Here is a 112,865-nt window from a genome sequence, read left to right on the forward strand (position 1 = left end):
TGCGGGCCCTTTGCTCGCCCCGGTGGGTCACCCGGTGAGCGAGGCGGCCAGCGTCGCGAGCTGCTCGCGCCAGAAGGCCTTCATCCGAGCCGCCGTCTCGGCGTCGGGCAGCTTCTCGTGCACCACGCCGACCATGGACTTGCCCTCTCCTTTGCCGGTGAAGCCGACCACCAGCCTCGTGGATCCGTCCTCCCAGCCGGCGCGCAGCGACTTCGGCGCGTTAGCCGTACGGATCACGAAATTTCCGGACAGCCAGCCCTGGCCGACGAACGCCTCGTACAGGCGCTCCACCGGCACCGCCACCGTCTTGCTCCTCTGCCCGGGCGTCCAGCCGGGCGAGCCGATGGCCGCCTTGACAAAAAAATTTGTCGGTGAGAGGCTGACAGCACACCGGAACAAGGGAGCAAGGCATGCGCAAGATCGTCGCTTCGTTCTTCATCTCGCTCGACGGCGTCGTCGAGTCCCCCGACAAGTGGCACTTCCCCTACTTCAACGACGAGATGGGCGCCGCCATCGGCGCGCAGATGTCCGAGTCCGACGCGCTGCTCATGGGCCGCGTCAACTACCAGGAATGGGCCGCCTACTGGCCGACCAAGGCCGGCGAGGGCGAGCCGTTCGCCGACTTCATCAACGGCGTGCGGAAGTACGTGGTCTCCACCACCCTCGACTCGGCCGACTGGAACAACTCCACGCTCATCCCCGGCGACTCCTTCGTCGAGCGGCTGACCGAGCTGAAGCGGGAGCCGGGCGGCACCATCGCGATGAGCGGCAGCCCCACCCTCGTCCGCTCCCTGCTGGAGCACGGCCTGCTCGACGAGCTCAACCTGATGGTGCACCCGATCGTCGTCGGCTCGGGCCAGCGGCTGTTCGACGGCTCCGGCCAGATCCCGCTCGCCCTGACCTCCTCCACCACCTTCACGACCGGCGTCCTGTCCCTCACCTACTCCACGGAGACGAAGTGACCACCACCAAGACCACCGCCGCGAAGCTGCTCCTCAAGCCGGGCACCTCCCTGTGGGTCTCGGACCCCGACCGTCTCGCCCTGGTCGGCCCGCTGCCCGACGGCGTGACGAGCACCCCGAGCCCGGCGGACGCGGGGGTGGCGCTGGTGTTCGGCGACGACGCGGCCACCGTCCACGACGTGCTCGGCAAGCACGCCGAGGACATCACCAAGCCGGCCACCGTCTGGATCGCCTACCCGAAGGCCAACAAGTCCGACATCAACCGCGACACCCTGTGGCCGATCGCCGGCGAGTACGGCCTGCGCCCCAACGGCCAGGTCGCCATCGACGAGACCTGGTCGGCCCTGCGCTTCCGCGCGCTGAAGCCGGGCGAGGCGCCGTTCACCGGCGGCCGCTGAGCCTCGGGTGGGCCACCACGGTCGGGCAACGGTCACTCCGGCAGCCGGTTGCCCTCACGTGAGGCGGTCACCTCTCCGGCTGCCTGGTCAGGCTTCCGATAGACCGCCACCGCGAAAGGCCGGTGGGTCTCCGTGTCGACCCGCCTGGCGATCAGCCAGACGGCCGGGTCCTCGTCCGCGAACCTGTGCAGGCTCCTCGCCTCGGGCCACGGATGCACCAGGACCAGCACCCCGCCGTCCGCGAGCAACCCCGTCAACCGCCGCGACGCTCTGCGCAGCCGGTCGGCCCTGCCGATGTAGTAGAGCGTCTCCGCGCAGAACACCAGGTCGAACTCCTCCTCGAGACCATGGCTGAGGAGGTCGGCGTGCACGAAGCGGGCCCGCGCCGCGCGCTGCCTGGCCCTGTCCAGCGCCCGCGCCGAGATGTCGATCCCCGTCACCCGCGCCTCGGGGAAGCGCCGCACCAGCGTGTCGGTGAACACCCCTTCGGCGCACCCCACCTCCAGAATCCTCCGGTACGGCAGGCGCGGCACCTCGCCGAGCGTCGTGTCGTACTTGCGCCGCTCGTAGGCGTCGGTGCCGAGCTTCCAGGGGTCGGGCGTTCGATGCCACCAGTCGAAGTAGCGGCGCAGGAACACGCCCTGCCCTCGGGGCGAGAGCAGGGACATCGCCCGGAAGAACGCCCGGTGCAGGTGCTCAGGCAGTTCCGCCATACGGTCCCCCTTGATCGTAAGCGCTCAAGGGGAACCTAAAACGTGGCGGGCGAGGCGGCTAGTACTGGCGGCGTGTCCCGCGCGTGGCGGCCCGATGGGCGCCCGTTCCGGTCAACGACCGGACCGACAGCTCGTCGAACCGGTCGGGATCGGCCTTCTCCTTGCTGAGCAGCGCCCCGGCGACAGCGCACAGGAAGCCGAAGGGGATCGACACCAGGCCGGGGTTCTCCATCGGGAAGACGGCGAAGTCGATGCCCTTGGGCAGGAGCGACAGGCCGGCCCCCGTGACCGGGTCGATCTTACCCGACACGACGGGGGAGAAGACCACCAGCAGCACCGACCCCGACAGCCCGCCGTACACCCCGGCCACCACGCCCGTGGAATTGAACCGCTTCCAGAACAGCGACAGCACGATCGCCGGCAGGTTGGCGGAGGCGGCCATCGCGAACGCCAGGGCCACCAGGAACGCGACGTTCTGCTGGCGGGCGATCACCGCGAGCCCGATCGCCAGCAGCCCGATCACCAGGGCCGAGAAGCGGGCCACCCCGACCTCCTGCGACTCGCGCGGCCGTCCGAACATCAGCACGTGGCCGAAGTAGTCGTGGGCCAGCGAGGTGGAGGAGGCCATCACCAGCCCGGACACCACCGCCAGGATCGTCGCGAAGGCCACGGCGCCGATGAAGGCCAGCAGCAGGTCACCACCCATGGGGCCGCCGACGAACTCGCCGAGCACCTGCGCCAGCTGCAGCGCGGCGGTATTGCCCGACGGGTCCTGCGCCAGGATCGCCTCCTGGCCCACCAGCGCCGTCGCCCCGAAACCCAGCGCGAGCGTCATCAGGTAGAAGACGCCGACCAGGCCGATCGCCCAGTTGACCGAGGCGCGGGCGGTGCGGGCGTCCGGCACGGTGAAGAACCTCGTGACGATGTGCGGCAGGCCCGCCGTACCGAGCACCAGTGCCAGGGCCAGGCTGATGAAGTCGAGCTTGTTCAGCAGCGTCCTGACCGGGTCGCCCTCCACCTCCTGGGCGAACTTCGCGCCCGGCCGCAGGAAGTCGGGCTCGCCGCTGGCCTTCGCGGCGGCGCCGAGCATCTCGCTGAGGTTGAACCCGAACCGGCCCAGCACCAGCACCGTCAGCACGATCGTGCCCGCCATCAGCAGCACGGCCTTGATGATCTGCACCCATGTGGTGCCCCTCATCCCGCCGAACATCACGTAGAAGATCATCATCGTGCCGACGGTCACGATCGTCGCCACCTTGGCGGCGTCGGTCGACACCCCCAGCAGCAGCGACACCAGCGCGCCCGCGCCGACCATCTGCGCCAGCAGGTAGAACACCGACACGGTGACGGTGGAGACCACCGCGGCGGTGCGCACCTTGGGCTGCCGCCGTACCCGGTAGGACAGCACGTCGGCCATCGTGAACCGGCCGGCGTTGCGCATGAGCTCCACCAGGAGCAGCGTCAGCAGCCACGCGACCAGGAAGCCGATGGAGTAGAGGAAGCCGTCATACCCCGACAGCGCGATGATGCCCGCGATACCCAGGAACGACGCCGCCGACATGTAGTCGCCCGCCAGGGCAAGCCCGTTCTGCGCGCCGGAGAAGGCCCTGCCGCCGGCGTAGAAGTCCTCGGCCGACCTGGTGTTGCTCCTGGCCCAGAAGGTGACCACCAGGGTGACGGCGATGAACAGGACGAACAGGCCGAACGTCAACGCGGTCCCGGTCATCGGTGCCGCCTTCCGTGCCGGGGCGAGGGGGTCCAGTTCTCGATGCGCCGGCGCTCGGCGAGCAGCTGCGCGGCCCGCTCCTGCTCGGCCTGCCGCAGCTCGGCCTCGTGGCGCAGCTGCGCCGACAGCGGGTCGAGCATCTTGCGGGCGTAGCGGGTGTAGCGCCAGGCCAGGACGAAGGTCGAGACGAACTGGAGCACGCCCAGGACCAGGGCGACGTTGACGTTGCCGATGGCCGGCGAGGCCATGAAGTCGCGGGCGAACACCGACAGCGAGATGTAGAGGAAATACCAGCCGAGGAACGAGGCGACGATGCCGATGGCCAGCCGGCGAAACCGTGTCCTGAGAAGACGGAACCTCCTGTCCTGCGCCAACTCCGCATATGGCCCTGGTGGGCCGTGACGTCCTGAGGCCCCCACCATGCGGCCCTCCCCTGGCTCGCGCGATGACACTCTGTGGTGATGCGACTGCACAGCGAGATGAAACGATACGGTCGCCTCCGCACTTTTTCCGGGGAATGCGGGAACTCCTGTTTCCGGCTACTGGGGCGCCTGTTCCCGCGACCGCCGTCGTCGGCTGAACCGGCGGCTTGCCGCTGGTCGTGGCCCAGGCCGAAGCGGGAACGATCGGCCACCCGCTGCCCCCGGCTCCCGGCCCGATCCGGGCGGTCGCGTCGGGGGAGACGCTGCTCGGGCCGCCATGCCCGAGACCGCGCCCGACTTGTCATCGCCGCCTACGAAGCCCGCCTGGTGACGCCGCGTCAGCGCAGGCGCTGGACGGGGCTCCACGGCGTGATGTTTACGATGGCCAGCGCGGCGCGCGGACCATCGTGGCGGAGAGATCTGGCCGTCAGAACCAGAGATCGCAGTGGTGGGCGATCCTTGCGTTGACCGGTCGGACGGCCTCCGGAGCGAGGTTGAGCGCGCCGTCGGCGGCACCGAGACGAGGCCACGTCGGGCTGCCCGCCCCGTTGGGGTCGCCGGTCCGGACGAACCGGGCCCAGTAGCCGACGAGCCGGTCCGCCAGGCGCCGTTGATCCGCGGTGAGCTTCGGGGCGTCGGGGAAGTCGAACAGGTAGGAGGTCTCGGCTCCGTGCGCGGTGGCGGGCCGGACGTGGGCGGGCAGGGGCGCTCCGCTGGGAGTGGGTGCCGACGGGTCAGCGAAGACGTAGACGTAGGTGGACGCCTTCCTCGCGTGCTCGCGACCCGACTTCCAGGAGGGGCAGATCCAGCCGCTGTCACTGAACACGCGGCTGGCCGCCGCGGCGGGAGAGGGGAAGCGTCGCGCCGGGTAGCGTCGTTCGACACGTGGGGCGGCCGGTCCGAACGCGGTCTCGAGCATGGCCGGGTACTGGCGGGCGGTGATGCCTCGCGGGTAGCCGGCCAGGGTGAACTCGACGTGCTCGTCGCGGGTGTTGCCCTGCAACAGCGGTATGGCCGCCTGCTCGCCTGCGGCGAAGACCTTCGCCGGCTCCCGCGGGACGATGCCGGTGCCGTAGGCGAGCAGCGGGAACCAGGCGGTGTACGGCAGCAGCTCGCCGGCTCTCTTGTGGCGCAGGCAGGCCACGTCCGCGCAGGACAGCTGCTTGGCCAGGGCCTGGCCGGTGGCCTGGATCGTGCTGATCGGGTGCCAGGAGGAGATCGCGCTGACGCCCTTGCCCATGGCTCCTGCCGGATGGCTGGTACGGCACGATCCGCTTTGCACGATCGCCCGGTGGAACAGGCCCCTGGCGGCCGGTGAGGTCATCAGGGTGCAGGCGCTCATCGCGCCGGCGGAGGATCCGGCCAGCGTGACCTTGCCGGGGTCGCCACCGAACGCGGCGATGTTGGCGCGCACCCAGCGCAGCGCCGCCACCTGGTCCTGCAGGCCGAAGTTACTGCTGTCACCGAGCTCGGGATGGGCGAAGAAGCCGAACACGCCGAGCCGGTAGTTGACCGTCACGACCACGACGTCTCCGGCCCTGACCAGCCGTGCCGGGTCGTAGATCGAACCGGCGCCGGTGATGAAGCCGCCGCCGGGAACCCAAACCATGACCGGCCGTCCCTTGCCGGGCCGGGCGGGCGTGGTCACCTCCAGTGTCAGACAGTCCTCGCTCCGCGGGGTGCCCTTCGGCATGTCAGGTGCCTCCGGCTGTATGCACGCCGGTCCTGCCGTCGTCGCGTCGCGGGTGCCGGCCCAGGAGTCGGCCGGCTGGGGTGGCTGCCAGCGCCGCTCCCCGGTGGGCGGAGCGGCGTACGGGATGCCGCGAAAGCGGCGGACTCCGTTCTGGTCCGTGCCCTGGAGCTTGCCCGACGCCGTCACGACGACCGGGCCTGAGGTATCGCCGGCATGGGCGGGGGTGCCGCCCGCCACGAGCATCGACAGGCTCGCCAGCAGGGCGAGGACCACGGCCGTCGCCGGTGTCCGGCCGGTCATGCGCCGCGCCCGCTCTGCTTGGCCTGCCTGCTGCCCCAGCCCGCCAGGAGTGCCCCGGCGACGGCGGCCATCGTGTAACACGCCAGCCATACCGCGAACCCGCCGGGCAGCCATGCGAGCAGGCCCGCGTTGTCGTGATCGGCCAGCAATCGGATGGCACCCTGTGCTCCCAGGACCAGCAGCAACATGCCGATGATCAGCACGGTGACGTGCTTCATGTGCGCTTTGTCTCCCATCGCCCCGAAGGGTCGTGACAGCGGGCGCGGCCACGCCCGCGTTTTATGGTGCGATCGAACCATAACACTGTCTTGGTACGATCGCACCACAACGAGTCGCCAGGGACGGATGACATGCCTAGACAGGTGGACCACGGCCAGCGCCGCCGCCAGATCGCAGAAGCCGTCTGGCGTCTGGCCACCCGCGGTGGCCTCGAGGACGTCACCTTGCGGCAGGTCGCCACGGAGGCCGGGGTCTCCGCCCGGCTGCTGCAGTACTACTTCGGCACCCGCGACCAGCTGCTGCTCGGCGCGCTGGAGATCCTCAACGACGACGCCGAGCAACGGGCCCGCGAGCGCCTCGCGATGCTCGGCGAAGTGCCCGGCACGCGCACGATCGTGCGGGGAGTACTGCTCGAACTGCTCCCGTTGGATGAGGAACGGCGCAACCGGCACCTGGTGTACGCCGCCTACTTCGTCCGCTTCCTGACCGACCCTGCTCTGGCCAAGGTCGCCCGCGACGCGCCGCGCGCGGTGGAGAACCTGGTGAGCGGACTGATCGGTCAAGGGCAGGAGGCCGGCCAGGTCCCCCGGGAGATCGACGCCGCGGCCGAGGCGGCGTTCCTGGTGGCGGGCGCCTATGGGATTCAGCCGAGCGTTCTGCTGGGACAGCAGTCTGCCGCGGACGCCGTCGCCGTGATCGACCACCAGCTCGCCCGCATCTTCACCACGACGTGATCCACATCGTCTGTGTCGCCCGCGTGCCGCCGCGGTCGCGTCAGGAGCGACCGGGCCCGGCCTCGGGGCGGCGCGGGTTGTTCGACGTCATCGCTGGTGGCGGAGAGCGGTGGTGAACCAGCTGTAAAGGGGGGCGAGTGTCGGCGACGCGGGCCATCCGTTGATCGTCGCCAGCAGTTTTCCAGTAGCGCTCGGCGTGCGGGTGGGCGGTTGTCCGCAGGTGGGCCAGGAGCCAGCGGCGCAGATCGCCGTCGTCGGCACGCTCCAACGCGTCGGCGTAGAGGCTGCCCAGTGAGACCGTTGGGGGTGCGGTTCTGGCGGCGGCCTGGAGGATGCCGGCGGAGACGGCTTCGTCGATTCGTTCACGCATCACCTGGTCGAGGCCGTCGTGCAGGCCGCTGATGTCGTGTCGGGGAGGCTCTTCGGCCTGGTCCTCGGCCGTGCGGCGCAGCGCGGTACGGAAGTCCGCGTTCTGGCAGAGTTCGGCGAGTTCCATCCAGGCCTCGACCTGATCCGGCGTCGGGTCGTCGGGGAGTTCGGGCATGGCGGATCGCATCAGGGTCACGAACTCGGGGTTGGCGTGGAGACCGCTGAAGGCGTCGTCGAGGAAATCGGCTACCAGCCGGCGTCGCTCGGACTGGGGAAGGGTGGCGAGTCGGTGCATGAGGTCCATCTCCATGGTGGTGGGGCCGCGTCTGGCGACTGCTCGAAGTACTGCACGGCGCAAGCGGAGGGTCTGGATCTTGCGGTCGGTCGGCCGGACGATGCCCTTGTCGGGGAGTAGAACCGGACGGTCTTCACCGTCAGGCCGGTCCTGCGGGATAGTTCTCCGATGGAACAGAGCGTGTCGCTGTCCATGCCCTCAGCTTGCTGTCTCCCCCACTGGAGACTCAAACCGGGGCCGGGGCGGTCACTCTCCGGATCTTCCCGGCACGCGGATCAGCGTCTGACGGCCGGGCGCGCAGTCAGCCGACCAGCTGGTCCGCCGGCAGATCCGGATCACGGGTGGTCCGGCGGTGGTGTTCACTGCTAGCCCTTCCCGGTGCGGAATTGTCGGGGACGTGCGGTTGAATGCAAAGATGGATCGACAGTTGACAGTGATGGCCGTTCACGCGCACCCCGACGACGAGGTGATCGGCACCGGCGGCATCCTCTCCCGTTACGCCGCCGAGGGCATCAGGACCGTCCTGGTCACGTGCACCAACGGTGAGCAGGGTGACGGTCCGGGCGGGGTCAAGCCCGGCGACCCGGGTCACGACGACGCCGAGGTCGCCGAGCGCAGGCTGGCCGAGCTGAAGGAGTCCGTCGCCCACCTCGGCATCGAGCACGTCGAGCTGCTCGGATACCGCGACTCGGGCATGGACGGCTGGGCGGGCAACGCCCATCCCGACTCCTTCTGCAACGTGCCGGTGGACGAGGCGGCCGCCCGGCTGGCCGGGTTGATGGAGCGCTACCGGCCGCAGGTCGTGGTCACCTATGACGAGAAGGGCGGGTACGGTCACCCCGACCACATCCAGGCGCACAGGATCGCGGTGGCGGCGACGGAGTCGACGGGCATTCCCGACAAGCTTTACTACACGGCCGTCTCGCGGGCCCGGGTGCAGGAGATGTTCGACTGGATGCGCGCCTCCGGGATCGAGATGGAGGAGGTCGAACTGCCGGAGGACTTCGGCACGCCGGACGAGCTGATCACGACCGTGGTCGACGTCTCGCCGTACGTGGAGAACAAGGTCAAGGCGCTGCGGGCGCACGCCAGCCAAAGTGACAGCATCTTCCTGTTGCAGATGCCGGAGGAGGCCCAGCATCGGGCGTTCGCGACCGAGTCGTTCGTCAGGAAGGTCGCCAAGGTGGCCGCGCCTGATCAGGAGGACGACCTGTTCGCGGGCCTGCGCGGCTGAGGGAGGCGCGGCTCGGGGCCCCGGTGGCGGCGACAGGAAAAGCTACCAACCGATAGGTTTGTTATCCTCGATCGCATGGCCACCAGGAAGCCCTACGCCGTCGGTATCGCCCGCAGGCAGCAGATCCTCGACGCCGCCAGGGAGTTGTTCAGTGTCCGCGGCTACCGGGGCGCGTCGATGCGCGACGTCGCCACCCAGGTCGGACTCACCCTGGCGGGCGTCCTGCACTACTTCCCGTCCAAGGAGGACCTGCTGGCCGCCGTGCTGCAGCAGCGGGACGACATCGACATCCCGTGGTTCGAGGAGAAGTGGGCGGAGGTCGGCAGCTTCCGCGTGGCGATGCGCGAGCTCATGATCCGCAACATGACCGCCCAGGGCGTCATGCGGCTGTTCGTGACGCTGTCGGCCGAAGCCACCGACCCCGAGCATCCCGCGCACGACTTCTTCCAGAAGCGCTACCGCACCAGCCGCGAGCTCTTCTCCGCCACGATCGCGCAGGCGCAGGAGCGCGGCGAGGTCGTGCCCGAGGCGAGCGGGCCGCTGCTGATCGCCGTCCTGGACGGCCTGCAGATCCAGTGGCTGCTGGAGCCGGAGTTCGACCTGCTCGCCGCGCTGGAGTCCTACCTCGACGGCATCGCGGTGAAGTGACCCCGACGCGTCGGTGACGAAGTTAGGAACCTTTCCTAACTTTATTGACACCCTCCCGAACCGCTTGCCAAGATGCGGCTGAGCGGCTTGGCGCGGCGTCGGCGACGACGTGACGCGCTCAGTTACCTTTCTGCCCCGGCCGCGCGTCGTGAGTCGTAGCCCCATGCCTTGGAGCTGTCAATGTCGCGTGCCCTGCTGTTATCCCTCACCCTGGTGGCCGGGTTGCTCGCCGTACCGGCCTCGGCCACGGCGGCCGAAACCCTGCTCTCTCAGGGCAAGCCGGCCACCGCCTCCTCGATCGAGGACGCCTCGTTAGGGGCCGCCGCCGCCTTCGACGGCGACCTCACCGCCACCCGATGGGCCTCCGCCGAGGGCCACGACCCGGAATGGATCCAGGTCGACCTCGGTGCGGTCACCCCGATCTCCCGCGTCACGCTGACGTGGGAGGCGGCCTACGCCAAGGCGTACCAGATCCAGACCTCCGCCGACGGCGTCGCCTGGACGACCGTCCACTCCACCACAAGTGGCGACGGCGGCACCGACACCCTCACCGTGACCGGCTCGGGCCGCTTCGTGCGCCTGTACGGCACCGCCAGAGGCACCTCCTACGGCTACTCGCTCTACGAGATGCAGGTCTACGGCGACGGCGGGGGCGGCAACCCGGGCGGCCCCGACTACCAGGCGGAGGACGCCACGCTCTCGCAGGCCTCCGTGGCCAGCAACCACGCCGGCTACACCGGTTCCGGCTTCGTCGACTACGTCAACGCCCCGGGCGGCTACGTCGAGTGGACGGTCCAGGCCGCGACGGCCGGCCCGGCCAACCTGACCTTGCGCTACGCCAACGGGACCACGGCCGCCCGCCCGCTGGCCATCGCGGTCAACGGCGCCACCACCACGCGTGACTTCCCCGGCACCGGCGCCTGGTCCACCTGGGCCGACGTCACGCTGCCCACCACGCTCAAGGCGGGCGCCAACACCGTCCGCGCCACCGCCACCGGCTCGACCGGCGGCCCGAACCTGGACAAGCTCACCGTCGGCAGTTCCTCCGGCGGCGAGACCTTCGTGGTGGCCGCCGCGGGTGACATCGCCGAGCAGTGCACGGCCTCTTCCAGCTCCTGCGTGCACCCGAAGACGGCCAACCTGGTCAAGCAGATGAACCCCGAGTTCGTCATCACGATGGGCGACAACCAGTACGACGACGCCCGGCTGCAGGACTTCACCGCCTACTACGACAAGACGTGGGGCGCGTTCAAGAGCAAGACCCGCCCGTCGCCCGGCAACCACGAGAGCTACGACCCCGCGGGCTTCGAGGCCGGCTACAAGTCCTACTTCGGCTCGATCGCCTTCCCCAACGGCAAGAGCTACTACAGCTTCGACCGCGGCAACTGGCACTTCGTGGCCCTCGACTCCAACCTCTTCGACCAGAGCGCCCAGATCACCTGGTTGAAGGCCGACCTGGCCGCCACGAACAAGCGGTGCGTCGCCGCCTACTGGCACCACCCGCTGTACAGCTCCGGCGAGCACGGCAACGACCCGGTCAGCAGGCCGGTGTGGCAGATCCTCTACGAGCGCGGAGCCGACCTCGTCCTCAACGGTCACGACCACCACTACGAGCGGTTCGGCCCGCAGAACCCGAACGCGCAGGCCGACCCGAACGGCATCGTCGAGATCCTCGGCGGCATGGGCGGCGCCTCGCCGTACAACATCGAGAACGTGCAGCCCAACAGCCAGAAGCGGCTGTCGGGGACGTTCGGCGTGGTGAAGCTGACGATGGGCGACAGCACCTTCTCGTCGCAGCTGATCGGCGTCGACGGCCAGGTCAAGGACACCAGCCCCACCTACACCTGCCACTGAGGCATGTACATCTCCGGATTCCGCTACCGCGGGCTGACCACGGCGGTGCCGGCCAACGTGCTGGCGCTGGGCGTGGTCAGCCTGGTCACCGACATCTCCGCCGAGATGGTGACCGCGGTCCTGCCGTACTACGCGGTGCTCGTGCTGGGGCTCAGCCCGCTGGCCTACGGCCTGCTGGACGGCCTCTACTTCGGCGTGACCGCGCTGGTACGGCTGGCCGCCGGGCACGCCGCCGACCGGTGGCAGCGGCGCAAGCTGGTGGCGGGCATCGGCTACGGGCTCTCGGCGGCGTGCAAGCTCGGCCTGCTCGCCGCCGGGAACTCGGTGGGCCTGCTCGGCGCGGTCGTCGCGGCCGACCGGACGGGCAAGGGCCTGCGGACGGCGCCCCGTGACGCGCTGATCTCGCTGAGCGCCACCCCCGAGACGCAGGGGCAGGCCTTCGGCGTGCACCGGGCGATGGACACGGTCGGCGCGTTCCTCGGACCGCTGGCCGCCTTCGCGGTGCTCGGTGCGACCGGCGCCTACGACGCGGTGTTCGTGGTCAGCTTCGCGATCGCCGTGCTCGGGGTGGTGCTGCTGGCCCTGTACGTCAGGGAGACGCCGGCCCTGCCCGCGCGGCAGGGGGTGCGCCTGGGCCCCGCGCTCGCGCTGCTGCGGCTGCCGCCGTTCCGCCGGATCTGCCTGACAGCCGCCGCGCTCGGCCTGGTCACCATCAGCGATCCGTTCGTCTACCTGCTGCTGCAGAAGGGCACCGGCATCGCGCCCGAGCATTTCCCGCTGCTTCCGCTCGGCACGGCCGCCGTCTATCTGCTGCTGGCCGTGCCGCTGGGCAGGCTGGCCGACAGGTGGGGCCGGGTCCCCGTCTTCCTGCTCGGCCACCTCGCGCTGGTCGGCGTCTACGCGCTGCTGGCGACCGGCGCGCCGTACTGGCTGGTGCTGGCGCTGTTCGGGCTCTTCTACGCGGCCACCGACGGCGTGCTGATGGCCGCGGCCGGCCCGCTGCTGCCCGCCCATCTGCGCACCAGCGGGCTGGCGGTGCTGCAGACCGGGCAGGCCGTCGCCCGCATGCTCTCCTCGATCCTGTTCGGCGCGGCGTGGACGCTCGCCGGACCCGTGCCAGGACTGGTCGCGATGGGCGCCGGCGTCGTGGCATGCCTGGCGCTCTGGAAGGTGGTCAGATGAGGAAGGCGCTCATCCTCGCCGCGGCGCTGCTCGTGCTCGGCGGCGGCGCGCTGTTCTACACCGTGCGTGCCGCGAGGGTGGCCGCGGAAGGCGGCCCGGCCGCCTTCGACCTCGCGCGGCCGGGCCAGATCGTGGTCAGGGACGGGCGCACCGGCCTGGTGCGCGGCAGCCGTACCCGGTGCGAGCGGTTCGCCACCGCCTCGGGGACGGGCATCTGCCTGGTCACCGACGTGGCCAAGACCTACGCCGTCGTCGTCGACCGGACGATGAGGGAGACCAGGCGGCTGCACATCGCCGGCATCCCGAGCCGTGCCCGGGTCTCCTCCAGCGGGCGGATGATCTCCTGGACGGTGTTCGTGACCGGCGACTCCTACAACACCTCGGGCTTCTCCACCTGGACCGGCATCCTCGACAACCGGACCGGCTACGCGGTCACCAACATGGAGCAGATCCCGCTGATCAAGGACGGGCGTCGCTACCACTCCGCCGACGTCAACTACTGGGGGGTCACCTTCGCGCCCGACGACAACCGCTTCTACGCCACCGTCTCCACCCGCGGGAAGACGTACCTGGTGCAGGGCGACTACGGCAAGTGGGAGGCGCGCGTGCTGCGCGCCAACGCCGAATGCCCCTCCCTGTCGCCGGACGGCGGGCGGCTGGTGTTCAAGAAGCGCATGCCAGGGGGGACGTGGCGGCTGCACGCGCTCGACCTGGCGACGATGGCCGAGACCCCGCTCGCCGAGCAGGCCGACGTCGACGACCAGGCGGCGTGGCTGGACGGCGACACCGTGATGTACGCCAAGGGCGGGGACGTGTGGGCGGTACCCGCCGACGGCACGGGCGCGCCCCGGCTGCTGGTCGCCGACGCCTCCTCCCCGTCGGCCGTTCGCTGACCTGGGCCGTCCGCTGACCTGGGCCGTCCGCTGATCTCGGCCGGGTGCTCCCGCGCCGGGCGGCGACGGCCGCGAGGGCTCAGGCGCGGCGGATCACGACGTCGCCGTGGTAGGTGCGGGCGCGCACCTCGAGGGTCTCGTCGGACTCCTCGGGCCCGGCCGCCGCCGTCATCAGGTTGCGCACCGTGCCGTACGGCGCGCTCACCTCGAGCCAGGCGGCCGTGCCCCGCTTGACGCCGACCTCCAGCTGGCCGTGGGCGGTCTCGAGGTCGAGCGAGCCGCGCACCGCCTCCTCGACGTGGATGCTGCCGTGGGCGGTCCTGGCGTGGACACCCGCCAGCGCGCGGTCGATGGTGATGTCTCCGTAGGCGGTCTTGAGCCGCAGGTCGCCGCGCACCTCACCGAGGCTGATGTCGCCGTTGGCGGTCCTGATCAGCGCGGTGCCGTCGACGCGCCGCACGTCGATCGTGCCGTTGTCGGTGGTGACGTCGGCGTGGCCGGTGGAACCGGCCACGCTGACGTCGCCGTCGCCCGAGCTCAGCCGGAGCCGTCCCGTCTCGTCGAGCGTGATGCCGCCCATGGCGGTGGTGAACGAGGACTCGCCGAGCCGCCCCCTGCCGCGGATCTCGGCCTGCGTGGACGCCTCGACGCGCGAGCCGGCCGGCAGCTCGATCAGCACGTCGACCGAACCGGGGCAGCTGAACAGCGACAGCCCCCGCTTCCTGGGCGCCTTCACCAGCAGTCGCCCGCCCACGAACTCGACGGTGGTCTGCCGGGCGGCTTGCACGTCGGCGTCGTCGAACTCGTCGCGCGGGCGGACCGTGACGACGGTGTCGGCGCGGTCGCTCGCCTCGATCCGCAGGCTGCCGGTGCCGGTGGAGATCGTCGCGGTGATCGGGTCTGGGGTCTCGAAGGTCTCGGGCACGGCACCACTATGACGCCATGATGACACCATGACAAGAGGGATATGGCCTCACCCTGGCGTCAGTGTCGCCTCTCAGGCCTTCCTGAGTGCCGCCCGGTAGCGCGCGATCCGGTCGGACTCGCTGACCAGGCAGCAGCTCGCGCACAGCTCCTTCTCGGCCGAGGTGTAGTACAGGCAGCAGGTGTCGCGCAGGTAGAACAGCCCCTCCCGGCCGGCCTCCGCGAGCCGTACCAGCCGGCCCAGCCGGACGAGCCTGCCGCCCGCGGCCGACAGGAAGCGATGGTAGGCCGCCTCCAGCGCGTCCACGTCGGCGCCGCGCAGCGCCGCGGCGCCGAAGGCCGTCGCGCAGCCGTACGCGATCCCGCCCTCGAGCTGCCGCAGCCCCGCCCTGGTCCGTACGCGCAGCGCGGCGGCCAGCGGCAGCAGATGCTCCTCCAGCACCCAGGAGACCAGCCTCTCCACCGGGCCCTCGGTGACGGACGGCTCCCGCAGCCCGACCGCCTCGAACCCGTGATGCTCCGACAGGCGGATGGCCACGTTCGAGGGGCGCATGTCGATCAGGACTCCCTCCAGCGCCCATGCCAGCAGCGCGGCGGGGGTGACGCGGCTCGCGTAGACGGCGATCACCGTCAGTGCCGTGGCGTGGTCGCTCACCTGGCCGCTGGCGTGCCGTTCGGCATCGAGGACGCGGGTCAGCTCCGGCGAGCCGGGATCGAGCAGCCGCGAGCAGTCGATCCAGTCCTCGCCGGGAGAAAGGCCGTGGTCGAGCCGGTACCGCTCGCCGAAAGCGTCGAGCCTGGCGAACACGTCGTGCATGCGCATCCTTCGTCGAGATCGAGCTACGACGAAGGATCGTAGTTCACAGCAGGGGAAGCGAGTGGCAGTGGTGGGCGACGAACGCGGCCAGCCCAGGAACCGCGGCCACCGCCGCGGGACCCGCCAGCAGCGACGCGACGGCGGCCAGCCCCGCCACCCGCTGGCGGCGGCCCAGCGGCGCGGCCGGCCGCAGCATGCGGCGCACCCTGGCCAGCGCGCTCTCCCCGCCCGCGCCCATCACGAACGCCGGCACCCGCCCCGTGGCCAGGCCCACCAGCGCGGCGGCGACCTGCACCCGGGGGTGGCGGCTGGCGGCCACGTCATCCGCGCGCAGCTCGACCAGGCGGGCCACCTCCGCGCGGGCCGCGGAGAACAGCGGCACGAACGGGAAGGCCCGCGCGAACGCCTCCCCGGCGGCCAGCACGAGGTGATGCCTGCCGCGCACGTGCGCCCGCTCGTGGGCGAGCACGGCGGCGACCTGCTCGCCGTTCAGCGACCTGAGGGCGGCCGTGGTGATCACGGTGGTGGCGGCCCTGCCGGGCAGGCAGTAGACCAGCGGCTCGGCGTAGTCGACGACGACGGCGCCGAGCTCGCGGTCGGGACGGCCGAGCAGGGCCAGGCTCTCCGCGTGGCGACGGCGTTCGCTCCTGGCCTTCGCCAGCACCCCGCCCAGGCATGCCCCCAGCCGGCCCGCCACCAGCGCGCCGGCGCCGAGCCCCGCCCACGCGGCCGCTCCCGGGCCCTCGGCCAGGATCATCGTGCACAGCTCGAACAGGTCGGCCAGGCCGTGCCCGATCGTGTCGGCCGGCACCGTGGCGGCCAGCAGCGCCAGCGGCGCCGAACCGGCGACCGACGCGCAGGCCGCCAGCCACATCGCGATCGCCAGCCTGGGCGCCCGCTCGGCCCACCGCGCCCTGCTCAGCCGGGCCGGCAGCAGGACGGCGACCGCGACCGCGTAGCAGGCCAGGATGACGGCGTCCGTCACGGCTGGCGGCCCTTCGGCGGGTACACCCGCAGCGCCGACTCCAGCGCGGCCGACTCCTCGGGGGTCAGCCGCTCCAGGAAGTGGACGAGCGTGGCGGCCTGGTTGCCGCTGCTGGCCAGCGTCTCCCGCATGAGGCCGGCCGTGTAGGCCTCCTTGCTGGTCACCGTCTCGTACACGTAGGCCTTGCCCACAGGCTCCCGGCGCAGCAGGCCCTTCTTGTGGAGCTTGTCCATGACCGTCATGACGGTGGTGTAGGCGATCTCGCGCTCCCGGCGCAGATCTTCGAGCACGTCTCGCACCGAGGCGGGGCGGTGGTAGGACCACATCTTGTCCATGATCGTGGCTTCGAGATCGCCCAGAGCGCGCACCATGCGCCTCATGCTACCCGCGATCGTAGGACAGGATGGGGGTGTGCGGACACTCACGACCACACCTGTCCTCGACTGGGCCCATCCGCGGGTGGCACGGCTGGCGGCGGAGGTCCAGGAGAGCGACCCCCGGACGGCCCTGATCGCGGCACACCGGCTCATCGCCGCCCGCCTGCGCCCGGTCCACGCGCTCGACGAGTTCCAGCCGGTGTCGGTCACGCTGGCCCTGAGCAAGGGCTCCTGCAGCCAGCGGCTCGCCGTCCTGGAGGCGGTGGCCAGGGCCCGCGGGATCGCCACCAGGGTGCGCGGGCTCCAGGTGGACGGCAGGTTCTGGGCTGCGCGCTTCCCGCGGCTGCGGGCCCTGCTGCCACCTCGGCCATTTCGACACCAGGGACGAGTTGTTCGGCCGATTCTGCGGGCCTCACCCGCGCGGCGTCCTGACCTGCGCGGTTCCCCGGCGGGCGCGCGTGTGGTGGGCGGGACGGTGCCCGGCCGTCCGGCAGCCCGCCCCCTAAGCAGCCCGAACAGCCTTCGCGGCGCCCGCCGTACCACATCGAGAGCGGGAGGGGGCGGCGGCGCTGATCCCGGCGCCGCCGCCGTGCGGGACCTAGCGGTCGGAGGTGACGGGGAGTTGGTTGCTCGTGGTCAACGTCCTTCCGGTTCGGGGTGGCGACCCAGGTAGCGAAGGAGGGTGGCGGTGTCGTCGTCGCCCGGCCGGGGCGGGAGCGCGGCGGCGTAGGCGCCGAAGGCTCGCAGGGGCTCGACGATCTGGCGGGCCACAGGGAGGAGTTCGCGGGCGAGCTCCCGCGTGAGTGGGGACGGGGCGCCGCTCGCCATGGCGATGTCCCAGGCGTGCACGGCGGCGTCGAGGGCGCAGGCGCCCACGCCGAGCTTGGCGGGCATCTTGTTCGGCGGAAGGGGGACCGGGACCTCCTCGGCGTCGGGCGAGATGCCGGCCCAGGCGTCCGCGGAAAGTGTGAGCGCCTCTTCCAGCACGCTCTGGGGCGAGGCGTCGAGCCTTCCCGACGGGGCGAACGGGTTCTCCGACGGTCCCGGTCCTCCCGTGAGGAACGCGGCGAAGGCGATCTGGTCGCCCGCGGCGTGCTGCAGTACCTGGGTGGCGTTCCAGTCCGAGCAAGGAGTCGGGGCGGTCCAGTCGGAGACCCCTTGGACGGCGGTGCGGAGCGCGTCGTGCGCCTGCTCCAGGATCGGCCGGCTCATGCCTTGTCTCCCATCGTGGAAAAGGTGGAAAAGAACGCGCGGATGTCGTCGGCCAGCAGGTCGGGCGCGTCGTGGGCGGCCCAGTGGCTTCCCCGGTCGTACTCGTTCCACGACGTGATGTTCTTGTGGTCCCTCTCGGCGAAGGCGCGGACCGGCCGGAAGTCGTAGGCGAAACCGGCCAGCCCGAGAGGGAACGTGGTGGGCTCGGTGGGCTGCGGCGTGTGCGCGTTCTCGTAGTAGAAACGGGCCGAGGAGGCCGCGGTGTTGGTGAACCAGTAGATCGAGGCGATGGTGAGCACGTCGTCGGGGTCGAGGGCGTCGCCGAGCAGCTGCCCGATCCAGGCGAGCAGGCCGGCGGGCGAGTCGGCCAGCGCGTGCGCCAGGGTCTGCGGCTGCGCGCTCTGCGCCTTGTCGTGGATCGCGTGTTCGACGAACGACTGCAGGAACCCCAGATAGTCCAGGTCCGCCTGGGTGAGGCCAGCGAACTCGGCCGGATCACCGGAGGGGAAGGAGAAGATCTGGTTCACGTGCACGCCGATCACCCGGTCCTGGTCGATCCGGCCGAGCACGGGCGCGATGATCGCGCCGGCGTCGTTGCCGTGGACGCCGTAGCGTGCGTAGCCGAGTCGCCGCATCAGCTCGGCCCAGGTCGCGGCCACCCGTGTGGCGTCCCAGCCGCGCCGCCTGGTGTGCCCGGAGAAGCCGAATCCGGGGATGGAGGGGATGACCAGGTGGAACTCCCGTGACAGCGGCTCGACCAGGCCGAGGTACTCCACGAACGTGTTCGGCCAGCCGTGGGTGAGGATCAGCGGCGTGGCCTGCGGGTTGTCCGAGCGCACATGGACGAAATGGACGGTCTGCCCGTCGATCTCCGTGCTGAACTGCGGGTGTCGGTTGAGCCTGGCCTCCTGCTCGCGCCAGTCGAAGGAGTCGCGCCACCGCGTCACCAGGTCGCGCACGTAGGACAGCGGCACGCCGTACTGCCAGCCCGGCCGTACCGGTCCGGCCGCCGGAACGCCGTCGAGCTCTTCGGCGGGCAGCTCCTCGGTCCACCGGGTACGGCGCAGCCGGTCCTTCAGATCGTCGAGATCGGCTTGCGGGATCTCGATCGTGAATGGCTTGATTTCCGTCATGCCATGATTTTTGCGCCGGCCGATAGCTGTCGGTAGTGTCGTGTGCACCTGACGTCATGCGGATCGCATCCGGAAAAAGTGCAAAATGCACGCCCGTCACGTGGGTGCCACACACTGCCTGGTCAGGCGGTGAAGCCGTACTCCCGGGCCAGCTCCGCCACCGGGATCGTGCGCCCCGCGTGCCGCCGCACGTCCGGATCGTCCAGGAGGGCCCGGACGGCCCGGCCGGGGAACTCCACCGGGTCGCCGCCCTGGAAGTCGTCGCCGAGCGCCGCGACGATCGCCTCGGTCCTGGTGAACCCCGGCGAGACCGCCAGCGCGGTCACCCCGTGCGGGCGCAGGTCGTGGGCGAGGGAACGGGCCAGGCGGCTGACGCTCGTCATGGCCAGGTCGTAGAACAGATGGCCGGCGATCACCTCGGCATCGGGATCGGCGTACCCGGTCAGGACGGCCAGGCCCCGCCGTTCGATCAGCAGCGGGGCGGCGTGCCAGGCCGAGACGAGATGGCTGCGGACCCCGACGTCGATCATGTTGCGCCAGTGGTCGAGCGGCAGGGTCCAGAACGGCCCGCCGGCGAACGGCAGCGCGTTGCCGTCGCAGGCGTTGGCCACCAGCAGGTCCAGCCCGCCGTGATCGGCGGCCACCTTGGCGAACAACGCCTCGACGGCCTGGTCGTCGCGGTGGTCGACGCGCACGGGGATGCCGTGGCCGCCGCGCGCGGTCAGTTGCTCGGCGGTGTCCTCGACCGTGCCGGGCAGGTCGGAGTGGCGTTGGTCGCGGCTTTCGCGGTCGGTGACGTAGACGGTGGCGCCGGCTTCACCCAGCACGAGGGCGATGCCCCGGCCGATGCCGCGCGCGGCCCCTGTCACGACGGCGACGATGTCTTCCACGCCCGCCACTTTCACGGCGCCCGCCCGTGATGTCAACGACCGGCGCCCACGTGGCGGCGGTCCCGAGCGCGCCCGGCACGGGTCCGCGCCGGCTTCGCGCAGCCACCGAGCTCGACCGGTGCGGGTTCAACGTCGGCAGCTCACCGTGTCCACCGCCGTCGTGCACGCCTCCAGATCCGCCTCCTCGGGCAGCACGCCGAGGCCGGGCTCGTCCGGAACCGGCAGTTCGCCGCCGTCCAGCACGAACGGGCGGGTGATGTCGCGGTGGTAGTACCGCTCGGTGGCGGAGATGTCGCCCGGCAGCGTGAAACCGGGCAAGCTGGCCAGCGCCAGGTTGGCGGCCCGGCCGAGGCCGGTCTCCAGCATGCCGCCGCACCAGACCGGCACGCCGTTCGCCTCGGCCAGGTCGTGGATGCGGCGCGCCTCCAGGTAGCCGCCGACGCGGCCCGGCTTGATGTTGATGATCGAGCAGGCGCCCTGTCTGATGGCCTCGGCGGCGTCGCGCGCGCTGGTGATGCTCTCGTCCAGGCACACGGGTGTGTCCATGCGGGCGGCGAGCGCGGCGTGCGCGCGCAGGTCGTCAGGGGCGAAGGGCTGCTCGACCAGCGCCAGCCCGTATGCGTCGAGTTTCGCCAGGTGCCTGAGGTCGCCGGGATGGTAGGCGGTGTTGGCGTCGACGGTGAGCATCACTCCGGCGCCGAACGTCTCGCGCACCGCCCTGACCGGCTCGAGGTCCCAGCCGGGCTCGATCTTCAGCTTGATCCTGGCGTAGCCCGCGGTCAGATGCCGGTCGACCGTGTCCAGCAGCGCGTCGACGGTCTCGGCGATGCCCACGGAGACGCCCACGCGCACGCGCCGCCGTACCCCTCCCAGGTGGGCGGCCAGGCTCGTGCGGCGGGCCCGCAGCCAGCAGTCCAGCACCGCCGTCTCCACGGCGGCCTTGGCCATCGGGTGCCCGCGCAGGTGCCGCAGCGCGGGGCCGACCGCCGCCGGGTCCAGGTCGAGCGGGGCCAGCGCCGGGACCATGAACCGCCTGATCGCGTCGGCGGCCCCGGCGAGGTACTCAGGGCTGTACGTCGGTTCGTCCTCGGCCGCGCACTCGCCCCAGCCCTCGCCCTCGTCGCTCAGCACCCGCACGAGCAGCGCGGTGCGCACCGTCTGGGTGCCGAGCGAGGTACGGAACGGGCTCACCAGCGGCAACGCGACCTCGCGCAGTTCGACGGCCTCGAGCTTCACGCGGCACCTCCGCGGGCGAGCAGGTACCAGCCGGAGCGGGTGAAGCCGGTGACCCGGTAGCCCTGCTCGAGCGCGCCGCCGAGCCCGCTCTCCAGCGCCGCCCGCCACCGCCCGGCCGCCGCCGGGTCCGCCGCGCGCAGCGACTCGACGTCCGCAGGGGTCGCGCAGCGCAGCAGCGGCGCGCCCCCGGCGTCCCGTACGGCGCCCGTCTCGTCCACCACCACCACCCCGTCGCCCTCCGGGACGGGTGGGGGAGCGGCCTGTTCGGTCGGCCAGGTGACGAACAGCCGGTCGGACGGCCCGCCGTCGTTGATACCGTCGCTCATCGGACCGTAGAAATCGGGCAGGTAGCCACGGACCTGGGCACCCAGGCGGGTCAGGTTGAAGAAGGCGTTGCGCCTGACCAGCGGGTCGAACGTCCATGACACGGCGACGAGCCCGCGCTCGGCCGCCCATGCCCGCTGGTGCTCCTTGAGCGCCCGGCCCACACCACGTCCGCGCGCCTTGGCGGCCACCCCCGCGACGTGCGAGTGCAGGCTGTGGTCGGCCGCCAGGAAACCTGCCGCCACCCCGACGAGCTCCTCGTCGAGGAAGGCGCCGCCCACGTATCCGCCCGTGTGGGCGAACGCGCACATCAGGTCGAGGAGCATCGGCGGGTCGTCACCGCGTCTGGTGCCCCAGACCTCGCGCAACAGTCGGTCGGCACGCTGCAGTGCCCCTGTGCCGTGAAGGGGACGGATGATGAGGTGTTCGGCCATGGAACTCAGCATCGCGGCGCGCGCCGCCCGGGGCGTTGGCGTCCACGCCGAACTTCACCCGGTCCGCGTTGTGGCGCCGTTCAGCCTGAGCTGGAGGGCGAGCACCAGCCGCGTGTCCGGGTCGTCCAGCGCGATCATCTCGCCGACCTTGCGCAGCCGGTACCGCAGCGTGTTGGGATGCAGCGACAGCAGTTCGGCCGCGCGTGGCACGTCGTAGTGGGCGCCGATCCAGACGGCCAGGCTGTGCACGTACTGGGTGCCGTGCCTGGCGTCGTGCGCGGCGATCAGCGCCAGCGGCTCGCCGGACAGGGAGGGTTTGGGCCGCAGCGCGGCCTCCGCGTCCATGAGGAACAGCGGCGTGGACAGGTCCTCGTGCGAACCGGCCAGCTCCTGGGCGAACGGCCCGCAGACCGCGCGCAGCGCCTCCTCCGCCTGGCGCGCACCGGCGGGCACGGCGGCGACGGAGGCGGCGGTACGGCCGATGCCGGCCCGCCAGCCGCCGCCCAGCCGCTCGCTCACCCTGGCCAGGGTGTCCACGGTGATTCTGCGCAGCAGCGGCGCGGACGCCTCAGCCGCGGCGATGGCGTAGGCGCGGCCGTCGACCACGCCCGTCGCGGCCCTGATCCGGTAGGCCAGATACGCGGTACGCAGCAGGTCGGCGGCGTGCGCGGCGGCGAAGGCGTCGGCCGAGCCCGCGTAGGGGCCCAGAGTCACGACCGTCACCGGTTCGCTCGGCAGCAGGCCGAAGGAGGTGGCCAGCTCGTCGACCGCGCCGATGCCGCGCAGCAGCCAGCCCAGGCACTCGTCCCGTCGGCGCCGCGCCGCGTCGGCGGCGAGGTTGATGCGCGCCAGGTGCGGCGCGGCGGCCGCGGCCGCCTCCGCGAGCACCGCGGCGGCGTCGTGAGCCAGCGGCTCGTCCGCCTGCACCGCCCAGATCGTGCCGAGCGCCTCGCCGTGCGCCCGGATCGCGATGGCCAGGCGGGGATAGTACTCGCGCGGCTCGTAGCTCCAGACCACCCCGTCGGCGCGCAGGACGATCGCGTACTCCTCGGCGTTGGTCGGGTGCTCGGGCACCCGGCGGCCCAGGATGCCCTCCTTGCGCAGCTCGTCGATGCGCTGGCCCTCGACCGTGGAGTAGGCGAGCACCCGCATCGCCAGATCCTCGATCGCCACCGCGCCACCCACCCGGACGGCCACCTCGTTGGCCAGCACGAACAGGTCGGCCGCCCGGGTGGCGCCAGGATCCTCGGCCGGGGCGACCATGGCGAGCAGGGTGTCGACGAGCGTGTAGAGCTGGCCCCAGGACAGCTCGGGCGGCGCGGCGAGCAGCGCCGTGCCCGCCGCCTCGGCCGCGGTGGTCAGTGCCTGCTCGTCGCAGGTGCCCGGCTTGACCACGACGACGGCCACCCCGCTCTCGCCCGCGCGGGCCAGGATCTCCGCCGAGGGGCGGCCGGTCACCAGCAGGACCGTGCCGTCGAGCCCGGCCTGCGGCCCTTCGGGGTCGTAGATGACCGGGGTTCCCACCAGCGGTCCCCTTCCGTGCGGCAGCGCCAGCGGGCGCACCACGTCGGGGCCGAGGCTGTCGATCAGCACGCCGAGCGTGATCCGCCCGCGCGCCGTCACCGGGCGCCCCGCCTGAGCATCCGGCCGTGCCTGCCGCCGGTGAACTCGCCGCCGGCGATCACCTGATGCCCGGCCAGGAAGACGTGCTCGACGCCCGTCGGCCGTACGTCGGGCCGCTCGTAGGTGCCCGCGTGGCCGATCGTGTCCGGGTCGAAGACGCAGAGGTCGGCGACCGCGCCCGGCCCCAGCCAGCCGCGCCCGGCCAGGCCGAACTGGGCGGCGACGGCGGAACTGACCTTGCGGATCGCCTCAGGCATGTCGTCCTTCTCGACGTAGGTGCCGAGGTAAGTGGGGAAGGTGCCGAACGTGCGCGGATGGTTGGGGCCGACCGGAGGTCCGTTGTCGGAGCCGATGGAGACCAGCGGGTCGGCGAGGAACGCCGCGAGATCCTTCTCGTGCATGGTGTGGAAGACGCCGGAGGCCTGCGGGTCCAGCCTGAGCAGGTCGCACAGCGCCTCCCACGGGTCGCCGCCGAGGTCGGCCAGCCGCCTGCCCTCGATGCCCGGGTCGTTGTGGACGAGGATCTGCACGTCCGAGGCGTGCAGCTCGCGCCAGAACCCGACGCCGGTGCCCGTGTCCGGGCTCTCGGCCAGCGCGCGCAGCGCCGCGCGCTGGGCCGGGTCGGCCAGCCGTTCGAGCAGCGCCTGCTCGCCGCCCTCGCACGCGATCGGCGGCAGCACCGCGACCAGCATGGTGCCGAAGGCCAGGTAGGGGTAGACGTCCGCGCGTACGTCCACGCCCGCGCGGCGGGCCTGGGCGAGCTTGTCCAGCATCATCGCGGAGGCGCCGTGCACCGCTCGCCCCGAGGCCTTGCAGTGCGAGACCTGCAGCCGGATGCCGGCCCGCCGCGCCACCGCGATCGCCTCGTCCAGCGCGTCGGCCAGGCCCTCGCTCTCGCTGCGCATGTGCGTCGCGTACGGCAGGTCCCAGCGTTTGGCCACCAGCGCGAGCGCGACCAGTTCGTCGAGGTCGGCGTAGGCGCCGGGCACGTACTCCAGGCCGCTCGACAGTCCCACCGCGCCGGCCTCGAAGGACTGCGCGGCCAGCTCGCACATGCGCGCCAGCCCATCCGGGGTGATCCTGGCGCTCATCCCCGCCGCGGCCAGGCGCAGCGTGTTGTGCCCGACGAGCACGGCCAGGTTGTTGCTCGGCCCGGCCGTCTCGGCGGCGTCCAGGTACTCGCCGAGCGTGGTGAAGGCCGCCCCGGCCAGCTCGGCGGGCATGAAGCCCATCGTCTCCGGATGGGTCGGGCCGCACGAGAAACCGCAGTTGCCCACGATCTCGGTGGTCACGCCCTGCAGCAGCTTGAACGGCTGCGCCTCCTCCAGGAAGGGCACGGTGTCGGAGTGGCTGTGCGGGTCGACGAACCCCGGGCTGACGAGCAGGCCGGAGACGTCGATCACACGGCGGGCCGGGCCGAGGTCGGGGCCGACGGCGACCACGCGCCCGTCGGCGATCGCGACGTCGGCGTGCCGCGGCGGTCCGCCGAGCCCGTCATGGACGGTCCCGTCGCGAAGCAGCAGGTCATGCATGGCGATAGGCTCCCTTGCCCGCCATCGCGGGCGCTATGTACGAATGGATGAAATATCAGGGCTTGGCGGGTACGGCGGCCAGCAGCCTGCGCGTGTAGGCGTGCGCAGGGGCGTCGAGCACCTCCGCCGTGTCGCCGCTCTCCACCACCTCGCCCCGCGAGAGCACCACCAGCCGGTCGGCCATCTGCCTGACGACCGCCAGGTCGTGGGTGACGAACACCATGCTGATGCCGACCTCCCGCAACAGCTCCAGAACGTGTGCCTGGACCGAGACGTCCAGCGAGGCCACCGGCTCGTCGCAGATCAGCAGCTCCGGCCGCACGGACAACGCCCTGGCGATGGCCACCCGCTGCCGCTCGCCGCCCGACAACCCGGCCGGCCTCCGGTCCGCGTACGCGGCGGGCAGCCCCACCAGCTCGAGCAGCTCGGCCACGGTGTGCCCGCCCTCCGCCGGGCCCTGCGCCGCCGCCTCCGCCAGCGTGGCGCCGACCGTCAAGGCAGGGTTGAGCGAGGTCGACGGGTCCTGGAAGACGCACTGCACCAGCCGATGCCGTGGCCGCACCGGGTCGGCCAGCTCGATCGTGCCCGAGTCCGGCCGCACCAGGCCCAGCACGCAGCGGGCCAGCGTGGTCTTGCCCGAGCCTGAACCGCCGACGACACCGACGGTCTCGCCACGGTCGACGTGCAGGGAGACGCCGCCCAGCGCGACGTGCGAGCCGTAGGTCTTGCGCAGGTCCGTGACGCGCAGCACCTGGTCGGCGGCGACCCGGCGGTGGTCCAGCGGACCGTCCTCGGCGCGGATCCGCGGGCGCACGTCGTGCAGGCAGGCGGTGAGCCGGTCCGGGCCCAGCTCGCGCAGCGGCGGCCGGGCGTGCGCGCACTCGGGCGCCGCCTGGTCGCAGCGGGAGACGAACGCGCACGTCTCCGTCACCTCCACCGCGGCGGGCACGCTGCCCCTGATGCCGGTCAGCCGGGGCAGCCGCCGCTCGACCGTCGGCACGGCCGCCAGCAGTCCCGCCGTGTACGGATGCGCCGGCGTGCTGCCCATCCCCGCGGCGGGTCCTTGCTCGACGATGCGTCCGGCGTACATGACCGCCACGCGGTCGCACAGCTCGAAGGCCACCCGCAGGTCGTGGGTGATCAGCAGGACACCCATGCCGCGCGCCCGCTGGATCCCCTTGACCAGCATGAGGATCTCGTGCTGCGTACTGGCGTCCAGCGCGGTGGTGGGCTCGTCGGCGATCAGCAGCTCCGGGTCCGCCGCCAGCGCGGCGGCCAGCGCCACCCGTTGCCGCATGCCGCCCGACAGCTGGAACGGGTAGCGCCCGGCCGCGGCAGGATCGTCGATGCCCACCTCGGCCAGCCGGCGCAGCACCTCCGCCCGGTCCCTGCGCCCCCGCAACGACTCCGCGACGTGGGCCCCCGCCGTCCGCAGGGGGTTCAGCACGGCGAACGGGTCCTGCATGAGCAGGCTCACCCGGGTCCCGCGCACCGAGCGCAACACCCGCTCGCGCGCTCCGAGCAGCTCCCGGCCGTCGAGCGTGATCGAGCCGGTGGCGTGCAACCCCTTGGGCAGCAGGCCCGCGGCCGCCCGCGCGGTGAGCGACTTGCCGCTGCCGGACTCGCCGACCAGGCCCACCATCTCGCCGCGGGCGACCTCCAGGTCCACCCCGTCGACGATGAGGCCGGACCCTGAGACACGCAGCTCGGAGATCCTCACCGCAGGCCTCCCTTCGACAGCGACTCGAACGCGCGGTCGCCCAGCAGGGTGGCCGCGCACGCGACCACGGTGATCAGGGCCGCGGGCGCGATCGAGGCCCACGGGTTCAGGTCCAGCAGCCCGCGGTTCTCCTCGACCATCAGGCCCCAGTCGGGCGTGCCGGCGGGCAGGCCGACACCCAGGAACGACAGGCCCGCCAGCGCCACCAGCGCCGCCACGAAGCTCAACAGCGTGTTGGCCACCACGGTGGGCGCCACGTTCGGCAGCAGATGCCTGAACATGATCCGCGACGGGCGCAGGCCCAGCGTGCGCGCCGCCTCGGCGTAGGCCAGCTCGCGCTGGGCGAGGGTGAGGCTGCGGATCACCCGGATGTCGCCCGGCGTGAACAGCACCGCCATGGCCAGCACCGCCCAGCCGTACCCGCCGCCGACCACGCCGACCACGACGATCAGCACGAGCATGCCCGGCAGCGCGATCGCCAGGTCGGCCGCGCGCATGAGCAGCGTGTCCACCCAGCCCAGCCGGTAGCCGGCCAGCAGCCCGAGCGTCGTGCTCAGCAGCGTCGTGCAGACGGCGACGAGCACCGGCCACATCAGTGCCGAACCGGCACCGGCCAGCAACCGCGACAGCACGTCGCGGCCCAGGTCGTCGGTGCCCAGCCAGTGCGCGGCGCTCGGCCCCACCGCGCCGAGCGCGAGATCCTGCGCCGCCGGATCGTACGGCGCCAGCCACGAGCCGGCCACGGCGGCCACCGCCGCCAGGCTCAGGACAGTCAACAGGATCGCCCTCATGCCGCGGCCGCCTTGTGCCTGACCCGGGGATCGACGGCCACATAGGCGAGGTCGATCAGCAGGTTCACCACGATCACGATCGCGCCGCCGAGCAGCACCAGCGCCTGCACCACCGGGATGTCCTTCTGGCCGACCGCGCCGACCAGCAGCGCGCCCAGCCCGTGCAGCCCGAAGGCCTGCTCGACGAAGACCGAGCCCGTCAGGTTGGCCGCCAGCAGCAGCCCGCCCACGGTCAGCACGGGCAGCGCCGCGTTGCGCAACGCGTAACTGACCCACACCCGCCGCCTGGGCAGCCCGCGCGCCCTGGCGAAGGTCAGGAAGTCCTGCGCGGCCAGGTCGAGCGCGGCGGCGCGCATCTGCCTGACGACGATCGCCGCCTGCCCGGTGGCCAGCGCGATCGCGGGCAGCGTGAGGTGCACGATGCGCTCCATCGGGGTGTCGCCGGCGCCGAAGACCGGGAACCAGCCCAGCGCGACCGCGAAGCCGTACAGCAGCAGGATGCTCAGCGCGAACGGCGGGATCGACAGCGCGACCAGCGACGTCAGCGTGATGCCCTGGTCCAGCCTGCCGCCGCGCCGCATCGCCGCGGCGAGTCCGGCCGGCACGCCCACCACGACCGTCAGCACCAGCGCGTAGCCGGCCAGCCCGGCCGTCACCGGCAGGCGGTCGGCGATCACCGCGGTGACCGGTTCGCGGGAGGAGATCGAGGTGCCGAAGTCGCCCCGCAGCGCGTCGCCCAGCCAGCGTGCGTAGCGGACCGGGAACGGGTCGTCCAGGTGGTACTGCTCGCGGATCGCCGCCCTGGTCTCCGGCGTGGACGGGCGCCCGCCGAGCAGCACCTGCTCGGGACCGCCAGGCGCCGCGGCGAGCAGCCCGTAGGTGAGCACGGACAGCACCCCGAGCAGGAGTACGGCGGCGCACAGGCGCTTGACGACCGCCATCTCAGCGGCCCGCCGGGCGGAGCGAGGCGATGACATCGGCGGACCAGGTGGTGAACGTGCCCGTGAACTTCTCGCTCAGCGCGACGGCGTAGTCGGTGGAGAACAGCGGGATGTACGGCACCTGCTCGGCGACCTCCGTCAGCAGCGCGGTGACCAGCGCCTTCCTGTCCTGACCGGTCGCCGAGGCCAGGGCGTCCAGCTGCCTGTCGGTGGCGGCGGTGCCGTAGCCGGAGAAGTTGAAGCCCTCAGGCTCGGCCGCGGCGCGGCTGACCATGTCGGGCAGGACCTCGAGCGGGTCGGGTGTGCCGTAGGCCAGGTTGACGTACTGGATCGACAGGCGGTCGTGCTGCATCATCCGCGACCGGTACTGGTCGGCGGGGCTCGGCTCCAGGGTGAGCCTGATACCGATCTTGGCCAGGTCGGCGGCGACGGCCTGCATGACCGTGCCGCTGTCGCCGGTGCTCGCGTACGGCACCGCCAGGTCGAACCCCTGCGGGTAGGCGGACATGGCCAGCTCGGCCTTGGCCCGCTGCACGTCGTAGGGGTGGGCCGGCAGGGACGGGAGGCTGTCGCCGTACAGCGCCGCCAGCTGCGGGGCCGGCAGCACGGTCGCCGCCGGCGTGCCGTGACCGGCGGTCATCAGGTCCGACACCGCCCGGCGGTTGACCGCGTGCGCGATGGCCCGCCGTACGTGCAGATCCTTCAGCGGGCCCGACGTGACCGCCAGCGACAGGTAGCCGATGTTGTTGCCCGGGTAGAAGATCGTCCTGACACCGGGCAGGCCGGTCCACTTGCGGGCGTCACGGACAGTGAGGCCGTCGGTGGCGTCCACCTCGCCCGACCTGACGGCCAGCCGCAGCGTCTCCGGGTCGGTGATGGTCTTGAACTCGACCGTGCGCAGCGCGGGCGGCCGGCCCCAGTACGACGGGTTGCGCTCCAGGACCACGCCCGAGGTGAGCGAGAACTTCGCCACCTTGAACGGGCCGGTGCCCATCGTGCCGACCTCGGGGCTGCCCAGGTCCTGGGGATGCGCCTCGGCGAGCTTGCGCGGCGTCACCTGCCAGGCGATCGCCGCCATGGCCAGGAACGCGGGGTTCGGCCGCTTCAGCGTGACCTTGACCTGGCCGTCGCCGACCGCCTCGACCTGCTTGACCGTCGTGAAGTAGCTGGCGGCCTGCGAGGCGACCTTCGGATCCAGGTGGCGGCGCAGCGAGAACGCCGCGTCGTCGGCCGTCAGCGGAGTGCCGTCGGCGAAGCGCACGCCCTTGCGCAGCGTGAACAGGTAGGTGGCCGGGTCCGGCTGCGTCCATTCCGTCGCCAGCCGGGGTGCGGGCGCGCCCCGGGTGTCGAGGGTGAGCATCGTGTCGAGGAGGGCGGACTGGATGAGGGTCGAGGCGTTGTTGAAGCCGTGTGCGATGTCCAGGCTGTTGGGCGGGCTGGCGGTGGCCCAGACCAGGGAGTCGCGGGCCGGTGGCGCGGCTCCGCCGGAGGAGCAGGCGGTGACGAGCGCGAGTACGACGGCGGCGGTGGCAGCCTTCGCGGATGTCATGGAACCACCTCTGTCATGGAACCACCTTGGGAAGGTTCGGGCGGGGACAGTCGGACGGTAGGAGCCGGACAGCCGCTGTTCACTGACCCGGCAGCCAAAACCGCCGGCCCCCGCCTCGTCCTCCAGGCCAATCAGCCGTCGAAGCGCATCCGGCGCAGGCCGCCGCCGCTCACCAGCAGGTCGCCCTCGTGGAGACGGAGCGTGAACGGCCCGGCCTCCCACGCTCCGCCCGGCGCGGGAGTCACCGGCAGCTTCAGCTCGCGGCCGAAGCGCACCTGGCCGTCTCGCACGGTGGCGGCGATGTCGAGCTCCCGGCTGTGGAAGACGCCGTCGGGCATCGGCGCGTCCGAGGGCGGCGACGCGGCGTGGAAGACGACCGGCGGGCGCGACGGGGGGCCGACGCGCAGGAACATCCGGTCACCGTCGATCTCCAGCCAGGCGCCCTCGGCGTCACCTGTCCCGTGCCAGCGTCCGTCGGCGCCGGCGGTGAACGCCCCCACGTCCGCGATCACGAGGCGCCCGTCGGCGGGTTCGAGGGTCAGCGTGCCGTCCCCGGCCGGATCGTGCCAGTGCAGCCGCTCCGGCGGCGCCGACGCCGCAGGCGCGGGCTTCGGCGGCTCCGCCGCGCCGAGCAGCAGCCGCACCAGCCGGTGAGACAGCCGCACCGGATCGATCGCCGTCTGGTTGGACAGCACCGCGATGCCGACACCCGGATCGGGCAGATACAGCAGGTTCGACCGGTAGCCGTGCATGCCGCCCGCGTGGCCGAACCAGTCGTCGCCGTGATAGATCCCCAGCGCGTACGGCTGGATCGTCCCGTCGGCGAGCACACCCCGCTCCAGCAGCCGGTCGCGCAGGTCGGCGCCGAGCACCCGCCCGTCGGCCAGGAAGCCGAACCACGGCGCGAGCTCCGCCACGCTGGTCACCAGCCCGCCGTCGCCGACGGCGCTCTCCTGGGTGTCGGCTCGGCGCGGTTCTCCCTCCGCGTTGGCATAGCCGTACGCCAGCCGCTCCAGCGGCACCGACGCGTCGTCCCTGAACACCGAATCGCCCATCCCCAGCGGCTCGAAGAGCCGCTCCCGCGCGAACCGCGCCAGCGACGTGTTCGTGACCCGGTTGACCACGACCGCCGCGAGCACGTAGCCGGTGTTGGAGTAGGCGAAAGCGGTGCCCGGCTCGAACGTCGTCCTGCGGATGCCCGCCAGCACCTCCAGCAGCCGCTGCTCGGTCATCTCGGGCAGCGGCACACCCGTCAGCGCCTGCAGCCCGTACCACTCCGGCAGGCCGCCGGTGTGCTGCAGGCACTGCCGCAGTGTCACCGGCACCTCCAGGCTCAGCTCCGGCACGTGCTTGCGCACGTCGTCGTCGAGCCCCAGCTTCCCGTCACGCTCCAGCAGGAGCACGCACGCCGCCGTGAACTGTTTGCTCGCGCTGGCGATGTCGAACCGGGTGCGCTCGTCGACCGGTACGCCGAACTCCACGCACGCCGCCCCCTGGGCGACCGTGAGCACCGCGGCTCCGTCGGCGTACACTCCTACGGCCAGACCCGGGGTGTGCGGGCTGACCAGCGAGAATACCTCGCGCTTGACTCGTTCGAGATCCATGCTGCCAGTATCACCAGGCGACCCGCACCGCCCTTTGGCGTACGCGACGACGGATGCCCGCCGTTCTTTGTCCTCCTGGCACAAGGCGGGCCTGTGGCAATACGTAAACTCCCCGATGCGGGATGCGGCCGGAGTCTCTACCGTCTGCGACGTCGAGAGTCCCCCAGCCAAGGTGAGCCCATGCGCGTGCTGACCGTGTTCCTCTCCGCCGTCCTGCTGACCACGACCGTCACCCCGTCCGCCGCCGCCGCCGCCGAGCTGAAACCGCCACCTGGCCCGGCGGACGTCGTCTACCAGCGGGCCGCGTTCGCCTCCGGCACCGCCGAGGGTGTGACGGCCGGCGACACCCTGACATTCGCCTCCCCGGCCGGGACCACCTCCTACACCGACGCGCTGGGCACCAGGACCTGGGAGTACGCCCGATGGACCGGCCCTGAGCGGCCGATCGGCTTCGCCGCCACCGAACTGGTCGCCTCCTGGACCGCCGACACACCCCCCGGAAGCTGGCTGCAGGTCGAGATGCGCGGCCGTCACGCCGCCGGGGCGACCACGTGGTACGTGCTGGGCCGCTGGGCGTACGGCGAGGCCGACATCCGCCGCACCTCCGTGCCGGGCCAGGCCGATGCCGACGGCACCGTGTCCGTCGACACCTTCGTCGCCGCGACCGGCAAGCCGATCACCGCCTACCAGCTGCGCGTCACGCTGCACCGCGCACCAGGCTCCGCCGCGACGCCGGTGGTGAAGACGCTCGGCGCGATGGCCTCGGCCGTCCCCGAGCGCAAGACCGTGCCGGTCAGCCCCGGCGGCGGCGCGTGGGGGACCGAGCTGAACGTGCCCCGCCGTTCCCAGAGCATCCACCAGGGCCACTACCCCGAATGGGACGGCGGCGGCCAGGCCTGGTGCAGCCCGACCTCCACCACGATGGTGCTGGGCTACTGGGACAGGTGGCCCAGCGCCCAGGACACCTCCTGGGTCGACGCCGCCGACCCCAACCCCGAGGTGGACCACGCCGCCCGGTACACCTACGACCACGCCTACCAGGGGGCGGGCAACTGGCCGTTCAACACCGCCTACGCCGGCCGCTACGGCCTGGAGGGGTTCGTCACCCGGCTGCGGTCGCTGACCGAGCTGGAACGCCTGATCACCGCCGGCATCCCGGTGATCACCTCCCAGTCGTTCAAGAAGGGGGAGCTGCCCGGCGCCGGCTACGGCACCGACGGCCACATCATGGTGGTGGTCGGCTTCACCGCCACCGGCGACGTGATCGCCAACGACCCCGCCTCGCCGAGCAACGACGCCGTGCGCCGGATCTACCCGAGGGCCGATTTCGAGAACGTCTGGCTGCGCAGCTCCAGCAGCGGCGGCATCGTCTACGTCATCCACCCGCCGGGCCACGCCCTGCCTGCCACCACCCCGGGGCTGCCCGCCAACTGGTGACCCCTCGGTCCCGACCGGGCCGGTGAAGGACGGCCGGCTGGTGCGCCACCCGCCTCGCGTACCGTCAGGTTCGAGGAGGCGGGCTAGGTGTGCGGCTGCGGCTGATACAGGCTGGACAGAGGGGCCAGGTCGGCGGCCGGTACGGCCAGCCGTACGTGTGGCTCCAGCGACTCGATCTGCTCCCACCTCACGTAGCGGCTGTGGCGGTGCAGCCGGCGGATGACGACGCGCACCAGCCAGGGACTCTGCCCGCCAGGTCCCCGCTCGTAGCCGAACAGCTGGCCCGTGTTGCGCGGCACGACGATGAGCCCGGAGACCCGCAGGGCGTGCTGTACCTGGCCGAGCATCGGCCCGTCCTGGCTCAGCTGGACGTCGGCCACCTGGCCCACCACGGCGCTGGTCGCGTCGGCGACGGGGCGGCCGATGAGCGGGCCCAGGCGCAGCTCGTCGACCGGCTGGCTCCTGCGCGATGGACGATGATCGGGCCCGCCGGAGGTGGCGCCGCTGCCGGGCAGCGGAGCGATGAGGTGCGCCCGCGCCCAGCGTTCCAGCGCCGCTTCCTGAAGGCCGCCGCCGACCCTGATCGCGCTGCCGATGTCGGAGACCAGCTCCATGGGGATCCGCTGCGGCGCCGGGTCCTCCTCGGGACGGAACAGCTCGGTCACCGACACCATCAGGCGGCCCACCACCCCGCCGATGCGCGGCCCGAGTGCCAGCGGCCCGGTCAGGACGGCGGCCACGTACGGCCGGCCCCGGTCGTCGAAGGCGAGGGCCAGGTCGTCGACCTTGCCGGCCAGGCTGTCGTCGTCCGCCCTGACCAGCTGCCTGTCGAGCAGGTGGAGCTGGGCGTGCAGGGTCCTGGCGGCCGTCATTGTCCCGCCTTGGTCGCGAGCATCAGCGGGATCGCCGCCGCGGCGACCACGAGGAGCAGGATCATGTAGGCGGTGCCCAGGGTGTTGGACAGGCGGCCGTTGACGTGCTCGCCCATGTAGTCGGGGTCGTTGGCGATCATCAGGACCGGCAGGTAGGTGAGGGGGAGTGCGGCGGCCGACAGGACCAGCGAGTACTCGGTCACCTTGATCGGATCGATCGTGGTGAGGATCAGCGCGGTGGCCACGATCACCGCGAGCAGCAGGGTCACATGGAACCTGGCCGCGTCCTTGGGCTTGACGAACTTGCCCCACTGCCAGCCGAAGTACTGGGCGACGGTGTAGCCGGACGACAGCGCGGTCTCCAGCGTGGCGCCGAAGGTGGCGGCGAACACCCCCAAGATCACCGCGGCCAGCCCGGCCTGCCCGAGCGCCAGTCCGGCCGGCAGCGCCATCTGGCCGAGCGTGTCCACCTCGATGTGGAGCGGCAGGAACACCGTGGCGGCGCACGCGGCGATGGCCAGCGACAGCAACCCGCCCAGCGGGAAGCCGACGAACACGTTCGCTCTGGCCTCGCCCAGGTCTTCGCGGGTCCAGCGCTCCTCCACGCCTCCGGAGGAGAAGAAGAACACCTCGTACGGCGTCATCGCCGCGCCCAGCAGCGCGATGGCGTAGTACCAGTAGGTCGGCGCGCCCTCGTCGGGCGGCGGGTGGGTCACCTGGTGGGCCAGTTCGCCCCAGTCGGGGCCGAGCTGCCACAGGGCGACGACGAACACGATCAGCGCCAGCCCGGCCAGGCCGAAGACCCGCTCCATGGTGGAGAACCGCACCCGCCACATCACCAGCCAGGCCACCAGCCCGACCCCGGGCACCCACAGGAGATAGTTCATTCCGGTGGCCAGCTCCAGCGCGAGCGCGGCGCCGCCGATCTCGGCGGCCAGCGTCAACAGGTTGATGCCGAAGGACGCGCCCAGGTTGACCAGCCCGGCCCGGGGTCCGAGCCGCTCCCTGACCAGGTCGAAGACCGGGCGCTGGGAGACGGCGGCGATGCGTCCTGACATCTCGGCGAACAGGCAGATACCCACGACGCCGACCACCACCACCCAGGCCAGCGACATCCCGAACCTGGCGCCCACCAGCGAGTTGGCCACCAGGTCGCCGATGTCGACGAAACCGCCGATCGCGGTGAGGATGCCGAGCGTCACGCCGAACAGCTTCTTCACTGGTGGGCCTGCCCGAAAGCCCGCAACGCGGCGCCCAGCACGCTCAGATTCCATACGGCTCGCCGCGGCTCCTCGATGCCGTCGCGCCTGACCTCGATCAGCAGTTCCTGCACCTCATCGGCCGCGGCGGAGGTCAGACCCGTCACCTGGGCGCGCACCTGGTCGGCCGCCTTCGACGGCGGTTGCACCGCGCTGAACTGATCGTTCACGCTCCCCAGGTCGCGCGCCGCCTCGGTCAGGAGGATCGTCAAATAGGGGGTGGTGAGCTTGTCGCGGCCGGCCACGGCCAGCCGTACCAGCTCCACGCTGGAGGCGGCGGCCTCGGCCGTCGCCCCCGCCTTCAGCGCGTAGTCGTGATCGCTCCACGCTGGGCTCGCACACCCGCCGGCCGCCAGGACGATCGCGGCCACGGCGAGCGCGCGCCTCACGAGTGCCTGCTGAGCAGGAAATAACCGAGCAGCGCCAGCAGCCCGATCAGTTGCCCCCAGGTGGCGAGCAACACCAGCCCTTCATCCTTCACGCCGATCATCTACCCCTGGAAACGCGCCTAATCCTCGGCGTTCCCGAGCCTGGCGGTGCGTCCGTGCCCTGACGCGTGGTGGGCGACCTCAGCCGCGCAGCGGGAAGTGACAGGCCACCTGGTGCGCGCCGCCCGTCAGCGGCGGCTCGCTCTCGCAGATCTGCTCGGCGAACGGGCACCGGGTCCTGAACCTGCACCCCGACGGCGGGTTCTGCGCGCTGGGCAACTCCCCGCTGATGGCGACGCTCGGCCGGACGGCCACGCCCGGCTCGGCGGCCGGGACGGCGTCGATCAGCGCCTGCGTGTACGGGTGCCTGGCCGCCCGCACCACGTCGTGCGCCGGGCCGACCTCGACGAGCTTGCCCAGGTACATGACGCCGATCCGGTCGGCCATGTAGTCGACGACGGACAGGTCGTGGCTGATGAACACGTAGGCCAGATCCAGCTCCCGCTGCAGGTCCCGCATCAGGTTGAGCACCTGCGCCTGGATCGACACGTCCAGCGCGCTCACCGGCTCGTCGCCGACGATCAGCCGTGGCCGCAGCGCCAGCGACCTGGCCAGCCCGATGCGCTGCAACTGCCCGCCGGAGAACTCGTGCGGGTAGCGCTCCAGCACCCGCCGCGACAGCCCCACCTGGTCCAGCAGGGTGGCGACGCGGGACCGGCGCGTGCCGGGGTCACCGTCCTGCTGGATCTCCAGCGGTTCGGAGAGGATCGCGTCGATGCGCATCCGCGGGTTCATCGCCGCGTAGCTGTCCTGGAACATCAGCTGCACCTGCCGGTGCATCCGGCGGCGCGCCCGCCGGTCCAGCGTGGCGATGTCGGCGCCGTCGACGACGATCCGCCCGTCCGACGGCTGCTCCAGCCCGACGACCAACCTGCCCACCGTGGACTTGCCGCACCCCGACTCGCCGACGAGCCCGAACGTCTCGCCGGGCCGAACGTCGAACGACACCCCCGCGACCGCGCTCACCTGCCCGGTACGGCGGCGCAGCCCGCCACCGGCCGCCTCGTAGTTCTTGACCAGGCCGCGGACCGACAGGATCGGCTCCACCGCGGGAACGTCAGGCCCTTCCGCGGGCCCGGATCCGGGCTCGACGGCGGGTGCGGCGGCGGTCACGGTGGTGATCACGGAGCCGGTTGCGGTGGCGGTCACGGCGGCGGGCACGGCCGGCGTGACCGCGCGGGCCGTGACCGGCGGCTCGGCGACCGGGTGCAGGCAGGCGTGCCGGTGCTCCTCACCCGCCAGGACCACCTCGGTGGTACGGCACGCCTGCGTGACATGCCGGCAGCGCGAGGCGAACCTGCAGCCGGTGAGCGGCCTGGACAGGTCGGGCGGCAGCCCGGGGATGCTGTAGAGCCTGGCGCGCGAGCCGTTCTCGCGGGCGGCGGCGCCGGGCAGCGACTCCATGAGCGCCTCGGTGTAGCGGTGCCGTGGCGAGCGGAACAGGTCCGCGGTCGCCGCCGACTCCACCACCCGGCCCGCGTACATCACCGCCACCCTGTCGGCCCTGCTGGCGATCACCCCGAGGTCGTGGGTGACCAGGATGACCGCCATCTCGTATTCCTCGCGCAGGTCGTCGATCAGGTCGAGGATCTGCCGCTGCGTGGTCACGTCGAGCGCCGTCGTCGGCTCGTCGGCGATCAGCAGCCGGGGAGAGCAGACCAGCGCCATGGCGATGACGACCCGCTGGCGCATGCCGCCCGACAGCTGGTGGGGATAGGCGTCGACGATCTTCTCGGGGCGGGGCATCCCGACCCTGCGCAGGATCTCGACGGCCCGCTCGCGGGCCTCCGCCTTGCTGACGCCCTGATGGACGCGCAGCGGCTCGGACACCTGCGCGCCGATCCGCATCGTCGGGTTGAGCGAGGTGAGCGGATCCTGGAAGACCATGCCCATGCGGACGCCGCGGATCGCGCGCACCTCGGCGGGCGGCAGCGACAGCAGGTCCTGGCCTTCGAAGAGGATCTCCCCGCCGACGACACGGCCGCCGTGGGGGAGCAGCCCCATGACCGACAGCGCGGTCATCGTCTTGCCGCTGCCCGACTCGCCCACGACGCCGAGCGTCTCGCCCTGCCGTACCTCCAGGTCGACCCGGTCGAGTGCGTGGACGACACCCCGGCGCAGCGTGATGTCGGTGCTGACGTGACGCAGCCGCAGCACGGGCGTGCTCGCGTCGATCGGTGCGCTCATGTTCCCGTTTCCTGCTAGCGCCGCCGGAGGCGGACCTCGAAGACGTCCCTCAGCCCGTCGCCCATGAAGTTGAAGGCGAGCACGATGAGGATGATGGCGATGCCGGGCGGGTACAGCAGCCACCAGTGGCCGCTGTAGGTGTCGGCCAGGCCGTCGGACAGCATCCCGCCCCAGTTGGCGGCCGGTGGCGGCACGCCGAGCCCGAGGAAGGACAGGTAGGCGACGTAGAGGATGGCGTCGGCCACCTGGAAGGTCGCGTTGACGATCACGGTGCCGATGGCGTTGGGGATGATGTGCCGGCGTACGGCCCTGCCGCCGGTGCCGCCCATGGACCGCATGGCGTGCACGTACTCGCGAGAACGCAGGGTCAGCGCCTCGCCGCGCACCAGCCTGGCCGGGCCGAGCCAGGCGAACGCACCGATGATCAGGATCAGCATCGGCACGCTCGGTGTGACGATCGTGGCCATCAGCATGAACAGGAACAGCGACGGGATCGACATCATGGCGTCGACCACGCGCATCATGGCCGCGTCCACCCAGCCGCCGGCGAACCCGGCGATCGCCCCCCACAGCGTCCCCACGAAGGTGGCCAGGACACCCGCGGCCAGGCCGACCACGAGGGAGGTTTGCCCGCCGAGCATGAGGCGGCCCAGCTGGTCGTAGCCGACGCCGTCGGTTCCCAGCGGGTGCCCGGCCGTACCCGGTGGCAGGTGGACCGACGCGAGGTCGGTGTGCACCTGGTCGGTCTGGTAGAACAGCGGGCCGAGGAAGCAGATCGCGCCCAGCACGACGAACAGCGCCAGCCCCACCAGGGCCAGGCGGTTCTCGGCGAAGACCGACAGGCCCTGACGCCACAGGCCGCGCACCGGCGCGTCGTCGGCGTCGAGGGGGGTCCCGGTCGTCTCGGTCGTCTCGGTCGAGGTGATCATGCGCGGCCCGCCCTGAGCCGCACCCTGGGGTCGGCCACCGCGTAGAGCAGGTCGGCCAGCAGCGCGCCGACCACGGTGGCGACCGCGATGATCAGGGTGACGCCGAACAGGATCGGGAAGTCGCGCTTCAGCGCGGCCTGCCAGAACAGCTGTCCCATGCCGGGGAAGTTGAACAACGACTCCACCACCAGCGCGCCGCTGAACAGCGCGGGCAGGTACATGCCGAGCAGCGTGATGACGGGGAACAGGCCGTTGCGCAGGGTGTGCAGGCCGACGACCCGCCCTTCGGACAGGCCCTTGCTCCGGGCGGTGCGCACGTAGTTCTCGTTGAGGTTGTCGACCATCGAGGAGCGCACGTAGCGCGAGTACACCGCGATGGTCACGACGGCCAGGGTCACGGTCGGCAGGACCAGGCCCGCGGGGTCGGCCAGCACCTCACCCAGGGTGAAGCCCTGCGGCGCCTCGGGCGGCAGGATCGGCCAGACCTGCGAGAAGACAATGATCATCATGAGGCCCAGGAAGAAGATCGGGGTGGCGTAGGCCAGCAGGGACAGGGCGGTGATGGCGTAGTCGGGCCACCTGTTGCGCCGCACCGCCTGCACGACGCCCAGCGGGACGGCCACGACGATGGCCAGCAGCGTCGACAGCAGCGACAGCACCATGGTCTTGGGCAGCCGCTGGCCGATGGCCTCGGTGACCGACTGGTTGAGCTGGAAGGAGTAGCCGAGGTCGCCGCTCAGCAGGCGTTGGACGTACATCACGTACTGCTGCGCCCACGGCTGGTCGTAGCCCATCTCGTGGTTGAAGGCCGCCAGCTGCTCCAGCGTCGCCTCCTTGCCCAGCGTGGCCCGCGCCACGCCGCCGGGCAGCAGATGCAGGATGACGAACGTGATCATCGTGACGAGCACGACGATGACCAGGGCCTGGCCCAGGCGCGTGATCAGATACCGGGCCACGGAGGCCCCTCCTTGTTCCGGGGACCCCGGCGGCCCTGTCGCGGGCCGCCGGGATCGGGGACGGTCGCTGCGTCAGCTCTTCCAGGCCCAGTCCTGGAAGAACATGCCGTTCATCGGGTCCTGCGGGTCGACCCCCTGCAGATCCGCCCGGAAGGCCGAGATCTGGTAGACGGGGTTCGGCATCCACAGCACCGGCAGGTTCTTGGCCAGGTGGTCGTTGTAGGCCTTGAGCGTGGCCTCGTCGGTGGAGAACTGCGTCGCCTCGATGAGCCGGTCGGCCTCGGGGTCGCTGTAGCTGCCCAGGTTGACCGGCGCGCCGGTGGCGAACAGCCGCTCGCCGCTGGCGAAGGCCGGGTAGTACCAGCTGCCCTGGGAGCCGAAGAAGGACATGTCCCACGTGCAGCTCGGCTCGGACGGCTTGCAGATCGGGGTGACCGCGACGGAGTCCGGCACCTCCTTGATGGTCAGCTCGATGCCGACCTTGGCCATCTGCGACTTGATCTCGGCGAACATCTTCGTCGTCGCCGCGAAGCCGGTCTGGCTGGTGACCGTGAAGGCAAGCGGCGTGCCCGCCTTGACGCCCTCGCCGCACTGGCCGGCCCCGCTGCCCGGCTTCTCGCAGGTGGTCCGCCCGTCGGGGGTCACCTTCCAGCCGTTGCTCTCCAGCAGCTGCCTGGCCTTGGCGGGGTCGAAGCCGTAGACGCAGCCCTCCCCGCTCCCGTTGGTGCCCGGCTTGCTCGGGACGGGCCCGCACGTCGGCGCGGCCATGCCGGACCAGACGACCTTGCTGATGGTCGGCTGGTCGATGAGCATCTGCATGGCCTGCCGCAGGTACAGCTGCTTGAACAGCGGCCCCGAGGTGGGGTTGTTGTAGTTCAGCTGCAGGTAGGTGATGGACCAGCCGTACCAGGGCGAGATCGTGTAGCCCTTGGACTCGAGGTACTTGCGCTGCGACAGGTTGGCGGGGGGCAGGTAGCCGTAGTCGATGTCGCCGGCGCGCAGCACGTTGAACTCCGCGTCGTCACCCGTGAACGGCCGGAGCGCCACCTTCTTCAGCTTCGGCTTGTCGGTGCCGGAGTAGTTGTCGCGGGCGGCGAGGACGACCTCGCCGTTCGGCACGTACTTCTCCAGCTTCCACGGGCCGCTGTTGACCTGCCACAGCTCGTTGGTCGCGTACGTCTTGGGATCCTTGGCGGCGGCCAGCAGGAAGTCGAAGACTTTTTTCGCACCTTCGGGGGTTTTGTCGAGGTCGCTCACCGTGCCCGTGGCCGAGTCCTTGTCCCAGACGTGCTGGGGCATCGGGACGATGCGGTTGAGCTGGTTCCCGACGAACCAGGCGGTGTTGTAGACCTTCGTGGTCGTCAGGGAGAAGGTCTTCTCGTCCTTGACCTTGAACTCGGTGATGTTGTCGGGGAACCCGCCGGCCCGGTAGGAGGCCCACCTGTCCTTGTTCGCGCTGACGAGGTTGTACCAGAACTGCACGTCCCGGGTGGTGACGGGCTTGCCGTCCGACCACGTGTTGTCCTTCAGCGTGATCGTCAGGGTCTTGCCGCCGTCGCTGACCTCGGGCGGCGCGGCCATCGAGCGCTCGGGGTCGATGTTGTGGACGGCCGAGCCGTCCAGCCGGTACTCGTACAGGTGACGGTACTGCGCGGCGCCGAAGATGGCGTTCTCGCCCTGGGTGAAGCCGGGCGCCGAGATGGGCAGGATCCAGTTGGGCGTGCGCAGGGCGACCGTCACGGTGTCCTTGCCCTGGCTGCCGCCCTTGCCGTTCTGGGCGTCCTTCGGCGAGCCGCCGCCGGCGCCGCCGCACGCGGTCAGGCCCAGGCCGACGGCCATCACACCCGCTAGGGCGACGGTGCCGCGGAGTCCGCGCCTGTGGAATCTGGTCCCCATGGGATCTCCTCGATTGATGGGCACCGGCCCTGCGCTTTCGGGGCTCTGGTGCGCTCAATCCGGAGAATGTATAGACGCATATGTTCGAAGTCAACGGAACTAAGCACTTTGTTTCGCTGACTTATTTCGCGTTAGAGTCGAAGTGCGGCGTGGTCCATGATGGGCCTCGGTGCAATCGCGGTCCGGGAGACCGGCCGTAGGGAGGAGAGGCATGTCGGACCCAACGAGCCCCGCCAACTTGCGTGAGCAGGCGCTCAGCCTGTTGGCCAGCGGCGAGGCCACGTCCCGTGCCGACCTCGTGGAGAACCTGCAGGTCGCGCCGTCGACCGTCTCCAGCGTGGTACGGCGGCTGCTGGAGGAGGGCGCCATCCTCGAGGAGGGAGTGGGCAGGTCCACCGGCGGGCGCCGGCCCCGCATCCTGCGCCTGCGAGACGCCGGCGGCGTCTACGCCGTCTCCGAACTCGGGGCCGGGCACGCCCGCGTCGGCCTGTGCTCCCCCGACGGGCGGCTGCTGGCCACCGAGGAGATCGCCATCGACATAGCGGCAGGACCCGGCGAGGTGTTCGACACGGTCGAGACCGCCTTCGACAGGGTCCGAAATGTCGTCGCCGCGGGCCAGGCCTTCCTCGGCGTCGGCCTCGCGCTCCCCGGACCCGTCGAACACCCCAGCGGCCGGCTGATCGGCCCGGCCAGAATGCCGGGCTGGAGCGGCTTCGACGCGCAGGCCGGCCTGCGCGAGCGCCTCGGCCTGCCAGTGGTCGTCGACAACGACGCCAAGGCGGCCGCCATCGGCGAGCACATCACCCGCGGCAGGGACACCGGCGACATGATCTACGTCAAGGCCGGCACCGGCATCGGCGGCTGCCTGGTCAGCGGCGGCCAGATCTACCGCGGCGGCCGCGGCCTCAGCGGCGACGTCACCCACGTCCGCGTCGCCGACAGCGGCGAACGCGAGTGCTCATGCGGCGCGCGCGGCTGCCTGGAGACCGTCGCCAGTGGCGCCGCCCTGGCCCGCCAACTGGGGGAACGCGGCCTGCCCGTCAGCACCACCCGCGACGTCATCGCCGCGACCGTCAACGCCGAACCGTCCGTCGTGACCATGGTCCGCCACGCCGGCGGCCTGCTCGGCGTCGCCCTGTCCGGCCTGGTCAACTTCCTCAACCCCGACGCCGTCGTCATCGGCGGCGCGCTGTCCAGCCTGGACGTCTACGTGGCAGCCGCCAGGAGCATGCTCTACGAGCGCTGCCTGCCGTCCATGACCCAGTCCCTGTCCATCGAGGCCAGCGTCGTCGGCCCGGATGCGGCCCTGCTCGGCCTCGGTCATCTGGTCCGCGCGTCGGCCGACGTCCGACCCTCCTGAGGAGTCCCCACCCGTGTCCCGCCCCCTCCGCATCGCCATCGGCGGCGTCCACATCGAGTCCAGCACCTTCTCGCCGCACCTGAGCACCACCGACGACTTCGAGGTCACCCGCGGCGCCGCCCTCCTGGCGCGGTACGGCTGGCTCGCGCCCACCGCCCCCTGGGCCGAGGACGTCGAATGGATCCCGCTCGTCCACGCCCGAGCCCTGCCCGGCGGCGCGGTCACCCCCGCCGCCTACGACGCGTGGGCCGCCGAGATCGTCGAAGGGCTGACCCAGGCCGGCCCCGTCGACGGCGTCCTGCTCGACATCCACGGGGCGATGAGCGTCGTCGGGCGCGACGACGCCGAAGGCGCGCTCGTCGCCGCCATCCGCGCCGCGATCGGGCCCGAGCCGTACCTGTCGGCCGCCATGGACCTGCACGGCAACGTCTCCCACGACTTCTTCCACGGCTGCGACCTGCTCACCTGCTACCGCACCGCCCCCCACGTCGACGTGTGGGAGACCAGGGAGCGCGCCGCGCGCAACCTCGTCGACGCGCTGCGCAGGGGCGAGCGCCCGCACAAGGCGCTCGTCCACGTGCCGATCCTGCTGCCCGGCGAGATGACCAGCACCAGGATCGAGCCCGCCGCCGGCCTGTACGCCCGCGTCCCCGAGATCGAGGCCAGGGACGGCGTCATCGACGCGGCCGTGTGGATCGGGTTCGCCTGGGCCGACGAGCCCCGCTGTCGCGGCGCGGTCGTCGCCACCGGCACCGACGCCAGCGCCACCGCCGAGGCCGCCCGCGAGCTCGGCGAGCTGTTCTGGGCGGCGCGCGACGAGTTCGCCTTCGTCGCGCCGACCGGCACCATGGACGCCTGCCTCGACGAGGCCGTGGTGGCGGTCAAGGACCCGGCCCGGCGCCCGTTCTTCATCAGCGACTCCGGCGACAACCCCGGCGCCGGCGGCGCCGACGACGTCACCTTCGCCCTCGGCCGGCTGCTGGCCCGCCCGGAGGTCGCCGACGGCTCGGTCAGGGCGGTGTTCGCCTCGCTGGTCGACCCCGACGCCGTGGCCCAGGTGGCGAGCCTGCCGATCGGCTCGCCGGTGAGCGTGCGCGTCGGCGGCCGCATCGACACCCGCGCCCCCGGACCGCTGCCGATCGACGGCGTCCTCGAAGCCGTCGCCGCCGACCCCGACGGCGGCACCTGCGTCAGCGTGCGGACCGGCGGGCTCAGCGTGTTCGTCACCTCCCGCCGCATGCAGTACCGCGAGCTGGCCTCCTACACCAGGCTCGGCGTCGACGTCGCGGAGGTGGACCTGGTCGTCGTGAAGATCGGCTACCTCGAACCCGAGCTGTACGACGCGGCCGGCGACTGGCTGCTGGCCCTCACGCCGGGCGGCGTCGACCAGGACCTGACGCGGCTGCCGTACGAGCGGCTGGCCCGCCCCGTCTTCCCGCTGGACCGCGACTTCACCGCCGACCTCACCGTCGTCACCGGCTGAGTGGTGAAGGCCTGACACCCCGACCACGCCGCCCGGCCGGCGCCTTCGCCGGCCGGGCGGCGCTGCTCGCTCGCGACCGTGGAGAGGTGACATCCCGTGGCTCCCGATTCCACGAGCCCGGCGACTCCCCGCTCGTCATCCGATCCGGACGGCCGTGGCCGCCTCGTCGTGGCAGGCGCTGAGAGCCACGGGCAGATGACCGAGGACGCGGGCGCCTTCCTGCCGGGCATCGCGCACGCCGAGCGGCTCAGCGGTGGCTTCGCCCACGACGTGTGGCGCGTGGCCATGGCCGACGGCCGCTTCTTCGCCGAGCAACGCGTGCTGCGCTACCTGGCCGAGCCGAAGGTCGCCGAGGCGCTCGAGCCCGCCGACCGGGCCGGGCTGGAGCGGATCTGCACCGGCTGCGCGAGCTGGTACCCGTGGCGAGCAGCGTTCTTACCCACGGCGACCTGTGGCACGGCAACATGGTCGCCACACGGGCGGGCGGGCCGGCCTTCATCGACCCCGCCGTCTGCTGGATGTGGGCCGAGGCCGACCTGAGCATGGCCTACAGCACCGGCGGGGTACCGCCGCGCTTCTTCGACGCCTACCAGGAGCTGAGCCCGCTGGCCGCCGGCTGGCAGGAGCGCATGCGCCTGCTCCACCTGCGCGAACTGCTCAGCGTCGTCGCCCACGTCGGTGCGACGCGCGCCGACCTGTCCGAGATCAGGAAGATCGTGCGGAGATACGCCTGGTCTAGGGCGTGTTACGAAAGTCGTTTGGTCCGCTTGTCGGACATGCCTACCCTCTGGCCATGATCCAGATGAGGAATGACGAGTTGCGTGGCTATCAAGTGGGACCAGTACATGCCGAGCTTCGCACGCTCACGGTAAGTGACGACCGTGAAGGTGTGCTCGAAGGGACGCCGCACCTGCACCGTCGCTTTCGTCTGATGGGCATCGAGAAGGCGATGGCAGCGACGCCGCATCTGTATGTGCACGATCTCGACAAGCTCCGAGCCGATACGGAGGGGCGGGTCGAGGAGTGGCTGCCGCGAGAGACGGTTCACGCTCGACTGACGTCATGGTGGAAGCCCGAGGACATTGCAGAGCCTGGACATACGGTGCTCTCGGTGATGTGGTTCCAAACGGCTGCGCAGGATCCCTTCGCCCACCTGGCCACGATCGTGCGTCCCCTGGACTGGACTTCGCTCGCCAAGTTTGTCCCTTTTGAGGACTAAGTGTGGCGTCTCAGGAGGTTGGTTCCACGATGTCCTCGAACGTCAGTTGCTGCGGGACAGTGTCGAGCGGCTCCGGCGGCTGATCGAAGACGACGCGGTAGTCGCTGCCGATGGTTCGACTGATCGGTGGCTTCCCGTCCAGGGCGGCGTGCGGCCGCTCGTGGTTGTAGTAGTTCAGAAAATTTGCGAGGGCAACGCGGCGTTCGTGCTCGGAGGTGTAGTCGCTGACATGGGCCCACCCCCGGGCCAGGGTGCCGTTATGGCGTTCGACCTTCCCGTTCGTCCGTGGCGTGTAGGGCCTGGTGCGCTTGTGCTTCGTGCCGGCCTTCGAGAGGGCGTCGGCCCAGGTCCGGGAGCGGTGGCAGGAGCCGTTGTCGGTGAGCACGCGGCGGATCGGCGTGATGTCGTGGGCGGCGAAAAGGCGACCGCGGTCACCGCCTTCTCATCGTCCAGGGCCTCGGTGTAGGGGAGCCGGGAGTGGTCGTCGAGCGCCGAATGCAGGTACGTGTATCCGACCTTGCCGGTGCCCGGACCGGTGCGTTTGGAGGCGCGGGCGGAGTCGGTTCCGACGCCGTGCAGCCGCTGTAGGTCGGCGGCAAGCCGGGCTGGCCCGTGCTTGGTCTGCCGCCGCAATGCCTCCACCAGGTCAGCGATGTCCTCGGGGGTGCGGGCAGGGCTGCTGGTGGCGCTCCTGGACTCGGCGGCCGCGTTCACCGGGAGCCCTGGGATCTCAAGGCTCCCGCGTGAGCGGCTGTGCGTGGCGTCAGCGTGCGAACTTCTCGATGGCCGCCGGGGTGACGGGGGTGAAGAAGTTGACGAGGTTGCCGTCGGGGTCGCGGAACAGCAGCGACCGGTTGCCCCAGGGCATCGTGGTGGGCTCGCTGACGAAGTCGGTGACGAAGCCGGTCAGGTTCTGGTGAACGCGGTCCACGTCGTCGACGAGGAACTCGGTGATCACGCTGTGGTTGTCCGCCGGGCGGGCGGAGCCCGGGGCGAACAGAGGGACGGTGCGGGTGCCGGCGATCGCGAGGGTGGCGCCCGCGGTCTTGAGTTCGGCGAAGTCCTCGGTGGCCCACATCGCCCGCACCTCCGTGGCTCGCTCGTAGAACTCGACGAGGCGCGCTACGTCGCTGGTGATGATGCGGATCGAGACGAAGTCCATGGGGATCTCCTTGGCTGTGATGGAGGCGTGCACGTCGCAGGCTAGGAGAAATACTGGACAGAATCGGTCCTGTATTCGCGTTAGGCTGCGAACATGCCTCGACCCACCGGCCGCGTGCTGACACTCCTGGAGCTGCTGCAGTCGGGCGGCACCCGGACGGTGGCCGAACTCGCCGACCGGCTCGGCGTCGAAGGGCGCACCGTGCGGCGGTATGTGGACCAGCTGATCGACCTGGACGTGCCCGTGGAGTCGGTGCGCGGCCGCTACGGTGGGTACCGGCTCGCCCCCGGGTACCGCTTGCCTCCGCTCATGCTCAGCGACGACGAGGCGCTGGCCGTGCTGCTCGGCCTGGTCGCCGGCCGCCGAGCAGGGTTGACGACGGCGGAGCGCACGGCGAGCGAGACGGCATCGGCGAAGATCCGGCGGGTGCTGCCCAAGCACCTCGCCCGTCGGCTGGACACGCTCCTGGAAGCTCTCGCCTTCACGGATCAGCCCGGCGAGTTCGCCACCCCGGACGCTGGAGTCCTGCTCACCATCGCCGATGCGGTGCGCCACCGCCGACCGGTCTCGATCCGCTACACCGACCGCGACGGACGGCGCAGCGAACGCACGCTGCACGCGTACGGGGTCGTCGCTCATGCGGGCCGGTGGTACGTCACGGGCAAGGACCCCGACATCGGCCAGGACCGAACCTTCCGGCTCGATCGCATCGCAGACGCGAGGACCCTGCCCGGCTCATTCGAGGCGCCCGTGGGTCCCGATCCGGCGCAGCGCGTGTTGTCAGGGTTCGCCACGGCTGAGTACCGGCATGAGGTGACCTTGCGGATCCACGGGACAGTTGAGCAGATCCGCGCCCACCTTCCCGCCAGCGTCGCGAGCCTGGAGGAGCACGCGCCCACGGCAGACAAGGACCGGGCGACCGAGCGCTGGCTGCGCGTCGAACTACGGGTGGAGCGGCTCGACTGGTTGCCTCCGGCACTCGCCTCACTCGACCGGCCGTTCGTCATCGAACGCCCCGATGAACTGCGCGACCTCGTCATCGCGCTCGCCGATCGCCTCGCGTCCTACGCCCGCCAAGCCTGACAGCGAGGAACCGGCGGTAGCTGCCGTCACCGAGGGCGATGAAGTCCCACCGGCGGGCATGACCATGGACCACGACGAATTCTTCCGCGAGCAACGTGAGCCGGAAGCCGCGGAATGGGCTGCTCGCCGACCCCGCAAACCTTGGCCGACAGGTCTCCCACAGGCATTGCCTGCACTGGTCGTACGGCGACGCGACGACCAGTGCGGGACCGGCGGTGGCCTTCTCCGGTCCACCGCATCTGCGCCGGCACCCGCTACGACATCAGAAGGCGGCATCAGCGCTCGACCACCTCAGCCCGACGGGAGTAGGAGCAGTCAGCAGCCCTGCGGGTCGACGCAGCCGGCGGCCAGCTCGTTCGGGGCGTCAGGGAGCGTCACCGACCTGACGACCTTGCGCGTGGGAAGGTCGATGGCGTGCAGCCGCCTGGCCGCGGGCTCGCTCACGTAGGCGGTGCCGCCCCGCACGTGGATGGCCGGACGGGGCTGCTGCCACTCCAGCGGCTCCGTCCACGCGCCCATGACCTTGACCTTCTCAACGACCGTGCCCTTGACCGGGTCGATCACGTGCACGGCTCCGTCGGTGCCGAGCACCAGCGCCTCGCCCTCCGGGCCGCGGGCCAGCGACCTGAACGTGTAGCTGGTGCCGAGCGGCACCAGCTTCAGCGCGCCCTTCTCGGTGTCGATCAGCGAGACCTGCTCCGGCCGTTCCAGCTCGGCTTCGCGGTCCTTCTTGTAGTCGCCCAGCACGATCGGCGAGGTGTCGGAGCCCGCCTGGTTGCCGATCCTGCCGTACTCGTCCGGGCCGGCGATCTTGGTGATCTTGCCGTCCTTGTACAGCAGCACGCCGTCCTCGCAGCCGATCACCACGGCCTCGTTCTCGGCCGTGGCCTCGCCGTGCACACCAGGGCAGTCCTCGCTGCGGGCGATCTCCTTGCGCTCGCGGTCGAGGACGAGAATGCCGAGCCGCTTCTCCTCCGTGCCGAGCGTGACCACGAGCTCGCCGTTCTCCAGCTCGATGGCGACGCCGTGGTGCGGGGCCGCCGCCTTGTACACGCTGCTCGGCGGCAGGCCGTCGCCGAGCCGCCGCGGGTCGAAGCTGATGACCTGCCCGGTCCCGTCGGAGAACAGCACGGTACGGCCCGCGTGCCGGACGACGTGGCCTGGCTTGGCGCCCGCGAACTCGTCCGGCGTCAGCTCCGCGGAGACCGCGTCGAGCACGCGGAACCCGGTGGCCGTCGAGACGAGTACGTGGCGACCGTCACCCGCCGGGTTCACACGGTTGAAGCCCGGCAACGGGATGGTCCTGGCGAGCTCGAGCGTCTGCCCGTCGAGCACGTGCAGGCCGCCGTCGAAGGTGACGACCAGCGGGTCGGCCACGGTCAGCGCCGGGCCGGGCGGCGTGGGGGTGGCCGATGCGGGCGCGGCCACCGGCGCGGCGGCCGGCCGCGCCGCGCAGGCCGACAGCAGAAGCCCGGCGGTGAGCAGGGCGGGGATCGTGATTCGCATGTCTTCCTTCAGTGAGTGAGAGCGTCGGCGATGGCTGTGGCGTTGGTGCGCATCATCTGCGTGTACGTGGGGGCGCCTCCTTGGGCGTCGGTGAGGGACTCGGAGACCAGCTCGACGATCCGCACCCGCAGCCCGGCCTGCTCGGCCATGACCCGGGCCAGGCGGTCGGGTTGCGAGGAGTCGGCGAAGACCGCGGGCACACCGGCCGCGCGGACCGCGTCCGACAGCGACTTCAGGTCGGAGGCGCTGGGGGAGGCGAGCGTGGTGACGCTGGGGATCACGGCGCCGACGACGGTGAAGCCGTAGCGCTCGGCGAAATAGCCGAAGACGTGATGGTTGGTGACCAGCTTTCGCCGCTCGGGCGGGATGGCCGCGAACCGGGCCGCCATCCAGGCGTCGAGCTCCTCCAGTTGCCTGCGGTAAGCGGCCGCGTTCGCGCGTACAGCGGAGGCGTCGACGCCCTCGACCTCCGCGATGACTCGCTCGGCGATCAGGTCGACGGCCCTGGCCATCCGGCGGGGGTCGGTCCAGAAGTGCGGGTCGAGCTGCCCGGACTGGCCGTCGGCCCGGTAACGGAGCGGGTCGACGCGCTCGCCCACGGCCAGCGACGGCACCCCGGCTTCACACGCCGCCTGGACGTGGCGCAGCACGCCTTCCTCCAGGCCGAGACCGTTGTAGACGAGCAAAGCCGCCCGCTCGATCCGCGCGGCCTGCCGCGCCGAAACACCGAAGGAGTGCGGGTCGGCGTCCGGCCTCATCAGCACGCTCACCGTGGCCTCGGCGCCGACGATCTGGCGGGTGACATCGCCGAGGATGTTCGTGGTGACGACGACGCCCGAGCGCGCGCCGCCGTCGCAGCCCGTCAGGAGCACGGCGACCAGCGCCAGGAGCGTGGCGAACAGGGGAATCCTGGTCATCGGCCGGTCTCCACCATGTGCGTCGGACGGAAGTCGAGGGTGAAGGTGCGGGCGCGGCGCAGGCGGTCGTTGTAGTCGATCTCGTGCACGGCCCGCCCGGCCGGGTCGTTGACGTAGGCGCGGGTGGTGTCCACCTGGATGGACCCGCCTCCGCCGCCGTTCAGCGGCTTGGTGCTCGCGATCCGCTTGCCGGATCCCGGATCGAAGGCGTGCAGCACGCCACCGGCGTCGAGCGTCAGCACCGGCGAGCCCGCCCCTGCCGTGTTGACCGCCACCATCGGGCCGGTCTCGAGGAGCTTCCACGCCTTCGCGGAGACGTCGAGCAGCCAGGTCCCCTTGGTGCCGGCCCGCGCGGTGAGCGTCGTACTGCCCGGCCGGTGACTGAACGCGGTGGCGCGCGGCGCCTTCGCCGGGTACCCGATCTTCTCAGCGGTGAAGCCACCCTTCCCTGTGACGTTCCCGCTGATCAGCAGGGCGCCGTCCGCGCAGCCGAACACCGCCCCGCGTCGCGTCACCGCGTGCCCTCGTGGCTCGCGGCACGGCTCGGCCAGCCTGGCGACGGGCGCGCCGTCCCGGCGGCGCACCTCGACCGCGTCGCCCCGCGCGACCAGCAGCCGCTCCGCGTACGGCACCGCCAGCACAGCACCGGCCTGGCTCGTGTGCGTCACCTCGCCCTTCTCCAGGCGGGCGCGGTCGAGAACGAGCGCGGCGCCATCGGCGAAGGACAGCGCGGTGACGGCGGTGTCTCCGGCGGCGGCCGGCTGTCCGCCTCCGGAGACGGTTCCGACCAGCCGTGGCCGCGCCCGGTAGTAGTGGACGTGGTCGCCGTGGTCCACGGTCCAGGCGCCGCTGTCCACGATGTGCGTGGCCGCCGACGTGGACAGGTAGGCGAAGCGGCCGTCCCCGGTGATCGCCTCGACGTCCTTGACGGTGCCGAGACTCTCGATCTCGCCGGTGATCAGGTCGAGGACGCGCACGCCGCCCGTGCCGCTGTCGGCCAGCACCAGCCGCGACTGCGCCTCGGCGCTCTCCTCGGCGCCTGCGACGTACCCGTGCGGCACCGCCTCGTGCGTCTCCTCGCGCACGGTGTGCCCGGCGCAACCGGCCACCGCGATCACGGCCAGCGCGACGAACACCTCCCTGCCTCCTCCACGGCCTCCTCCACGGCCTCCTCCGCGGCCTCCTGCACGGCCTCCTGCACGGCCTCCTCCACCGCCTTCTCCGCGCCCGGACGCGCGGCCGCGGCCTGCCTGGAGTGCGGGCGCGCCGGATGTCGTGGACCCGGGTGTGCGGCCGGCGGACGGCGTCGCCGCCTGCCGCCTCATGCCGACCGCCCCGGACGCGGGCGCGCGGGGAGCCCTGGACGCAGGCTCGAGGCCAGCGCCGATGCGAAGAACAGGGCCACGGCCACGGCGGCGATCGTGGCGCCCGCCGCGGTGCCCAGGTGCCACGAGAGCACGAGCCCGCACACCGTGGCCAGGGCACCGATCAGCGCCGCGCCCAGCATGATCACCGGGATGCGTCGCGCCCACAGCGCCATGGCCGCGGGCGGCGCGACGAGCAGGCCGAACACCAGCAGGGTCCCGACCACGTGGAAGGAGGCCACGATGGCCAGCGTCACCAGCCCGATCAGCAACGCCTGCGACAGGCGTGGGCGCAGACCCAGCGTGGACGCCTTGCGCGGGTCGAAGGCCAGCGCGACGAAGCAGCGGTGCCCCAGCACGGCGAGCGCGACGGCGATCACCAGCGCGGCCGCGAGCAGCCGCAGGTCCTGTGCCCTGACCGCCAGGACGTCGCCGAACAGGAACGCGGTGAGGTCGACGGCGAAGGACTCGGCGTGCGAGACGATGATCACTCCCAGGGCGAGCATGCCGGCGAACAGCAGTCCGATGCTCGTGTCCTGGGACAGGCGTGGCGACCTGCTCAACACCGTCACTCCCAGGGCCATCGCGCCCGCGCTGAGCGCGGCGCCCGCCAGCAGGTTGCCGCCGGTCAGCGAGGCGAGCGCCACGCCGGGCAGCATGCCGTGCGACATCGCGTCGCCCAGGAAGGCCATGCCGCGTAACACCACCCAGGTGCCGGCCAGCGCGCAGATCGACGAGACCAGGACTCCGGCCCACAGGGCATGACGCACGAAAGCCACCTCAAACGGATCAAGGAGGTATTCCATGGCGACACACCCTATAATGAAAACCGTTATCGATTTCAAGGAGGTTGGTGTGGCAGTCGTCCTGCGCGCCCTCAGCGCCGGCTACCGGCGCCGGACGGTGCTGCACGAGATCACGGCGAACCTGCCCGGCGCCGCCGTGACAGCCGTCGTCGGGCGGAACGGCTCAGGCAAGTCGACGCTGCTTGCCGTACTGGCCGGAGTCGTCAAGCCTTCAGCGGGCTCGATCGAGCACGCCAGCCGCCGGATCGGCTTCGTCGTGCAGCGCAGCGCCGTCTCCGACACCCTGCCGATCACCGCGCGCGAGACCGTGGCGATGGGACGCTGGAGCCACCGTGGTCCCTGGCGGCGCCTGTCACGTCACGACTGGGCGGTCGTCGACGACTGCATGGCCCGGCTGGACGTGCTCGACCTGGCCAGGCGTCCGCTCGGCGAGTTGTCGGGCGGTCAGCGGCAGCGGGTGCTCGTCGCCCAGGGCTTGGCGCAGGAGCCCGACCTGCTCCTCCTCGACGAGCCCGAGTCGGGACTCGACGCCGCGGCCCAGCGGCGCATCGCCGGCGTCATCGCCGAGGTGGCCGCCTCCGGCATCACGGTCGTCCAGGCCACCCACGACCTCGCGGCCGCGTCCCGCGCCGACCACTGCCTCCACCTGGAAGACGGCAGGCTGCGTGAAGCCCCGTAGGACCGCCGGCGTGTACGCGCGGCGCCGGGACGAGCCATGCTCGCGCAGCCGGTGCCCGGCCTGGGGGGCGGGTCTGGCCTGCGGCGTCACGGTCGGCCTCGCCTCGCATCTCCTCGCCTCACCTCACCGAGCCGGCCCCGGCCGACCGGACTTGATCGAGCAAGGCGGTTACGCTTCCGGCAATGGACGCAATCTTCCCGCCCAAGCTGAACAGAGGCGACGTCATACGAGTGGTGGCACCGGCCAGGTCCCGCGCGTTGGTGACGGAGCACGACCACACCGACATCATCGAAGCCCGCTTCGCCGATCTCGGCCTGACGCTGTCCTACGGTCGCCATGTCGACGAACGGGACGCCTTCGACTCCTCCGGCATCGCCTCTCGGGTCGCCGACCTGCACGAGGCGTTCGCGGACCCCTCGGTCGCAGCGATCATGACGGTGATCGGCGGCTACAACTGCAACGAGCTCCTGCCCTTCCTGGACTGGGAACTGATCCGCGCCAACTCGAAGATCCTGTGCGGATACTCCGACATCACAGCCCTGCAGAACGCCATCCTGGCCCGGACGGGTCTGGTCACCTACTCGGGGCCGCACTGGTCGACGTTCGGGATGCGCGATCACTTCGAGCAGACCTTGCAGTGGTTCACCGACGTGGTGTTCGGCGGCGCTCCGGTCACCCTGACCCCGGCAGCCGAGTGGAGCGACGATCTGTGGTTCCTCGACCAGGACAAGCGTGACCTGATCCCCAACGAGGGGTGGTGGCCGATCCGGTCGGGCACCGCCGAGGGAAGAATCGTCGGCGGCAACCTCTGCACCCTCAACCTGCTGCAGGGCACCCCCTGCATGCCCTCGCTCGACGGCGCGATCCTGATCGTCGAGGACGACTTCGAATCGCATCCGGCGACCTTCGCCAGGGACCTGACCTCACTCCTTCAGCTTCCCGACGCCGCCGGCATCCGGGGGCTGGCGATAGGGCGCTTCCAGAAGGCCAGCAACATGACCCGCCCGCTGCTGGAACAGATCGTCGCCGGCCAGCCGTCGCTGGCGGGCGTCCCCGTGCTCGCCAACCTGGACGTGGGCCACACCTACCCCTTGGCCACGTTCCCGATCGGGGGTACGGCCCGGCTCACCGTCGACGGCGACGAGGCCGGCCTGATCTTGCGGCATCACTGACGCGGCCACGTCGGCCGGGCGCATGGTCGGCGTGGTCGCTGACGTACGGCCGGCTGGTGGAGGAATCCTGGGGGAGGGCGTGGGACGATCTCCAGGTGATCGGTCACATCGGGATCAACGTGCCGGACCTTCCGACAGCGAAGGCGTACTACGACGAGATCATGCCGCTGGTGGGCTTCGAGGAGTTCTTCAGCGCCGCCGACGAGTTCTCCTACCGCCCGGCCGACGGCAAGCGCGGCACGTACCTGTTCGTCTATCGGGCTCTCGGGGACGGCGACTACTCGCGGCACAGGACCGGACTTCAGCACATCGCCTTCATGGTGAAGACCCGGTCGGCCGTGGACGCGGTGCACGCCCGCGCGGTCGGGCTCGGCGCCACGGTGCTGCACGAGCCACGGCACTTCCCCGAGTACCCGCCGCCCTACTACGCGACCTTCTGGCTCGACCCCTTCGGGATCATGCTGGAAGCCGTGTGCCACCACGACCGGGACTGACCGCGGCAGGTGCCATGTCGGCCGCCGGCGCAGCCCTGCCGCTGTGTTCTGCCGCGTCAAGATCCGGACAGCTGCACTGGTGATCGACCGGCTGGTCACCCGACCGGGCCCCACCGCACACCCCGCCTCGGCAGCGGCCGCTCGATGTCGGCCCACAAAGGCGATTCAGCGCTGGACGAAGTCGCCTCGACTCCGCCCGATCGCCGGCACAAACTCGGATCATGGCGCCCAGAGCAGCGTACGACGAGATCGCCGACTGGTACGAAGCGGAGTTCCTGGCCAGGCAGCAGGATGATCCGCTGGGACTCGGCCGCGCGCTGCGCGATCTGCTCGGGCCGGGCGGCGGGGTGTGCGTCGAGGTGGGGTGCGGCACCGGTGTGCACGCCGCCGCGGTGCGCGAGCTCGGCTGGACACCGGTGGGCCTCGACCTGTCCGCGGGGATGTTGCGGCACGCGAGGGCTCGGCTGCCGGTCGCGCTCGCCGACGCCGAGCGGCTGCCGATACGCGACGGCGCCGTGCCGGCGGTCATCGCCATGATGGTCCACACCGACATGCCGGGGTATCCGGCGGTGCTGCGCGAGGTCGCCAGGATCCTCCAACCCGGTGGCGTGTTCGTGCACGTCGGTGTGCACCCCTGCTTCTGCGGCGGGTTCGCCGATCGCGGCGACCCGGAGGCGGTGGTGATCCGTCCCGGCTACCTCGACGGGCACTGGACCAAGGCGTCGTGGACGGACCAGGGAGTGCGGGACAAGGTCGGTGCCACGCACCGTCCGCTGCCGGAGCTGCTGCACGCCTTCCTCGACGCGGGCCTGACGCTCGACCGCTTCGCGGAAGGCGGCAGCCCGGCTCCGGTCATGTTCGCGATCAAGGCCCGCAACGGCGACCGCCCCGCATGACCCGTAGGGCGCGGTCGGCGGCCGCCACGCGGTACGGCGTCGCGATCTCCGTCCTGCTCACGGCCGGCGGCGGATCAGATACCGGACGTGGGGCGTCTCCGGCCACTCGTCATCGAGCTCCCTGCCGACGAGCCGGGCGATGGCGGCGATAGCCGTCGCGATCATCTCCTCCGTGGGCGATCCCATGTCCCCGGGGACGTCCCAGCCGGTGGGCATCCGCAGGCCCCTCCGCGTGTTCTCGCAGCGGGATGAGGATCTCCTCCAGCGGCACGGAGAACGTGGGCCGGCCGTCGATCGCGTATTCCACCCGGTGCGGGCGCGGCCGTGCCTGCCGGATTCCGGTGGCAGCACCTCTCCGCGAGCCCCGCCGGAAGGCGGCGCCGATCAGGGCGCATAGCCCTCGGCGATCCAGCGGGCGAACAGGTCGACGTGCTCGGCGGGCCAGGCGCCGTCGCAGGGCATGCTGCCCTTGCGGAGCCGGGCCAGGATGGCGTCGGCGTGCCGTACGACGTCTTCGTGGGACCACAGGTCGAAGACGAAGCTCATCGACCTGCGGTCCATCTCGCGGAACAGCGGCTTGATGTGGTCGGCGAAGCCGACCGGCTCGTCCGATGCGGGAAGGTGCACCTCCGTCCTCTCGACGGGCGGGGCCAGCGCGGAGACGCGCGAACCCGGTCTGGCCTCGCACACCCACCACCATTGCGGTACCGGCATGTGCGGGGGCGGTGTCGCGCCGGGCTGCGAGTTCTCCAGCGCGATCCTGGAGCCCCATTCGATGTAGGCGGCGAACGCGGCGCGGAACTCGGGATCGGTGGGCAGGCCCGCGTCGTCGGCGGCCCGGCTGATGAGCTGCGCCCAGCGGGATCGCCACTGTTCGGTCAGCGCCTTGCCCGCGTGCTCGGCGACCATGTGGTCGTAGCCGCCGTACTGCTCCGTGTAGAGCTTGGGGCCGCCGAAGGTCTCGGCGAGCCAGGCGGCGACACGCTGGGGATGGTCCGGCGACATCCGGGCGAACAGCGGCCCGAGCAGGTCGTCATGCGGCACGTACTTCTCGTAGAAGATGCGGGTCATCCGCGTCAGGGCGGGCAGCCCGCCGGCCCACTCGAACAGCGTGGGCTCCTCGGAGAGCGGCGGGTCGGCGAAACCGACGTGGTAGTGCATGCCGCTGCAGATCGGCTTGTTCCGCGAGTGGCCGCACCGGCAGAGGCTGTAGTGCTCCCTGGAGTCGTCGCCGTCGAGCGGGATGCCGCCGGTGATCCGGTACGGGCCGTCCTTGGACACCTCGATCGCGGGCTCGCGTGGCGGGACGGGGGCCGTCCCACCGTCGATCGCCTGCCCCAGCGCGCCCGACGGGCAGGCCCGTACGGCGCGGACGATCTCGTCGGCCCTGCCGCCGCTGGGCGCCACGAACGGCTCCTCACCAACCCGGAACACGGTGGGCAGCCGGTCGGTGCAGAAGCCCGAGTGGGCGCAGATGCCGCGGTTGTCGAGCACGGTGACCTGCACGCCCTCGTAGGACTCCTGCCGGTCGGGCACCCGGGCGGGATCCTTGTCGCCCTTGAACCCGATGCGGGCGTGGCTGCCGTCGCACAGCGGCTTGACGGCGGAGGCGCCGCATCGGCACAGGGCCATCTGCGGGAACGTCTGGATGGGCTCGCCCAGCCAGTTGGTGATCTTCGTGGGATTGGTGACCAGGTACGGCCCGTCGACCGCGACGTCGATCCGTGTCTCCAGATCGCCTTGGAGGCCGGACAGTTCCTCGATCCTGGCCGCCATGGCCGCGGCGTCCTCCGCGAACAGGCAGGCCAGGTGCTGTAACGCGGCCGTGGCCTCGATCAGGCCCTCAGGAGCTCCTGGCCGGGCGCGCAGCCGCGTGGCGTCCTTGGCCAGTTCCCACAGCCGCTCGGCGGGCGAGCCGGTCTCGGTGACCTTCGGCTCCGTCCCGACCTCGAGCCCCGCCATGGACTCCCGGTCCGGTCCCGTCGCGGCTTCCTCGACGGCGGCGGCGAGGGGCCGGATCACCGTCTCGGCCAGCGGCTCGCCGGGCGCCAGGTCGCGGTTGAGCAGGCGCGCCCGCGCCAGCAGGGCGGCCGTGCTCATCGTGCCCCGAACAGCGCGGTGTAGTGCTTCATCTCCTCGATCTGCGAGAAGAAGGGCTTGACCGCGGTGAAGAACTCGCCGAACCGGGCGCTGCGGCGAAAGCCCTGCTCGTGCCCCTCGACCGAGTCCCATTCGATGCGGACGGTGTAGTGCTCGGGCTCCTCGACGCCGCGGGCGATCTCGTAGGCCAGGCAGTGCGGGTCGGCGTCGAGGACGCTCGATGCCGTCTTGTACGCCTGCTCGAACTCCCCGGCCCGGTCGGATGGAACGGTGTATCGGATGTACTCGATGACCACGATAGAACCTCTTCAGTACTGTGGTGCGAGACGAACTTTCATTACATTACAGCATTGTAATGAAACTAGGGGCTGGATCATGACACGAAGGACCGGACGAGCACGGGACTCCTCCATCGACGACCGGATCCTGGCCGTCGCCCGACGGCATCTGTCGGTGTACGGATACGAGCGCATGTCGCTGGCCGCCGTCGCCCAGGAGGCCGGCACCACCCGTCCAGCCCTGTACCGCCGCTGGCCGGGCAAGGCCGAGCTCGCCGCCGCGGCGGTCGCGAGCATGGCCGAGGAGGAGGAAACGAGCCCGCCGCGCGATCCCTACACCGCCCTGGTGGCCGAACTCGCCGACTTCGAGCGCGGGGTCTCCAGGCCAGGCAGGCTCTCGCTCGTCGGCAGCATGCTCCAGGACACGACGCAGCCCGAGGTCCTGGCCCGCTACAGGGCCCGCGTGGTGGCCCCGCGACGACGCCGCCTCCTGGCCATCCTCCAGGCCGCCAAGGACGGCGGCCTCATCGACGCGGACGCCGACCTGGAGGTCGCCGTCACCATGTGCACGGGAAGCTGGTACGGCCGCGCGCTGGCCGAGTCCACCCCGCCGCCGCGCTGGCCGGAACGTACCGCGGCCCTGGTCTGGCGCGCCCTCGGCGGCCGGTGACGACCGGCTCTGCGAGGGCGCGGGGCGGCGGTGCCCGCGGGGCGGCCAGGCCTTCAGCGTCGGCCGACCGAGATCACTTTCCCGGTCTCGTTGTTCTTGACAACCCAGATTCTTGCGGATCGCCCGTCACGCTGGGCTGGTGACCGCGGCCGCCGGGCGGGTGGCCGCGGTCCCCTCGGTCAGCGGAGGTTGAACGCGCGGAGGGTGGTCTGCCTGACGCGGTTGCCCGCCGCGTCCCACGCCTCCACCTTCAGGCTCACCGCGCCCTTGGTGGCGCGGTAGGCCGGGTACCTCGCGCCGGCGGTGTATACGCCATCCCGGCTCCGCTTGAGGTCGGCGGGCTGCCAGGTGGCGCCGTCGTCGGTGCTGGTCCACAGCCGCACGCCCGAGATCGCCGGCATCTTCGCCGCCGACGGCCCGTGGTAGGCCTCCAGCTCGAACGTGTGCCTGCGCCCGGCCGCGACGGTGTTCGCGGCGGACAGGCTGTCACCGAGGTCGTAGCTGACGTAGACCGCCGGGGTGGTGCGGCACTGCTCGACCAGCCCGTCCACGAACCAGGCGTAACAGTTGGAGCCCGGCCTCAGCTGCTCCTTGGCCGGCGGCGCGGTGAACGTCCACTCGATGTCCTGCAGGTCGTTCTTGGCCGTCAGCCGGTAGACGCCCTGCTCCTTGGGCAGAGGGTAGCGCGGCAGCGTGTCGAACCCCGGCAGAGGGGCGTTCGGGATCTCCTTGCCGTCGCGGTACAGGTGCAGGTCGTACTGGGGCGCCAGGTCGCCGAACGCGACGCCGTCGTCGCGCCGTTCCCCGACCCCGCTGACCATGGACGGCGTCACCCACAGGTTGCCGTCGTGCATGCAGATCGCGCACGGCACCCCGATGACGAGCTGCTGGAGCGGGGCCGCGTCCGGGTCGCCGCCGAGCGCGTACAGCTTGTCGGAGGCCGTCGAGGCGCCCGGCGTGCTCGGGGTGGCGAACCACTGCTGGCGGGTGCTGCCCGGCCGGTCGAAGACGTCGGCGCGGTATCGGGTCTCCTGGACCTCCGCGCCGGGTTCGGACGTGACGAGAGCGGACATGCCCGCCTCGCTCACGATCTTGGGGTCGAGCGGCCAGACCCACTGCGACCTGCGCTCCGGCATGGGGTAGGCCCATTGCAGGATGTTGGTGTTGGTCACCGCGTAGGAGATGTCGTCGGTCTTCCACGTGCTGCGCCAGTTCATGTACTTCGTGTACGGCCCGGCGTGCATATCGAAATCGACCCGGTGCAACTGGCGCTCGGTCACCTCGTACCGCATCGAGTCCGGGACGCGCCCGTCGACGTACGGCTTGAACACGTAGGAGTACGGCGTGTTCGGCGTGCCCTCGACCCGGATGGTCACCGGGCCGCGACCGGCCTCCTGGCGGATCTTCGTGCCTTCGGCGTTGGAGACGTAGGCCACGGGGATGTTGACCGGCTTGAACGGCCCGCTGAACGGCTTCTGCGTGATCTGCAATGGGATCGGGCAGGCGGAGGCCCGCTCGTTGAAGGCCAGGACGCCGGCGGCGCCCGCGTCCCTGATCGGGTCCACGCGCTCGATCTGCAGGCCGCACGCCGTCCCGAAGATCCCCTCGGCGGGCTCGGCGTCGATCAGCACGAGCGCGCCGCGCAGGTCCTTGCCCGCGAGGTCCTCGGGACGGCCCTTGCCGGCGTCGACCACCCGCAGGTCCTTGGTGCCCTCGAACGGGACGTACCCGGGGTGTATCTCGCCCGCGTCGATCGTGTGGACCCGGGAGACCGGGTGCAGGGTCGTGCGCCTGGGCGTGCGCATGGTCATGGTGACCTCGGGCACGCCCAGCTCCCACTGGCCGGTGAAGCGGAAGCCGCCCTTGGTGACCTTCTTGGTCGGCAGCGCCCACACCTTCTCCCATCCGCCGAGCGGGCGGCCCGCCAGGAGCGTGCCGCCGAAGACCTTGCCGTTCGGCAGGGTGCGCTGGAAGAAGACGTCGTAGGTGTTGTTCAGCGGCTGCGCGGTCTTCGGGGCGCTGAAGCTGATCTCGGTGGCCTTGCGGGCGTCGAGGGTGATTTCGGTGTCGCCGGTGATGGTCAGCTCGGGCTCGAACAGCCAGGCCCGGTTGGCGCGGTCGTCGCCGTCCACCCAGTCGAGCACCTGCAGCAGGCTGACGGTGCCCGCCGGGACCCGGGTGACGACCAGGCCCTCGTCGTCGATGCGGCTGGGGCCGAGTTCGCCCTTGGTGCCCTCGACGTCGAGCACGCTCATGGCCGTCGGGGTGCGCGGCCTGCCGTCCCGGTCCAGGGTGCGGATGGTCAGGTCGTACGTGGGGACGTCACGTACCGCGCCGAGCGGCGTGGTGAGCCGCACGCCGTCGGCCTCGGCCGTCACGGCCCCGCTGTAGGTCCCGACGGCGAGCTCGGCCGGGTCGAGGGTGACAGTGGTGCCGGCCGTGCCGCCGGCGGGGACGGTCAGCGTCGCGTCGGCGAGGACCGGCTTCGCACCGCCGCTCATCGCGGCCTTCAGCGTGAGCGTGACGGGCTGGTCGCCCAGGTTGCGGTAGGAGATCTGGCCGGTCTTCGGCGCGCTGCCGCCCTCCAGCAGGCCGAAGTCCACGCCGCCGCTGTCGGCGAACACCTGATGCCGGGTCGCGCGGTCCAGGTCCACCCGGCCGGCGCCCTGCTCGTAGACCGTGAAGCCGTCGTCCTTGGAGGTGGACATCAGGGCGGTCTTGAGCTGCCGGCCCGTCCAGTCCGGGTGCTGCTGGGCCAGGATCGCGACGGCGCCGGCCACGTGCGGCGTGGCCATGGAGGTGCCCGAGGCGCCGGTGTAGTGCTCGTCCACCGGGGAGCCCATGGCGGTGCCGGCCGCCCGCGCGGCCACGATGTCCACGCCGGGCGCGGCGATGTCAGGCTTGAGCCCGCCGCCGGGGCGCGGCCCGCGGCTGGAGAACGCGGCGAGCTGGTCCTTCTTGTCCACCGCGGCCACGGTCAGCGCGGCGTCGGCCGCGCCGGGCATGCTGATCGTCTCCGTCTCGTACAGGTTGCCCGCGGCGACCACGAACAGCGTGCCGGTCTCGGCGGTCAGGTCGTTCACGGCCTGGCTGAGCGGGTCGGTACCGTCGCTGGGCGGGCCGCCGAGGCTCATGCTGACGGCCTTGGCGCCGCTGCGCGCAGCCCACTCCATGCCCTCGATGATCCACGACTCCTGGCCGGAGCCGGTGTTGTCGAGCACCTTGCCGACGACGAGCTGCGCGCCGGGGGCAACGCCCTTGTACCTGCCGCCCGAGGCCGCGCCGGTGCCGGCGATGGTCGAGGCGACGTGCGTGCCGTGCCCGTGCCCATCCTGGACGGGCAGGTCGGGGACGAACGACTTGCTGTCGGCGATCTTCCCGGCCAGGTCGGGGTGGCCGGTATCGGCGCCGGTGTCCAGGACGGCGATCTTGACGCCGGTCCCGTCCTGGCCGCGCTCCCACGCCTGGTGGGCGCCGATCATGGGGACGCTGACGTCCAGGTCGGCCTTGACCTTGGCGTCCAGCCAGAGCCTGGCGATGCCGCCGCGCAGCGTGCCGGGTGCCTTGGCCAGGCCCTGCCCGGCGGTCCGCGCGCCGCGTACGGCCTCCCAGAACGTGCCCGCCTGGGCCTTGGTGACGTCGAGGGCGGAGGCGTGGATGCTCTCCAACGTCCGGGTGGGGTCGCTGGCGGGGACGGCGGCGGCCGAGCGCTTGACCGCGGCCTCGGTCTGGTCGCTCGGGTATTGCACGATGACCGGCAGCCGCTTGGCGACGTCGTCGGAGTAGCCGTTCTCGGCCAGGTACTTGACGTCGAACAGCCGCCTGTCCACCAGCCCCTCCTGGACGGCGGCGACCGCGTCGTCCGGCAGCACGAAAACGCCGTCCGGGGTGAACTGGGTGAACAGGTTGATCCGGCGGCCGTCCTGGCGCGTGCCGGGGGCCGGCTCGACGCGGTACTGGCCGGCGGCGGACCGGGTGAGCTGGACCTTGTCGCCCGTGATCAGCGTGACGACGACCTTCTGGGCGCGCACCCCGGACAGGGTGACGTCCTTGGCGGCCTGCGCGGGGGCGGCGGGAGCGGCGGGGGAGGGGGCGGGGGTGCCGGGCGTCGCGGCGGTCGCCGGTCCGGTGGTCAGCACGCCGGCGAGCGCGGTGAGCGCGGTCAGCAGGACGCCTGTCCGGCGTGCCAGCGGGGGGCGGGGCAGTGCCATGGTGGCCTTTCTGGCGGGGGAAGGGGGTCAGACGGGTTCGAAGCCGTCCGGGGGGCGAGGGGGCTCCGGGGTCTCACTGTGAAGGGAGGGGCCACCGGGAACGGGGTCTTCCGGGTCTGGCGGGCCGGGGTCTTCGGTGGTTTCGGACATGCCGAAAGTGTCGCGGCAGCCGTATGGGGTGGGGTATGGGGTGCCCTATGGGGAAAAATCCCCAATTTAGGGATTCAGCGGCCGGGGAGGAGGTGGCGGGCCAGCTCTGTCCGCGACCGCGCCCCGACCTTGCGCATGGCCGCGCTCACGTGCTTGTCCACCGTCTTCGGCGACAGGAACAGCTCCCTGGCGATCTCCTGGTTGGTCAGCCCCTCGGCCGCCAGCCGGGCCACCTGCTCCTGCCGGGCCGACAGCGCGTGGTCGTTCCCCGCCTGCGCGGGCGCGCTCTGCGCCGCCGGGCGGACTCCCCACCTGCGGCCCAGCCCGGTCGCGCGGTCGAGGTCCCAGCGCGCCCCGAGGTCGGCGTACACCGCGACGGCCCGGCTGAGCCGCCCGGCGGCCTCGGGGTCGTCGAGGGCGAACAGGCAGGCGGCGGCCTGCTCGCCGGCCTGCGCGGCCTCGTACCGCGCCGGGATCAGCTCGAAGGCGTCGGCGGCGGCGGCGAACTCCGCCGCGGCCCGCGCCCACTGCCCGTCGGCGGCGGCCATCAGACCGCGGGCCTGCGCGAGCGCGGGCGTGGCCAGCGGCGCGTCGAGCCCGGCCAGCCGGGCGGCGTGCCGCGCGACGACGTCGGCGGCCTCGTCCGGACGGCCCGCCGCCAGCAGCGCCTCGGTCAGCGCGGGCAGTGCGCGTACCGCCACCGGCCACAGCTCGCTCGCCTCCCAGTGGAGGCCCGCCTCGACGGCCGCCTCGATCGCCGGCTCCGGCTCGCCCCGCGCGGCGGCCACCCTGAGCAGCATGGCCAGCGGCAGCACGAGGTCGTCGAACTGCCTCCGGGTGCGGGCCTCGGCGGCGGCGTCGAGCAGCGGCGGCAGCGCGGCCTCCTGGCGGCCCTGCACCGCGGCCAGGCAGGCGGTCACGATGTCGACGAGGATGCGCTCGTGCGGCTCGTCGCCGAAGTGGTCGCGCAGCTCCTGGAGCCTGGCCGGCAGCCCTTGCCAGGAGCCCTCGAAGTAGTCGGCCGCGGCCAGGTTGACCAGGCAGCGCAGTTCGAGCCGCTCGCGCAGGTCGGGTTCGGCGCCGTCCTCGACGGCCGCGGTCAGCAGGCGGCGGCCCTGGCGGTGGTGCCCGCTGAACAGGGCCGCGCCCCCGATGGAGCGGTAGGCGTTGACCTCGCGGCGCAGCAGCCGCCGCCCGCCGGTCTCCCGCAGCAGGTCGCCGGCGAGCGCGGCCCAGCGCGGATCGCCCATCACCACGAAGATCATCGCGATCTTGCCGAGCACCAGCATCCGCATGGCCGGATCGGCGACGGCGGGCAGGGTCGCGAGCGCCCGCTCCAGCCAGGACCTGCTCTCCTCGGGCGGCAGGTCGCTCGGCGGGCGGCCGACCCCGGCCATGGCCCACGCGGCCAGCCCCGGCTCGCCCGCGAGGTCGTCGGCGGCCCGCGCGAAGGCCTCGCCGATGCGGGCGCCGTCGGTGCGGGTGCGCTCCAGGTGCAGCGCGAGCAGCAGGCGCAGGTGGCCGCGGAGCGGGGGCGGCACGTCCTGCTCCAGCGCGCAGTTGACCAGGTCGGCGACCGGCGGTGGGCGTAGCAGCTCCAGGGCGGCCCAGCCGAGCTTCACCGTCAGCTCGGCCCGCCGGGCCGCGGGCAGGTCTGTGTCGCGCAGCACGTCCTCCAGCAGGCGCGCGGCCTCGGCGTCGTCGCCCAGCCTCGAGGCCTGCTCGGCCGCCTCGATCGCGGCCTCCACCCACTGCCCGGCCTGGCCCGCCTGGCGCAGGTGGTGGGCCAGGCGTCCCAGCGGCACCGGGCGCAGCCCGCGTACGGTGTCGGCGGCGGCGGCGTGCAGGGCCTGCCGGCGGCCGAGCGGGATTGCCTCGTAGACCGCCTGCGCCGCCAGCACGTGACGGAACCCCACCAGCCCGCCGGTGTCGGCGAACAACCCGGAGCCGAGCACCTCGTCGATCGCCCCGACGTCGGGCCCCGACAGCAGGGCGACGGGCACGGGGAGCTGCAGCACGGCGGCGCGTTCCGCCACCTCCTTGGCGCCGGGGGAGAGCCGGGCCACCCGTTCCTGCACCGAGGCGCGCACGCCGCTCGGCACGTCCAGGTCCTCCAGCGCCCGCCGCGCCCAGCCGCCCTCCCACCGGATGAGCGTGCCGCGGTCGCGCAGCAGCGCCAGCAGCTCCTGCACGGCGAGCGGCAGGCCGGAGGCCCGCAGGCACAGGTGCTCGGCGAACTCGGCCGTCACCTCCTCGGCCCCGAGGATCGCCGAGGCCATCACCCGCGTCTGGGCGGCGTCGAGCGGCGGCAGCACCAGATGCTCGGCCGTGATCGTGTCGGGGGCGCGCGCCGTGATCGCGCGTACCGCCCCTGACGCCTCCTCGCTCCGGTACGTCAGCACCACCCGCAACGTGCCCGGCAGCACGGACATCAGGTACGTCAGGAACTCGACCGTCTGCCCGTCGGCCCAGTGGAGGTCCTCCACCGCCAGGACGGCGGGGCCGAGCGCGGTCAGCACCTCGGCGAGCCCCCGGAAGACCCGGTGCCGCTCGGCCGCCCGGTCGTCGAGCGGCGGCGGCGTCTCCGGCAACACCCCGGCCAGCTCGGGCAGCAGCTCGCGCAGCGCCCCCGCGACCGGCGACAAGGCCGCCCCGGCCAGTTCGGGCGCGCGTCCGCGTAACGCCTCGACGACGGGCCCCAGCGGGAACGGCTCCCTGATCTGCACGCAGGCCCCGCTCAGCACCCGCAGGCCCGCCACCGCGGGACCGCCGAGCAGCTCGGCCGTCAGCCTGGACTTGCCGATGCCGGCCTCGCCCTCGACGACGGCCACGGCGGGCGCCCCGGCGACCAGCGCGACGAGCCGGGCGAGCTCCCTCTCCCGCCCCACCAGAACCGGGGAGACCACTCGCCCAGCACGCACCCGCTCATTCAACTGCACCGGAAGTCTTAGATCAACGTCACGGCGGCCGCCGCTCCCGGCCTCCGGACCTGGGCGTCCTGGACGACGTCACAACCAGCCGTCCTCACGCACGCTCCCGATATTTGGTGAACTAAACCATTAATGATGGAGGGGCGTCTGCGGGCAACGGGCCGGTCTCGGGGTTGAAGAGCGTCTTGGACAGACGCTCGATGCCGTAACAGACGGCGCCGACCGCCACGCACTCGTCGCCGAGCACCGAGGCCCGCACCTCCGGAGTGCGCAGGCACATCGTCTCCAGTTCGTCCCTCAGCGGCTCCAGGAGCACGTCGGCCGACCGGGAGAAACCCCCGCCGAGCACCACCAGGTCGGGATCGACGGTGAGGGCCATCGCGGAGGTGGCCAGCGCGAGCACCTTGACGTACCGCAGGACGGCGCCGCGCGCACCGGCGTCGCCGCGCCTGGCGGCCTCGAACACCGCCCCCGCGACCGCGTCGGGCGGCGTGCCGGGTTCCACGGCGGGGACGGCCTGCAGGAGCTCGCCCACGTGACCGAGGTTGAACAGCGGGTGCACGCCGATCTCGCCCGCCGCGCCCCCGCCGCCGCGCAGGGGGACCCCGTCGAGCACGACGGCGGCCCCGGCCCGCCTGCCGACGTGCAGGAAGATCAGATTCCGGGTGTCGCGGGCGATGCCTCTGCGGCACTCGGCGAGTGCGGCGAGCCGGCTGTCGTTCTCCACGAGGACCGCGCAGCCCAGCCGCGCGCCGACGTGATCGGCCAGCGGCACGCTCGACCAGTCCTGGATGGCCCGGGACAGGACGACGCGTCCTTGCAGGTCGACGTAGCCCGTGCTGCCCGCGACCGCGATCCAGACGTCGGAGGCGGAGGTGCCCGAGCCGGTCAGGCAGGCGTCGACGGCCCTGTCGACGGCGGCCAGCCGCTCGGCGCGCGGCTGCTCGGGGGTGACCGGCTCGCGCGTGGTGTGCAGGACGTTGCCGTCGAGGTCGGCCACGACCGCGAGCACCTTGTGCGCTCCTATGTCGAGCCCCAGCACTCGGCCCGCTTCCCCGCGGAACCGGTAGCGGCGCGCGGGCCTGCCCTTCTCGCCGCCGCTCGGATCCATCTGGGCCACCCAGCCCAGCTCCATCAGGTCGCTGACCACCACCTTGATGGTGGCTCTGGCCAGGTCGGCGCGCTCGGCGAGCCTGGTCAGCGTCATCGGGCCGCCGACGCGCAGGGCGGCGAGCGCGGAGAGCGCGTTGAGACGCCGGAGCCGTTGAAGGTCGCCGCCAGTCACGGGGTGCGTCACGGATAACCCTTCTTGACGAATCTTAATGGTGGACTTCATCATAAATTCCCATCGGGACGGTCATCCACCACGACGCAAGCCCGCCCGCCCGTACGGCGACACGACCGTCGAATCCCGCCCCCCGACCCCTCAGGGACCTGACTTGCTGCTGCCACGACCCGTTCACCTCACCCGAGACGGCACGGAGCCCTTCACCCTCACCACGGCCACAGTGATCGCCGCACCCCCCGAGCTCGCGCGGGTGGAAGGCTGGCTGCGTGGCGTGCTGTTCCCCGTGACCGGCCTGCCGCTGCCGCCCGGAGAGGCGCGGCCCGGGGCGATCGAGATCACCCTGGCGGCCGGGCTCGGCCATGAAGCGTACCGCCTGACCGTGCGCCCCGGCGGGGTGCGCATCGAAGCGGGGGACGCGGCGGGGGCGTTCTACGGCGCGCAGACCCTGCGCCAGCTGCTGCCGCCCGCGGCCTTCCGCAGCGGCGCGGTCGGCGAGCGGGACTGGCTCGTCGCCCCGGTCACCGTCGAGGACCGGCCGAGATTCCGGTGGCGCGGCTGCCTCATCGACGTGGCCAGGCACTTCCTGCCCAAGCCCGACCTGCTGCGGTACATCGACCTGCTGGCCGCGCACAAGCTCAACGTGCTGCACCTGCACCTGACCGACGATCAGGGCTGGCGGTTCGAGGTGAAGGGGTACCCGAAGCTGACCGAGGTCGGCGCCTGGCGGAGGGAGAGCCCGCTGGGGTCACGCCGGCACGGCGTCTTCGACGGCCGCCCGCACGGCGGCTTCTACACCCAGGACGACCTGCGCGAGATCGTGTCGTACGCGGCGGACCGGTTCGTCACCGTGGTGCCCGAGATCGAGCTGCCCGGGCACTCCCAGGCCGCCATCGCCGCCTATCCGGAGCTGGGCAACCTCGACGACCCGCTGGAGGTCGCCACCCAGTGGGGCGTCTCCCCGAACGTGCTCAACGTCGAGGACGCCACGCTCGCCTTCTACCGGGACGTGCTCGACCAGGTCATGGAGATCTTCCCCGGCGAGTACGTCTGCGTGGGCGGCGACGAGTGCCCCAAGACGCAGTGGCGGGAGAGCCCGTCGGCCCAGCGGCGCATCCGCGAGCTCGGCCTGCGCGACGAGGACGAGCTGCAGAGCTGGTTCATCCGCCAGTTCTCCGACCATCTGACCGCGCGCGGGCGACGCCTGCTGGGCTGGGACGAGATCATCGAGGGCGGCCTGCCGCCGGCTGCGACCGTGGCGTCCTGGCGCGGCACGTACGGCGCGGTCGTGGCGGCCAGGGCCGGGCACGACGTGATCACGTGCCCGTTCACCCAGCTCTACCTCGACTTCCGGCAGTCGGACCGGCCCGACGAGCCGGTCCCGATCGGCAGCGTGATCTCGCTGCGCGACGTCCACGCCTTCGAACCGGTGCCGCCGGAGCTCACGGAGGCCGAGGCCGTTCGCGTGCTCGGCGCACAGGCGAACCTCTGGACCGAGCACATCGACTCGCCTCGCGCGCTCGACTACATGGCCTTCCCCCGCCTGTCGGCCTTCGCCGAGGTCGTGTGGAGCCCCGCGGGCGGCTACTTCGACGACTTCCGGGCGCGGCTGCACCACCACGAGCGCCGGCTCGCCGCGCTGGGCGTGGAGTACCGCAAGGAGTCCGGCCCCGAGCCGTGGCAGACGCGGCCGGACGTCAAGGGCTGGCCGCGCGAGCGGGCGGAGACCGAGGCCGAGGTGGCGGCCTGGACCCGCGGCATCCGACGAAACCTCAGTGGAGAGAGGCACGCATGACCAGACGCCTGTCTGTCATCCTCGTCTGCTTATCCTGCCTGCTCGGCGTGATCACCCCGGCCCGTGCGGCGACTCCCGAGCTGTCGGCGTACTTCAGCAGGCCGAGCGTCGACGGCACGCTCGACGGCTCCCTGCTGACGCGGTTGCTGGGCCTGATCGACCTGGCCGCGCCGGGTTCCACCCTGCGCGTGGCGACGTACGTGCTGGAGATCAGGACCGTCAAGGACGAGCTCGTGGCGGCGCACGATCGCGGCGTCGACGTACGGGTGGTGTCCGAGGGATCCGGTCACGACCCGCTGCTCGACGAGCTGGCCGCCGCCGGCGTGCCGGTCACGCTCTGCACCATGGGCTGCAACGGCCCGGACACCGACATCAACCACCACAAGTTCTTCGTGTTCAGCCGCCTCACGGACGGCAGGACCGACGTGGTCGCGCAGAGCTCGCAGAACCTCAGCGCCGACAACGGCCTCCACCAGAACATGCTGATCAGCTCGGGCGACGCCGGCCTGGCCGAGGGCTACCGGCAGGTGTTCGACACGCTGGTCTCCCGGGTGCGGACGACGTGGCAGGCGCCCTTCACCTCCGCCAGTGGCAAGGTCACGGTCTGGATGGAGCCCCGCGACACCGTCTACGACCAGGCTGCCTACGACAGCGCCGACCTGGTCGCGGCCATGATCAAGGACGTGGGCTGCCCCGGCACGATCCGCGTGGCGCAGGCGCAGTTCGCCACGGACAGGCCGCTCGTCATCGACGCGCTCAAGGCGAAGAAGCAGCAGGGGTGCGGCGTCCAGGTGCTCGTCGCCGAGGGCAACCAGACGGTCTCGACCGCCCAGGAGCTCGCCAAGGGCGGCATCGTGGTGCACACCTTCAGGCCCGGCGGCTGCCACTACCCGGCCGGGGACACCTGCGCGCCCGACAACCTCCACTCGAAGATCATCCTGGTGAACGGGCCGTCGGCGGCAGCGGGCGGCGCGACGCGGCGCTACGTCTACACCGGCTCCCACAACCTCAATGCCGGCTCCCTGACCGCCTCGGACGACTCCTTCATCCGTATCGACGACGCGGGGATCTACGCGGCGTACGACGCGGACTTCGCCGCGATGCTGGACGAGATGATTAAGTTCGTCCCCTCCGCCTATCCGGACGCCGCGCTCCAGATGGCCGCCAATGGCCCCGACGACCAGCGGGCGCCGAGGGCGGCCGCCATGCGCGCCGGCTACACGGCCGTGGCCTGGGAGGGCGACCGTGATCGTGCCTCGGTGGACGGCACCGAGGTCTACGCGCGCATCTACCACGACGGGCAGCCGGTGACCGGCCCCGTGAAGGTCTCGATGGGCGGGGCCGGGTGCGCGACCGGCTGGAACCACCTGCAGCCGGCGGCCGGCGTCGACGACACGGGCAACGCCTACGTCGCCTGGGCTGAGGACGGCGACTGCCGGGGCGAGCACAACATCGCGGTGCGCAGGCTCTCGCCGTCGGGCACGCTGAGCTCGACGATCTGGGCGAACGACCCGCAGTGGAGCGGCGACCAGACCCGGCCGAGGATCGCGGTCCGGGGCGACGGCGGGTTCACGGTGGTCTGGGAGGACGCGCCGACCAAGACCGTCCGCGCGGCCGGCTACGCCTCGCTGACCTCGCGTGCCTTCGCGCCGGTCCAGGTAAGCGCGGGGGACCGGCCGGACGTGGCCGTCGACGGCGCCGGCACCGCGACCGTGGTCTGGCAGCAGGCGCCCGACGTGTACGGCAAGCGTGTCTCGGCGACCGGCGCGACCGTCGCCGCCGCCACGAAGATCAACACCAATGCGGCCACCGAGCACCTGGCCCCCGCGGTGGCGACGACGGCGGGCGGCGACAGCGTCGTCGCCTGGAGCGACAACGTGGCGGTCGCCGGAGGGGACGTGAAGACCGTCTGGCGGGTGCGGACGCGGGGTCTGACGCCCTCCCTGGGATCGAGGTTCGCGGAGAACCCCGTCGCGTTCGGGAAGTACGCACCGAACACGGTTTCCGACGGCGGCAAGGAGTACCCGCCGCTCTGCGGGAGGGTGTCGTCGGTGGACAGGTGCGCGGTCCAGGGATCGCCGTCCGTCGCCGTCGACGACAGCGGACGGTTCGTCGTCGGCTGGACCGAGTCCGACATCTGGAACGCCGGCCGTTCCTTCGAGGTGTACGCCCGCGGCTTCAACGCCGACGGGACGACGGCCGGCCGGTTCCCCTGCGAGCGCATGAACCCGAACACGGCCGGCAGCCAGTCGGCCACCGCCGTCGCCGCCGACGCCACCGGCTTCCACCTCTTCTACGCCGAGGACTTCGACGTCAACGGATACAGCGATGTCGTGGCGCGGACCGGCTTCACCAACACCGAATTCTGAGCCGGGCGCCGCTCCCTCGCGATCGAGACCCTGACCACCACCCCCGGCGCTTCCAGAGAGAAGGAACCCCCCGTGCGTCTGCGTATGGCATTGGTCGCCGCCCTGGCCGTGACCCTGGCCGGTTGTGGCTCCGGCACCGATACAACCACCAACTCCGGAAAAATCACGATCAGCTACGCGATTTGGGAGAAGAACGACCAAGCCAGCACCCAGAAAATCATCGACGCCTTCCAGAAGCAGCACCCCGACGTCACGGTCAAGCTGGAGATCACCCCCTGGGACCAGTACTGGATCAAGCTCCAGACCGCCGCCACCGGCGGCGCGGCCCCCGACGTCTTCTGGATGAACAGCCTCAACGTCCGCCTGTACGCCAAGGGCGGCGTGCTCGCCCCCATCGAGAACGCCGACGTCAGCGCCTTCCCGCAGGCGATCGTGGACGGCTACCGCTACGACGGCAAGCTGTACGGCATGCCGCGCGACGTCGGCCTCCCCGTGCTCTGGTACAACAAGGAGCTCTTCGACAAGGCCGGCGTCAAGTACCCGACCGCCGACTGGACCTGGGACGACCTCAGGGCCGCCGCCAAGAAGCTGACCGACCCGGCCACGAAGCACTACGGCCTGCTGGCCCCCATGTGGGACCAGGGCGGCTTCTACCCCACGATCGTCCAGGCCGGCGGCCACGTCATCTCCGCCGACGGCAAGAAGTCGGGCTTCGACGAGCCCGGCTCCATCCAGGGCCTGGAGTTCTGGACCGACATGATCAACAAGGACAAGGTCGCCCCGCCCGCCCAGGCGACCACCGACACCGACCCCGTACAGCTGTTCATGACCGGCAAGTACGCCATGTACTACGGCGGCTCCTGGCTCGCCACCGCGTTCAAGGCCGACACCGAGCGCGGCGACAAGGTCGACGTGGCGCCCCTGCCCAAGGGGCCGGCGCAGGAGGCCGTCATCCTGCTCGGCCTGGCCAACGCCGTCTCGGCCAAGAGCGAGCACCCGGTCGAGAGCGCGCAGTTCGCCACGTTCCTCTCCTCCGAGGAGGCCCAGAAGATCCTCAGCGACACCGGCGGCGCCTCGGTCTCCTCGCGGGCGGGCACCCAGGACGGCTGGTTCAACGCCTTCCCGAACTACCACCTGAAGGAGGCGTTCGACGCCTCGATCCCGCACGGCGTGCCGTACCCCGTCTCCCTGAACACCGCCAAGTGGCAGGACGTGCAGAACAAGCTCCTCGCCGAGGCGTGGGCGGGCAAGCGGCCGACCGCGGACGCGGCCAGGGAGATCGCCGCGCAGATGAACGAGATCCTGGCCAAGGAGTAGCGGATGCTGCTGACCGAGGAACGGGTCGCCGTCAGGACGGCCCGGCCTGGGCGGCGGCCACGCCGCGACTGGCTCTGGGGTTACGGGCTGATCGCGCCCATGGCCCTCGGGCTGGCCGTGTTCTACCTGTGGCCGATCGTCCAGACGCTCTACCTGAGCTTCACCGAGTCCGGCGTGTTCGGCGGGCAGACGTGGGTGGGGCTCGACAACTTCGCCGCCCTCTTCGGCGACGAGGAGATGCTCGGTGCGCTGCGCAACACGCTGCTCTACTCCGTGCTCGTGCTCATCGGGGTGCCGCTGGCGATCGTGATCGCGGTGCTGCTCAACGTGCCGGGGCTGCGCGGGCTCGGCTTCTTCCGCACGCTGTACTTCCTGCCGGTGGTCACCATGCCCGCGGCCGTCGGCCTGACCTGGCGCTACCTGTACAACGGCGACTTCGGCCTGATCAACTACCTGCTCGGCGAGATCGGGATCGACGGGCCCTACTGGGTCTCCGACCCCGAGTTCGCGATCTACGCCATCGCGGTGGTCGGGATCTGGAGCTCGCTCGGGTACAACGCCGTGCTGTTCCTGGCCGGGCTGCAGGGGATCCCGAAGCACTATTACGAGGCTGCCGCGATCGACGGCGCGGGCAGGGTGCGGCAGTTCTTCCGCATCACGCTGCCGCTGCTCACACCCACCACGTTCTTCGTCATGGTGATCACGCTGATCAACGCTCTGCAGGTGTTCGACCTGGTCTTCCTCATGATCGACGTCAAGAGCCCGGCGATGGCGGGGAGCCGTACGATCGTCTACCTCTTCTACGAGCAGGGCTTCGTGCAGAACAGCCGCGGCTACGCAGCCGCGATCGCGGTCGTGCTGCTGGCCCTGATCCTCGCGCTGACCGCCCTCCAGTTCAGGCTGCAGAGGCGGTGGGTCCACTATGAGTAGGCGCTGGATCGTGTACGCGGTCCTGCTCGTCGGTGGGCTGATCATGATCACGCCGTTCGTCTGGCAGCTCGTGGTCTCGCTGCAGACGGTCACCGAGTCGATGCGGGTGCCGCCCAGGCCGGTCCCCTCCTGGCAGTGGCACAACTTCGCCGACGTGTTCAGGACCGTGCCGCTCGGGCGGCAGTTCCTCAACACCGTGATCGTCACGGCGGCGGTGACGGCCGGGCAGCTGCTGCTCTGCTCGCTCGCGGCCTTCGCCTTCGCGCGGCTGGAGTTCCCCGGGCGCGGGCCGATCTTCATGCTGTTCCTGGCCGTGCTGATGGTGCCGGGGGAGCTGTTCCTGCTGCCCCGGTACGAGATCATGCAGGGGCTCGGCTGGCTCAACACCCTCCAGGCGCTCATCGCCCCCGGGGTCTTCGGGGCTTTCGGTACGTTCCTGCTGCGGCAGTTCTTCAAGACGCTGCCCAGGGAACTGGACGAGGCGGCGCGCCTGGACGGCGCCAACCCGCTGCAGATCTACTGGGGGATCATGCTGCCGCTGGTGCGGCCCGGGCTGCTGGCGCTCGGGCTGCTGACCGTCATGTGGTCCTGGAGCAGCCTGCTCTGGCCGCTGGTGGTCAACACCGACCCGGAGATGATGACGCTCTCCGCCGGGCTGGCCTCGCTGCGCGGCCAGTACCTGACCGATTACCCGATCCTCTTCGCCGGGTCCGTCGTCGCCTCGCTGCCCGTGATCGTTCTTTTCGTGGTCATGCAGCGGCAGCTGATCGCCGGGATCGCGTTCACCGGCTCGAAGGGCTGATCCGCCAGTCTTTCCTCCCGTTGTATCCCCTATCGAGGAGTATGTGTGTATTCCCGTCTCAAGTGGATCGTCGTCGCCTTAGGCGTCACTCTGGCCTCCTCCGCCTCACCGGCACTGGCCGACCCGAAACCCGTGGACGTGCAACTGCTGTCCCTCACCGACTTCCACGGCTACATCACCCCGCAGAACAACGCCGCCGACGGGACGATCAAGGATCCGCAGGGGAACACCCTGGTGGTGGGCGGCGCGCCGTACGTGGCGACGCATCTGGACAAGCTCCGGCAAGGCCATGAGAACACGGTCACGTTCTCGGTCGGTGACAACTTCAGCGGCTGGCCGACCGAGGTGTCCTACCACGCCGACGAGCCCACGATCGAGTTCCTGAACAAGATCAAGGTGGAGTTCACCACGGTCGGGAACCACGAGCTGGACCGGTCCCTGGAGTTCCTGCGCGACCACATGGGCGAAGGCGAGTGCTTCGGCGAGATCGGGGTCGACAGCTGCTTCACCGACTCCGACGGGCGGCAGTTCCACGGCGCCGACTTCGCCATCTCGACGGCCAACATCACGCGGAAGGGCGACACCCGTCCGGTGCTCCCGCCGTACGTGATCAAGCGCTTCCAGGGCATCCCCGTCGGGTTCATCAACCTGACCACGCCCACCACGGTGGACGGCTCCACCTCCTACCAGCCGTCACTGGACAACCTGCCGCTGGTGGAGACGGCCAACAAGTACGCCGCCATCCTCAAGCGGCGCGGCGTCAAGGCCATCGTCGCCAACGTGCACGAGGGAGGCAAGGCCGGAGACGACTACAACGGCTGCGCCGACCAGAAGAGCGGGCCGATCTGGGACTTCGCCGCCAACGCCTCGCCCGACATCGACGTCATCGTCACGGGCCACTGGCACTGGTACTTCACCTGCTCGCTACCCGACCCGGCGGGTAACCCCCGCCCTGTCGTCGAGGCCGCCAACCACGGCCGCCTCATCAACGAGATCAACTTGAAGCTCGACCACCGTACCCGCGACGTCATCAGGTCCGAGACCACCGCGGTCAACCACCCCGTGACCCGCGACGTCACCCCCGACCCCGCCATGGTGAAGCTGGTCGACCACTGGAACGCCAAGCAGAAGGAGACCTACGCCAAGCCGTACGGGACCATCACCGGCGACCTCACCAGGACCCGCGACGCGACGGGGCAGAGCACGCTCGGCAACACCGTGGCCGACGTGGCCTACTTCGACTCGCAGCGAACCGAGGGCGGCCAGGCCGACCTGGCCATGGTGGCCGTCGCCCCGACCAAGGGCTCCAACTCCCTGCGCGGCGACCTGAGGTTCGCCAAGGGCACGAACCCCGCCGACAGCGACGGTCAGGTGCTCATGGGCGAGTCGTGGGCGGCGTGGGGTTACGCCAACCCGGTGCTCACGGTCTCGGTCAAGGGCTCGCAGATCGAGCAGGCCCTGGAGCAGCAGTGGCAGACGCAGGCCAACGGCACCGTGAAGTTCGCGCCGCTGGCCGTGTCCAAGAACGTCCGCTTCTCCTACTCCGCGAACCGGCCCGTCGGGGACCGGGTCGACCCCGCCGACGTGATCGTGAACGGGCAGCCGCTCGACACCGGCAGGACCTACCGGCTCGCCGCGCTGGCCTACACGCTGCTCGGCGCCGACGGCTACACCGCCTTCGCCGGGTACACCGACGCCGTGCGCGGCAACCGCGACTACGAGGCCATGCGGGCCTACCTGCGGCAGGGGCCGGTGGCCCCGCCCGCCCTGGACCGGGCGGTGCCGCTGATGTAGGACTCCGGGTGCGGGGGACCCGCGTCCCCCGCACCCGCGCGGGCCCCCCGGACGGTATCGCGATGGTCCGTGACCTGCAGCCGACCGTGCTGATCGACGATCGGCTGGAGGCCGACGGCGGCGGCCGCGGCTCCATCGTGACCGGTTCGCCGACCGACTACAGCGGCGACTTCGCCTCCCCGGAGCAACTGATACCGGTCGACGGCATCCGTGCCGAGGACGGCAGCCCCGTGCCCTGGGAAGCCTGCGTCACGATCAACGACAACTGGGGCTGCACCGCGGGCGACGACCTGTGGAAGAGCCCGGAAAAGCTGATCACCAAGCTGGTCGAGTGCGTGCCTGCTGCTCATTCGGTCGTAGAGCGGAGCGCCACCGCGGCGGCCCGTGCTCGCGGGCCAGCGCCTCGGCTACGGGGACTTCGGGCAGCAGGAGCGCGAGTCCACCGTAGAGGCCGGCGAGCACAGAGACAACGGCACCGGCCAGCATCGGAAGCCGACCCGCGGCCGGACGGGCGCGGAGCCGCGCGGCGCTCGGTTGGGGGAGCGGGCGGCGGTGCGGGGAGGATGCCGTCGTCGGTTGTCCGGACACGGTCGTTCTCTTCGCTGGTTCGTCACGGGGGTTCGGTTCACGCTATTCGGCGGCGGTGCGTCGAGGATGGGGTCAGGTGGACTGCCGGATACGTCGGCCGGTGGCCTCCACCGTGGTGACGAGGATGAAGTGGTCGCGGCTGCGTGCCCACGGCGTCAGCGGCAGGCTTTCCAGCCGGGCGATCTGCGCCGGATCGTCGGCGACACGCGCCGGCCCCACAACGGTGACCGACCAGCCGGTCCGCTCCTTGGAGTCGAAGTCGTCGACCTCGAAGGCCACGACCGCACGGCGGGTGGCGGCGGCCAGCTTGGAACCGGCCGCCGCGCGGATGACGATGTCCTCCCCGTCCAGGCAGAAGTTGACCGGCTGCACAGCAGGCAGGGCACGGTCGGTGAAGACAATCCGCCCGATCGGGCGTGAGGGCAGCAGGCGCATGCACTCCTCGTGGGAAAGCACCTGCAGGCCGGCCGAGTCGAGTTCCATACCGCCAGCCTGCCAGCGTCCCTATGCGCGAGTCAGGGACGAAAGTCCCGTGACAGCCGCCGATCGCCCTCGGTCGCGGAGACCGTGGACCGTCCCCACGCGGAATAGCAGGCGCGTGCCGAACGCCCTGAAAGATCGGGTCCAAAGTCCCGCCGCGAAGGTGACCTGTGGCGGTGACGGCGGCCCTGGCTTCGGATCTACTGTTTCGGTCATGTCCGATGAGCGCCACCTGATCCGCCGCCAGCTCGCACGCGGCCGGTGGAGCCCATGACGGGCATGCACCCTGACGGGCGGCGAGTCGCACGTGAGAAATCCCATCCTCCAGACCCGCCGCCCGTCCACCCCGCTGTCACGGGTCACCGGGTTTCGCGACCCCCATGACAGGCTTGCACGTCCGACGCGTCTTCGACGAGCGGTGTCCCGCGGCCTGATCCGCTCATATACGAGGAACTGGCAGGGGGCACGGCGTTCGTGCTCGTCAACGACCACGATCCCAAACCGCTCTACTACCAGTTCGCCGCCGAACACCCCGGCGCGTTCACCTGGGAGAACCTCGAGGCGGGGCCAGAGGTCTGGAAGGTCCGTATCGGCCGCCCCTGACCGGCTGCTACGTCCGTCCCCGTGCACTGCGCGCCGTCAGCCGCCGCGCGGCCACTGGCGAACGAGCAGTTCAGCGGGTCCCAACCTGCTCGGCCGTGCGACGGGTAGCCGCTGAGCGGACCACGATCACCGTCAGGGCCAGGGTGAGCGCGGCGGTGATCGCCAGGAGGGCCAGGCCGAGGCCGTAGGAGCCGAGCTGTCCGTAGATGAAGCCCATCACCAGCGGCGGCACGAACCCGCCGAGGCCGCCGGCGGCGCCGACCAGGCCGGTGACCGTGCCGACCTTGTCGGGGGGTGCGACTTGGGCGACGAGGGCGAAGGTGGCGCCGCTGCCCGCGCCGAGCGCCGCAGCCATGGTCAGGAACGCGATCGTGCCGATCGGCATGAGGCTGGGCGTGAGCGCCTGCACCCCCGCCATGACGGCGATGAGGACGAACACGCCGGTCAGCACAGGGATGGGGCCGACGCGGTCGGACAGCCAGCCGCCGAGGGGACGGGCCAGGACGGCCAGGACGACGAACCCGGCCATGCGGTTGGCGGCGTCGGCGAGCTCGAGGCCGTAGCCGGTTTGCAGGTAGGCGGGCAGGTAGACGGAGAAGGCGACGTAGCCGCCGAACGCGACCGCGTACAGCACTCCCGCCTGCCACGTGATCGCCAGCTTCAGGGTCGCGGCCATGCGCGTCGCGAGCGGCTGGGTGGCGACCGTGCGGCCGGGGGCGTCCCGCAGGACCAGCCACGCGACGATGGCGTAGGCGGCCAGGACGACGGCGGTGATCAGGAACGGGGTGGCGGCGCCGCCGGTCCGCACCAGGGTGACGGTGGTCAGCGCGCTGATCGCGGTGCCGCCCATCCCGGCGCCGAAGACCCCGACCGCCAGCCCGCGCCGGTGCGGCGGGAACCAGGCGTTGACGAACGGCACTCCGACAGCGAACACGGTGCCCCCGATGCCGAGGAAGAATCCACCGATCAGCAGCGCGGCCAGCGAGGTCTGCCCGAACAGCCCGATGAACAGCACGGGGACGATAGTGGCGGCGGAGATCAGCGGGAACATCACCCGCCCGCCGAAGCGGTCGGTGAGCGCGCCAACGGGGATGCGGCCCAGCGAGCCGACGATCACCGGTACGGCGACCAGCAGCGCCTGCTGCCCGGACGACAGGCCGAGCAGCTCTTTGAAACGGGGGCCTAGCGGGCTGAGCAGGGCCCAGGCCCAGAAGTTCACCGCGAAGCCCAGAGTCGCCAGGGCGAGCATCAACGCGGGCCTGCGGCCACGGGTGGCGGCCGGTGCGTTTGTCATGTCTTCCTCACGTGATCGTGGATTCATGGGTGGCCGCTGCTGCGTGCCGTAGATGTCCCGGTCTCATCACAGCTCAGAGGTCCTGTGGCGAGGTATGGACCAAGGTCACCACCTCGGGGGACCTAGGACGCGTGGAGGTGCCGGGCGAGGTCGCTCTGGTAGGGGAAGCTGCCTGGCTGGTAGCCGCACCAGGGCTCCTCGGCGAGCACGTCGCCGGTGCAGGCGTACGCGCGGGACCGGGAGCCGCCGCAGATGGTCCGGAACTCGCATGCCCCGCATCGCCCGCCGAGCCGGTCGGCGTCGCGTAGGGCGGCGAACAGGGGCGCGGACCGGTAGATGTCGGTCAGCGGCCGATCGCGTACGTTGCCCGCGCCCAGCGGCAGGAATCCCGACGGGTGCACGGTGCCGGTGTGGGAGACGAACACGAAACCGCGCCCGGCGTTCACGTCGATGGGCGGGCGGCGCACCCGGCTCTGGCCGATCAGCCCGGCGCGCTGCGCCCGCCGGTGCAGGTCCTGGTAGAGCGGTCCCAACGTCTGGGCGTGGTCGGCGCCGTGCTCGGCCAGGATCAGCCGTTGCACGGCCACGCGCCGGAAGTGGTGGGCCTCGGTGGTCTTGACCGGGACGGTGGTGCCGAGGTCGTACAGGAAGTGCAGCACGTCCTCTGCCTCTTGAGGGCTCAGCGCGGACAGGGCGCGGCCCCGGCCGGTGGGCACCAGGAAGAACACACTCCACAGCAGCGCACCCTGGTCGCGTACCAGGCGGGCGATGTCGGGCAGCCGCACGAGGTTGCGGCGCGTGACCGTCGTGTTGATCTGCACCTTGAGCCCGGCCTCGCGGGCGGCCTGCCAGGCGGCCATGGTGCGGGCGAACACGCCGTCGTAGCCGCGGAAGGCGTCGTGTCCGGCGGCCGTGGAGCCGTCGAGGCTCAGCGAGATCGCCGCGGTGCCCGCCTCGCGCAGCCGGGCGAGGTTGCCGGGGGTGAGGGCCGGGGTGGCCGAGGGCGACACGGCGGGCGAGAGGCCGAGCTCGCGGGCCCGCCGTACCAGCTGGAACAGGTCGGGTCGCTCGAACGGGTCACCACCGGTGATCACGAACAGCGGCGCGGGCCGGCCGAAGGCGGCCACCTGCCGCATCAGCTCGGTGGCCTCGTCGGTGGTCAGCTCCTCCGGATGCCGGTCGGGCACGGCCTCGGCGCGGCAGTGCAGGCACGCCAGCAGGCATGCACGCGTGGCCTCCCAGATCACGATGAACGGGCGGTCCGCGGCATCCCGCCGGACCTGCCGCAGCGGCGGGCGCAGACTCATATGCGGGCTCCCAGCAGGATGTGGGCCACGACGTCGGCGGCCGAGTGGTCGTCGGGCAGGCCGTTGAGGAAGGCGGCGTTCTGGCCGAGTGTGAGCAGAGGCGGCTCGTCGTAGCCGTCGGCGCGGTGCTGGCCGAGGCCGATGGCGGCCAGCAGGCCGTTACACAGGCAGCGCCGCCCTTCGGCCTCCTCGGCCGGGCGGCCCTTGCGCACGTAGGTGTCCACCGGCTCGGCCGGGCAGCGGTAGCCGATCGCGCCGTTCGGCTTCGCGTACGGTGTGCGCAGGTAGCCCAGGTCGCACAGCCGCGGCCGCGCCTGATACACCTCCTGCTCTGACAGCGTCTCTGCGACGTCGGCCACCTTGAACGGGAACCCGGTGGGCGAGGCGCGCGGGTCGTTGCGCACCTGGAGTGTGCCGCTCGCGGCCTGCTCGCGTAGGCGGCTGCGCAGGCCCTCGTCGAGCCCGGACTCCCGGCACAGCGCGAACGCCGACCCCACCTGGATGCCCTGCGCGCCCGCCGCCCAGGCCCGCTCGAGCCCGCCGGGCGTGCCGTACCCGCCGGCCAGCCAGAACGGCAGGCCGAGCGCGGCCACCTTGCCCAGGTCGGCCTCGTCGCGTGGCCCATACATCGGCTCTCCGGCTGCATCGAGCGTCATCCGGCCGCGGGGTGGTGCGCTGTGCCCGCCCGCCACCGGTGTCTCGATCACGAACCCGTCCGGCCGGGTGAGCGGTGAGCGGGCCAGGTACGCGGACAGCACGTGTGACGACACGATCGCCAGCAACCGGGGCCGGACGAGCGGCGTGAGACGGTGGCCGAGCAACTGCACCGGGTCGATCCCGATCGTGTGTCCGTCACCGCCCGCCACGGCGACCGAGACCTGGGCGGGGCGGTGCTCGGACAGGTCATCGAGCAGGCGCGGGATCTCCGCAGGGATGCCGGCGCCCATCAGCACGTAGTCGGCCCCGGCCAGGACCGCACCGTAGGCGGCGGCCGGGGTGGCGAGCTGGATCTTCTCCAGGTAGTTGACCCCGACAGGACCGTCGTGGCCCTCCTTGGCCAGGAAGACCTCGGCGAAGTTGGCGACCACGGCCAACTCGTCGCGGGCGCGGCTGTGCCGCAGCCCGAGCCGGGGCACAGGCCGGTACGGCACGTCCGGCCCGGTGCCGCCGGGTACGAAGTAGCGGCCGAGGACGCGCTCGGCCACCTCGTGCACCGGGAAGCAGGCCAGCGCGCGACGCAGGTGACCGCCAGGGTCGCCGCGCTGCAGCCGTCGGGCCAGGGTGACGTCCAGCGCCGTGCCCGACACCACACCGAGCTGCCCGGTCTCGGCGACCGCTCGGGCCAGCCGCCAGCCGGACACTCCCACCCCCATCCCGCCCTGGATCAACACGGGCCTCGGCGGCTCATACACGCGGGACCTCCACCGGGTCGAGCACCTCGAACACGGAACGGCGCGGCACGCGCGGGACTGGTGCGCCGTACCCGAACCTGGCCAGCATCTGCACGTGACCCATCGGCCCGCCCTGGTCGGCGCGGTGCTGCGCCGGGCGCAGGTCGAGCGGCTGGCTGAACATCGACGCCGACACGCCGTGCGCGGTCGCGGCGAGGAGCACCCGCTGCAGCGCCTGCCCGGCACGCAGCCAGTCGAGCGGCCCGTCACCCCTGGTGAAAAGGGCCGCGATCTGCGGATCCGCCTCGAAGTCGGCGCTCGGCCGCGCGCACTCCAGGCCGAAGTCCCGCATGGGCAACTCCCTGTTTCGCGGGCGAGGGCCGAAGGCATGCTCGGGCACGCCGTCGAAGCGCCGGCACGGATCCGTCCAGCAGGCCAGCTCGGCGCGATAGGACTCCTCGGCGGCCAGCGTGTCGTCGGCCGTGCCGATCATGTCGAGCACACGCCGCGCCGTCCGCCCCTTGACCAGGACCAGTGTGGCGCTCTCGGCGTGCGCGGCGTGGACCAGGTCGACGAAGACCTCCCCGGGCAGTCGGCGGCCGTCGAACGGGAAGCGGTTGGTACGCCGGTGCGGGATCATGTCGTACATCAGCCGCTCGTTCCGGTCGGGTGGGTCGCCCAGGACGGCGTGCACGGTGGCCAGCAGGTCGGGACGGGCGGCCGGGTCGGGCAGCGCCGTGACGTGGGCGTCGTGCCCGGTCATCCGGATCGCCAGCCGCAGGTTGAACAGTGCGGCCCCACAGCTGATGCCGAGTCCGCGCCCCATCGGGTCGGTGACGGCCAGCAGCCGGTCGAGGTCGGCGTACAGCTCCATGGTGGCGTCGTCGACACGGTGGAAGCGCCACGGCTGGGTGTTGTGCACCGACGGCGCCGCGGCGGCGGCCTTCACCGTTCTGCTCACGCCGCCGGGCGTCGCGAACGGAAGCTCCCGGGCGGCGAGCGATCCGGTGTCAGGGGATACCGGGATCGCGCCGATATCGGTCATCGGGACATCCCCGGCACAGGGGTAACAGCGGACATGGGATCAACATCTCGCGCCTCGCCGTGGTCACGGCAGGGACCAAGGTCCCTTGGATCACCTCCGATGGACCGTTTCCCGACCGGAACCCCGCAGGGTCCCTTGGGGCGCCTTGATGAGCCGTCGATTGACGGGCGCCTGGTGCGAGCCGCATGGGGATCGTGTCGCCGAACCCACTGCCCCGCAGGAGACAGGTTCAGGCTGCTTGGTGACGCCCCCGTGCCAGGTGAGCGCCACGCCGGTGGCGAGCGGAACGGGCAGGGACACCGCGGTGAAGATCCCGAAGCGGCGGCCGACCGCGGTCAGCACCTATCCTTGGGAACCTCCGAGCGGCCATGCGTTCCGTACCCGCTCGCGCGGGATACCGGCAACCTAGCCGAACAGCGTCCAGCCGTACTTGAGCACGACGACCAAGATCATGATCAAGATCCAGATCGTGACGGCGATGGCGTCCAGGTCGGCGTCGATGGCCCTGGTCAGCGCCTTCTGCGCGCGGCGGGGCAGGAACAGGTTGCCGTCGCGGACGTTCACGTGTGTCAGCGTCGACCACACCAGCGTCGTGGACACGGTCACCAGCAGGCACCACGGGCACAGCGCGCCGATCACGTACATGGACTGGGAGAACAGCCAGTACGCGAAGATCAGGCCGAGCGTGTAGATCACCTGCGCGGCGAACATGAACCAGCGCGGGAACCGCACCCGGCCCAGGCTCGCCACCGCGATCGTGATCACGACCGGCTCGGCCACCAGCCCCAGGAAGGCGTTCGGGAAGCCTAACAGGTGCGCCTGCCAGGAACTGCCGACCGCGCCGCAGCTGACGACGCTGTTGATGTTGCAGGACAGCTCCGCGCCCGGGTCGGCCGCCAGGCGCACCGCGTCGATCGACAGCACGAAGGACGCAGTCAGGCTCAGGCACGCCGACAACAGCATCGTTCCGAAGATCCAAGCGTTGGAGTGCCGGAACACGTGCACGCGGTGGAGGACCGTTGCCACTACTGGCCCTTGGCCGCGGTCACGGCTGCCGTCAGCGCGCCCGCCGTGTAGAGGTCGCCCTCGAACACCTTGCCGTTGATCTTCACGGTCGGCGTGCCCGAGATCCCCGTGTTGAACACGGCCTGCGTCGAGGTTGTGATCCACGGCTCGAAGCTGCGGCCGGTGAAGGCGTCCACCACGTCCGCCGAAACCCCGGCACGACGGGCCAGCGTGGCGATCTCGTCGTCAGACAGGCCGCGGCTGCCCTCCTCGGGCTGGTTGGCGAACAGCGCCGCGTTGAACGCCAGAACCTTGTCCGGCGCCCGATCGGCGACGGTCGCGACGGCGTTGGCCGCCCGCGTGGAGTACTTCGCGCCGCTGGAAGCCTGATCCAGGAACGACAGCGGGTACAGCTCCAGCCGCACCGTCCCGTCGGCCACCATCTTGTCCAGCTCGCGGCTGTTGGCCTGCTCGAAGCGCCCGCAGTACGGGCACATGTAGTCGAGGTAGACCTCGAGCCGCACGGGCGCGGCCGTGTTGCCCAGGGCCAACGCCCCGCCCGCCGTCGCGATCGCCGGGGCCTTGCCTCCCTGCGCCGCCGGGGAGCTGTCGTTACCCGCCGCGTTGATCAAGCTGATCACGATGGCGACCAGGAGCCCCACGATGATCAGCCCGCCGCCGGCGGCGACCAGGCGGGTGCGTTTTTTCCTTCGCCGCTCGGCGGCAGCTCGGGCGTCGCGTAGCTCGCGGGACTTGATTCGTGCCTCGGTGGTCATGCTCTCGTTTTCCTCGCTGGACGAAAGATCGAGCGCCACGCGACACGTCGCCACCATTCCTGAACCACGCTCAGCCCTGGCCGGATGCCTCTCCCCGACGCCCGCCGCCCAGCTTGGAGCACACCGCCGCGCCCACACCCGGGCCGAAGGTCCCAACCCTGTGGACCTTGGTCCTGGATCGGACGTCACCGAGGCAATCGGGACGAGATCCGGTACGTGCCCAGCGGTCAAGCGCCGCACGGGTCACAACGACGCCGTTGCGTCTGTTCCGCCAGTTCTCCTTCCCAGGCGGCGTCGCCAGCCACGTTGCGCCGAGACGTCCGGCTCCATCCACGAGGCTGGCTTCGAGGGCGAGCAACGCCGCGCGCCCGCCGGAGGGGTCCGACTCCGTCACCAGGATCCGCATGCGACCACTTGTCGTCTGCCGTCACCCTCGGCAGAGACCGAAGTCCGTTGTACAGCAGGCTAGAAAACGTCGTCTCTCAGGCCCCTTCCGTCGCACAACCAACGTCCTTGCGCAGTGAGGACGAAAGTCCCTGGCAGCGATATCCGGACCGGCCAGAGGGTGGAGGCATCAGCAACGGATGCGAAGAAGGTGCTCACGCATGAGGCACAGGCCCATCGCTCTTGATCCCGCCGACGTGCAGGTCAAGATCCGTGGCGGGATACGACCTGCCGACGTCCGGCGCGCGAGGGAAACCGTGGCCCACCTGGCGCGGCTCGCCCACGAACCGGTGCTCGGCGCGAAGGTCAAGCTGGCCACCGCCCCCGGGCTCGCGGTGAAGCAACGGACGGCGGAGGCCGTCCTGGACGTCCAGGGGCGACTCATCAGAGCCCAGGCCAGCGCCGCCTCCACGCGCGCGGCCATCCACCTGCTCGGCGACCGCCTGCGGACCCGGCTGCTGGAGACCACCAGGGACTGGGAGAACCGGCGGGGGCGCCATCAGCAGCGTCCGGCCGGGCATGCCGGCGGGGAGCGGCGGGTCGTGCGGTCCCTCGCGGCGGCCCGTGCCGTGCCCGACGAGGCGGTGGTGGACATGAAGGAGCTCGACTACGACTTCCTGCTGTTCATCGAGGACGCGACGGGCCAGGACAGCGTCGTCTACCGCAACGGCGACGGCTACGGGCTCGCCCAGGTCGAGCCCCGGCCGGACCTGCCGTTGCCGATGTGCGCGGCGATCTCGGTCAGCCCGTCGCCCGCTCCTCGGCTCACTGTAGAGGAGGCCATCGAACGGCTGGAGCTGACCGGGTTCGCGTTCGTCTTCTTCGCCGACGCGGACACCGGCGCCGGCCGGCTCGTCTACCGCCGTGACGACGGGGACTACGGCCTGGTCAGCACCGCTCACGCCTGACGTCCCTCCGAAGCGGACCGCGGCCCCCCATGGCGCGAGAGGGGCCGCGGTCGCCCGGAGTGGTGGCAGCCGTAGATGGGCAAGGAGGACATCGATTCTCTTCCCGCGCGTCTGTTTCGTCGGCCTCGTCGGGTCCGGGCTTGTCATCTCCGGCCTGCTCCTGGTCCCACCAGACCGAGCGAGGCGTCCCGGGGGCCGGCGTCCGAGTGCGGTGCACAGGACGACGCCGAACCGGAACAGGCCGGCTGGGACGGCGTCTGCATTGGCGTTGGCGTGCGACTTTCCGGGATCTCCGGCATGGAGCGGTCCGTAGGTCGCGGTAACGATGGCTTCGAAGCAGAGGAGGAAGCCGGCACGACGGCTCCGGCCGACTCGCGGCCGGTCGACAACGGGCCGCGTCTCTACGGCCGCCGCGACCCGTCGCCCCCGAATCCTGCGCCGCTGCTCGGCGAGAAGGGTTGGCGTCCGAACGTGTCAACAGTGCAGCGTTCCGCGTCGCCTTTCATCGCTGCATCAAGTGCGCTCTTCAAGGGCGGGCGCTACTGCAGTTGGTCGCGGCGGCGGGTGAGGTAGGCGGTCTCGCCGGTGTTGCCGGCCAGCTCGATGGCCCGGTCGTAGGCCGCGCGTGACTGCTGACTTCGGCCCAGCCGGCGCAGCAGGTCGGCGCGGGTGGCGTGGTAGGCGTGATAGCCGGCCAACGCCTCGGCGAGGCGGTCAACGATGGCCAGGGCCACCTCCGGCCCGTCGAGCTCGGCCACGGCGATGGCCCGGTTGAGAGCGATGATCGGCGAGGGGTCGAGGCGGACGAGCTGGTCGTAGAGGGCGAGGATCTGCGACCAGTCGGTGTCGCGGATGTCGCGGGCGGAGGTGTGCACGGCGTTGATCGCGGCGAGGATCTGGTAGCGACCCGGAGCCACCCCGGCGGCGGCAGCGGCCAGGCGCTCGCGCACCAGCCGGTGACCTTCGGCGATCAGTTCCGAGTCCCAGGCCCCACGGTCCTGCTCGTCGAGCGCGACCAGTTCGCCGTTCGCCGAGATCCGGGCGGTGCGGCGGGCCTCGGTGAGCAGCATCAGCGCCAGCAGCCCGGCCACTTCTCCGTCCTGCGGCAGGAGCGCGCGGATCAGGCGGGTGAGCCGGATCGCCTCGGTGGTCAGGTCATGCCGTACGGGGTCGGTGTCGGGGCCGCTGGCCAGGTAGCCCTCGTTGAAGACGAGGTACAGGACGGCGAGGACGCCGGTGACGCGTGCCGGGAGATCCTCGGCGGCCGGCACGCGATAGGGGATGCGAGCCGCCTTGATCTTGGCCTTCGCGCGGGTGATGCGCTGCTCCATGGTGGTCCCCTGCACCAGGAAGGCGCGGGCGATCTCGGGCACGGTCAGACCGCCGACCATGCGCAGCGTCAACGCCACGCGCGCTTCCACCGCCAGCGCCGGGTGACAGCAGGTGAAGATCAGCCGGAGCCGGTCGTCGTCGATGGCGCCGAGAGGCTCGGGCGGGTCGTCGTACACCATCTGAGCCTCCTTGTGCTTGTCGTCGCGCTTGTTCTCGCGCCGGATCCGGTCGATGGCCTTGCGGTTGGCGGTGGTGGTCAGCCACGCGCCGGGGTTGGGGGGTACGCCGTCGGCCGGCCACCGTTCGACGGCGGTCGCGAACGCCTCGGCGGCCGCTTCCTCGGCGATGTCGAGGTCACCGAAGCGCCTGGTCAGGGCGGCCACCACCCGCGCCCACTCGTCGTGGTGGGCCCGGGTGATCGCCTCCTCGACGTCGCTCACTGGAACGGCCGCACCTCGATCTTCCGATCGCAGACCTTCGACGCTTCAGCCGCGAGCTTGAGCGCCACATCCAGATCGGGGGCCTCCCACACCCAGATGCCGGCGAGGTACTCTTTCGACTCCACGAAAGGCCCGTCGCTGAACACCGCCTGCTCGCCCCGGTTGTCGATGACCGTGGCCGCGTCGGTGTCCGCGAGTCCGCCCGCGAAAACCCAGTAGCCCTCGGCGATCAGTCGCTCGTTGAACGCGCTGATGGCAGGCCGCCTGTCCGTGCTGCCGGGATTGCTCTTGTCATCGATCACGGAAACCAGGTACCGCATCTGAAGATCATCTCCTGTGGTGTCAAGACAGCGTGGTTCGGTGGTAGGGACTTTCACGCCGTTGCATAGTGCGGGCGCCCGGCCGGCCGGTAGCGCTGGATCGTCACGCCCTTCGCGTCGACCCGGGACTCGACCAGGTCGAGCGCAAGATCCGGACCGGACTCCGGGAACAGTCTCGCGCCCTGGCCGAGGATCACCGGGATCACGATCAGAGTCATCTCGTCGACCAGGTCGTTCTCCAGCAGCCACCGGGTCAGGATGCCACTGCCGTGCACCTGCAGCTCACCCCCGGGCTTGGCCTTCAGCTCACTGACGGTCGCCGCGAGGTCGCCGCGGAGGACGGTCGTGTCCTCCCAACGCGGCGCGGTGAGCGTGGTCGAGGCGACGTACTTGGGGGCCTCGTTCAAGGCCACGCCGATGGGATGTGCGCGCATCTGGCCGACTGATCCCCAGGAGCCGGCGAACAGCTCGTAGGTGCGCCGGCCGAACAGGAACGCCTCGGCGCGCTGGTAGGTCTGCGTGATGAACGTCCTGGTCTCGTCGTCGCCCTTCCCCCGGGCCCATCCGCCGCGCTCGAATCCGTTCCTGCGGTCATCCGACGCGGCGCCGTTTCCCTGCATCACTCCATCGATGGTGACCTGCGTCATGGTCGTCAGCTTCATGATCGCGGTTCCTTTGCCTTGGCGCCGCCCCCCTTGCGGGCGGCCTCATCCCTGCTACGAACACCACCGCCCCGATCCGACACTTCCTCCCGGACTTCTTTGAAGAATTTTCCGGGACGCCGGTCGTCAGCGATCCGACAGCACGACAGTGTCGCGGCGACCGCGCTCGGTACCCCTTGCGACACCCAACCTGTCCGATATCAAGGCGGTACGGCTACGCAGCAGGCGCGGCGATGACCGACGACGGCGAGCACCCCAGCTAGGAGTAGCCACCGGGATACGGCAGAAACGGGCCGCGAGCTTAGACAATTGCCGGCCAGTGCCCAGCGAGGGCCGCGTAGGCGGTGGAGCGGCCGATCTTGAGGGTGCGGGCGGCTTTGGTGACAGAGACGCCGTCGCCGACCAAGCGGCGCACAGTGGCGAGTTCGGCGGGGCCCAGGACGTGGGGGCGGCCTATCTTCTTCTTGCCCGGGAGCATGGCGTCCTCGCTCCGGCGCCGCTTGGCGACGACGATCTGCGTACGACAGCCGGGCGAGCCGGTCGAGGCGGCCGCTGGCGCAGAGCGCATCGGGTCGTGCGGGTGCCCGAAACTCGGCCGGCGGGCTGATCTGGGGTTTGTCGCTGTTCATGCCGTTGCGGCTGGTTTATCTGATCGTGGTTAGGCTCGCGGGGTGGGTGGTGCTGCTGGGGCGCTCGCAGAGGTCGAAGGATGCGGGCTGCCGGTCCGTCCTCGGTCGACTGGGGACGGCCTGTCTGCAATTCCCTTTGACCGGGTTCCGGCCCCACGCCGTCCGATCACTGTCCGTCCTGGTAGACCATGGGGCCTGACTCCTTGAACGCCGCACGCGAGGCGTCCTTGAGCCACTTCGTCGCGCTGGAGTCTCTGGTGAGGTTCGTGTAGACGGCCAGGGTACGGATCACATATCGGCCGGTCCGCCCGGTCCACGAGTACAACTGCACGTTCCACCAGTTCGAGGTGTAGCAGATGCCGGTCGATCCCGGCCCCGTTTGGGGGCACCGGATCCCCCAGTCCTGCACGTCGACGTTCTTGAGCCTCGAGTACGCGGTGCCGGCCCTGCCCGAGTCCTTCAGCGGAACGACCCAGACGGTCACCATGATGCGCCCGTTCGGAGCGCCCGAGCTGATATAGGCACCCACCGCCATGTCGTCGCAGCGTGCCTTGCGGAGGGCGGACTTGACTCTGGCATCGGGCCACGGGCTCGGGCAGTCCTCCACCCCAAACGCCTTGCGGCTGAAACGCACCCCCTTGGCGCTCGTGAAGGACTGCGGAAGCAGGGCGTCGGCCGTGATCGGGGTCGGGTCGGTGCTCTCCTTGTTGAGGTGCGCGGGGTTGAACGACTCCTCGGTCGGCTCCTCCGAAGCTGTCTGAGAAGGCGTCTGAGAAGGCGTCTGCGAAGGTGTGTCGGAAGGGCTCGGTCCGGGGGAGTAGGCGGAGACGGGCTGGGAGGTGGAGGACTGACCGCCCGACAGCGCTCCCCGGACTGCGTTCTTGACTACGGCCCGCACGCCCACCACGGCCAGCACCAGGGCAACTGCTCCAGCGCCAACGGCGAGGCCGATCTTCTTCGACCGGCCGCCGCCGCTGCTGGGCGGAGGCTGGGGAGGGACACCCCATCCAGGCTGCCCAGGCTGCTGCGCCCAGCCGGCAGGCCCGTTCTCCTGTGCCGACGGGTGCGGCCGGAGAGCGAGTTGCTCGGCCTCCGGCATGCCCATCGTGGCGTGCGCCGTGGGCCACTGCGCGAGTGGGGTGGGAGCCTCGTCGCCGGTCAGGCGGCGCAGCAGGGCGGCGGCGCTCGGCCGGGCGGCGGGGTCCTTGGCCAGACAGGCCGCCAGCGTCGGGCGTAGCTCCTGCGGCACGGCCGACAGGTCGGGTTCGCGGGTCAGGATGGCGTGCATGATCACCGGAAGGGTGTCTCCACTGAAGACCTGCTGCCCGGTGGCCGCGTAGATCATGGAGGTCGCCCAGCTGAACAGGTCGGCCGCCGGGGTGATCGGCGCCCCGCCGAACTGCTCCGGCGCCATGTAGACGGGGGTGCCCACCACGCTGTGCGTGGCCGTCTGGGCGGTCACCCTGGCGATCCCGAAATCGATCACCACGGGCCCCTCCGGCCCCATGATCACGTTGTGCGGTTTGAAGTCACGGTGGACTATCCCGGCCCGGTGGATGGCCGCCAGCGCGGTGAGCGTGGTCACCGCGAGCCGCTCCAGCCCGCTGCCCGAACGCGGACCCTCGGTCCTGACCAGCAGGTCGAGCGACGGGCCTGGGATGTGTTCACTGACGATGTATGGCTGGCCGCCCACCAGGCCCGTGTCCAGCACGCGCGCCGTACAGAACGGAGCAACCTGGCGAGCCGCCTCGGCTTCCCGCAGGAACCGGCGGCGCGCGTTCTCATCCGCCGCGGCTCCAGCGTGTAACACCTTGACCGCGACCTGTTCGTTGGACGGCCCCTGGCCCAGGTAAACCGTTCCCTGGCCGCCCCGCCCCAGTACACCAGCGAGCCGATAGGGGCCGATCTGACGTAAATCTTCCGGCGTGAGCGACTGCACAAGATCTCACCTTAGCGTTTGCTGGCAAGATCTCCTTAATGTCACACAATGGGTCAAGTCACTGCGAAGCCTTCGTGGCCGTTGGTAGCGATCTCGGCGCACCTGACGCGGTAAGGGCCGACGCCGTCGATGACCTGATGGGTGCTCGCCGAACGCGGCTACGACCCCGACAAGTATCGCCGCCCAGAGGAATGAGTCCAGGAGATCTGGTCACGTTCAGTGATCCCCTATGTTGTGACATCTGGGACATATGGTTCAAATGACATGGAAGGGGTGAGTGTGACTTTCAGTGGTCTGCCGTTCGCGTGGCTCTCAACGACTCGCCGCTCGCCCCTTCGTGACGGACTCGCCTCTGTAGGGTGCGGGTGCCGAGAGTAGTGACATGAGGAGCTCCTTGTCCCTTCCTGTGCAGTAAGAGCCCAGTGGCGAGACAGCCTGTCGAGCACTCCCCAGCGCGAGCGCTCGCGCTCCCTTGCCGGCCATTGCGGCCCGGGGACGGGCCACCGTGACGGTCCGTGACGTGGTGCGAGGTCCGGAGTTGACGGTGGAGGCCGTCATGCGGCGGGGCAGTGCTCGACGGCGAAGTGGTCTGATCAGGTTGTGGAGTAGTCCAGGCCGTAGAGGTCCGAGCTGGATTGCGCCGAAGGTCTGTCTGAGAGGCCTGCGCTGGGAGATGATGTCCAGCCATGGCTGATCATTCGCACTCGACACTTCCCAGGGCGCGACGTCCGGTCCTCGAACTCTCCATTGATCTCGGCGACCACCCTCCCCTGGAGCGTGTTACGCAGTCCATGGTGGCGCTGAACGAGGTATGGCGGTTCGCGCTGAGAATCTCCCAGGGATCCCCCTCCTTTCCCGTAGCCTGGCATCCCGAGTTCGCCGCAATGTTGGCGGCGTACCGGCCCGAGAATTATGGCTACATCGGCGACGAGTACGAGATCGAACTGCATGAGTTGCTGGTGCGTCGGACGATCCTGGCGAGCCCGTGGGAGACCATCCTCACCGTGGCGGCCAACCATTCAGGGGTCGTCATGTATGGCGGTGCGGCCCTCATCACGCTGGAGCGGATTCTCAAGATGCTCATGGATTGGCAGAGCCATAGGTTGGCTCTTGAAGAACGCAGACATCAGCTTGAGCAAGAATCCGGGCCGACGGAGGCCCTGGAGGATGACGACGGTAGCTCTCCTGAGAGTGCGCCCGATGTCATCCGAGCGGTCGAGCGGTTCGTTTGGAAGTACGACCGTTTGGAAGCCGCACCCATGGATCACGTCGACCGGGTCGGAGACTACTTCATCACTCTTGCGCAGGGAAGAATCCTTCGTGTCGAAGTGCGTCTAGAGCACGAGGACCCTACCGTCGAGCAGTGATCTCCTTATCGCGCTATTGCGCCACATCCTAGGCAGACGAATACCCCGCCTCGAAAAGTGGCGCACTCGCATACTTCCCTCGGGCGATCAGCCAATTATCGCGTGCTGGATGTGAACCCCGCGGTGGTCCGGTCGCCACCGGTGCCAGCAACGATGGACATGAGCAGGCCGACCACGGCGGTCATGCCTGCATCAAAGCGACGGCTGGCTGTGCCACATCCAACAGAGCACCGGAGCCATCGAGTCAGCACCCTGCCCGCTCACATGCGGCTACGCGTTCAGCGCGGCACCTGTACAGGATCGATGGCGAATGCCTTGTAGAGCTGGGTGATGTCCAGCACCCGCTGGAGCACACCCTGGACGTGGGCCAGGCGCAGTCTGCATCCCGCCTGCAGGGCGGCACCCTGTATATGCAACAGCGCGCGTAGTCCCTCGGAGCCGCAGAACGTCAGCGCCGCAACATCTACCTCGACGAAGCGGGGCCCATTCGACAAGGCCGTTTCCATGGCGTCCAGCAGCGTCGAGGTCGTGTTCACATCAAGTTCGCCGGCCAAGCACACCACCGAAATGCCATCATGGAAGTGCACATCGGCCGTAAGGACGGTCATGGATGACCTCCTCTTTCTGTTGGAGGGGAGACGTGAGTCGCCCGCACGTCTCATGACCGACACGCGCCATTCCTGGCCGCACCCGTCGCGAGACCCGAGGCGCCTTGGCCAGGGCCAGTCGGAATACCTGCAGTTCCTGCTGTTCATCCTGGCCACGGTGTGGCTGGTCCAACGCGGCTCGCCCGAATCCAAGGAACGTCATCTCGGCGCCGGCCTGGCCGCCATCGCCGGCTGGAACCGCCCGCGGTGCGCCCAGTGCCTTCTGCGCCTCCAGCAACCGGTCGAGATGTCCTTGGACGACCGGCGCACTGGATGAGGCTTTTGAGTGGTCCACTGGTGCGCCGACGGCTGCGATGGCAACGACACCTGCAAGTCGCGTGCGGTCTGCTTGAGCGGGCGTCGAGTCTGGTGTGGTCGGTGACGAGATCAGCTCCGATCGACCGGACGACGTCGGCCTCTGCCGTGTCCTGTGCGGCGGTTCCGGCGGCGATCTCGGCGAGATTGCTTGGTGTGCCTGGGCCTTTCTGTCAAGCGGGGTGGCGCTGGGAACGACGGGATGGCATCGGGTCCGTTCCGCTCCCGATGCGTGAGCCGTGGTTTGCTCGCGTGGAGAGCAGGAAGGTAGCCAACCGCCTCCGCCGAGCAGCTCACAATGTTCGCCCACGCTAATGCGGGTATGGCCTGTTATTCACTAGAGAGGGGACACCTGACATGGAACAACCCGGTGGCGGTAGCAGACACCATTCCACCCCACATGAGCCTCGATCGCCGGAGGGGATGAGCTCACAGCAGGTCGACAGCCGCAGCGAGCTGGCTAAGTGGATCAGCGGTACGCATGTGTTTCCCGCTGGCAGGGAAGAACTGCTGGAGCGGGCGCGGTCCGAGGCAGCGCCCGACACGGTGCTCTCTGCCATTCAATCGCTGCCCCCCGACCGTGTTTTCGAGAACATGGCGGATCTCAGCCGAGAGCTTGGTCTCGACGGAATCCAGCACGACTAGGCACATAACAGCGGATCTACCATTCACGGGCGCCCGTCCTGGATGGGTTCCCGCGTCAGTGGTGCGCGGAGTGGAGGCTGTCTGTTCCGTTATCAGGCTTGATCTCGGCGAGGACGACGCCATCGCGCCCGAGGCCTCGATGGAGGTGCTGGAGCCGGTGATCGCCCTCCTGCAGGACCTGTCCGAGCAGGAGCGGCGAACCCTCGCCGAGCTGATCAACCAGTTCGCGCAGGAGGAAACCGACCCCGAACGGCAAGCTGACGGCCTGGGAAACGCTCGAGATCCTGGGCCTCCTGGTCTGATCGATGACCTGCGGTGCGCCCGTTGTGTCCGCAGCGGTCACCGGTCGTGGGACAACGAATGCTTCGAGCCCAGGGTCATCTCATCTCGCGCCGATTGCGCAGGATTTCGACGCCGTCACCGTCAAGTTCATCGCAGTACACCGAGCGTCCGGTCGTGGCCATCACCAGTGCCAGGGTGGTGCCGGACACCAGCGGGCCGGAACCCGTGGTGAAAGGGCCGTCGGTGGCGGCGAGTCGCAGGCCGACGATCCGTCTCTTGGCGGCGACGACCACGTCCGAGCTCCGGTAGTACTCGGCTACCCGAGTGAGGGTCTCGATCGGGTAGCCATGGCGAATACCCAGCGGTCGCCGGATGTCCTCGGCATGCACGATCGTCTCACCCAGCATCGCGATGACCGGGAGAGGCGGTTTGGTGGTGCTCGTGATGACGTGGCGGAACCTGTCATGCGTCTCGGCCGCGGTCGCGCCCAACTGCTCGGCCAGCCGCATGGCGACCTGCTTGTCGAAGTCGAACCGGCAGCGGATCACCCCCGCCAGCCACCGCACACCGTTAAGGCTCGCCCCTGCCGTGAGGTGCGCCAGCACCTCCCGCACGCTCAGCCCGGCACACAGCGACGGTGTCGCCCATTGCTCGTCGGTCAGATCCACCAGGTCGCTCGCCAGGGCCGCTCGCTCGGCGTGCACCAGCGGCCAGATGTCGGCCACGCGACTGCCCCGTGCTTTCGGCGCCGGATTGGTCATGTCAGCCAGCCTTTTCTCGTCAGTCACACGAGTCCTCGCATCAGGTCGGTAAGGACGGTCGAAGTGAAGACTTCCGTCAGGCGGCGAAATCATCGCTCGCCTGAGGCAGGCCAGCCGCACTCGGCAACCCCGCTGGCGGAAACGACACTCCTGTGGGCAAGCAGGGCATGGGCGTCCGGGAGTCGGCAGGTGCTCGCACCCAGAGCCCGTGCCCCGGCACGCTGGCGCCACAACGTCACGGTCAGCAATAACGTAGCGCGTTAGGTGAATAGCCGAGCCTCCGGGTGCTGCTACTTCTCACCGACATCGCGGGCCCGATCCAGACCCCGGGTGCCCCTTCGTAGCGGACCTCCGGTCTCCCTGGCCGGCCTCGGTGCGCTCGACACCCGCGTGGTCGCCCGCGTCACGGGTCAGCCCTCCACTCCCGTCGCGTCGTGGGAGGCGCCGACCGGTTTCGACTCCGGCGAACCGACGCTGGGCGAGCCGTTCCGCCCCTTCCTGGACGTGCTGCCGAACAACCGCGCGGTCGCCCTGCGGGTGCCTCGCGAGGAGCAGGAGCTGATCAACCCCTACACCACGGCGACCGCGATGGACGCCGGCTGGATCTGGACCATTGAGTTCCTGGTCCTGCACTACCGGGCCGGCGCCCGCGCCGACACGCCGTGCTGGCAGGAGATCAAGCGCCGCAAGATCCCCGAGAGCCTGTCGGACCTGCTGGAGTCGGCTGCCGGCCGGCTGCCGGACGAGAGCGCCGTCTACCCGTACTACCACGGCTTCGAGCTGTACTCGTGGATCACCATGCTGCTCGGGCTCGGGCACGCGCCCCTCCGCCCGCGGCCGGCGCTCCACCACATCGATCCGGCGCGGGCGCGGGCCGCGTTCGCCGGGGTCCGCGCCGCCGCCGAGCACGGCCCCTGGCGGTGGCCGATATCGGCGGCGACCTCGGCGCGCTGCCCGACCACCGGCCCGCACGCGACGTCCCAGGGGTTCATATTGACCCGGTGGTCGATACCGCACGTCCTCGGTGGTCACGACAGTCGGATGTGGTGTTCGGCGGCCCATCCGGGGTAGCACGACGGGACGAACGCTCCTGAGGAGGATGCAGCCGAGGAGACGAAAACCGCCGCTGGACGCGGTTCGGGACACGGAGGAATCCGTCCATCACCCCGTTCCGGCAGGCGCTGCGGCGTTGGGAAAGCGTCGGCGATCAGGCCACGCATGCGCGGACCTCGCCGGTCAGCCGAATCCCGCGGCGATGCCCAGTCCTCATAGACAAACGTTCCGCAGCAGAAAGCAGTCCGCCATCCTCAAGCTACGCATCGGTGCGAGCCGGCTCCGCCGAACGCAGCAGTCTCGTAGAGAGTGCCGCAATATGACATCTCAACTACAAGGCCGTACACCCTTCACCGTCTCGACTCGCCGGTCCCGCAAGGTCGCCTTGGTCCGTGTGGCGGGCGAACTCGATCTTGCCACCGCCCCTACATTGCGCGCGCATCTGCGCGCCGCGACAGCACCGTCGGCGTCCTCCGTGCTGATCCTGGATCTGTCGGGGGTGACCTTCTGCGACTCGGTCGGTTTGAGCGAGCTCGTTGTGGCCTTGCAGCACAGTCAGAACAGAGGAAAACGGCTCGTGCTCAGCGGCGTTCCAGCGAGCCTGGACGACCTGCTGTACCGAACGGGCCTGCACAGGATTTTAGAACGGCGCGCCACCTGCGACGAGGCGCTGCGACATGTGAGAGAAACACGCCATGCCCACTGCGCGGGACACGACGGAGGTCGCCCAGCGTAGTCGACCGCTACGCGACGGCGGTCGTCGCGTCGGCCAAGCCGATGCCCAGGGCTCCGGTAAGCAGCCGCCCGCCGCGTAGGCATCGCTGTCCATTCCAGATCTCATCGGCCAGTTTGACGGCGGGGCCCCGGCCATCCGGCCGGGGTCCCAACACTGGCGCGGTTGGGAAGCAGTCAGCACCGGGGTGACGGGCGGTCTCTTCTTGATCATGGTGGCACTGGCCGCAGTCGCCGTGCTACGAGTGACCCGGACGAGACGATCCCGGGGCGCCGGTGCGAAATCGGCCAGGTGGGCGTTCTCATGCGGGAGCGAGTGGGCAGCGTAGAGGCGTGCTCGATGGTCTACGCCGGTCGACTGCGGTGGTCGGCGAACGCCAAGTCCTGGTTCCGGTGCATCTTGCCCGGCAGCGCTGCCGGCGCATCGTCGGACCTCGTCGCGATTCTCCGCTGCAGCGGGTGCTCATTTCACGCGAGGAAGGTTTCCTGGGCCGATACGAAACGGGGGTCGATTCAAGAGGTGGCGACATGTCACTTATGGAGTGAAGGCGGCATAAATCGCCGCAACTCGCCTTGATCGTATGGTCGTGTCCAACGGCGACCGATCCGCGGCGGCGGCGCACCGCAAAGGAGCAGGATGACTGTCCAGGACATCACGCTCGACAGCATGGCCGCCGAAGACCTCCTGGCGGTCATGGTGCGGACGGGAACGTCGGGACCCGATCGGGAGCGTATACGTGAGCGTCTTGTCCAGATGTACAGCTGGCTGGCCACAGCGATAGCCCGGCGCTACCGCCATCGCGGCGAGCCCGTCGAGGACCTTCTCCAGGTGGCCTACCTCGGGTTGATGAAGGCTATCACCGGCTACGACGCCAGCCTGGGCCACGATTTTCGAGGCTATGCGGCCATCACGATGACCGGGGAGGTCAAGCGGCACTTCCGCGACCGAACCTGGGCTCTCAGGGTGCCCCACGCCTATCAGGAACGCCGTCCGGAGCTGAACCGGCTCGTGTCCGACCTGGCTCAGTCGCTACAACGCTCGCCGACCATCGCCGAGTTGGCCGCGCACATGCGGTTGACAGAAGAAGAGGTGCTGCTCACCCTCGATATGGCCACCGCCTACAGCACGTACTCCTTGGACGCCTACCTGGTCGGCGAGGGGGACGACCGCCTCGCCGATCTCATCGCCGATCCGGACGATCGTCTGGAGACCTTCATCGACTCCCTGGCGGTCAAGCCCCTCATCGACGCGTTGCCGCCGCGTGAGAAGAACATCTTGCTGTTGCGCTACTACGGCAACCTGACCCAAGCCGAGATCGCCGACGAGGTCGGCATCTCCCAGATGCACGTCTCCCGCATCCTGCGCGCGGTGCTGAACAGACTGCGAGCCGGACTCGCCGTCGGCTGGTGAACCGACTGCAGACCGCCGGCTGGATGGCGTTACAGCAGGACAGGCGCCGGGTCGCTGGGCGCACGGGGCTGTCACAGGAGGGCGGCCAGTCCTAACCGCCCAACTGTGCCAGGTGGGCCCTGGCCCGGGGTGCCCGGCTGATCAACGGCCTTCCCATCCCGCTGACCCGCCGCCTGGCCGAACGAACGCCTCGGGCCTCCGTCTCGACGACTCGAACACGCTTCTATGCGACCAGCGTCCGCGCCCACGCGTAGTCGAGCTTGCCCACGGGCGTCCGCTTGATCTCGGGTACGATCCGCAGCGCTCGCGGGATCTTGTAACCCGCGAGCCGCCCGCGGCAGTGCTCGGCCAGCTCCTCCAGCGTCACCTCACCTGCGACCACTGCTGTCACCCGCTGGCCGAACCGCGGATCGGGCGTACCGATCACCAGCGCGTCGTACACCTTCGGGTGGCTGCGCACGGCGATCTCCACCTCCTCGGGGAACACCTTTTCCCCACCGGTGTTGATCACCGTCGTGCCCCGGCCGAGCATGAGCGCGGTGCCGTCCTCGTGCAGGATCGCCTGATCGCCCTGCAGCGCCCAGCGGGTCCCGTCCGGTCCGGTGACGAAGGTGCTCGCCGACTTCACCGGATCCTTGTAATAGCAGACCGGGATGTGTCCTGATCTGGCCAGTACGCCCTGCTGGCCTGGCCGTACCGGGAGGTGATCGGGGCCGAGCACGGCGAAGCCGGGACTCAGCGCGAACCTGGGGCGCTCCTCCTCGACAGCGGCCCCTACCGCGCCCGTCTCCGACCCGCCGTAGTTATCCACGATCGTCGCGTCGGGCAGCGCCGCGCGGATCCTCTCGCGCGTCGTCGCCGACAGCGGGGCCCCGCCCGACCCCACCGAGAAGACCTCCAGCTGGTACGGCCGGCGCCCCAGTTCGTCGGCGACCGGCCTGACCATGCCGTCCCCGACGAACGTCAGCACCTGCGACCGCTCACGCTCGGCCAGCTCCAGCACCGCCACAGGGTCGAAGTGCCGCCCCGTCCAAAGGATCACCGTGCCGCCCGCCGACAGGCAGATCCAGGTGCTCCACTGCCCATTGCCGTGCATCAGCGGCGCGTGCACCTGGAAGCGCAGCCCCTCGGGCCCGAAGCGCAGCTCGGAGACATCCTTGATCGGCCCCGAGTACACGCTCATCGCCGCGAGATAGATGTCCTCCGAACGCCACAACACGCCCTTGGGCCGCCCGGTCGTGCCACCGGTGTAGAGGATGTACGGGTCGTCCCCCGACCGCGGCCCGAAGTCCCTGCCGCCCGGCACGCCCGCCAGCGCCCTCTCGTACGGCTCGCCGAAGGCCAGCACGGGACCGTCGAAGGGCGCCCTGGCCAGCAGATCGGCCTCGCCCAGCAACGCCACGCAGTCGGCGTCGCCGAGCAGGTGGCCCAGCTCCCGCTCCACGTAGCGATAGTTGACGTTGACCGGCGCCGCCCTGGCCTTGAAACAGCCGATCATGCTCTCCAGCCATTCCGCGCGGTTCCAGGACAGGATGCCCACGTGCTCGCCCGGCCGTACCCCTTGGATCTGGAGCCAGTGCGCCACCCGGTTGGCGCGCTCGTCCAGCTCGCGGTAGGTCAGCCGGTCCTCGCCCGCGACCAGCGCGAGCCGGTCGGGCACCGTGTCGGCGGCGCGCTCGAAGACGTCCGCGAGGTTGATCACCGAGCCTCCAGGACGATCGGGAAGGAGGTGACGCCGCGCACGAAGGAGTTGCGCATCAGCCGCGGCCCCTCCGCGTCGGCCCATGCGGCCGAGCCGACCCTGGCCACCCACTCCTCGAAGAAGATCTTCAGTTCCAGCCTGGCCAGCGCCGCGCCGAGGCAGAAGTGCGTGCCCAGGCCGAAGGCGATGTGGCCGCCCGGCTTGCTGGTCACGTCGAACACGTCGGGGTCGGCGAAGACCGCCGGGTCGCGGTTGGCCGAGCCGTACATGAGCAGTACCTGCTGACCTTTCCTGATGGTGTGGCCGTGCAGCTCGGTGTCGCGGGTGGCGGCGCGGCACATGTTCAGGATGGGCGTGGTCCACCGGATGAACTCCTCGACCGCGTTCTCCACCAGCGACGGCTCCTCACGCAGCAGCCGCCACTGGTCCGGGTGCCTGATCAGCGCGTCGATGGCGGTGGCGATCACCGTGCGAGTGGTCTCCGCGCCGCCGTCGAGCAGCAGCAGCGCCTCGTTGGCCAGGTGCTCGTCGTCGTAGTCGGGCCGTGCCGACCACAGCGACATCAGGTCGTCGTGCGGGCACTTGCGGCGTTCGGCGGCCAGGTCGAGCACGGCCAGGCCGAACTCCCCTGCGGCGACAGCGGCCTCGTGAGTGACGTAGCGCAGACCGCCCCCCGCCGCGATCGTCGTCTCCGACCAGTGCTTGAGCTTGGGCCAATCGGAGTCGGGGAAGCCGAGCAGCCAGCCGATCATCCGGGCGGGCAGCGGCGCGGCCAGCGCGGTCACCGCGTCCACCGTGCCCTCCTCCAGCGCCTGGCCGATCTGCTCGACCACCACCGCCCTGATCCGCTCGGCGTAGCGGTCGTGCACGTAGCGCGGGGTGAAGCGGCGGTAGACGAGGCGGCGGCGTTCGGCATGCCGCGGATCGTCTGTGCCGATCATGGAGGGGTCGGACGGCAGCTGCGGGCGGTAGCCGCCGGTGCTGGTCCAGAGCTTGGGATCGCGCTCGATGGCGCAGATGTCGGCGTGGCGGGAGATGCCCCACAGGTCGTTCGCCTCGTCGTAGTGGACGGGGGAGTGCTCGCGCAGCCAGGCGTACAGCGACCACGGATCGTCCGCGTACATGTCGCCGTCGAGCAGGTCGATGCCGGTCCGGTGACCGTCGGCCATGGCCTTCCCGCCCGCGATCACCACGTCCGTGGCCCTGAACGGTTCGCTCATGCTCCGCCCCTGATCAGCCGGCCGGGCAGTGCCCCGGTGTGCTCGCCGTGAGAGAAGGTCTGGATGCCGCCGACGAAGGTGGCGACGTAGCCGCCGGCCCGCTGGATGAGCCTGCGTCCGCCCGCGGGCAGGTCGTACACCATCCGCGGGCGGTGGTTGCCGACCCGCTCGAAGTCGATGAGGTTGAGGTCGGCCTTCATGCCGGGGGAGATCGTGCCGCGGTCGTGCAGGCCGTACAGCCGGGCGGTGTCGCGCGACATCAGCTTGACGACGTGCTCAAGCGGCAGCCGCGCACCGCGCGAGCGGTCGCGCGCCCAGTGGGAGAGCATCGTCGTGGGCATGGAGGCGTCGCAGATGAAGCCACAGTGCGCGCCGCCGTCGCCGAGCCCGAGCACGGCCTGCGGGTGCAGCAGCATCTCGCGCTGGGGATCCAGATCGCCGTTGGCGTAGTTGAGTATCGGCAGAAGGAAGATCGCCTGGCCGTCGTCCTCCAGCATGAGGTCGTACAGCAGCTCGAGCGGCTCTCGGCCCTGGCGCTCGGCTTGAGCCTTGACGGAGGTGCTGGGGTGCGGCTCGTAGTCCGGATTTTCGGGATTCAGCGGATAGAGGCGGTCGGTGAAGCCGCGGCAGAGGGCCGCGAGCACGTCCTCCACTTTCGGGATCTCGTGGAGGATGCGGTGCTTGACCTGGGGTTCGCGCATGCGCTGGACACGTTCGTGGCGCGGCAAGGTGGAAATTTGCTGATATGAGGGGTGATCGGCGAAGGCGTGCAGCGCCTCGAGGCCGATCAGCATCCCGAACGGCCGGCAGGCCACCTGCGGGTGCAGCCGCGCCACCTTGGCCGACTCGCTCAGCAGCTCACGCCACAGGTCGGGCACCGAGTCGATCTGCAGCAGCGCGAAGGTCACCGGCCGGTCGACAGCCTCGGCCAGCCTGCTCATCCAGGAAACCTCCTTCATCGGCGCGTTGACGTCCTCGCCCGCGGCTCCGGCCGGTGCGATCTCGTAGACGCCCCTGCCGAGTTCGCGCAGCGCCTCGCCGATGCCGAACAGCTCGTCCTCCGCCGCGAACGTGCCCGGCACCGGCTCGCCGTCGATCGCCTTGTGCGCCAGCGTCCTGCTCGTCGAGAACCCCAGCGCGCCGGCCTCGATCCCCTCCTTGACCAGCTGCTTCATCCTGGCGACATCGTCGGGCGAGGCGGGCTCGTTGCGCGCGCCGCGCTCGCCCATCACGTACGCGCGCAGCGCGCCGTGCGGCACCTGAGTGCCGATGTCGAGGACGTGCGGGTGCCGCTCCAGCGCGTCGAGGAACTCGGGGAAGCTCTCCCACTCCCAGGCGATCCCCTCGGAGAGGGCGGTGCCGGGAATGTCCTCGACGCCCTCCATGAGACCGATCAGCCACTCGCGCCGGTCGGGCCTGGCGGGGGCGAAGCCGACTCCGCAGTTGCCCATGACCACGCTGGTGACGCCGTGCCAGCACGAGGGACCGAGCAGCGGGTCCCAGGTGGCCTGGCCGTCATAGTGCGTGTGCAGGTCGACGAAGCCGGGCGTGAGCAGCAGCCCGTCCGCCTCGACGGTGCGCCGGGCGCGCCCCGGCCGGCTGGCGCCGTTCTGGCGGGCCACCTCGGTGATGCGGCCGTCCGTGACGGCGACGTCGGCGGTGTACGGCTGGGCGCCAGTCCCGTCCACGACGGTGGCGGCGCGAATGACAAGATCGTGCATGGTCAGCTCCGGTGGGGGAGTGTCACGGAGCCGCCGCATCGCTCGCGCCGACGATGTGGCGGTCATACCGAAGTGTCCTGATGTGTCCAGCGCTGGCGCCGGACACATCAGGATGGGGTCTGCGTGGGTGTCACCCCTCTCAGGCCGTCACGGCCGTAGGCGGGTTCGAGCCAGGGGGAGAAGTCGGGGCCGCGGCGCAGCGAGTGGCCGCCGTCCACGTTGATGACCTGGCCGGTGATCCACGAGGCCTCGGGCGACAGGAGAAAGGCCGCCAGCGCGGCCACGTCGGCCACCTCGCCCACCCTCGGCAGCGGGGTGCAGGCCTGGTAGTCGGCCAAGACCGGGTTCTCCGCTTCGGTGATGATCGACACCATCTCGGTGCGGATCAGACCGGGACGGATCGCGTTCACCCGGACGCCGCTGGGGCCGAGCTCGTCGGCGGCCAGCATGCACAGGTGGTCGATGCCCGCCTTGGCCACGCCGTACGGGCCGAACCAGCGGTGGGTGTTGGAGGCGGCGATCGAGGAGATCGCCACGAACGAGCCGCCGCCCGCCGTGGCCATCAGCACGGCGGAGTGCTTGAGCGCCAGCATGGTGCCGGTCAGGTTCGTCGCGATGACCTTCTGCCACTCCTCGATCGGCAGCCGGGTGATCGGGCCCAGCCAGCCGGAGCCGCCCGCCGAGGCGACCACCCCATCGAGGCGGCCACCCGCCTGCTCCCAGGCCCGCCGTACGGCCGCCGCCATCTGCTTCTCGTCGGCCACGTCGGCCACCACGTAGCTCGCCTTGCCGATCTCCGCGCAGGCGGCGGCCAGCCGGTCCTCGGTGCGGCCGCAGATGGTCACGGTGGCGCCCGAGGCGGCAAGGCGCTTGGCGATGCCCAGCCCGATGCCGCTGCCGCCGCCGGTGACGAGCACTCCCTGGCCGCCGAGGTTCATGGCTGTTCCCTCCACAACGGCTCGTCGACGGTGAAACCGACCGGGTCGCCCTCGCGGCCGAGCATCGACAGAACGCCGGAGACGGCGATGCGGTCGATGTCGTGCCCGGCGGTGGGCGCAGGCGGACCGTCCTGGCCCCAACCGGTCATCCGGCCGCAGATCAGCCTGGGGTTGATCGCGTGAAGGTCGTCCGGGCCGATGCCGAGCCGTTCGGTGACGCCCGGCCTGAACACCTCGATGAGCACGTCGGCCTGCTTCGCCGGCTCCTTGAAGGCGGCCACCCGGTCGGGGGTCGTGAGGTCCAGCCCGATGGTGTGCCTGCCGCGGTCCATGACGTCGGCGCGCGGCTTGCCGGAGACCGTCTTGACGCGGTCGACGCGCAGCATCTCGGCGCCGTGGTCGACGAGCATCATCCCGGCGAACGGGCTCGGCGCGACCCCGGCCGGCTCCAGCACCCGCACTCCGGCCACAGGACCTTCAGGCATGGACATCTCCTCGACTGTAAGTCCGTACGGCTATCTCAAGCAAGCGCTTGGTAATGCGGTGTGCCGGGTTGGGTGGTCTTCGTGCCGGATGTCGCCGGATTCGCCGAGCAGGCCACAGCCGCCGGAGCGCATGTCATCCGGCAGGTTGAGCTGGAGGACCCTTTCGGCCACTCCTGGTTCTTCGCCGGCCGTATCGCCGACATGACCTCGGACGAGCTGAAGGAGACCGCATCGGCCGTGAACCCCTGAACTCGATCCTCCAGACACTACGACATGCTCACGTTCCTGACCCGGCTGGAGGTCATCGAGCATTGACGCGCTCCCCGGCCGCTCACTGCCCCTGGACCGTGATGCGGTAGGCCAGCCGGAGTCCGGCCGACGCGTGGGCCGCGCCGCTGACCAGGAGCCAGCGCGCCGGACCGCCACGAGGATCGGGCGTGTAGGCGGCGGAGATCCGCTCCACGCCGATCGGGAAGTGCCCGGACGACTGCGTACCGGGCACGAACCACATCACCTGGGCCTCTGCCCAGATCAGCGGCGCCGGCACACCCTCGGCCAGCGGCGGCACGTCGGGCGGGTAGAAGCCGAACTCCGTGGCCGGTTCGTTCGATCGCCACACCTGGACGCGGGCGTTGTGGCCCACCCGGACGACACCGGAGTGAACGGTCGTGGTCGGCGTCAGGGCGAGCGCGGGGTTCGCGATCAGCTCGAGGATGTCGTAGGCCATCTCGAGAACGTAAGCCACTGCCACGGCCCGGCGATAGAGACTTCCGACGCGGCAGATCCGCGGCGGCGCGCGTTCACCTGACATGAACGGTGAGCCCCTCCCGCGCCTGTCCGCGCCGCCCGACGCCGAAGGCCGTGCTCGCCGGCCTGTACGGCGAGCACCGGCTCGCCCTGGTACGCCTGGCGGCGCTGCTGGTCGGTGACCGGGGGAGTGCCGAGGACGTCGTGCGGGACGTTTTCGCTAGGTCGCACGGCAGGTCCACGGAGGCGCTCACCTTGCCCCACATCCTTACCTGCGTGCTCCGCCGGCGGGAACGGCGTCCGGTGCCGGGAGCGCGAGCCTCAAGACGGCGACCGGCCCGGTGCGCAAATTTCTTCAAGACCGGGCAGGCGCGGACAGCCCATGCTGGCTGCGTGATCTCTCTTGCTCCTTCGCCGGTGGCGGGTGCGCGCCGCGGCCGGATGCTCGCCGTACTGCTCACCGGTCAGGTCATGGCGTCCATGGACGGCTCGATCGTGTCAGTGGCTGCGGAAACCATTCGCGATGATCTTCACGCCGGTGGCGCGGCGATCCAGCTGATCGTGTCGGGCTACCTGCTGACCGTCGGCGTGCTCCTCGTCACCTGCGCGCGGATCGGTGACGTCGTCGGGCAGCGGCGCGCGTTCCTGCTCGGGCTGGGCTGGTTCACCGGCGCATCGCTGCTGTGCGGGCTGGCTCCCGACGTGAACGTGCTGGTGCTCGCACGCATCGCGCAGGCCATGGGGGCGGCACTGCTCACTCCGCAGATCTTCTCGCTCATCCAGACGCACTGGGAGGGTACGGCACGCCGCAGAGCGATCGGCCTCTACAGCATGGTGCTCGCCCTGGGAGTCGCGCTGGGGCAGGTCGTCGGAGGGCTGGTCGTCAGCGCCGACCTCTTCGGCCTGTCCTGGCGGCCCGTCTTCCTGATCAACATCCCGATCGGCGTGACAGCGCTGGCCGTGGGGCCGCGCCTGCTGCCGCTCTCCCGCATGGACGGGCAGGCACGCCTCGATCCGGGTGGAGTGGCGGTCCTGACCGCCGCCATGGCCGCGATCACGGTCCCGCTGATCTTCGGCCGCGAGCTCGGCTGGCCCGGTTGGGTCTGGATCTCGCTGGTGTGTGGTGCCGCGCTGACGGTGGGATTTGTCCGCTATGAGACCAGGGCGCGGTATCCGCTGCTGGACCCGGCATCGGTACGGCCGCGCGGGGTGAAGCCGGGGCTGGTGGCTTGTTGGACCGTCATGGGGTGCTACACCGTCTTTCTGCTCACCCTCACCCTGCACCTCCAGACCGCGCTGGGTTTCTCGCCGCTTCACGCGGGGCTGGCGTTCGTCCCGTACGCCCTGGGGTTCGGCGCGCTCAGCCTGAGCTGGACCCGCTTCCCGCAGCGGCTGCAGCGCGCCCTGCCGATCGCGGGTCCGATCGCCTTCGCGGGCGGGGCGAGCCTGCTGGTGCTCTTCTGCCGCGATCAGTGGCAGCCGGTCGTGGCGATGCCGTTGCTGCTCCTGGCGGGGGCCGGGCACGCTGCCGGGTACAGCCCGCTGATCGCGCAGATCACAGCGCTGGTCGAGCCACGGCTGGCGTCAGCGATCTCGGCGTTGAACTCCACCGGGCCCATGCTCGCCGGGGTGACCGCCGTCGCCGGGCTCGGGAGCGTCTACTTCGCTGCGCCCTCCTCGGCCGACGGGCTCGTGCGGGTCGTCGTCGTGGTCGCTGTCCTGCTCGTGGGTGGGGCCGCGTGTGCCGTCGGGGTGGCTCGCCGTACCTCCTCGGGATCAGCGTGATCAGTACGATCAGCATCGTCGAAGGGACGGCCGGCTGGCGCCGCGCGTGATCGTGCGAAAGCCGGGCCAGTCCAACGCGGGCCGTGCAGGTACGGGTCGAGGGCGTCCGCGGCACCGACGGAAGCCGACGCCGACGCCGACCACCGGTCCGGCCGCGATCCGACCGGTTGATGACATCAGCCCTTCGAGCCGGTGAAGGCGATGCCGGCGATGAGCTGGCGTTGCATGACGACGAAGAGAGCGATCACGGGCAGTGAGGCCACGACCGACCCGGCGAACAGGATGGGGAAGTTGGTCAGGTACTGACCGCGCAGCGAGGCGAGGCCGGCCGAGAGCGTCATCATCTCCGGATCGGTGTTGACCACCAGCGGCCAGAGCAGGCTGCTCCACGACCACATGACAGTCAGCATGCCGAGCGCCAGCAGGCCGGGTCTGACCAGAGGGAGCAGGATGTGCCAGTAGATCTGCAGCGGGTTCGCCCCGTCGATCGAGGCCGCCTCGTCCAGTTCCCTGGGCAACGACAGGAAGAACTGCCGGAGCATGAAGGTGCCGAACGCTCCGAACACGCCCGGCGCTATCAGCGCCTGCAGAGAGTTCAGCCAGCCGAGCTCCATCATGATCTCGTAGCGCGGGATGAGGAACAGTTCCCCGGGCACCATCAGGACGGCCAGGAAGAGCAGGAACAGCGCGCCCCTGCCTGGGAAGCGGAGCCGGGCGAAGGCGAACGCGGCCAGCGAGCACAGCAGCAGTTGCCCGGCGGTGACGGCGGCGGTGACCACGACCGTGTTGAGGAACTGCCTGGCCAGCGGCACCGACCGGAACACATCGGCGAAGTTCGACCACTGCCAGGAGGGCGTGAACTTCGGCGGCACCCGGAGCGAGTCCGGCAGGGTCTGCAGCGAGACCACGAGCTGCCAGGCGAACGGCGCGAGCATGACCAGCGCGCCGGCGGCCAGGAACAAGTGCGCCGGCCAGGTCCTGGGCCTACTCATAGTGCACCCACTTCTTCTGTAGCCTGAACTGGAACGCGGTCAGCATCAGGACCAGCCCGAGCAGGATGACGGCGATCGCCGCGGCGAGCCCGCGCTGGTTCTGCACGAAGCCCGTCTCGTAGAAGAGGTAGACGATCGTGCGACTGCCCTCCAGGGCCGGGCTCTTCAGGTCGATCATGAGATAGACGAGGTCGAAGACCTGCAGCGCGTTGATCATCGTTATGACCACGACGAAGAACGTGGTGGGCGTGAGCAACGGCAGCGTGATGCGGACGAACTGCCGCAGCCGCCCGGCCCCGTCGATCTCGGCGGCCTCGTAGTAGTGACGCGGAATGCCCTGCAGCCCGGCCAGGAACAACACGGCGTTGTAGCCGACCGAGCTCCAGATCCCGACGACCGCGATGGCGTAGATCGCGAAGTCGGGGTCGCCGAGCCAGTACGGCCCGTCGATCCCCACCGTGCCCAGGACGTGGTTGATCGCCCCTAAGTCGCCGTTGAACAGGTACCTCCAGGTCAAGCCCACCGCGGCGGGCATCGTGACCACGGGCAGGAAGTAGAGGGTCCGGTAGAGGCTCAGCCCGCGCAGCCCCGGCACGTTCAGCAGCGCGGCGACGACGATGGACAGCGGCACGCCCGCCAGTACCAACACCGAGTAGAGCAAGGTGTTGCCGAGCGCGCCGTACATCTCCTCGTCGGTGAACAGTTCGGCGAAGTTGGCCGTCCCCACCCAGGTGTAGCCGCCGAAGACGCCCGACTCGGTCATGCTGAGATACAGGGTCTGAACGATGGGCCACAGGTAGAAGACGGCCAGACCCAGCGCCATCGGGGCGATGAGGAGGTATCCCCACGCCCACTCGCGCTTGGAGTGCATTGATTACTCCTTGGCCAGGATCTCGTTCATCTGCGTCGCGATCTCCTTGGCGACGTCGGCCACCGGCCGCTTGCCTGCCCAGGCCTCGGCGAGCAGCCTGTTCTGCACGTCCTGCCACTGCGCGGTGTTCAGCGACACCGGGTACGGCACGCCGTTCGGCATCGAAGCGTCGTAGGTCTCCTTCAGGTGGAAGGTGGGGAAGGCCTTGAACCAGCCCTCCTGCGTGCCGTCGCGGAGCGAGAGGGCGCCGCCGCCGCTGTCGCTGAGGATCTTCTGAGCCTGCTCGGAGACGACGAACTCGGCGAAGGCCGCCGACTCTTTCGGATGCTCGCTCCTGGCCGAGACGGCGTTGGCAAGGCCCAGCAGGATGACGGCGTCCTTGGCCGGACCCTTGGGCAGCGGGGCCACGTCGATCCGCTCGCGGATCTCGGGGTTGGCCCAGAAGGTGGAGGCGAACCAGACGCCGCCGTAGAGCATGCCGTACTTGCCGGACTGGAAGAGCGTGATGGGGTCGGTGTCGGCGTAGACCTCGGCGACAGGGGCGACCTGGTCCTTGATCATGCCGGTCCAGTACTCCAGGCCCTGGATCGAGGCGGGATCGTCGAAGCCGCTCTTCTTGCCGTCCTCCGACAGCACGTGGCCGCCTGCCTGAAGCATGGTGGGGTAGAAGGCGCCCTGGTCCCACATGTGGGCGAGGATGCCGAACTGCTTCTTGGACGGGTCGGTCAGCTTCTTGGCGGCGGCCTTGACATCGTCCCAGGTCCAGTCGGCGGTGGGGTAGGCCACTCCGGCGTCGTCGAAGAGCTTCTTGTCGTACCAGAGTGCCGGGATGCTCACGTTGTGCGGCAGGCCGTACAGTTTGCCGTCATAGCGGTAGCCGTCGACGACCGCCGGGGGAAGGCCCTGGGCCTTCGACTCCTCGAGCGGGGTGATGATCCCGCCCTTGGCGTACATGCGGACGTTGAGGCTGTTCATCCAGAACACGTCGGGTGCGGCGCCGCCGGAGGCGGCCGTCTGGAGCTTGGTCCAGTACTGGTCCCACGGGGTGATCTCGAGCTTCACTGTGACGTTCGGGTTGGCCTGCTGGAAGGCTGCGATGATCTTCTCCGCGCTCGTCTGGTCGTTCTTGTCCCAGATGGCGTAGCTGATCGTGGCCTTTCCTGAGGCTTCCGGCTCGCTGGACGACCCGCAGCCGGCAGTCATGACGGCCAGGCCGGTCAGGCAGACGAGGGGTAGACGGAAACGCATGGTTGTCTCCAGATGGTTGGGGGGTGTTCAGGGCCGCAGGCTGGAGGTCCAGTCGGCGAGCTCGCGCTCGATCTCGGCCCTGGTCCGGGGGTGGCCGGGGGCATCAGGGCGTTGCTGCCAGGGGTGCGGGCCGGTGGCCGGGCGATATTCCACGCCCAGGGCGTCGAGCCGCTTTTCGTGTACGGCGAGCCGTACACGAAAGTCCTCGAAGTCACGCTCGTCGCTCCACATCGCCTCCGCGAAGGCGGCCAGTCGCGGGAAGGCCATGTAGTCGAGGAGGCGGGGTGAGTCGATGTGCTCGGTCCACAGCGCCGCTTGCGCGCCGAGGATCCTGCTCCGCTCCTCCCCGGTGAGGCCATGGGGGACCGGGTCGAAAGCGTGGACGGCGCGCAGGGAGGTCACGCTGCCGATCGGCACCGGTTCCTGGTCGCCCTCCGCCTGGCGGAAATCCAGGTACGTCTCGGCGAACGGGGAGACGACCACGTCGTGGCCGGCCCGCGCGGCCATCGCAGCACACCTGTCGCCGCGCCAGGCCCCGACGGTGACGCCCGGGGGCAGGCCGCCCTCCAGGAGCTCGTCCCAGCCGAGCGGCTTGCGCCCGCGGGCCAGCAGGTAGTCGGTGAAGTGCCGCATGAGCCAGGTCTGCAGCTCATCGGCATCGCGCAGGCCGAGTTCGCGGATGCGTTCCTTGGCGGGGAGGCTCTCGTTCCACTGGGTCTTGGGAGTCTCGTCGCCGCCGACGCAGACGTACTCGCCGGGGAAGAGCTCGAGGACCTCGTCGAGGACATCGGTGAAGAAGGCGATCGTGTCGTCGGAGACGTTGAGCACGTTCTCGCCGACGCCCCACTCGGTGCGCACCTCCAGGGGGACGTCGAGGTTGCCGAGCTCGGGGTAAGCGGCGATGGCAGCCTGAGTGTGGCCGGGAAGGTCGATCTCCGGGACGACCATGACGGAGCGGTCGGCGGCGTAGGAGACGATCTCCCTGATGTCGTCCTGGCTGTAGAAGCCGCCGTGCGGGCGCCCGTCGAACAGGCGATGCCGCTTGGCGCCCAGCGGGGACTCGCGCCGCCAGGCGCCGATCTCCGTGAGCTTCGGGTACTTCCTGATCTCCAGCCGCCAGCCCTGGTCGTCCGTCAGGTGCAGATGGAGGACGTTGAGCTTGTGCGCGGCCAGCAGGTCGATGTACCGCAGCAGGTCGTTCTTGGGCAGGAAGTGCCGCGCGACGTCGATGAGGCAGCCGCGCCAGCCGTACCTGGGGGCGTCGGCGATCTCGATCGCGGGGATGCTCCAGGTTCTGTCTCCGGTACGGCCGGCGCGGAACGCGGCCGGGTCGAGCAGCTGGCGAAGAGTCTGCGCCCCGTAGAAGGCACCGGCCTGGGCCGAGGCCTCGATCAGCACGGACTCCGTCGTGGCGGTGAGCCGATATTCCTCGGGCCCGAGGCCCACGGCGTGGCGGATCTCGACCCCGCCGGGCCCTTCGAGCAGTGGCAGGCCGGTGGCCGAGGTGAGCGCCTGGCGGAGCCACGTCGCGGCACCGGCCAGCACCGGGTCGGCGGTCAACGGCGTCGCGGCGGTGAAGGTGAACAGCCCTTGTCCGAGTGCGCAGCGCGAAGGCGCCGGGATCAGGGTCACAGTGCCTGCACCGTCCGGGTCTCGCGGGCGCGTTCGGCGGCCCAGACGACGAGGTGCCCGGCCAGAGCTTCGGCCGGGTCGGCGCCGAGCGGCGCCTGGTCTCCGGCGGCCACGGCGTCGATGAACGCCCTGACGAGGCCCGCATCGCCACCGCCATGGCCATCGGCAAGCGACGCGCCCGCGTTCGTTCCGGTGTCAAGGGTTTCCTCGGCGCCGGTCGCGAAGTCGACGATCCTGATGTGGCGCCCATCCCCCTCGGCGAAGCCGTGGGTGCCGAAAACCCGCGTCTTGCGGTGCTCCAGCGGTGTGAACGCCGTCATCGTCAACGACGCGGTCGCGCCCCGCGCGAACTCCAGCGTGACGACCTGCTGGTCCACCACGTCGTTGTCGCAGTCGTAGACGCAGCGGCCGTAGGGACCGGTCTCCAGCGCGCGCATGACGCCTGCCGTACTGGCGTCGGAGGTGACGGCGCCGAGCGGCCAGAACTCCCGGGCCGGATCGCCGAGACAGCCCAGATAGAGGCGTGTGGCCGAGTAAGGGCAGGTCGGCTCGACAGGGCAGCTCACGCACCGCGTGTCCGCACCCTCCGGCCGGTTCTCCGGCCGGAAGTGGGTCAGC

Annotated in this window: 103 protein-coding genes (1 of these 103 running past the window's edge); 36 read left to right on the forward strand and 67 right to left on the reverse strand. The window is 70.8% G+C overall.

Features of this window, described 5'->3' with window-relative positions:
* Positions 1–27 precede the first annotated feature (27 nt).
* A complete protein-coding gene (locus ACWENQ_RS32560; RefSeq protein ID WP_452417633.1) occupies positions 28–303 on the reverse strand; it encodes a hypothetical protein in 276 nt (91 codons plus the stop codon).
* Positions 304–410: 107 nt separating this feature from the next.
* On the opposite strand from ACWENQ_RS32560, the gene ACWENQ_RS32565 reads away from it, so the two are divergent.
* Positions 411–962 carry a dihydrofolate reductase family protein gene (locus ACWENQ_RS32565; protein ID WP_452417634.1) on the forward strand — a complete coding sequence of 184 codons (552 nt, stop codon included), beginning with the start codon at positions 411–413 and terminating at the stop codon, positions 960–962.
* On the forward strand, positions 959–1,360 hold the full coding sequence (locus tag ACWENQ_RS32570) for a hypothetical protein (RefSeq protein WP_354912755.1): 402 nt from the start codon (positions 959–961) through the stop codon (positions 1,358–1,360). Before ACWENQ_RS32565 ends, ACWENQ_RS32570 begins: the two co-directional genes overlap by 4 nt.
* A gap of 32 nt (positions 1,361–1,392) precedes the next feature.
* Here the strand turns inward: ACWENQ_RS32570 and ACWENQ_RS32575 are convergent, their stop codons facing one another.
* The 5 genes from ACWENQ_RS32575 to ACWENQ_RS32595 form a co-directional block, all read right to left on the reverse strand.
* On the reverse strand, positions 1,393–2,073 hold the full coding sequence (locus ACWENQ_RS32575) for a class I SAM-dependent methyltransferase (RefSeq protein ID WP_452417636.1): 681 nt from the start codon (positions 2,071–2,073) through the stop codon (positions 1,393–1,395).
* 58 nt (positions 2,074–2,131) lie between these two features.
* A complete protein-coding gene (locus ACWENQ_RS32580; protein ID WP_449928178.1) occupies positions 2,132–3,799 on the reverse strand; it encodes a solute symporter family protein in 1,668 nt (555 codons plus the stop codon).
* Positions 3,796–4,173: a DUF485 domain-containing protein gene (locus ACWENQ_RS32585; RefSeq protein WP_354912749.1), complete on the reverse strand. Its 378-nt coding sequence runs from the start codon at positions 4,171–4,173 to the stop codon at positions 3,796–3,798. The genes ACWENQ_RS32580 and ACWENQ_RS32585 overlap by 4 nt, the downstream gene beginning before the upstream one ends.
* 475 nt (positions 4,174–4,648) lie before the next feature.
* A complete protein-coding gene (locus ACWENQ_RS32590) occupies positions 4,649–6,214 on the reverse strand; it encodes a carboxylesterase/lipase family protein (protein WP_452417637.1) in 1,566 nt (521 codons plus the stop codon).
* Positions 6,211–6,432 carry a hypothetical protein gene (locus ACWENQ_RS32595; protein ID WP_449928176.1) on the reverse strand — a complete coding sequence of 74 codons (222 nt, stop codon included), beginning with the start codon at positions 6,430–6,432 and terminating at the stop codon, positions 6,211–6,213. The genes ACWENQ_RS32590 and ACWENQ_RS32595 overlap by 4 nt, the downstream gene beginning before the upstream one ends.
* A 132-nt stretch (positions 6,433–6,564) precedes the next feature.
* Here ACWENQ_RS32595 and ACWENQ_RS32600 point away from each other — a divergent pair, with 132 nt between their 5' ends.
* Entirely contained in the window at positions 6,565–7,167 is a 603-nt protein-coding gene (locus tag ACWENQ_RS32600; protein WP_452417639.1) for a TetR/AcrR family transcriptional regulator, read from the forward strand.
* A gap of 40 nt (positions 7,168–7,207) precedes the next feature.
* On the opposite strand, the gene ACWENQ_RS32605 is transcribed toward ACWENQ_RS32600, so the two are convergent.
* Positions 7,208–7,840, reverse strand: a complete 633-nt coding sequence (locus ACWENQ_RS32605; protein WP_452417640.1) for a hypothetical protein — start codon at positions 7,838–7,840, stop codon at positions 7,208–7,210.
* A 406-nt stretch (positions 7,841–8,246) separates the two neighbouring features.
* On the opposite strand from ACWENQ_RS32605, the gene ACWENQ_RS32610 reads away from it, so the two are divergent.
* The 5 genes from ACWENQ_RS32610 (at position 8,247) to ACWENQ_RS32630 (ending at position 13,642) form a co-directional block, all read left to right on the forward strand.
* Complete coding sequence (locus tag ACWENQ_RS32610) at positions 8,247–9,065, forward strand: PIG-L family deacetylase (RefSeq protein ID WP_354912747.1); 819 nt, start codon at positions 8,247–8,249, stop codon at positions 9,063–9,065.
* A gap of 75 nt (positions 9,066–9,140) precedes the next feature.
* On the forward strand, positions 9,141–9,713 hold the full coding sequence (locus tag ACWENQ_RS32615) for a TetR/AcrR family transcriptional regulator (RefSeq protein WP_354912745.1): 573 nt from the start codon (positions 9,141–9,143) through the stop codon (positions 9,711–9,713).
* A 180-nt stretch (positions 9,714–9,893) separates the two neighbouring features.
* Positions 9,894–11,567, forward strand: a complete 1,674-nt coding sequence (locus tag ACWENQ_RS32620) for a discoidin domain-containing protein (RefSeq protein WP_452417642.1) — start codon at positions 9,894–9,896, stop codon at positions 11,565–11,567.
* A 3-nt stretch (positions 11,568–11,570) separates the two neighbouring features.
* The gene (locus ACWENQ_RS32625; RefSeq protein WP_452417644.1) at positions 11,571–12,749 is read left to right on the forward strand and encodes an MFS transporter; all 1,179 of its coding nucleotides are present in this window, start codon (positions 11,571–11,573) and stop codon (positions 12,747–12,749) included.
* Positions 12,746–13,642 (forward strand): TolB family protein, encoded by an 897-nt coding sequence (locus tag ACWENQ_RS32630; RefSeq protein ID WP_452417645.1) that lies wholly within the window; start codon positions 12,746–12,748, stop codon positions 13,640–13,642. The genes ACWENQ_RS32625 and ACWENQ_RS32630 overlap by 4 nt, the downstream gene beginning before the upstream one ends.
* Positions 13,643–13,721: 79 nt before the next feature.
* On the opposite strand, the gene ACWENQ_RS32635 is transcribed toward ACWENQ_RS32630, so the two are convergent.
* From ACWENQ_RS32635 to ACWENQ_RS32710, 16 genes are all read right to left on the reverse strand, one after another.
* Positions 13,722–14,567, reverse strand: a complete 846-nt coding sequence (locus ACWENQ_RS32635) for a DUF4097 family beta strand repeat-containing protein (RefSeq protein ID WP_452417647.1) — start codon at positions 14,565–14,567, stop codon at positions 13,722–13,724.
* A 72-nt stretch (positions 14,568–14,639) separates the two neighbouring features.
* Positions 14,640–15,383, reverse strand: coding sequence for a (2Fe-2S)-binding protein (locus tag ACWENQ_RS32640; RefSeq protein WP_452417649.1), 744 nt, complete (start codon positions 15,381–15,383; stop codon positions 14,640–14,642).
* Positions 15,384–15,426: 43 nt separating this feature from the next.
* Complete coding sequence (locus ACWENQ_RS32645) at positions 15,427–16,368, reverse strand: M56 family metallopeptidase (protein ID WP_452417651.1); 942 nt, start codon at positions 16,366–16,368, stop codon at positions 15,427–15,429.
* Complete coding sequence (locus ACWENQ_RS32650) at positions 16,365–16,739, reverse strand: BlaI/MecI/CopY family transcriptional regulator (protein ID WP_354912735.1); 375 nt, start codon at positions 16,737–16,739, stop codon at positions 16,365–16,367. The genes ACWENQ_RS32645 and ACWENQ_RS32650 overlap by 4 nt, the downstream gene beginning before the upstream one ends.
* A 642-nt stretch (positions 16,740–17,381) precedes the next feature.
* Positions 17,382–17,957 (reverse strand): TIGR03086 family metal-binding protein, encoded by a 576-nt coding sequence (locus ACWENQ_RS32655; RefSeq protein WP_449928157.1) that lies wholly within the window; start codon positions 17,955–17,957, stop codon positions 17,382–17,384.
* Positions 17,954–19,090, reverse strand: a complete 1,137-nt coding sequence (locus ACWENQ_RS32660; protein WP_449928155.1) for an epoxide hydrolase family protein — start codon at positions 19,088–19,090, stop codon at positions 17,954–17,956. The genes ACWENQ_RS32655 and ACWENQ_RS32660 overlap by 4 nt, the downstream gene beginning before the upstream one ends.
* A gap of 122 nt (positions 19,091–19,212) precedes the next feature.
* The gene (locus ACWENQ_RS32665) at positions 19,213–19,980 is read right to left on the reverse strand and encodes an SDR family oxidoreductase (RefSeq protein ID WP_354912727.1); all 768 of its coding nucleotides are present in this window, start codon (positions 19,978–19,980) and stop codon (positions 19,213–19,215) included.
* Positions 19,981–20,106: 126 nt separating this feature from the next.
* Entirely contained in the window at positions 20,107–21,216 is a 1,110-nt protein-coding gene (menC, locus tag ACWENQ_RS32670) for an o-succinylbenzoate synthase (RefSeq protein WP_449928152.1), read from the reverse strand.
* Positions 21,213–21,974: a GNAT family N-acetyltransferase gene (locus tag ACWENQ_RS32675; RefSeq protein ID WP_449928150.1), complete on the reverse strand. Its 762-nt coding sequence runs from the start codon at positions 21,972–21,974 to the stop codon at positions 21,213–21,215. Before ACWENQ_RS32675 ends, menC begins: the two co-directional genes overlap by 4 nt.
* 54 nt (positions 21,975–22,028) lie before the next feature.
* Positions 22,029–23,567 carry a PucR family transcriptional regulator gene (locus ACWENQ_RS32680; protein WP_452417653.1) on the reverse strand — a complete coding sequence of 513 codons (1,539 nt, stop codon included), beginning with the start codon at positions 23,565–23,567 and terminating at the stop codon, positions 22,029–22,031.
* Between the two features lie 26 nt (positions 23,568–23,593).
* Positions 23,594–25,129, reverse strand: a complete 1,536-nt coding sequence (locus tag ACWENQ_RS32685; RefSeq protein WP_452417655.1) for an N-acyl-D-amino-acid deacylase family protein — start codon at positions 25,127–25,129, stop codon at positions 23,594–23,596.
* A 55-nt stretch (positions 25,130–25,184) separates the two neighbouring features.
* A complete protein-coding gene (locus ACWENQ_RS32690; protein ID WP_452417657.1) occupies positions 25,185–26,849 on the reverse strand; it encodes an oligopeptide/dipeptide ABC transporter ATP-binding protein in 1,665 nt (554 codons plus the stop codon).
* Positions 26,846–27,625, reverse strand: coding sequence for an ABC transporter permease (locus ACWENQ_RS32695; protein WP_452417658.1), 780 nt, complete (start codon positions 27,623–27,625; stop codon positions 26,846–26,848). The genes ACWENQ_RS32690 and ACWENQ_RS32695 overlap by 4 nt, the downstream gene beginning before the upstream one ends.
* A gap of 11 nt (positions 27,626–27,636) precedes the next feature.
* Positions 27,637–28,617, reverse strand: a complete 981-nt coding sequence (locus tag ACWENQ_RS32700; RefSeq protein ID WP_452417659.1) for an ABC transporter permease — start codon at positions 28,615–28,617, stop codon at positions 27,637–27,639.
* A complete protein-coding gene (locus ACWENQ_RS32705; protein WP_452417660.1) occupies positions 28,583–30,130 on the reverse strand; it encodes an ABC transporter substrate-binding protein in 1,548 nt (515 codons plus the stop codon). Before ACWENQ_RS32705 ends, ACWENQ_RS32700 begins: the two co-directional genes overlap by 35 nt.
* A 131-nt stretch (positions 30,131–30,261) precedes the next feature.
* Positions 30,262–31,734 (reverse strand): serine hydrolase domain-containing protein, encoded by a 1,473-nt coding sequence (locus ACWENQ_RS32710; RefSeq protein WP_452417662.1) that lies wholly within the window; start codon positions 31,732–31,734, stop codon positions 30,262–30,264.
* 180 nt (positions 31,735–31,914) lie between these two features.
* Between ACWENQ_RS32710 and ACWENQ_RS32715 the strand changes: the two genes are divergently transcribed.
* Positions 31,915–33,171, forward strand: coding sequence for a C39 family peptidase (locus tag ACWENQ_RS32715; RefSeq protein WP_452417663.1), 1,257 nt, complete (start codon positions 31,915–31,917; stop codon positions 33,169–33,171).
* 83 nt (positions 33,172–33,254) lie between these two features.
* On the opposite strand, the gene ACWENQ_RS32720 is transcribed toward ACWENQ_RS32715, so the two are convergent.
* The 7 genes from ACWENQ_RS32720 to ACWENQ_RS32750 all read right to left on the reverse strand — a co-directional run bounded on the left by ACWENQ_RS32720 (position 33,255) and on the right by ACWENQ_RS32750 (position 41,758).
* Entirely contained in the window at positions 33,255–34,043 is a 789-nt protein-coding gene (locus tag ACWENQ_RS32720) for a hypothetical protein (RefSeq protein ID WP_452417664.1), read from the reverse strand.
* Positions 34,040–35,263, reverse strand: a complete 1,224-nt coding sequence (locus tag ACWENQ_RS32725; RefSeq protein WP_452417666.1) for an NRAMP family divalent metal transporter — start codon at positions 35,261–35,263, stop codon at positions 34,040–34,042. The genes ACWENQ_RS32720 and ACWENQ_RS32725 overlap by 4 nt, the downstream gene beginning before the upstream one ends.
* Positions 35,260–35,691: a hypothetical protein gene (locus ACWENQ_RS32730; protein WP_452417667.1), complete on the reverse strand. Its 432-nt coding sequence runs from the start codon at positions 35,689–35,691 to the stop codon at positions 35,260–35,262. The genes ACWENQ_RS32725 and ACWENQ_RS32730 overlap by 4 nt, the downstream gene beginning before the upstream one ends.
* Before the next feature lie 180 nt (positions 35,692–35,871).
* Positions 35,872–37,977, reverse strand: coding sequence for a dipeptide ABC transporter ATP-binding protein (locus tag ACWENQ_RS32735; protein WP_452417669.1), 2,106 nt, complete (start codon positions 37,975–37,977; stop codon positions 35,872–35,874).
* Between the two features lie 14 nt (positions 37,978–37,991).
* Positions 37,992–38,906, reverse strand: coding sequence for an ABC transporter permease (locus ACWENQ_RS32740; protein ID WP_452417671.1), 915 nt, complete (start codon positions 38,904–38,906; stop codon positions 37,992–37,994).
* On the reverse strand, positions 38,903–39,862 hold the full coding sequence (locus ACWENQ_RS32745) for an ABC transporter permease (RefSeq protein ID WP_449928123.1): 960 nt from the start codon (positions 39,860–39,862) through the stop codon (positions 38,903–38,905). Before ACWENQ_RS32745 ends, ACWENQ_RS32740 begins: the two co-directional genes overlap by 4 nt.
* Before the next feature lie 72 nt (positions 39,863–39,934).
* Positions 39,935–41,758 (reverse strand): peptide ABC transporter substrate-binding protein, encoded by a 1,824-nt coding sequence (locus tag ACWENQ_RS32750; protein WP_452417673.1) that lies wholly within the window; start codon positions 41,756–41,758, stop codon positions 39,935–39,937.
* 211 nt (positions 41,759–41,969) lie between these two features.
* Here ACWENQ_RS32750 and ACWENQ_RS32755 point away from each other — a divergent pair, with 211 nt between their 5' ends.
* From ACWENQ_RS32755 to ACWENQ_RS32770, 4 genes are all read left to right on the forward strand, one after another.
* The gene (locus ACWENQ_RS32755) at positions 41,970–43,118 is read left to right on the forward strand and encodes an ROK family transcriptional regulator (RefSeq protein ID WP_452417674.1); all 1,149 of its coding nucleotides are present in this window, start codon (positions 41,970–41,972) and stop codon (positions 43,116–43,118) included.
* A gap of 13 nt (positions 43,119–43,131) precedes the next feature.
* On the forward strand, positions 43,132–44,601 hold the full coding sequence (locus ACWENQ_RS32760) for a M81 family metallopeptidase (RefSeq protein WP_449928117.1): 1,470 nt from the start codon (positions 43,132–43,134) through the stop codon (positions 44,599–44,601).
* Positions 44,602–44,873: 272 nt separating this feature from the next.
* Complete coding sequence (locus tag ACWENQ_RS32765) at positions 44,874–45,398, forward strand: fructosamine kinase family protein (protein WP_449928115.1); 525 nt, start codon at positions 44,874–44,876, stop codon at positions 45,396–45,398.
* Positions 45,395–45,820 carry a hypothetical protein gene (locus ACWENQ_RS32770; RefSeq protein ID WP_452417675.1) on the forward strand — a complete coding sequence of 142 codons (426 nt, stop codon included), beginning with the start codon at positions 45,395–45,397 and terminating at the stop codon, positions 45,818–45,820. Before ACWENQ_RS32765 ends, ACWENQ_RS32770 begins: the two co-directional genes overlap by 4 nt.
* A gap of 10 nt (positions 45,821–45,830) precedes the next feature.
* On the opposite strand, the gene ACWENQ_RS32775 is transcribed toward ACWENQ_RS32770, so the two are convergent.
* Together ACWENQ_RS32775 and ACWENQ_RS32780 are read right to left on the reverse strand one after the other, a co-directional pair.
* Complete coding sequence (locus tag ACWENQ_RS32775; RefSeq protein WP_452417677.1) at positions 45,831–46,205, reverse strand: integrase core domain-containing protein; 375 nt, start codon at positions 46,203–46,205, stop codon at positions 45,831–45,833.
* Positions 46,206–46,583: 378 nt separating this feature from the next.
* Positions 46,584–46,982, reverse strand: coding sequence for a VOC family protein (locus tag ACWENQ_RS32780; protein WP_449928109.1), 399 nt, complete (start codon positions 46,980–46,982; stop codon positions 46,584–46,586).
* 93 nt (positions 46,983–47,075) lie between these two features.
* Between ACWENQ_RS32780 and ACWENQ_RS32785 the strand changes: the two genes are divergently transcribed.
* Positions 47,076–48,065, forward strand: a complete 990-nt coding sequence (locus tag ACWENQ_RS32785; RefSeq protein ID WP_452417679.1) for a helix-turn-helix transcriptional regulator — start codon at positions 47,076–47,078, stop codon at positions 48,063–48,065.
* Between the two features lie 315 nt (positions 48,066–48,380).
* Here the strand turns inward: ACWENQ_RS32785 and aztD are convergent, their stop codons facing one another.
* The 4 genes from aztD to aztB form a co-directional block, all read right to left on the reverse strand.
* The gene (gene aztD, locus ACWENQ_RS32790) at positions 48,381–49,571 is read right to left on the reverse strand and encodes a zinc metallochaperone AztD (protein WP_452417681.1); all 1,191 of its coding nucleotides are present in this window, start codon (positions 49,569–49,571) and stop codon (positions 48,381–48,383) included.
* 8 nt (positions 49,572–49,579) lie between these two features.
* Entirely contained in the window at positions 49,580–50,488 is a 909-nt protein-coding gene (gene aztC / locus ACWENQ_RS32795) for a zinc ABC transporter substrate-binding protein AztC (protein WP_452417683.1), read from the reverse strand.
* Positions 50,485–51,624, reverse strand: coding sequence for a hypothetical protein (locus tag ACWENQ_RS32800; protein ID WP_452417684.1), 1,140 nt, complete (start codon positions 51,622–51,624; stop codon positions 50,485–50,487). The genes aztC and ACWENQ_RS32800 overlap by 4 nt, the downstream gene beginning before the upstream one ends.
* Before the next feature lie 185 nt (positions 51,625–51,809).
* Complete coding sequence (gene aztB, locus ACWENQ_RS32805; protein ID WP_452417685.1) at positions 51,810–52,658, reverse strand: zinc ABC transporter permease AztB; 849 nt, start codon at positions 52,656–52,658, stop codon at positions 51,810–51,812.
* Between the two features lie 49 nt (positions 52,659–52,707).
* On the opposite strand from aztB, the gene aztA reads away from it, so the two are divergent.
* The 4 genes from aztA (at position 52,708) to ACWENQ_RS32825 (ending at position 55,899) form a co-directional block, all read left to right on the forward strand.
* Positions 52,708–53,337 (forward strand): zinc ABC transporter ATP-binding protein AztA, encoded by a 630-nt coding sequence (aztA, locus tag ACWENQ_RS32810; RefSeq protein WP_452417687.1) that lies wholly within the window; start codon positions 52,708–52,710, stop codon positions 53,335–53,337.
* A gap of 182 nt (positions 53,338–53,519) precedes the next feature.
* Positions 53,520–54,509 carry a S66 family peptidase gene (locus ACWENQ_RS32815; protein WP_452417689.1) on the forward strand — a complete coding sequence of 330 codons (990 nt, stop codon included), beginning with the start codon at positions 53,520–53,522 and terminating at the stop codon, positions 54,507–54,509.
* Positions 54,510–54,604: 95 nt separating this feature from the next.
* The gene (locus ACWENQ_RS32820; RefSeq protein ID WP_449928093.1) at positions 54,605–55,003 is read left to right on the forward strand and encodes a VOC family protein; all 399 of its coding nucleotides are present in this window, start codon (positions 54,605–54,607) and stop codon (positions 55,001–55,003) included.
* 221 nt (positions 55,004–55,224) lie between these two features.
* Positions 55,225–55,899, forward strand: coding sequence for a class I SAM-dependent methyltransferase (locus tag ACWENQ_RS32825; protein ID WP_452417691.1), 675 nt, complete (start codon positions 55,225–55,227; stop codon positions 55,897–55,899).
* Between the two features lie 384 nt (positions 55,900–56,283).
* On the opposite strand, the gene ACWENQ_RS32830 is transcribed toward ACWENQ_RS32825, so the two are convergent.
* On the reverse strand, positions 56,284–57,999 hold the full coding sequence (locus tag ACWENQ_RS32830) for a CDGSH iron-sulfur domain-containing protein (RefSeq protein WP_452417692.1): 1,716 nt from the start codon (positions 57,997–57,999) through the stop codon (positions 56,284–56,286).
* Positions 57,996–58,295, reverse strand: coding sequence for an antibiotic biosynthesis monooxygenase family protein (locus ACWENQ_RS32835; RefSeq protein WP_354912669.1), 300 nt, complete (start codon positions 58,293–58,295; stop codon positions 57,996–57,998). The genes ACWENQ_RS32830 and ACWENQ_RS32835 overlap by 4 nt, the downstream gene beginning before the upstream one ends.
* Before the next feature lie 79 nt (positions 58,296–58,374).
* On the opposite strand from ACWENQ_RS32835, the gene ACWENQ_RS32840 reads away from it, so the two are divergent.
* Entirely contained in the window at positions 58,375–58,947 is a 573-nt protein-coding gene (locus tag ACWENQ_RS32840; RefSeq protein ID WP_354912667.1) for a TetR/AcrR family transcriptional regulator, read from the forward strand.
* A gap of 179 nt (positions 58,948–59,126) precedes the next feature.
* Here ACWENQ_RS32840 and ACWENQ_RS32845 read toward each other — a convergent pair whose 3' ends face one another.
* The 3 genes from ACWENQ_RS32845 to ACWENQ_RS32855 all read right to left on the reverse strand — a co-directional run bounded on the left by ACWENQ_RS32845 (position 59,127) and on the right by ACWENQ_RS32855 (position 67,535).
* Complete coding sequence (locus tag ACWENQ_RS32845) at positions 59,127–63,158, reverse strand: S8 family serine peptidase (RefSeq protein ID WP_449928083.1); 4,032 nt, start codon at positions 63,156–63,158, stop codon at positions 59,127–59,129.
* A 224-nt stretch (positions 63,159–63,382) separates the two neighbouring features.
* Positions 63,383–66,229 carry an ATP-binding protein gene (locus tag ACWENQ_RS32850; protein WP_449928081.1) on the reverse strand — a complete coding sequence of 949 codons (2,847 nt, stop codon included), beginning with the start codon at positions 66,227–66,229 and terminating at the stop codon, positions 63,383–63,385.
* 130 nt (positions 66,230–66,359) lie between these two features.
* Complete coding sequence (locus ACWENQ_RS32855) at positions 66,360–67,535, reverse strand: ROK family protein (RefSeq protein ID WP_449928079.1); 1,176 nt, start codon at positions 67,533–67,535, stop codon at positions 66,360–66,362.
* 142 nt (positions 67,536–67,677) lie between these two features.
* On the opposite strand from ACWENQ_RS32855, the gene ACWENQ_RS32860 reads away from it, so the two are divergent.
* The 7 genes from ACWENQ_RS32860 (at position 67,678) to ACWENQ_RS32890 (ending at position 77,237) form a co-directional block, all read left to right on the forward strand.
* On the forward strand, positions 67,678–69,318 hold the full coding sequence (locus tag ACWENQ_RS32860) for a beta-N-acetylhexosaminidase (protein ID WP_452417693.1): 1,641 nt from the start codon (positions 67,678–67,680) through the stop codon (positions 69,316–69,318).
* Positions 69,315–71,687 (forward strand): phospholipase D-like domain-containing protein, encoded by a 2,373-nt coding sequence (locus ACWENQ_RS32865; protein WP_452417695.1) that lies wholly within the window; start codon positions 69,315–69,317, stop codon positions 71,685–71,687. Before ACWENQ_RS32860 ends, ACWENQ_RS32865 begins: the two co-directional genes overlap by 4 nt.
* A 72-nt stretch (positions 71,688–71,759) precedes the next feature.
* Entirely contained in the window at positions 71,760–73,004 is a 1,245-nt protein-coding gene (locus ACWENQ_RS32870; RefSeq protein WP_452417696.1) for an ABC transporter substrate-binding protein, read from the forward strand.
* A gap of 3 nt (positions 73,005–73,007) precedes the next feature.
* On the forward strand, positions 73,008–73,934 hold the full coding sequence (locus ACWENQ_RS32875; RefSeq protein WP_452417698.1) for a carbohydrate ABC transporter permease: 927 nt from the start codon (positions 73,008–73,010) through the stop codon (positions 73,932–73,934).
* Complete coding sequence (locus tag ACWENQ_RS32880; protein WP_452417699.1) at positions 73,927–74,736, forward strand: carbohydrate ABC transporter permease; 810 nt, start codon at positions 73,927–73,929, stop codon at positions 74,734–74,736. The genes ACWENQ_RS32875 and ACWENQ_RS32880 overlap by 8 nt, the downstream gene beginning before the upstream one ends.
* A 45-nt stretch (positions 74,737–74,781) precedes the next feature.
* Positions 74,782–76,530, forward strand: a complete 1,749-nt coding sequence (locus ACWENQ_RS32885) for a bifunctional metallophosphatase/5'-nucleotidase (RefSeq protein ID WP_452417701.1) — start codon at positions 74,782–74,784, stop codon at positions 76,528–76,530.
* Between the two features lie 62 nt (positions 76,531–76,592).
* Positions 76,593–77,237: an alpha-L-fucosidase gene (locus tag ACWENQ_RS32890; protein ID WP_449928063.1), complete on the forward strand. Its 645-nt coding sequence runs from the start codon at positions 76,593–76,595 to the stop codon at positions 77,235–77,237.
* Here ACWENQ_RS32890 and ACWENQ_RS32895 read toward each other — a convergent pair.
* Positions 77,191–77,601: a pyridoxamine 5'-phosphate oxidase family protein gene (locus tag ACWENQ_RS32895; protein ID WP_354912653.1), complete on the reverse strand. Its 411-nt coding sequence runs from the start codon at positions 77,599–77,601 to the stop codon at positions 77,191–77,193. The genes ACWENQ_RS32890 and ACWENQ_RS32895 overlap by 47 nt on opposite strands.
* Positions 77,602–78,051: 450 nt before the next feature.
* Between ACWENQ_RS32895 and ACWENQ_RS32900 the strand changes: the two genes are divergently transcribed.
* Positions 78,052–78,201, forward strand: a complete 150-nt coding sequence (locus ACWENQ_RS32900; RefSeq protein ID WP_449928061.1) for a DUF2249 domain-containing protein — start codon at positions 78,052–78,054, stop codon at positions 78,199–78,201.
* 70 nt (positions 78,202–78,271) lie between these two features.
* Here ACWENQ_RS32900 and ACWENQ_RS32905 read toward each other — a convergent pair whose 3' ends face one another.
* From ACWENQ_RS32905 to ACWENQ_RS32930, 6 genes are all read right to left on the reverse strand, one after another.
* On the reverse strand, positions 78,272–79,495 hold the full coding sequence (locus ACWENQ_RS32905) for an MFS transporter (protein ID WP_449928057.1): 1,224 nt from the start codon (positions 79,493–79,495) through the stop codon (positions 78,272–78,274).
* A gap of 122 nt (positions 79,496–79,617) precedes the next feature.
* Complete coding sequence (locus tag ACWENQ_RS32910; protein WP_452417703.1) at positions 79,618–80,802, reverse strand: TIGR04053 family radical SAM/SPASM domain-containing protein; 1,185 nt, start codon at positions 80,800–80,802, stop codon at positions 79,618–79,620.
* Positions 80,799–82,214: a nitronate monooxygenase gene (locus tag ACWENQ_RS32915; protein ID WP_452417704.1), complete on the reverse strand. Its 1,416-nt coding sequence runs from the start codon at positions 82,212–82,214 to the stop codon at positions 80,799–80,801. The genes ACWENQ_RS32910 and ACWENQ_RS32915 overlap by 4 nt, the downstream gene beginning before the upstream one ends.
* Positions 82,207–83,238, reverse strand: a complete 1,032-nt coding sequence (locus ACWENQ_RS32920; RefSeq protein WP_452417706.1) for an Acg family FMN-binding oxidoreductase — start codon at positions 83,236–83,238, stop codon at positions 82,207–82,209. The genes ACWENQ_RS32915 and ACWENQ_RS32920 overlap by 8 nt, the downstream gene beginning before the upstream one ends.
* Positions 83,239–83,643: 405 nt before the next feature.
* Positions 83,644–84,264: a vitamin K epoxide reductase family protein gene (locus ACWENQ_RS32925; protein ID WP_452417707.1), complete on the reverse strand. Its 621-nt coding sequence runs from the start codon at positions 84,262–84,264 to the stop codon at positions 83,644–83,646.
* Entirely contained in the window at positions 84,264–85,058 is a 795-nt protein-coding gene (locus ACWENQ_RS32930) for a DsbA family protein (RefSeq protein ID WP_449928049.1), read from the reverse strand. Before ACWENQ_RS32930 ends, ACWENQ_RS32925 begins: the two co-directional genes overlap by 1 nt.
* A gap of 566 nt (positions 85,059–85,624) precedes the next feature.
* On the opposite strand from ACWENQ_RS32930, the gene ACWENQ_RS32935 reads away from it, so the two are divergent.
* Positions 85,625–86,371, forward strand: coding sequence for a sigma 54 modulation/S30EA ribosomal C-terminal domain-containing protein (locus tag ACWENQ_RS32935; RefSeq protein WP_452417709.1), 747 nt, complete (start codon positions 85,625–85,627; stop codon positions 86,369–86,371).
* A gap of 539 nt (positions 86,372–86,910) precedes the next feature.
* On the opposite strand, the gene ACWENQ_RS32940 is transcribed toward ACWENQ_RS32935, so the two are convergent.
* From ACWENQ_RS32940 to ACWENQ_RS32960, 5 genes are all read right to left on the reverse strand, one after another.
* A complete protein-coding gene (locus tag ACWENQ_RS32940) occupies positions 86,911–88,143 on the reverse strand; it encodes an RNA polymerase sigma factor (protein ID WP_449928045.1) in 1,233 nt (410 codons plus the stop codon).
* Positions 88,140–88,463, reverse strand: a complete 324-nt coding sequence (locus tag ACWENQ_RS32945) for a YciI family protein (RefSeq protein WP_360702003.1) — start codon at positions 88,461–88,463, stop codon at positions 88,140–88,142. Before ACWENQ_RS32945 ends, ACWENQ_RS32940 begins: the two co-directional genes overlap by 4 nt.
* A gap of 53 nt (positions 88,464–88,516) precedes the next feature.
* The gene (locus ACWENQ_RS32950; RefSeq protein WP_449928042.1) at positions 88,517–89,125 is read right to left on the reverse strand and encodes a dihydrofolate reductase family protein; all 609 of its coding nucleotides are present in this window, start codon (positions 89,123–89,125) and stop codon (positions 88,517–88,519) included.
* 301 nt (positions 89,126–89,426) lie between these two features.
* Positions 89,427–89,693: a helix-turn-helix domain-containing protein gene (locus tag ACWENQ_RS32955; RefSeq protein WP_449928040.1), complete on the reverse strand. Its 267-nt coding sequence runs from the start codon at positions 89,691–89,693 to the stop codon at positions 89,427–89,429.
* Positions 89,694–89,920: 227 nt separating this feature from the next.
* Positions 89,921–91,693 (reverse strand): protein kinase domain-containing protein, encoded by a 1,773-nt coding sequence (locus ACWENQ_RS32960; RefSeq protein WP_452417710.1) that lies wholly within the window; start codon positions 91,691–91,693, stop codon positions 89,921–89,923.
* A 686-nt stretch (positions 91,694–92,379) separates the two neighbouring features.
* Between ACWENQ_RS32960 and ACWENQ_RS32965 the strand changes: the two genes are divergently transcribed.
* Positions 92,380–93,060: a hypothetical protein gene (locus ACWENQ_RS32965; RefSeq protein ID WP_452417711.1), complete on the forward strand. Its 681-nt coding sequence runs from the start codon at positions 92,380–92,382 to the stop codon at positions 93,058–93,060.
* 278 nt (positions 93,061–93,338) lie between these two features.
* On the opposite strand, the gene ACWENQ_RS32970 is transcribed toward ACWENQ_RS32965, so the two are convergent.
* Positions 93,339–93,668, reverse strand: coding sequence for an STAS domain-containing protein (locus ACWENQ_RS32970; protein ID WP_452417713.1), 330 nt, complete (start codon positions 93,666–93,668; stop codon positions 93,339–93,341).
* Between ACWENQ_RS32970 and ACWENQ_RS32975 the strand changes: the two genes are divergently transcribed.
* Together ACWENQ_RS32975 and ACWENQ_RS32980 are read left to right on the forward strand one after the other, a co-directional pair.
* Positions 93,667–93,984 (forward strand): DUF6766 family protein, encoded by a 318-nt coding sequence (locus ACWENQ_RS32975; RefSeq protein ID WP_452417714.1) that lies wholly within the window; start codon positions 93,667–93,669, stop codon positions 93,982–93,984. The genes ACWENQ_RS32970 and ACWENQ_RS32975 overlap by 2 nt on opposite strands.
* Positions 93,985–94,445: 461 nt before the next feature.
* Positions 94,446–94,667 carry a DUF2795 domain-containing protein gene (locus tag ACWENQ_RS32980; RefSeq protein ID WP_354912621.1) on the forward strand — a complete coding sequence of 74 codons (222 nt, stop codon included), beginning with the start codon at positions 94,446–94,448 and terminating at the stop codon, positions 94,665–94,667.
* A 55-nt stretch (positions 94,668–94,722) separates the two neighbouring features.
* On the opposite strand, the gene ACWENQ_RS32985 is transcribed toward ACWENQ_RS32980, so the two are convergent.
* Entirely contained in the window at positions 94,723–95,010 is a 288-nt protein-coding gene (locus ACWENQ_RS32985; RefSeq protein ID WP_449928030.1) for a hypothetical protein, read from the reverse strand.
* A gap of 34 nt (positions 95,011–95,044) precedes the next feature.
* Positions 95,045–95,710: a maleylpyruvate isomerase family mycothiol-dependent enzyme gene (locus ACWENQ_RS32990; RefSeq protein ID WP_449928028.1), complete on the reverse strand. Its 666-nt coding sequence runs from the start codon at positions 95,708–95,710 to the stop codon at positions 95,045–95,047.
* A 330-nt stretch (positions 95,711–96,040) separates the two neighbouring features.
* On the opposite strand from ACWENQ_RS32990, the gene ACWENQ_RS32995 reads away from it, so the two are divergent.
* From ACWENQ_RS32995 to ACWENQ_RS33005, 3 genes are all read left to right on the forward strand, one after another.
* A complete protein-coding gene (locus ACWENQ_RS32995; protein ID WP_452417715.1) occupies positions 96,041–96,781 on the forward strand; it encodes a tryptophan 7-halogenase in 741 nt (246 codons plus the stop codon).
* Positions 96,782–97,082: 301 nt separating this feature from the next.
* Positions 97,083–97,499: an STAS domain-containing protein gene (locus ACWENQ_RS33000; protein WP_452417717.1), complete on the forward strand. Its 417-nt coding sequence runs from the start codon at positions 97,083–97,085 to the stop codon at positions 97,497–97,499.
* Positions 97,500–98,132: 633 nt separating this feature from the next.
* Entirely contained in the window at positions 98,133–98,906 is a 774-nt protein-coding gene (locus tag ACWENQ_RS33005; protein ID WP_452417719.1) for a SigB/SigF/SigG family RNA polymerase sigma factor, read from the forward strand.
* Positions 98,907–99,129: 223 nt separating this feature from the next.
* Here the strand turns inward: ACWENQ_RS33005 and ACWENQ_RS33010 are convergent, their stop codons facing one another.
* The 5 genes from ACWENQ_RS33010 to ACWENQ_RS33030 all read right to left on the reverse strand — a co-directional run bounded on the left by ACWENQ_RS33010 (position 99,130) and on the right by ACWENQ_RS33030 (position 104,972).
* Positions 99,130–100,608 (reverse strand): AMP-binding protein, encoded by a 1,479-nt coding sequence (locus tag ACWENQ_RS33010; protein WP_452417720.1) that lies wholly within the window; start codon positions 100,606–100,608, stop codon positions 99,130–99,132.
* Positions 100,605–101,828, reverse strand: a complete 1,224-nt coding sequence (locus tag ACWENQ_RS33015) for a cytochrome P450 (RefSeq protein WP_452417721.1) — start codon at positions 101,826–101,828, stop codon at positions 100,605–100,607. Before ACWENQ_RS33015 ends, ACWENQ_RS33010 begins: the two co-directional genes overlap by 4 nt.
* Positions 101,825–103,549 carry an N-acyl-D-amino-acid deacylase family protein gene (locus tag ACWENQ_RS33020; protein ID WP_452417722.1) on the reverse strand — a complete coding sequence of 575 codons (1,725 nt, stop codon included), beginning with the start codon at positions 103,547–103,549 and terminating at the stop codon, positions 101,825–101,827. Before ACWENQ_RS33020 ends, ACWENQ_RS33015 begins: the two co-directional genes overlap by 4 nt.
* Positions 103,550–103,656: 107 nt before the next feature.
* Entirely contained in the window at positions 103,657–104,487 is an 831-nt protein-coding gene (locus ACWENQ_RS33025) for an SDR family oxidoreductase (RefSeq protein ID WP_452417723.1), read from the reverse strand.
* Positions 104,484–104,972, reverse strand: coding sequence for a CoA transferase (locus ACWENQ_RS33030; protein WP_452417725.1), 489 nt, complete (start codon positions 104,970–104,972; stop codon positions 104,484–104,486). The genes ACWENQ_RS33025 and ACWENQ_RS33030 overlap by 4 nt, the downstream gene beginning before the upstream one ends.
* Before the next feature lie 81 nt (positions 104,973–105,053).
* Between ACWENQ_RS33030 and ACWENQ_RS33035 the strand changes: the two genes are divergently transcribed.
* The gene (locus tag ACWENQ_RS33035; protein ID WP_452417726.1) at positions 105,054–105,221 is read left to right on the forward strand and encodes a hypothetical protein; all 168 of its coding nucleotides are present in this window, start codon (positions 105,054–105,056) and stop codon (positions 105,219–105,221) included.
* 82 nt (positions 105,222–105,303) lie between these two features.
* On the opposite strand, the gene ACWENQ_RS33040 is transcribed toward ACWENQ_RS33035, so the two are convergent.
* Positions 105,304–105,723, reverse strand: coding sequence for a hypothetical protein (locus ACWENQ_RS33040; protein ID WP_449930260.1), 420 nt, complete (start codon positions 105,721–105,723; stop codon positions 105,304–105,306).
* Between the two features lie 389 nt (positions 105,724–106,112).
* On the opposite strand from ACWENQ_RS33040, the gene ACWENQ_RS33045 reads away from it, so the two are divergent.
* Positions 106,113–107,504: an MFS transporter gene (locus ACWENQ_RS33045; RefSeq protein ID WP_452417727.1), complete on the forward strand. Its 1,392-nt coding sequence runs from the start codon at positions 106,113–106,115 to the stop codon at positions 107,502–107,504.
* Between the two features lie 176 nt (positions 107,505–107,680).
* Here the strand turns inward: ACWENQ_RS33045 and ACWENQ_RS33050 are convergent, their stop codons facing one another.
* The 5 genes in view from ACWENQ_RS33050 to ACWENQ_RS33070 are tightly spaced (at most 27 nt apart) and all read right to left on the reverse strand, a layout consistent with a single transcriptional unit that may run on beyond the window.
* Positions 107,681–108,496, reverse strand: coding sequence for a carbohydrate ABC transporter permease (locus tag ACWENQ_RS33050; RefSeq protein WP_449930258.1), 816 nt, complete (start codon positions 108,494–108,496; stop codon positions 107,681–107,683).
* Positions 108,489–109,367: a carbohydrate ABC transporter permease gene (locus tag ACWENQ_RS33055; RefSeq protein ID WP_449930257.1), complete on the reverse strand. Its 879-nt coding sequence runs from the start codon at positions 109,365–109,367 to the stop codon at positions 108,489–108,491. Before ACWENQ_RS33055 ends, ACWENQ_RS33050 begins: the two co-directional genes overlap by 8 nt.
* A 3-nt stretch (positions 109,368–109,370) precedes the next feature.
* Positions 109,371–110,615, reverse strand: a complete 1,245-nt coding sequence (locus ACWENQ_RS33060; RefSeq protein WP_452417729.1) for an ABC transporter substrate-binding protein — start codon at positions 110,613–110,615, stop codon at positions 109,371–109,373.
* A gap of 27 nt (positions 110,616–110,642) precedes the next feature.
* Entirely contained in the window at positions 110,643–112,247 is a 1,605-nt protein-coding gene (locus ACWENQ_RS33065; protein ID WP_452417731.1) for a beta-N-acetylhexosaminidase, read from the reverse strand.
* Positions 112,244–112,865 carry the final stretch of a Gfo/Idh/MocA family protein gene (locus ACWENQ_RS33070; protein WP_452417733.1) on the reverse strand. Its footprint extends 662 nt past the window's final position, so only the last 622 of its 1,284 coding nucleotides appear in the window; its start codon lies off the right edge, out of view — the gene reads right to left on this strand; it ends in the stop codon at positions 112,244–112,246. The genes ACWENQ_RS33065 and ACWENQ_RS33070 overlap by 4 nt, the downstream gene beginning before the upstream one ends.

It is taken from the genome of Nonomuraea sp. NPDC004354 (assembly GCF_053602555.1).

What these genes read in the sequence shown, in the direction of transcription:
- ACWENQ_RS32905 (WP_449928057.1), bottom strand. Translation starts at nt 79,495, where the DNA reads ATGACAAACGCACCGGCCGCCACCCGTGGCCGCAGGCCCGCGTTGATG.
- ACWENQ_RS32950 (WP_449928042.1), bottom strand. Translation starts at nt 89,125, where the DNA reads ATGAAGCTGACGACCATGACGCAGGTCACCATCGATGGAGTGATGCAG.
- ACWENQ_RS32705 (WP_452417660.1), bottom strand. Translation starts at nt 30,130, where the DNA reads ATGACATCCGCGAAGGCTGCCACCGCCGCCGTCGTACTCGCGCTCGTC.
- ACWENQ_RS32970 (WP_452417713.1), bottom strand. Translation starts at nt 93,668, where the DNA reads ATGACCGTCCTTACGGCCGATGTGCACTTCCATGATGGCATTTCGGTG.
- ACWENQ_RS32755 (WP_452417674.1), top strand. Translation starts at nt 41,970, where the DNA reads ATGTCGGACCCAACGAGCCCCGCCAACTTGCGTGAGCAGGCGCTCAGC.
- ACWENQ_RS32920 (WP_452417706.1), bottom strand. Translation starts at nt 83,238, where the DNA reads ATGACCGATATCGGCGCGATCCCGGTATCCCCTGACACCGGATCGCTC.
- aztC (WP_452417683.1), bottom strand. Translation starts at nt 50,488, where the DNA reads ATGACCAGGATTCCCCTGTTCGCCACGCTCCTGGCGCTGGTCGCCGTG.
- ACWENQ_RS32840 (WP_354912667.1), top strand. Translation starts at nt 58,375, where the DNA reads ATGACACGAAGGACCGGACGAGCACGGGACTCCTCCATCGACGACCGG.
- ACWENQ_RS32595 (WP_449928176.1), bottom strand. Translation starts at nt 6,432, where the DNA reads ATGAAGCACGTCACCGTGCTGATCATCGGCATGTTGCTGCTGGTCCTG.
- ACWENQ_RS32610 (WP_354912747.1), top strand. Translation starts at nt 8,247, where the DNA reads ATGGATCGACAGTTGACAGTGATGGCCGTTCACGCGCACCCCGACGAC.
- ACWENQ_RS32945 (WP_360702003.1), bottom strand. Translation starts at nt 88,463, where the DNA reads ATGCGGTACCTGGTTTCCGTGATCGATGACAAGAGCAATCCCGGCAGC.
- ACWENQ_RS32830 (WP_452417692.1), bottom strand. Translation starts at nt 57,999, where the DNA reads ATGAGCACGGCCGCCCTGCTGGCGCGGGCGCGCCTGCTCAACCGCGAC.
- ACWENQ_RS32660 (WP_449928155.1), bottom strand. Translation starts at nt 19,090, where the DNA reads ATGACGGAAATCAAGCCATTCACGATCGAGATCCCGCAAGCCGATCTC.
- ACWENQ_RS32845 (WP_449928083.1), bottom strand. Translation starts at nt 63,158, where the DNA reads ATGGCACTGCCCCGCCCCCCGCTGGCACGCCGGACAGGCGTCCTGCTG.
- ACWENQ_RS32580 (WP_449928178.1), bottom strand. Translation starts at nt 3,799, where the DNA reads ATGACCGGGACCGCGTTGACGTTCGGCCTGTTCGTCCTGTTCATCGCC.
- ACWENQ_RS32740 (WP_452417671.1), bottom strand. Translation starts at nt 38,906, where the DNA reads ATGATCACCTCGACCGAGACGACCGAGACGACCGGGACCCCCCTCGAC.
- ACWENQ_RS32785 (WP_452417679.1), top strand. Translation starts at nt 47,076, where the DNA reads ATGCCTCGACCCACCGGCCGCGTGCTGACACTCCTGGAGCTGCTGCAG.
- ACWENQ_RS32990 (WP_449928028.1), bottom strand. Translation starts at nt 95,710, where the DNA reads ATGACCAATCCGGCGCCGAAAGCACGGGGCAGTCGCGTGGCCGACATC.
- ACWENQ_RS32630 (WP_452417645.1), top strand. Translation starts at nt 12,746, where the DNA reads ATGAGGAAGGCGCTCATCCTCGCCGCGGCGCTGCTCGTGCTCGGCGGC.
- ACWENQ_RS32565 (WP_452417634.1), top strand. Translation starts at nt 411, where the DNA reads ATGCGCAAGATCGTCGCTTCGTTCTTCATCTCGCTCGACGGCGTCGTC.
- ACWENQ_RS32770 (WP_452417675.1), top strand. Translation starts at nt 45,395, where the DNA reads ATGATCCAGATGAGGAATGACGAGTTGCGTGGCTATCAAGTGGGACCA.
- ACWENQ_RS32615 (WP_354912745.1), top strand. Translation starts at nt 9,141, where the DNA reads ATGGCCACCAGGAAGCCCTACGCCGTCGGTATCGCCCGCAGGCAGCAG.
- ACWENQ_RS32935 (WP_452417709.1), top strand. Translation starts at nt 85,625, where the DNA reads ATGAGGCACAGGCCCATCGCTCTTGATCCCGCCGACGTGCAGGTCAAG.
- aztD (WP_452417681.1), bottom strand. Translation starts at nt 49,571, where the DNA reads ATGCGAATCACGATCCCCGCCCTGCTCACCGCCGGGCTTCTGCTGTCG.
- ACWENQ_RS33025 (WP_452417723.1), bottom strand. Translation starts at nt 104,487, where the DNA reads ATGAACCTCGGCGGCCAGGGAGTGCTCGTCACCGGCGGCGGCAGCGGC.
- ACWENQ_RS32625 (WP_452417644.1), top strand. Translation starts at nt 11,571, where the DNA reads ATGTACATCTCCGGATTCCGCTACCGCGGGCTGACCACGGCGGTGCCG.
- ACWENQ_RS32675 (WP_449928150.1), bottom strand. Translation starts at nt 21,974, where the DNA reads ATGGCCGAACACCTCATCATCCGTCCCCTTCACGGCACAGGGGCACTG.
- ACWENQ_RS32650 (WP_354912735.1), bottom strand. Translation starts at nt 16,739, where the DNA reads ATGGTGCGCGCTCTGGGCGATCTCGAAGCCACGATCATGGACAAGATG.
- ACWENQ_RS32965 (WP_452417711.1), top strand. Translation starts at nt 92,380, where the DNA reads ATGGCTGATCATTCGCACTCGACACTTCCCAGGGCGCGACGTCCGGTC.
- ACWENQ_RS32780 (WP_449928109.1), bottom strand. Translation starts at nt 46,982, where the DNA reads ATGGACTTCGTCTCGATCCGCATCATCACCAGCGACGTAGCGCGCCTC.
- ACWENQ_RS32600 (WP_452417639.1), top strand. Translation starts at nt 6,565, where the DNA reads ATGCCTAGACAGGTGGACCACGGCCAGCGCCGCCGCCAGATCGCAGAA.
- ACWENQ_RS32590 (WP_452417637.1), bottom strand. Translation starts at nt 6,214, where the DNA reads ATGACCGGCCGGACACCGGCGACGGCCGTGGTCCTCGCCCTGCTGGCG.
- ACWENQ_RS33000 (WP_452417717.1), top strand. Translation starts at nt 97,083, where the DNA reads ATGACATCTCAACTACAAGGCCGTACACCCTTCACCGTCTCGACTCGC.
- ACWENQ_RS33020 (WP_452417722.1), bottom strand. Translation starts at nt 103,549, where the DNA reads ATGCACGATCTTGTCATTCGCGCCGCCACCGTCGTGGACGGGACTGGC.
- ACWENQ_RS32865 (WP_452417695.1), top strand. Translation starts at nt 69,315, where the DNA reads ATGACCAGACGCCTGTCTGTCATCCTCGTCTGCTTATCCTGCCTGCTC.
- ACWENQ_RS32880 (WP_452417699.1), top strand. Translation starts at nt 73,927, where the DNA reads ATGAGTAGGCGCTGGATCGTGTACGCGGTCCTGCTCGTCGGTGGGCTG.
- ACWENQ_RS32700 (WP_452417659.1), bottom strand. Translation starts at nt 28,617, where the DNA reads ATGTCATCGCCTCGCTCCGCCCGGCGGGCCGCTGAGATGGCGGTCGTC.
- ACWENQ_RS32710 (WP_452417662.1), bottom strand. Translation starts at nt 31,734, where the DNA reads ATGGATCTCGAACGAGTCAAGCGCGAGGTATTCTCGCTGGTCAGCCCG.
- ACWENQ_RS33005 (WP_452417719.1), top strand. Translation starts at nt 98,133, where the DNA reads ATGACTGTCCAGGACATCACGCTCGACAGCATGGCCGCCGAAGACCTC.
- ACWENQ_RS32975 (WP_452417714.1), top strand. Translation starts at nt 93,667, where the DNA reads ATGGATGACCTCCTCTTTCTGTTGGAGGGGAGACGTGAGTCGCCCGCA.
- ACWENQ_RS32750 (WP_452417673.1), bottom strand. Translation starts at nt 41,758, where the DNA reads ATGGGGACCAGATTCCACAGGCGCGGACTCCGCGGCACCGTCGCCCTA.
- ACWENQ_RS32875 (WP_452417698.1), top strand. Translation starts at nt 73,008, where the DNA reads ATGCTGCTGACCGAGGAACGGGTCGCCGTCAGGACGGCCCGGCCTGGG.
- aztB (WP_452417685.1), bottom strand. Translation starts at nt 52,658, where the DNA reads ATGGAATACCTCCTTGATCCGTTTGAGGTGGCTTTCGTGCGTCATGCC.
- ACWENQ_RS32955 (WP_449928040.1), bottom strand. Translation starts at nt 89,693, where the DNA reads ATGCGCTCTGCGCCAGCGGCCGCCTCGACCGGCTCGCCCGGCTGTCGT.
- ACWENQ_RS32575 (WP_452417636.1), bottom strand. Translation starts at nt 2,073, where the DNA reads ATGGCGGAACTGCCTGAGCACCTGCACCGGGCGTTCTTCCGGGCGATG.
- ACWENQ_RS32605 (WP_452417640.1), bottom strand. Translation starts at nt 7,840, where the DNA reads ATGGACCTCATGCACCGACTCGCCACCCTTCCCCAGTCCGAGCGACGC.
- ACWENQ_RS32910 (WP_452417703.1), bottom strand. Translation starts at nt 80,802, where the DNA reads ATGAGTCTGCGCCCGCCGCTGCGGCAGGTCCGGCGGGATGCCGCGGAC.
- ACWENQ_RS32735 (WP_452417669.1), bottom strand. Translation starts at nt 37,977, where the DNA reads ATGAGCGCACCGATCGACGCGAGCACGCCCGTGCTGCGGCTGCGTCAC.
- ACWENQ_RS33060 (WP_452417729.1), bottom strand. Translation starts at nt 110,615, where the DNA reads ATGCGTTTCCGTCTACCCCTCGTCTGCCTGACCGGCCTGGCCGTCATG.
- ACWENQ_RS32825 (WP_452417691.1), top strand. Translation starts at nt 55,225, where the DNA reads ATGGCGCCCAGAGCAGCGTACGACGAGATCGCCGACTGGTACGAAGCG.
- ACWENQ_RS32620 (WP_452417642.1), top strand. Translation starts at nt 9,894, where the DNA reads ATGTCGCGTGCCCTGCTGTTATCCCTCACCCTGGTGGCCGGGTTGCTC.
- ACWENQ_RS33050 (WP_449930258.1), bottom strand. Translation starts at nt 108,496, where the DNA reads ATGAGTAGGCCCAGGACCTGGCCGGCGCACTTGTTCCTGGCCGCCGGC.
- ACWENQ_RS32815 (WP_452417689.1), top strand. Translation starts at nt 53,520, where the DNA reads ATGGACGCAATCTTCCCGCCCAAGCTGAACAGAGGCGACGTCATACGA.
- ACWENQ_RS33030 (WP_452417725.1), bottom strand. Translation starts at nt 104,972, where the DNA reads ATGCCTGAAGGTCCTGTGGCCGGAGTGCGGGTGCTGGAGCCGGCCGGG.
- ACWENQ_RS32655 (WP_449928157.1), bottom strand. Translation starts at nt 17,957, where the DNA reads ATGAGCCGGCCGATCCTGGAGCAGGCGCACGACGCGCTCCGCACCGCC.
- ACWENQ_RS32640 (WP_452417649.1), bottom strand. Translation starts at nt 15,383, where the DNA reads ATGCACGACGTGTTCGCCAGGCTCGACGCTTTCGGCGAGCGGTACCGG.
- ACWENQ_RS32895 (WP_354912653.1), bottom strand. Translation starts at nt 77,601, where the DNA reads ATGGAACTCGACTCGGCCGGCCTGCAGGTGCTTTCCCACGAGGAGTGC.
- ACWENQ_RS32685 (WP_452417655.1), bottom strand. Translation starts at nt 25,129, where the DNA reads ATGCATGACCTGCTGCTTCGCGACGGGACCGTCCATGACGGGCTCGGC.
- ACWENQ_RS33055 (WP_449930257.1), bottom strand. Translation starts at nt 109,367, where the DNA reads ATGCACTCCAAGCGCGAGTGGGCGTGGGGATACCTCCTCATCGCCCCG.
- ACWENQ_RS32720 (WP_452417664.1), bottom strand. Translation starts at nt 34,043, where the DNA reads ATGACGGCCGCCAGGACCCTGCACGCCCAGCTCCACCTGCTCGACAGG.
- ACWENQ_RS32715 (WP_452417663.1), top strand. Translation starts at nt 31,915, where the DNA reads ATGCGCGTGCTGACCGTGTTCCTCTCCGCCGTCCTGCTGACCACGACC.
- ACWENQ_RS32980 (WP_354912621.1), top strand. Translation starts at nt 94,446, where the DNA reads ATGAGCTCACAGCAGGTCGACAGCCGCAGCGAGCTGGCTAAGTGGATC.
- ACWENQ_RS33015 (WP_452417721.1), bottom strand. Translation starts at nt 101,828, where the DNA reads ATGAGCGAACCGTTCAGGGCCACGGACGTGGTGATCGCGGGCGGGAAG.
- ACWENQ_RS32890 (WP_449928063.1), top strand. Translation starts at nt 76,593, where the DNA reads ATGGTCCGTGACCTGCAGCCGACCGTGCTGATCGACGATCGGCTGGAG.